Below are 113677 nucleotides of genomic sequence, written 5' to 3' on the forward strand. Positions count from 1 at the left end.
TGGTCAGGGGCATAAAAGAACACTAACCAAAACAGTCCACTGTTGAGTTCTCAAAGAACACACCCACACCATCGCCACAACCCCATTTCCAGGGCCGCAAACTCCGGGGAGTCATTTCCTCGTTCTTGTGTTGGTAACTCTAGCAGGCTCTCTTTTCGGCGTTTTCAGGGGGGTCCCCTTACTTTCTCGCCGGAAGCGCGAGCCATATTCGAGTTATCAACTGCCGGTCGGACGCGGAACCGGAGCTCCGCCTCTACCTAGCGACCGCTTTACGTTACCCGGTGCGCTCCGCGGTGTCAAACCGCGCGCCCCGAACCGGTCTGCGCTGTCACGTGGGCCCGAACCGAGTTCGGAACCTCGTGGCGCTCCCGGTGCCGTTCGCCGCGAACCCTCCGCGTCGTTCGGCTTTCCGTGCGACAAAGAGAAAGTTACGCACACTCTGCGTCAATGTCAAATCGCCTGGTCAGATCTTGACGCCACCCGTTCGGCCCAGTGTGATCACTTCTGCTTCGGCCGCAGCCAGAGCTTCACGCTGCTTCCACCGCCGGCCGCCTTCATCGCTTCCAGCAGGTCAGAGGCCTCGACCGGACGGTCGCGGCCGACCGGCACCAGTTCGTAACCCCACGTGCCGAACTCACGGAGCGCAGCCGCCGGATCATCGCCGAGGCCGCTGATCGCGTCCGGTGTGAACGAGCACACGATCGAGGGACGATCGCGGCGCAGCAACCGCACCAGGCCTCCCAGGACCCGGTGGACCCTGGCGCCCACGTCCACGTGCACCACGGAGAGCTTGAGCTTCTCCAGCGAGGCGTGGTTCTCCAGCTCCTTGTCGAGCCGGAACGCCGGCACCCGGTCGCCTTGTTCCTGCTCGGCATCCGGCGCGATCGGGCTGACCGACACGCCGCCGGCGAGTGCGGGTTCGCCCGCGAGCTCCCCCGGGCCGTCCCAGGCCGCGCCCTCGATGAGCAGCAGCCGGTTGGCCCACGCCGAGGGCACGTTCATCTCGACGTTGTGCTTGAGCAGCGCGCGAGCCTGCTGGCTGGGTTCGACCGCGACGACCGCGCCGCTGTTCCCGAGCCTGCTCAGCACCCGCACGGTCTGGTAACCGACGTAGGCGCCCACGTCGAGGAACACACCGTCCGGTTCGAGCAGCGAATCGATGAGCGCGGAGGTGTCGGCGTCCCAGGAGGGGTTCGACGACAACCACGGCAGCATCAGCGCGTCGTCCGCGGGCAGGCGCATCAGCCCCGCATCGCAGAGCACCGGCGTCGTGGTGCCGTCACCTCCACCGGTGGCGCGCTCGTGCTCGCGCAGCAGGATCCGCTGCAGCACATCGGTGCGCTGCAACGCGTTCGCCGCGTCGCCCGCCGCGCTGCGGACCCCGGATTCGAGGTCGTGCCGAGGTTGCCTGGCCTCCATCGCGTCCATGCGGTCGAGGACCTTCTCCAGCGCGCCGGTGAGGCCGTCGATGCGTTCGGCGAGCGCGTCGACCCGCTCGTCCGAGCCGCCGGTGCTCGCCGGGACCCCCGACTCCTCCAGGCGCCGGAGCCTGCGGTGCTGGTCCGCGAGGTCCGCTCGGGCGCGGACCAGGCCGTCGTCGGTGCCGACCAGCTGCGCGCCGAACTGGTCCTGCCTGCGCAGCAGCTGCGCGAGCTCGGCGCGCATGCCTTCGGCGTCGCCGTCGCCGTCCGACTCGTACTGGCGGCGCAGCAGCTCGCCCGCGGTCTGCTCGACCCCGTCGACCAGCGAGCGCAGCACGTCGCGGATGTGGTCGTCGTAGTGGCTCAGCGCGCGCAGCACCGCCTTGCGCAGGGTCGGGGCGATCGCGTTGGTGCCGCCCTGACCCACTTCCGGGGCTCGGTGCAGCGCGTGCCGCGCCACCAGCAGCGGGCGCAGCGGGTCGTCGAACTGGCCGTGCTTGTCACCGGACCACTTGGTGCGCCAGTTGCCGTAGGCGTGCTCGACGCGTTCCCGCAGGCGAGCGCCCGCACGGGCCACGGTGTGCGTGCCCAGCAACGTCTCCCTGGCGGCGATGCCGAAGGCCGCGGTGCCTTCGGGGTCGTCAGCGGCGTCGCGCATGATCTCGGCGGCGGCCTCGACGTCCGGTTCGCTGACGCCCTGGCAGGGCACGAGGCGCGCGCACTCGGCGCCGAGGAGTTCGGCGACCGCGCCGTGCTCACCAGCGATGACCGGCACACCGTGCGCGGCGACCTCCAGCAGCCGCAGGGCGTGCTCATCACCGGCGTCGCCCCGGTGCAGCGAGACGAAGCAGTCCGCGGCCGCGAGCAGCGCGTGCAGGTCGACGTCGGTTTCGACGAGCCGCACGCGGGGATCCGCGGCGGTGGCCAGGCGGAGCCGTTCGGCGGCCTCCGGGTGGCGGGCTGCTCCGTTCACCGCCATCAGCAGGCGCACGTCCTCGCGCTCGGCGAACGCGGTGAGGAACGCCGACACGAGTCCGAGCGCGTTGTCCGCGCGTTCTGCGGCGTGGTCGACGTGGGCGGCGATGACGAACTCGTCGGAGAGCTCGAACCGCGCGCGGGCTCCCTTGCGGGTCGGCAGGTCGATGCGCTCGCGCTCCGGTGCGGGCAGCGTGACCACGCGCGTCTTGAACCCGTTCCGGCGGACCGCGAGGCGGCTGCTCTCCGACAGCACCCAGGTCTCGGCCGCGTCCGAGCCGAGGCCGCCGCTGCCGGTGTGCACGTCGATGACGTAGCGGCCCGCCGGCACGGACAGGCCGGGCGCGCAGCGCAGCACCACCGGGTAGTAGGCGGTGTCGGCGGAGGGCAGGCCGGAGGCGCCGACAGCGGTGCGCATCAGGTCGGCGAGCGGTCCGCTGCCCAGGACCGCGACCCCGAGCTGGTCCACGAGCGCCAGGTCACCGCCGGTGCGGCGGTGCACCGCCTCGGCAGGCACCCGACCGCTGGCCACCCCGACGCCCGCGCACCACTCGTGGAACGCCTCGGCGTCGGCACCGAAGGGATCGGGGTAGTCGCGGCGGAGCAGGGCGTCGTCCGCCCAGACCGCCGCCGTCCAGCGGGATCCGCCGGAGGTGCGCTGCCGGTCGTCGGCCGGGGCGCAGGCCCATTCCTTGAACGCCGTGGCTCCGTCGGGTTCGAACGGGCTCGGCGGTGCGTCGCCGTCGCCGAGCCAAGCGTCGAGGTACTGCCTGCGGAGGCTGTCGGGCAGCAGGACGCCGTCGGCCAGGGCGTCGAAGGGGTGCGGTTGTTCGCGGCTGTAGCCGGCCTCGACGAGGGCGTTGCGGTAGCTCGCGCACAGCCCGGCCAGCACCGGGTTCTCCGACAGCAGAAGTCGCGGGTTGTCGGCGTAGTCGGCCGACAGCAGCCACGGGCGCTGCGGCTGGAAGCCGTCGAAGTGCACGCTGCGCAGCACCGATCCGTCCACGACGTGCTCGCCGTCGGCGACGTCCAGTCGGCGCTGCGCGGCGTTGAACACCGACAGCCCGACGCCCGGATCGCGGATCACCTCGTGGTCGACCAGCGCGGGGGCGCCGTCGAGGACGGGCGCGGTCATCGTGGGGTCGTGGCGCAGCTGCTCGATCCAGGTGGTCAGCAGGTCCTCGGCGCCGGGGCGGACCGCGAAGGCGCTGGAGTCGAAGGTGCCGGATTCGGCGAGGTCAGCGGGGCTGGGGCGCAGTCCGTCGGCGGCCAGCGGGTGCAGCACGCGGGGAACCAGGGCGACCGGGCGTTCGGCGGTCAGCCCGGCGACGAGTTCGGTGAACGGGCCGAAGACCTGCACCCAGGGTTCGAAGTGCAGCACGGTCGAGCCCGACCGGAGCAGGTGCTTGAGCAGTCGCGGACGCAGCACGCCGCGGAGCTGCTCGGCGGTGCAGCCGATGGCCAGTCTGGCGAACTCCTGCGGGTCGACGCCGATGTCGGTGATCGACAGCGCGTCGGGCTCGTCGCGGACGGCGTCGGGCTCGTCGACGATCAGCAGGACGAACCCGGATCCGGGGTGGTGCTCGCGGAAGCTCTTCCGCAGCACGCGCGCCGCGGGCAGCTGGTCGCGACAGGCCAGGGTGCAGCCGAGCAGGGTGAGCGCGGAGGACCGGCCCGCGGCCGGCTGCTCGGCGGGCCACTCCGGTTCGAGGGACGACTGCTCCAGAACGCCCGACTGGAGCTCGACGGCGGACTCGCCGGAGCGCGTTTCGTCGTGCTCGGGGTGCGGCTGCGAATCAGTCACGCCCGCAACCTATCGCCCCACGGATCTCAGAAGAACTCCATGGTCCCATCAGGCAACCGGCGAAGCCGGTTTCTCCTTGCCCCACCTGAGCAACTCGCACCGCCGGGGGTTCTGAGCGGTGCTGTGGCGAGCACGCCTCGACGCCGTGTTTGGACACATAAGTCGAGGCGCGCGGAGTCCACAGCGCCGCTCAGGTTCCCCTACCCGCACCGCTGAGCAAGAAGAGCACGGATTCCGTTACAACACCGGGAGCATCGAGGAGAGCTCGTACGGGGTGACCCGGCTCCGGTAGTTGTTCCACTCCTCGCGCTTGTTGCGCAGGAAGAAGTTGAACACCTCCTCGCCGAGGGTTTCGGCGACGAGCTCGGAGTTCTCCATCTCGCCGAGCGCCTCGGTGAGGTTCTGCGGCAGGTTGGCGTAGCCGGCGGCCTTGCGCTCGTGCTCGGTGAGGCTCCAGACGTCGTCCTCGGTGGCCGGCGGCAGTTCGTAGCCCTTCTCCACCCCGCGCAGGCCGGCGGCGAGGATCACCGCGTAGGCCAGGTACGGGTTGCAGGCCGAGTCGGGGTTGCGGACCTCGACGCGACGGGACGAGGACTTGCCCGGCGAGTACATCGGCACCCTGACCAGCGCGGACCGGTTGGCGTGACCCCAGCAGACCGCGGTCGGGGCTTCACCGCCGACGACGAGCCGCTTGTAGGAGTTCACCCATTGGTTGGTCACGGCGCTGATCTCGCGCGCGTGGTGCAGGATGCCCGCGAGGAACGCCCGGCCGGTCTCGGACAGCTCGTACGGGTCCTCGGGGTGGTAGAAGGCGTTCTGGTCGCCTTCGAAGAGGCTGAAGTGGGTGTGCATGCCCGAGCCCGGCTGGTTGCTGAAGGGCTTGGGCATGAACGAGGCGCGCACGCCCTGGGTGATCGCGACTTCCTTGACCACGTAGCGGAAGGTCATCACGTTGTCGGCCATCGTGAGCGCGTCGGCGTAGCGCAGGTCGATCTCCTGCTGGCCGGGTGCGCCCTCGTGGTGGCTGAACTCCACGGAGATGCCCATCGCTTCGAGGGTTTCGATGGCGTTGCGGCGGAAGTGCGGGGCCGCGTCGTGGCTGGACTGGTCGAAGTAGCCGCCGGAGTCGGCGGGCTCGGGCTCGCTGCCGTCGCCGGGAAGCCCCTTGAGCAGGAAGAACTCGATCTCGGGGTGCACGTAGCAGGTGAAGCCGGATTCGGTGGCGCGCGACAGGGTCCGGCGCAGGACGTGCCGCGGGTCCGACCAGCAGGGCGATCCGTCGGGCATCTGGATGTCGCAGAACATCCGGGCCGAGTAGTGCTCGCCGTCTGCGGTTTCCCAGGGCAGCACTTGGAACGTGCTCGGATCGGGCTTGGCGACCATGTCCGACTCGTAGACGCGGGCGAAGCCCTCGATCGCCGAGCCGTCGAACCCGATGCCCTCGGCGAAGGCGCCCTCCAGTTCCGCAGGCGAGATCGCCACTGACTTGAGCATGCCGAGGACGTCGGTGAACCACAGCCGCACGAAGCGGATGTCACGTTCCTCCAGGGTGCGGAGCACAAACTCCTGCTGGCGGTTCATGCCCGCACTCTAACTTCCTGGCCTCGGGATCGTCTTGATCGGCGCGGCAGGTCACGAGCTGGTGCCGAGGTGTTTACTAGAACCCGATGGCAGCGACCATCAACGGCAGCACGAGTCCGATGACGAGCGCGCCGGCCACGTCGAACACCGCACCGGAGCGGATCATCTTGGTGATCGGGACCGCGCCCGAACCGTAGACCACGGCGTTCTGGGGTGTGGAGACCGGCAGCATGAACCCGAAGGACGCCGCGAAGGTGGCGGCCAGGGCGGGCACGAACGGATTGGTCCCCGCCGCCAGGGCCACCGGGATGACGATCGGCACCACCACCGAAGCGGCGGCGGTGTTGGAGGTCGTCTCGGAGACCAGCACCGCCAGCACGATCGCGAAGACGGTGATCGCGATGCCGCTGGTCAGGCCCAGCGACCCGGCCGTTCCCTCGCCGATGGTCTTGGCGAGTTCGGTGTCGGCGAGCAGCGAGCCGAAGATGATGCCGGTGCCGAACAGCACCACCGTGCCCCAGTCGATGCGGGAGGCTTCGGTCCAGGTGAGCGTGAAGCGGCGCTGGGACCAGTCGGTGGGCAGCAGGAACAGCAGGGAGGCGCCGAGGACGGCGACGATGCCCTCGTCGAGGCGGTCGCTGACGGCGTCGTAGGCGGCCGAGTCGTTGCCCGCGATCAGCGCGACGAACCCGGGCGTCACCCACAGCACGACGGTGATCGCGAAGGCGACCAGGGTGTTCTTCTCCGCGCGCGACAGCGGGCCGAGCTTGGCGCGCTCCCCGGCGACGTACTCCTCGACGCCGGTCAGCTTCTTGATCTCCGGGCGGTTGAGCAGCAGGAGCGACACGGCCAGCACCGCGAACATCACCAGGCACACGGGTGCCGCCATGGCCATCCACTGCAGGAAGGAGATGCGCTGGCCGGTGACCTCCTCGATCAGGCCGCGGCCGATGAGGTTCGGCGGCGAGCCGATCGGGGTGAGCAGTCCGCCGACGCTCGCGCCGTAGGCGAGCATGAGCATCAGGGCGACGCCGACGCGCAGTCGCAGCGGGTCGAAGCGTTCGCCCTCCGGCAGCTGCTGGCGGACGAGTTCGGCGATGACGGCGAGGATGCCGACGGCGGTGGGCAGCAGCATCGCGACCGTGGCGGTGTTGGACACCACGGCCGAGAGCAGGCAGGTGATCAGGCCGAACGCGGTGATGACCCGCCAGGCGCTCTTGCCGACGCCCGGCAGCGACAGGATGGTGAAGGCGAAGCGCCTGGCCACGCCGTGCCGCAGCATCGCCTGCGCGAGGATGAACGCCCCGATGAAGGTGAACACCGTCGAGGAGCCGAACGGTGCGAGCACGTCGTCCGGCGGCATGACGCCGAGGACCACCACAGCCGCGACCCCGATCAGCCCGCCCACCGGGATCGGCACCGGTTCGCACACCCACAGCACGATCACCCCGAGCAGCACGGCGGCGAGCTTGTGCTGGGCTGGTTCGAGCTGGGTCGGCAGGAGCAGGAACAGGATGGTCAACGCCGGGGCGAGGAACAGGCCGGTGGTGCGGCGGGCGCGTTCGAACCGCTCCTCCGCCGGGGAGAGCACCTGTTCACCGAGGCTCTTGTACGTGCTGCCGGAGAGGAGCACCGAAGTCACGCTCTGCTCCGCGGGCTTCCCGCCCGTTTCGTCCGCATGATCCATGCGCCGACGATAGGCGCCATGTGACCTGTTTCACCACCGCTCGCGGCGAGCGGATCGATCAACCCGAGCAGCGGGTTCCCTCCGGCGGAACCTGGAGATCGACCAGGTACTTCGTCCCCGCTTCGTCCACGCAGCTCACGCCCTGCATGTACACCGTGTGCTGGGTGCCCTCGTAGGTCAGCAGCCTGCCGTGCAGCGCCTGCGCGAGCTGCACGCCCGCCTGGTACGGCGTGGCCGGGTCCGCGGTGGTGGAGATGACCAGCACCGGCGGCAGCGCGCCGACCTGCGGCTGGGTGGGCTCGCCGGTCACCGGGACCGGCCAGAACGCGCACATGTCGCGGGCCGAGGTCGGCGGGTTGCCGTCGTCGAGGAACGGCGCGGCCTCCCGGTAGCGGCGGTCGGCCTTGCGGACCTCCTCTGGATCCGTGACCCGCTTGTCGTCGACGCAGTGGATCGCGTCGAAGGCGTCGGTGGTGTTGCTGTAGCGGCCGCTGGACTCCCGGCCGAAGTAGCTGTCGGCCAGGCTCAGCATCGTCTGACCGCGGCGCTGCTGGAGTTCGGCGAGCCCGGTCTCGAGGGTCTCCCACAGCGTCGGCGCGTAGAGCGCTTGGATCGCCGCCATGGTGGCGTCCGGATAGGACAGTTCGCGGCCGTAGCCCGCCTGCACCGGGTCGTCGACCAGCGGGCGGGTCAGCTGCTGGAACCGGCTGACCGCCTGCTTCGGGTCGTTGCCGAGCGCGCACTGCGAGCGGGCCGCGCACCAGTCGGCGAAGTCGTCGAATGCGCGCTGGAAGCCCGCGCCCTGCGCCACGAGCGCGTCCACCGTGGTCTGCCCGGGATCGATCGCGCCGTCGAGCACCATCGCGCGGACGTTGCCGGGGAAGCTCTCGGCGTACTCCGAGCCGATCCGGGTGCCGTACGAGTAGCCGAGGTAGTTCAGCTTCTGTTCGCCCAGCGCGGAGCGCAGCACGTCCAGGTCTCGCACCACGTCGCGGGTTCCGACGTTGGCGAGCATGTCCACGCCGGTGCGCTGGGCGCACTTGCCCGCGTACTCGCGCTCCTCCTGCTCGGACCGGGCGACGCCGGGCGGGGAGGTGTCGGCGTCGGAGTCGAGGCGTTCGGCGTCGCGCTCGGAGTCGCTGAGGCAGCGCACCGCCGGTTCGGAAGCACCGATGCCGCGCGGGTCGAAGCCGACCAGGTCGAAGCGCTCCCCCAGCTCGCTGTCGCTGACGCTCGTGGTCAGGCTCGCCGCCGCGCTCATCCCCGACGCACCGGGGCCGCCCGGGTTGACCGTCAGGGCTCCGATGCGCGACTGCTGGTCGGTGGCCGGTTTGCGCAGGACGCCGATCCGGATCGTCTTGGCTTCCGGATGCGCGTAGTCCATCGGCACTTCCAGCCGCGCGCACTCCAGAGCCGGGTCCTGGAACGCGGTCCGATCGGCGGAAGTGGTGGCGTAGCGGGAGCACGGGCCCCACGCGAGTTCCTGGCCGTAGAACCGCTCGAGTCCGGTGGGGATCGGGCCGACCGGCCCCTTGCGCTCGTTGTGCGGTTGCAGGGCTTGGTCGCCCTGGACGCCGCAACCTCCGGCGACCAGCACGAGCAGGGCCATCGCGGTGAGCACACGGTGTGGTCGGGCCATTCCGAGATCGTGACATGAACATGCCCATGTGATTCATGTCGGGCAGGGGCACGCCACCTGAGCGGGTGCGCGAAGATGGGCGCATGCCCCAGTTGCGGATCGCACTCGCACAGGTCAACACGTGTGTCGGCGACGTCGCCGGCAACAGCTCGATGGTCCGGGACTGGACTCGGCGGGCTGTGCAGGACGGCGCCCACGTGGTGGCGTTCCCGGAGATGACCCTGTCCGGTTATCCGATCGAGGACCTGACGCTGCGCAAGTCGTTCGCCGCCGCGAACCGCGACGCGCTGGAGCAGCTGGCGCGCGATCTCCAGGCCGACGGCTGCGGTGACGCGCTGGTCGTCGTCGGTCACCTCGGGCGGGACGACGAGGGACCGCGCAACTCCGCGTCGCTGCTCTACAGCGGCGAGGTCGTGGCCACCTACAACAAGCACCACCTGCCGAACTACGGCGTCTTCGACGAGGCGCGCAACTTCGCTCCCGGCTTCGAGCTGCCGATCGTCAAGCTGCACGGCGTCGACGTCGGTGTCGTGATCTGCGAGGACATCTGGCAGAACGGCGGTCCGGTGGCGGCGCTGGGCAAGGTCGGCGTGGACGTGGTCGTGTGCATCAACGCCTCGCCGTACGAGCGTTCCAAGGACGACCAGCGGGTGCCGCTGGTGTCGGCGCGCGCGGTCGAGGCCGGTGCCCCGCTGGCCTACGTGAACCTGGTGGGCGCGCAGGACGAGCTGGTCTTCGACGGCGATTCGCTGGTCGCCGACGCCGAGGGGCGGATCATCGCGCGGGCGCCGCAGTTCGCCGAGCACCTGCTGGTCGCCGATCTGGAGCTGACCTCGGGCGGGCACACCTCGACGACGGTTCCGGCCGAGCCGGGTCCGATCCGGATGCCCGCCTTCGACGTGAGCCGGATCGTCCTGCAGCCCGAGCCGGCGCCGAGCTACGAGCCGCGTCCGCTGCCGGTGCCCGCCGAACCGCTGTCCGACGAGGCCGAGGTGTGGGGCGCGCTGGTCACGGGTCTTCGCGACTACGTGCACAAGAACGGCGCGCGGACGGTGACGTTCGGGTTCTCGGGCGGCATCGACTCGGCGGTGTGCGCGGCTCTGGCCGTCGACGCGCTGGGCCCGGATTCGGTCTACGGCGTGTCGATGCCGTCGGTGTACTCCTCGGAGCACTCGCGCTCGGACGCCGCCGACCTGGCTCGACGGCTCGGCTGCCACTTCGAGACCCACGCCGTCGCCGACATGGTCGACGTCTACGTGCGGCAGCTGCAGCTGACCGGGCTCGCCGAGGAGAACGTGCAGGCCCGGGTGCGCGGCGTGCTGCTGATGGCGCTGTCGAACCAGCACGATCACCTGGTGCTGGCCACCGGCAACAAGACCGAGCTGGCGGTGGGCTACTCGACGATCTACGGCGATGCGGTGGGTGCGTTCGCGCCGATCAAGGACGTCCCGAAGACGTTGGTGTGGAAGCTCGCCCGGTGGCGCAACGACGCCGCCGAGAAGCGCGGTGAGGTGCCGCCGATCCCGGAGAACTCGATCAGCAAGGTCCCGTCGGCCGAGCTGCGCCCGGATCAGACCGACCAGGACTCGCTGCCCGAGTACGACGTGCTGGACGTGGTCCTGGACGGCTACGTGGAGGGCGACAAGGGCTACCAGGACCTGGTGTCGGACGGTTTCGACGCGGAGCTGGTCGAGCGGGTGCTGCGGATGGTCGACGGCGCGGAGTTCAAGCGCCGGCAGTACCCGCCGGGCACCAAGATCACGTTCAAGGCGTTCGGCCGCGACCGCCGGCTGCCCATCACCAACCGCTGGCGCGAGATCGCGCCGTAGGCGTCTCGCCTCGGGTGGGTCCGAACTGACCGCGCAAGAGGGGCGGTTCGGACCGGAACCGTCCTGCTCCGGCAGCCGCCACCCGAACGTGAGGGGAAGCGCGGACCCTAGACTCGCGGGAACTCGTTTCGGGGAGCCGCTGGACGGCTGACCGCGTTCGTCCGAGGCATTGGGGGCCGGTTGTGTGGGTTGTGCATGCGCTGTGCGACTCCGCGGACCGGCTGCTGGTGTGGGCGGAGGACTCGGAGCTGCCCGCTCGGGTGCCCGGCCGGGCTCCCGCCGGGGTCCTGGCGCATCCGTTCGGGGTCCCCGCGGACGAGCTGATCCAGGCGCTCGCCGTCGAGGGCGTCGCCGTCGACGGCGTTGAGCTGGCGCTCCCGTCGTTCGCCGCCGCGCCGGTGGCGTCACCCGAGCTCGTCCGGGACCCGCTGACCGCAGGAGCCGCACCGCGCGGGAAGTTGCGGCTGCGGCACTGGCAGGTGCCCGCCGTGGCGATCCGGCCCGCCGACCTGCCCGAACTGCTCGCCGCCGAACTGCCCGGGTGCCGGATCGGGTCGGACGCGCGGTTCCTGCGCGAGCTCGCCGACTTCGCCGAAGCCCTGGTCGCGGGTGGACGGGTGCTTCCCTCGCTGGTCTTCGAGGACGAGCGGCCCGCCGCGCGCTGGACCCCGGCGCTGTCGGGTTCCGACTCGGCGCGGTTCGTCGCGCTGCGCGAGTCCATGCCGCACGCGCTGCGCGCAGCCGGCGGCGACGCCCCGGAGAAGGTCCTGCACGCGGCGCTCAACGCGCTCGTCGACGGCATCGCCCGCAGCAGGCTCACCGGTGAGCTCACCGAGGGCAGAGGTGTCGCGGCGGCCTGGCTCAACGCGCTGTCCGGTGCACCGCACTTCGACGGCGACCGCGCCCAGCTGCGGAAGCTCGCCCACCAGCTGGAGTCCTGGCGCAGCGGCCTCGCCGGGCAGAGCCCGCTGCGCACCTGCTTCCGGCTGCACGCACCGGACGACGACGATCCCGACTGGATCGTGGAGTTCATGCTGCAGGCCGTCGACGACCCGGGCGTGCTCATCTCCGCCCAGGACGTGTGGGCCGACAACACCCAGGTGCTGCGGCGCTGGGTTGACCAGCCGCAGGAACTGCTGCTCGCCGAACTCGGCCGGGCCAGCCGGATCTGCCCCGAGCTCGACACCGCGCTGCGCTCCTCGCACCCGACCGAGCTGGTGCTCGACACCGAGGGCGCCTACGAGTTCCTCAGCCGGGCCGCCCAGCTCGACCAGGCCGGATTCGCCGTCCTGCTGCCGTCCTGGTGGGGACGCAGTCAGCGCCAGCTCGGCCTGAAGCTCAACGCCACCAGTTCCGGGACGGCGGGCGCGGTCACCAAGGAATCCGGCATCGACAAGAACGCCCTGATCGACTACCGCTGGGAACTGGCGCTGGGCAACGAGACCCTGACCAAGGACGAGCTCGCCGAACTGGCCGCCGCCAAGGTCCCGCTGGTGCGGATGCGCGGCCGCTGGGTCCAGGTCGACCGCAAGCGGCTCGCCGCCGGGCTGGCGATGCTGGAGCAGGACGCGACCGGCCAGATGACCGCCCTCGACCTGCTCAAGCAGGCCGGTGGCGAAGGCGAGGAGCAGCGACCGCTGCCGGTCGTGGAGGTCAACGCCACCGGCTGGCTCGGCGAGCTGATGTCCGGCCAGGCCGACCAGCACCTCGAACCCGTCGACCCGCCCGCCGGTTTCGGCGCGACGCTGCGTCCGTACCAGCGGCGCGGGCTGGCGTGGCTGGTGTTCCTGAACCGGCTCGGCCTCGGCGGGTGCCTGGCCGACGACATGGGCCTGGGCAAGACCGTGCAGCTGCTCGCGCTGGAAGCCCTCACCCGCCAGGAGGAATCCCGTCCTCCGACGCTGCTGGTGTGCCTGATGTCGGTGGTCGGGAACTGGCAGCGCGAGGCGGAGCGCTTCGCACCCGGTCTGCGAGTGCACGTCCACCACGGCGGCCGGAGGCTCAGCGGCGAGGACCTGCGCGAGGAAGTGGAGCGCTACGACCTGGTGATCACCACCTATCCGCTGGCCGCGCGGGACTCCGAGGGGCTGCGCGAGATCCGCTGGGAACGGGTGGTCCTGGACGAGGCGCAGAACATCAAGAACAGCAATTCCCGCCAGGCCAAGGCGGTTCGCGGCCTGTCGGCCCGGCAGCGGATCGCGCTGACCGGCACGCCGGTGGAGAACCGGCTGGCCGAGCTCTGGTCCATCATGGACTTCGCGAACCCGGGAATCCTCGGGTCGCTGAGCACCTTCCGCGCCCGCTACGCCGTTCCGGTCGAGCGCGACGGCGACACCGACGCGGCGGCCAGGCTGCGCAGGGTCACCGGCCCGTTCGTGCTGCGACGGGTCAAGACCGATCCAGCGGTCATCAGCGACCTGCCGGACAAGATCGAGATGAAGCAGCTGTGCAACCTCACCTCCGAGCAGGCCACGCTCTACCAGGCGGTGGTGGACGACATGCTCGCGCGCATCGCCGAGAGCGAGGGCATGGAGCGCCGGGGGCTGGTGCTGGCGACGATGTCCAAGCTCAAGCAGGTCTGCAACCACCCCGCCCAGCTGCTCAGCGACGGCTCGGCGCTGTCCGGCCGCTCCGGCAAGCTGGCGCGGCTGGAGGAACTCCTCGAATCCGTGCTCGCCGAAGGTGACAAGGCCCTGGTGTTCACCCAGTTCGCCGAGTTCGGCGGGCACCTCGTGCCGCACCTGTCGGCGCGCTTCGACACCGAGGTGCCGTTCCTGCACGGCGGGACGCCGAAGAAGACCCGCGACGCCATGGTCGAGCGGTTCCAGGACCCCGAGGGGCCGAAGATCTTCCTGCTGTCGTTGAAGGCGGGCGGCACCGGGCTGACGCTGACCGCCGCCAACCACGTCATCCACCTCGACCGCTGGTGGAATCCGGCCGTCGAGGACCAGGCCACCGACCGGGCGTTCCGCATCGGGCAGCGCCAGGACGTGCAGGTGCGCAAGCTGACCTGCATCGGGACCCTGGAGGAGAAGATCGACAAGATGATCGAGGACAAGAAGGCGCTGGCGCAGCTGGTGGTGGGCAGCGGCGAGAACTGGCTGACCGAGCTGTCCACCCAGCAGCTGCGCGAGCTGGTCACGCTGGACGCGGAGGCGACCGGTGCCTGAGCAGTGGAAGTTCGAGGCGCGGGGACCGATCCGGGTCACCGGCGGTATCAAGGCGCGCAGCAAGCGCGGCACGATCGCGCAGACCTGGTGGTCGCAGCGGTTCATCGAGGTGCTGGAGTCGTTCGGCATGGGCGGCCGGTTGCAGCGCGGCAAGAACTACGCGCGCTCCGGCCAGGTGCTGAACATGACCCTGTCGACCAGCGTCGTGGTCGGCCTCGTGCAGGGCTCCCGGGAGGAGCCGTACCGGGCGCGGATCGGCATCAAGGCGTTCACCTCGCAGCAGTGGGCGCACATCGAGCGGGAGCTGGCGGGCCAGGCGCTGTACGCGGCGAAGCTGCTGGCCGGGGAGATGCCGACCGACCTGGAGCAGGTGTTCGCCGAACTCGGGCTGGAGCTGTTCCCGTCGACGATGCGCGAGCTGACCATGGACTGCACGTGCCCGGACTGGGAGATTCCGTGCAAGCACCTGGCCGCGACCTGCTACCTGCTCGCCGAGTCCTTCGACGAGGACCCGTTCCAGATCCTGGCGTGGCGCGGCCGCCGCCGGGAGGAACTGCTCGACCGGCTGCGCGCGCTGCGCGGCACCCAGCAGGTCACGCCCGAGGAGACCTCGGAGGAGGCGCCGCTGTCGGATCACCTCCACGACTTCTGGACCAGCCCCTCCCCCGCCGGAACCCCCGAGTCCGCCACGAGCGGGACTCCTGTGCTCGACGAGCTGGAGCCGCTGCCGCTGAAGGTGAACGGCACCGCGGTCACCGACCTGCTGCGGCCGGCGTACCGGGCGTTCACCGGATGAGCGGTGCGGGGAGGGGAGTACCCCCAGGTGGCTCCCCTCCCCGACTCGGCACGACTCCCACGCGCTCCGACCGTTAGACGCTTCCCACCGCACGAGGTTGCCTGCCGGGATTTCCCGTTATTACCGGACTTCGCGGCCCGGGTCTGGCTTTCCCGGTGTCGGCGGGTTATGCCTTGTCCCGAACGAAGATCGGGAGGGCGCATGCGCTGGGTGAAGTTCGGCATCGGGTTGGTCATGGCCACGGCGGTGACGGTGGGGTGCTCCGCACCGCCGCCGCAACCGGCGCCGAACCGGCTGCAGGAGGTGGAGGAGCGCGGTGAGCTGCGGATCTGCAGCACCGGCGACTACCGGCCGTTCACCTACCGCGACGCCGCCGGGGCGTGGAGCGGCATCGACATCGACGTCGCCCGCGACATGGCGGCCGAGCTCGGCGTGCGCGCCACCATCGTGCCCACCACGTGGAAGACGCTGCTGGACGACTTCGCCCAGCGCTGCGACATCGCCGTCGGCGGTGTGTCGGTGACGTTGGAGCGGGCGCAGCAGGCGTTCTTCAGCACGTCGTTCGGGGTGGACGGCAAGACGCCGATCACGCGCTGCGAGAACGCCGCCCGCTTCCAGACGCTGGAGCAGATCGACCAGCACGGCGTGCGCGCCGTGGTCAACCCGGGTGGCACGAACGAGAAGTTCGCCAAGCAGAACCTCAAGCGCGCCACCATCGTCGAGCACCCGGACAACAACACGATCTTCCAGCAGATCATCGACGGCCACGCCGACCTGATGATGACCGACTCATCGGAGACCCGCTGGCAGGCCCGGCAGCACCCGGAGCTGTGCCCGGTGCACCCGGAACAGCCGTTCACCTTCGCCGAGAAGGCCTACCTGCTGCCGCAGGGCGACGTGGTCTTCCAGCAGTGGGTCGACCACTACCTCGACATCGCCCGCAACGACGGCACCTACCAGCGCTTCGCCGCGCCCTGGATCGGCTGACCGGCTGTGATGTGAGGCAGCAGTCATCGCCTCTCCGGGGTCCGCGTGCGACGCTGGCGAGTACAACCATCCGCAACGACCCGGGGACCCGTTTCGGGCCTCGAGGGAAAAGGACGGTCAACGATGACTGCTGCCCACAACCAGGGCGAGACCGCGGCCCCGTACGGATCGGGACCGACCCGGCGCAAGGTGCGCATCCACCACCTCCAGCAGCTCAAGGAGCGCGGGGAGCCGTGGCCCATGCTCACCTCCTACGACATGTACAGCGCCCGCATCTTCGACCAGGCGGGCATCCCGGTCCTGCTGGTCGGTGACTCGGCGGCCAACAACGTCTTCGGCTACGAGACCTCGCTTCCGGTGACCGTCGACGAACTCCTGCCGCTCACCCGCGCCGTGACCGGCTCGGCCGAGCACGCGCTGGTGGTCGCCGACCTGCCGTTCGGCTCCTACCAGGCCTCTCCCCAGCAGGCGCTGGAGACCGCGACCCGCTTCATGAAGGAGGGCCGCGCGCACGCGGTGAAGCTGGAGGGCGGTCGCCGCTTCGCCCCGCAGATCGAGGCGCTGACCTCGTCGGGCATCCCGGTGATGGCCCACATCGGCTTCACCCCGCAGCACGAGCACGGCCTCGGCGGCTACCGCGTGCAGGCCCGCGGCGACCAGGCCGAGCAGCTGCTCGACGACGCCCTGGCCGTGCAGGAGGCCGGCGCGTTCTCGGTGGTGCTGGAGATGGTCACCGCCGAAGCCGCCAAGCGCGTCACCAACGAGCTGCGCATCCCCACCGTGGGCATCGGCGCCGGCCCGGACTGCGACGCCCAGGTCCTGGTCTGGACCGACATGGCAGGCATGAACACCGGCCGCACGGCCAAGTTCGTCAAGAAGTACGCCGACCTCGGCGGCATCCTCTCCGGCGCGGCCGAGCAGTTCGCCGAGGAGGTCAAGGGCCGCAACTTCCCCGGCCCGGAGCACTCGTTCCACTGACCCGCTGAAGCCGGGGCGTGCTCGGCACGCCCCGGCTCCCGGCCGTCAGCGCGCCCGGTGGGCGAGGACGTCCGCGTGGCAGGGCTTGGGGGCGCACCAGCAGCCCAGCGCCCTGCCCGAGAGCTCTCCTTCTCGGAGGCGTTCGAGGAGGTCCGGGCGGCCGTCGAGCCATTGCTCGTAGTGCCGGACCATGGCTTCGCGGTCGGCCTTGGCCTCGGAGACGAACGGGCTGGCGAAGTCCGACTGCGGCCACGAGTGCCTCGGGCCGGAATGTCCCACGTAGGTCACCAGGTCCTGTTCGAGGAGCCACGGGACCAGGTGCTTGTGCGGTCCGTCCTTGCGGACGTTGACCACCACCGCGTGCCCGTCGAGCAGGGCGTCCGCCCGCTCGCGCTCGTCATCGCTCCAACTGCTCGCTTCCTCCGGCAGCACGGACACCACCTCCGCCCACACCGTGCCATGGTCCCGCCACGCCCACTCAGAAATCGGGCTCCCAACTTCCACTGAAACCCGGAACCCCACTTTCCACCGAAATCGGGACCCCGACTTCCACTGAAACCCGGAACCCGACTTCCACTGAAACCCGGACCCCGACTTCCACTGAAACCCGGAACCCGACTTCCACTGAAATCCACTGAGATCCCGAAAGCCGGGCATCCCCGAGTCCCGAGTTCCACTGAAATCCGGTTCCCGAGTTCCACTGAAATCCGGTTCCCGAGTTCCACTGAAATCGGGACTTGGCTCGGGGTGGGCGGGATGGCGGTGGGTCAGACGTCGGTGATTCGGAGGCCTGCGTGGGCCTTGTAGCGGCGGTTGATGGCGATGAGGTTGGCCGTGAAGGCCTCGACCTGGTGGGCGTTGCGGAGGCGGCCTCCGTAGATGCCCCGGACGCCGGGGATGACGTCGGCGAGTTCGCGGACGGTGTCCGTGGCCTCGCGGTCGTCGCCCAGGACCAGGACGTCGAGGTCGACGTGGTCGACGGCGAGGTCGGCGAGGGTGACCGCGGAGACGTGGTGGAACGCCGCGGTGACGCGCGAGTCGGGCAGGATCCGCTCCGCTTGCTGGGCGGCGCTCCCCTCGTCGACCGGCAGCGCGTAGGGGCCCTTCTTGTCGAAGCCGAGCGGGTTCACGCAGTCGATGACGATCTTGCCCGCCAGCTCGGTCTGCAGGGACTTGAGCGTGTCGGCGTGGCCCTCCCACGGCAGTGCCGCCAGCACCAGGTCCGAGGCAGCCGCGCAGCCCGCGTTGTCGGCGCCGGTGACGTCGCCGCCCGCGATCTCCTTGATCTCATCGGCCGCCTGCTGAGCGCGCTCCGCGTTGCGGGACCCGATCACGACCTTCAGCCCGGCCTTGGCCCAGCGGATCGCCAGTCCCCGACCCTGAGCTCCGGTACCGCCCAACACTCCGACGGTCATCTCCCGCACGCCAGTCACCTTCACGGCCCCTCTCGTCGCCATCGACATTCACGATCCACAATCGACCCACTGGCCACGAGAATGCCACGAGGTGTGCGTCAGGCCACTTCGAACTCGACGTCGCGACGCTCCGGATCGGCGGTCACCAGCCGCACGCGAACCTGCTGGCCCTCGCCCAGTTCGCTGCCGGTGCAGCGGGCGATGATCGGCGGATCGGCGACGAAGACCTCACCCGCGACGCCGTTGGGCACCCGCAGCACCGTCGCCGGGAACTCCTCACCGACGCGCGAGACCAGCGACCAGGCCTGCGTCTGGGCGATGCAGGCCCGCTCGACCTGGGCGGCGACCCGGTCCGAGCCGCCCATCGCCGAGGGGAGTTCGCCCAGCGCCTCGGTGACCCACTCCGGGATCTCGCGCCCGGCCGTCACAGCCAGGCAGATCTCCGCGCAGTACCGGTCCACCAGGCGGCGGATCGGTGCGGTCACGTGCGCGTACGAGGCGCCGATGCCCGCGTGCCCGGACTTGGCGGGCGCGCCGGAGTCGAACGCCGTGTAGCCGGCGCCGCGCAGCAACCGGGTGGCGGCCACGTGCACCGCCAGCGCCTCCGGGCGCGCCGGGTCGAGCTCGGCGAGCGCTTCGGCCGCCGACAGGCCGACCGGCCAGTGCACCCCGAGCTGGTTCGCCGAGCGCCGCAGCACGTCGACGGTGGCGGAATCGGGTTCGGGCACCGTGCGCAGCACACCGACACCGGCCTCCAGCATGATCTCCGCCGCGCACATGCCGGTGAGCAGCGAGATCTCGGCGTTCCACTCCTCCACGACCAGCCTCGGCCGCAGCGCCAGCCGCCAGCCGCCCTCACCGTCGGATTCCACCTGCTGCTCGGGCAGCCCCAGCTCGATCGCGCCGCGCCGCAACGCCTGCTCGCGGCGCAACCTGCCGATCTCCGGCAGCAGTTCGATCGACGGGTGCGCGCAGCCGTGCGCGAGCGAGCGCTGCACGCCGTCGTAGTCCAAGCGGGCGACCGAGCGGACCAGCGCGCGGCGCACGTCCACCCGCTGCGGGGAGCCGTCGGGATCGAGGTCGATGGTCCACAGCACCGCCACGCGCACCTGGTCGGGCAGCAGGCTCGCGGCGTCCTCGCACAGCCGGGTCGGGTGCAGCGGAATGTTGCCGTCCGGCAGGTAGAGCGTCTGCCCCCGGCGCCGCGCCTCCAGGTCCAGCGCACCGCCGGGCGGGATGAACGCGGCGACGTCGGCGATGGCGTAGTGGACCCGGTATCCGCTGCCGCGGCGTCGCAGCAGCACCGCCTGGTCGAGGTCCTTGGCGCCCGGCGGGTCCACGGTCACCAGCGGCAGGTCGGTGGCGTCGTGGCGGAAACCGGTCTGCAGCGGCTGGGCGACGGTCTGCTCGACCTCGGCGAGACCGCTGATCGGGTAGTCGCGGGGCAGGTTCAGCTCACGCCGCACGGCGGCGAAGTCCAGACCCAACGGGTGCGCGGCAACGGGAGGAACAGCGTGGACGCCGTCCGGGGACCTCTCCGCCGCCGCCACGAGAACTCAGTCCTCTTCTTTCCAGCGGCGGTCGGCCTCATCGGCCGCCTCGTTGCGCTCCTCGGCTATCTCGAGCGCGCGAGCAGCGGTCTGCTGGTCCGAGTACGGGCCCAAGCGATCGGCGGCACGGCAGCCCGATTTGGGCTCGACCTGCCGATGCTTCAAACAGAAGTACCAACCTCCGCGGGCCATGCCCCGAGCCTCGCACGACATCGCCCGCCTGTCACGCGTCGCGCGCCGGTTCGACCGGGATGTCCGAACGGCCGTCACGACTCGTCACCAGGCCGGAGGTGGCGGCGGGGCCGCCGGGGGCTGGACGCCGCGCGGCGGGATCGGGTCGAGGCAGGACACCAGCACCTGGTGGTCCTCCGGGTTCTCGATCCGGCGTCCGTCGCGCATCCGGTACTCCAGCTCGCCGTCGTCGCCGACCTCAACGGTGCAGCCGACCTCGGCCAGCTGGTCGTCGTCGAGGTTGGCCAGCCGCTCGTAGCGGGACGGCACCACGCGGTAGACGGGCCACTGCACGTGCCCGAACGCCTGGTGGAACTCCGCGAGCAGGTTGCGCATCTGGTGCTGCCACGGAAGCGGCATCGCCTCGGCGAGCGAACGCGGTAACACCGCGTAACCCGACGAACTTCCGGGCGGAGACTGGTTCAGGTAGTCACCGAGCGGCGTGCTCGACGCGGGCGGACCGGTCGGCCGCGGGATCGGGTCCGGAGTGAACATGAGCAACCCTTTCCGGAGTTTCAGCAGGCCGACGCCATTCTTACCTAACGCGCGCCTCCGGCGGCGGGTACCGCGCCGGGCGGCGCGGGCGTGTCCGCTGCGGGCCGGACGACCGTCGGCAGCAGCTGCCCGCCGTCCCACAACTTCGTGACCTCCACTGATTCACCCGGTTGCGGTGCGTGCAGCAGCTGATCGTCGCCCAGGTAGAGCCCGACGTGGTGAATTCCGTTCGGATCGCGGCCGTAGCCCCAGAAGACGAGATCACCCGGTTGGGCCTGCGCCAGCGGCACGTGCACGCCGCCCTGGAAGTACTGGGTCTGCGAGTACTTCGGGATCTCGATGCCCGCCGCCTTCCACGCCTGCTGCGTCAGACCCGAGCAGTCGAACGACGCCGGGCCCGCCGCACCCCACACGTAGGGCTTGCCGAGCTGGGCCTTCGCGTACGACAGGGCCTGGCCGGCCAGCACGCTGGAACCGGGCAGGTCCTCGCAGCCGGAGATGCCGGGAACGTTGCCCTCGACGCTGACCAGGTGCGCCGCCATCGGCTCCCAGCGGTGGTAGCGCAGCGGGAACGCGGAGCGCTCGACGCGCTGCGCCGCGGTGCCGGGCCGCAGCTCCTCCCAGCCGGGAACGGCCAGCAGCACGTCGTAGAACTTGTTGACCTGGTAGTCGACGTCGGTGACCTGCGCGATCGTTCCCCAGCCCATCGAGGGCCGCATCTGGAAGATGCCCAGCGAGTCGCGGTCGCCGTGGGTCAGGTTGGCCAGGTTCGACTCGGTCTTGCCCGCCTGGATGGCGATCTGCCACGCGCGCGGCGGCAGGCCGCGCTGCTTGCCGACCTCGATGATGCGCTTGGCCAGCGCGACGGACTCCGGCTTGAGCGAGCCGGCGTCCTGCTCACCCCTCCCGGCGCCGTTGCCCCACGGTCCGAGGTTGGCGCTGCAGTTGGACCAGCCCTGGTTGCCGCCGCTGCTGCTGATCAGCATGGTCAGCGCACCGAGACCGATCATTCCGGCGAAACCCGCGAGCACGATGAAAGCGACCACGAGCTTGCGCATGCGCGTCAACCTTCCTTGTCGTACTGAGCCACCCGCCAACCGGCCGGGGTCCTGTTCACGGTCACGTTGAGCACCCCGATGTCGCTGGGCAGCCGGACGACCATCGAGCCCTCGGTCGAGCTCACCGCGGACGGCGCTCCGGTGATCACGTTGCCCGCGTTCACCGGATCGACGGTCGACAGCTCGGTGAGGAACTCGTCAGTGGTCAGCGGGCGCAGGCCGTTCAGCCACTGCTGGCGGTCGGCGCCGACCGGGTGGTTCACCCACGCCTCGCCCCACTTCTCCACGATCGCGACGCCCGCCGGGTCCGGCGCGGTCGGAGTGGGACCGGCCTGCGGCACGGAGATCGTCGGCGGTCGCTTGGTCGTGGGCACCACGGCGGAGCGCTGCGGCGGGAGCGTGTACTCGGTCGTCCGCCCACCCGCGGCCTCGTTGCGGCTCGGCGGTGGTTCGGGCAGCAGGAGTCCGACGACGGTGGCCGCCGCGCCCACCACGACCAGAGCGGCCGCCAGGTGCTTGGGCGAGCGCAGCGGCCAACCCCAGAACCTGCGGTACACCGCGGCTCGCCCGCGGTGCGTCCGGATCGGCATCAGCTCCCCCTCTTGTGGTCAGCCATCGGCCACTTCCAGTCCCCGGGACGGCCGGTAGATCACGTGCACCGGACGCCCCTGCACGACCTCGCGGTCGGCCAGGCGCGGCGAGTCGGCGCCGGCCGGTTGGTCCGACACCCGCTCCACCGTCGCCCGCGACGGGATCAACACCGGATCTTCGTCGTTCCCGTCCCACTTGGCATCCGCCACCGGGTTGGTATCGACCACTCGGCTGGCCGCGCGCATCTCCGGGACGCCCTGCGCGCCGCCCGGCCGACGCGGCGAACCGCCACCGGCGGGCAGCGCTCCGGCCGCCGCACCGCCCGAGCCGATGGAGCCCTGCGGCGCGGAGTCGTCGTCGCGGTCCAGCCGCTGGGCGACGGCCGGAAGCAACGCCTCCGGGCGCCTCCGGCGCGGCCGGTCGCCGTACTCGTCGTCGGTGTCGCTGTCGCGGACCTGCTCCCAGAACTCCCCGCCGGAGGGGGTCTCGCCCCGCCTGCCGAAGCGGGCGAAGATCCCGCCCTGCGCACGCGGCGCCGCGCGTCCGACCGTGCCCACCGACAGCTCGACCATCTGCGCGATCCGCCGGATCGGTCTGGCGATCATCAGGAACACGATGGTGATCAGCGCGGCCAGCAGGATCTGGGTGAGCGCCGAGAACCCGCGGGTCGGGTCGAAGATCCAGGTCAGGATCAGGGTGTGCAGACCGGCCAGCGCCGAGACCATCACGACGTTGAGCACCGCCGCACCCGCGACGCGACCGATCATCCGCAGGATCTGGTGGTAGACCAGCGCGATCAGGCCGATCAGCGGACCGGCCAGGATGAGCACCCGCAGCAGCACCTGCGCGAGCAGGATGGTGGCCTTGGCCAGCAGCTGGAACGAGGCGTAGGCCAGCGACTGCACGCTGCCCAGCACGCCCGCGCCGACGCGGCTGCCGTCGATGCCCTGGAAGTAGCCGTAGGCGCTGCCCATCTTGCCCGCGACGTCCTCGAACGCCTGCTTCTTGGGCTCCGGCGAACCGCCGTCCGCCCCGGCGTTGACCTCCTGCTTGGTCCACGCCTGGGCGCGCAGCAGTTCCCGGCCCAGCTGCTGGGCCTGCGGGGAGTCGGGCGAACCGAACTCGCCGCGCAGCCAGTTCCGGTAGATGACCTGGTCGTGCAGCAGCGTCGGCAGCGCGTTGGCCTCGTCGACGCCGACCTCGTGCAGGAAACCGGCCTGCACCGCGGAGGTCCCGGTGATCACGATCTCGTCGAGCGCGTGGGTGTAGACCAGCGGCGTCAGGTAGGTCGCCGAGGCGAACCACAACGCCGCCAGCGCCCACATGCCGCGCTTGCCGATGCTGGCCAGGTCGCCCTGCCAGATGTAGCGGAACAGCACGACCGCCAGCACCAGCGCGACGAGGCCGAACCAGGGCGCGAACACGCTGTCGTAGAGGGCGACCGTGCCGGTGGCGATCACCTCGTCCAGCGGGTCCATCAGGTCGCCGTTGAGCAGCGCGTAGTGCAGCCCGTTGGTGGCGCCCACCAGGTTCTTGGCGAGGTTGAACAGCTCGTTGCCGACCCAGGTGTCGACCAGCGCGTTCGGGTTGGTCACGCCCTGGGGGCCGCAGCCGAGGTCGTAGGTGTGCCAGATCAGACCGGCGTAGCCGACCTCGTCGTAGGCGCTGCCCGGGTTGCCCGCGCCCATCGGGGCCGGGTCCAGCGCGCCCACCATGCCGGAGCCGGGACGCTCCGGGTTCGGAGCCTCCTTGCAGTCCAGGCTCTGGCCCCAGGCCGGGGCCGCCATCAGCGACTGGATCGCCAGCAGGCCCGCGATCAGCAGGTAGGCCCTACGGCGACGGGACGTCAGCACTTCCGCCGAACGCGTCCGGCGATTGACCACCAGCACGGCGACCACCGCTGCGAGCGCAGCGGCGATCACCACGATGCTCACGACCGCGCCGCTCACCTCGCGTCGTCCCCACCCCGCTCGCCCGGCCGGCGGGTCGAGCTCTCGGTGCCGTCATCGAAACCGATGCCGACGCTTTCGAGTTCAAACTCGTCGAACGATTCGAAATCGTCCCCGTAGTCGTCCTCCGCCGGGTTCAGCGCGGACGTGCTGGAGTCGGAGTTCACGCCGTCGCCGTCCGGCGCGGAGCTCAGGGCCCGCGGTTCGGCGTCGGGTTCGGAGGCCGGTGTGGTGTCCAGCGAGTCGCGCAGGTGCTCCAGGTGCGGGCCGGAGAAGTCGATGCGGATCTTCTCCACGCCGCCCGCGCCGTCGCCGAAGATGAACTGGCGCGGCGCGCGGTCCCGCTGGGTGGCGTTGCGCGCCGGGCCGGGACGCCGTCCCAGCGCCGAGACGACCTGCTCGTAACCGGCGTCGACCGGCACCTTGAGCAGCCGCAGCGCGTCGGCCTGGGCCTGCTCGTCGTCGAGCCGACCGATGAACACCGAGTCCAGCAGCGACACGAAGCCCTGGATGCGCAGGAAGTCCGCCGGGATCTGGCTGGACAGCAGCACGCGCACGTTCCACTTCCGCGAGTCTCGGGCGAAGCGGTTCATCAGGACTCGACCGGTCGGCACCTCGGAGAGGAAGAACGCCTCGTCGATCCAGACGCCCTTGCGCTCGCCCTTGGGCCGCTCGTAGATCGACCGCTGGGTCAGCCAGGCCGCCAGGTTGAGCATCTCCACGCCCAGCGCCTCGGCGTCGGTCCAGTGCTCGCGGCCGACGCCGTCCTTGGGCAGCGTCAGGCCTGCCATGGTCAGCACCGTCAGCCGGTCGTCGCGGGTCTCGGAGTACGGGTCGGCGTTGCTCTCCGGGATGAGCAGCGCCATCCGCTCCCGGATCTCGTCGAGGAAGTCGGCGACGACCACCGCGTGCTCGTGGTGCTCGCTGGCGTCGCGGCGCAGCGCTTCGAAGACCATGCCCGGGTGCGCGTCGACCCGTCCGCCGACGGCGCGGACCGCGCGCAGCAGCACGATCCGGGTCTGCGGCAGCTTCGCGACCTCGTAGGGCAGCAGGCCGGTGAGCACGTCGAGCACCAGGCGGCGCCGGGTCGCGGCGGCCAGCGCGCGTTCCCGCCGCCAGCCGCGCTCCGGGTCCTCCTCGTCGACGAAGTGCTCCAGCTCCGGTTCGGCGACCACCCGGTACGGGTTGAGGATTCCGGGCTGGGCGTTGAGCAGGTTGATGTTGCGCGCGTAGGGCTTGAGCTCCGGCAGGTTGCACAGCTCCGAGAGCGGCCCCGACGGGTCCAGCAGCGTCCAGTGCGCGCCGGCCCGCAGCGTCTTGTAGACGATGCCGCCGCCGAGGAAGGACTTGCCGCCACCGAGCCCGGCGACCATCGCCGTCAGACCGGAGGCGTCGCGGACCTCCTGCGCCATCCACGGGTCCCAGGCGACGGGACGCCGGGTGGCGGTGCAGGTCTCGCCGAGCAGGATGCCGCGCCGGTCACCGACCTCGGCGGTCGCCTGCGGCACCGCGGAAGCCGCCCACACCACCGAGCCGCGGCGCAGGTAGGCGGTGTTGGCCAGCGGCTCGCCCGGGATGAACTCGCGCGCCATCGCGTACTGCGCCTCGGGGTGCTCGATGGCGACCTTCGGCTTGTACAGGTCGAGGATCTGCTGGGCCAGCCGCAGCGCGTCGCGCTCGGTGGGGCCGGACACCGACATCCGCCACCAGGACTTGACCCGGGTGGCCAGGGCGGTGAAGCCGGAGGTCATCTCGTCGTCGATCTCCAGCACCCGGCCCGCCTGCCGGGCCAGCGAGGTCGGCGGCTCCAGGCCGTGCTCCTCGGTGTAGTGCCGGACCTGGGAGCGGACCTTGTTCATCTGCCGCTGGAGCTCGCCGCCGACGTCCTCGGGACGCCGCACGTAGATCCGCGCCGACCACTCCACCGGAGCGGGCAGCCGGTCGGAGTGCTGCATCCACGGGTCGTCGATCTCCGGGATCTGCAGGCCGTGCGTCTGACCGACGGTGAGCACCGCGACGTGCCGGGTGACGCCGGCGTTGGAGCCGGTCCGGCCGCGCACGGTCACCGTCGGCGCGTACGGGTCCTGGTGCATGTCGGAGGCGTCGGTGAACGACGCGAGGTCCTCCGGTTCCCACGGCGCTCCGGGCACCGCGGGCAGGTTGCGCGGAGCCGGGAGGCCCAGCGAGCACGACCGGTGCATCAGCCAGGAGATCTCCTCGGCGGTCACCGGGCGGCCGTCCAGCCCGGCGGAGCCGATCACCTGGTCCAGGTGCTCGATCTCGCTGTCGAGCGCGACGAGCTCGGCGTCGACGGCTTCCGGGAAGACCTTGTGCAGCAGCGGGGCGGCGCGTTCCACCGCGCGGTCCACGACGTTGCGGGTCTGCACCTGGACTCCCAGGTAGACCTCCTTCTCCGCCATGGATCGGCCCATCAGCTGCTGCTGCTCGCCGACCATGTAGTCGTCGAAGGACAGCGCGCCGTCGGCGTCGGGAAGCGGGTTGCGCGCGTTGTGCACGTGCGCCTCGGCCCACATCCGGATCGGGTACGGGCGATTGGTCACCCGCAGGTGCAGCCAGCGTCCTTGCAGTTCCGCGTACTGGCCCGCGATGGCCGCGACGAGGTCCTGGCGCTGCGAGTCCGAGCGGAAGGACCAGCGCTGCGGGGAGAGCCGGTACCAGGCGAAGACGTCCTGGCCCGTTCGCAGCAGGTGCCCGTCGATGGTGCGCGCGGCGATCGACGGGGTGTAGGTCGGGATGGACTGCTCGTCACCCAGACCTCGCGCGCGCTTGCGCGGCTTGCCGTTGCCCTTGGCACCGCGGACCTTGCCGCTGGAACCGCGGGGTACCTGCTGCGGCTGCTGCTCACCGCCTCGACGGCGACCGAACACCGCGAACCTCCTTGCTACGCGTGCGCCTGCTTCCGACCTGCTGCCCGGTCCGGGTGGAGCGCGACTGCGCCTGCCGGGCTCGTTGCCTTCTGGCCTGCGACTGTCGCGGGGCCTGCCCCTGCCGCTGCTGTCCGCGGCGGGAGCGCTTGTCCTTGGGCACGGGACGACGCCGCCGGACCCGGACCCGGGCAGCGCTGGCCGCCCCGCCATTGGCCTGCGACTTCTCGCGGGGTGCTGTCAGCTCTCGCATCCACATGACCAGCACCGCGCCGAGCGGGCGCTCGTGACCGATCTTGGCGCAGATGAGCCTGGTCAACGCCACCGTGATGACCAGGGCCCAAGCCGTGGAGAAGAACCCGAAACCGATGTTCATCCGGCGTTCGATGGCCAGCACCAGCAGGAACACCACGGTGCCGACGCCCCACGCCACGTAGCGCGCACGCCAGGGGAAGGTCGCCTTCGGCGGGCCGAGCCAGATGGCGTCTACCCGGTAAACCTCGTCATCGGTGCGTATCCGCACTGGACATCACCCGTTGGTGCTGAAGAGCTGTGCGATGAAGGTGCCGATGTCGATTCCCGCGTTGGTGACCGCGATGCCGACGATGGCCAGGGCGACGAGCACACCACCGACACGGCGCATCACGCCGGCGTTGTCGCCCTTGCCACCACCGAGCCACAGCAGCAGGATCGCCACGGTCAGCAGCAGCAGCGGTAGCACGTTGTTCAGGATCCAACCGCGGATGCCGTCGGTGCCCAGCTGTGTCTGCTGAGCGAGTACGTCCAGGTGCGCCAGTGTTTCCAGCGGCATGGCGGTCATCTCTTTACCCCTGAGTACGCGGAGTGTCTGCGGGCCGGTACCTCAACGCGTCGCGGTGATCCGCAACGCGCAGATACGAGTAGAACATGACATGGTCACCAGAAGTAGTGGTTGCGAGCTCGGGTGTGGCGGGTTACAGCGCGACGGCGAATCGGACATCACGCGGTGAATAGGCCGTTCGAGCAAGCCACCACTGGCTGGTCATCGCGGAATAGGCGCCCGTTCGGCCGGTTTCGAGCCTGATCCTCGTGGCTGTTCACCCGCTTGCGAGCCCCTTCGTAACGCACCGTGAACATTCCGGTGGTCCAGTGGATTTCCGCACATCGCGCCAGGAAGCACCCGACTGGATCACTCGACGTGATCGCCGCACTCGAAAGAACGAGGTGATCTTGACGCGCATGAATCAGGGTAACGGCTCCCGCACGAAGAGTTCCCCCCAGGGCATGGGTTTCGACACCTAGACCAAAAGCACGAAAACCACTGCAACAAACAGACCAACAAGCAAGCCGACAGCCAACCACCGTCAGGCAAGCACCGAAGGCGCTTCCTCAGTACCCCACCTGAGCAACCCGCACCGCCGCGGGTTCTCAGACGTCGTCTGGGGAGGACAGCCGTAGCGCCGTGTATTGGCATACATCAGTCTCGGATCCCGGAGCCAGACGGCGTCTGAGGTTCCGCTACCCGCACCGCCACGCAGCAAGACCACTGAGCAGTTGATCAGTGAAACAGACCTCACCCGAGAACCAGCACGCCCAGGACCGGAAAGAGACGCCCCCGAAGACGCGAAAAAACGAAGAGAATGCGGAAGAGACGGTCTGTAAGCCGGATTCTGTTCCCGGTGGTCTTACGACCAGCCCGTTCGGTGACCATCCATCTAGGCCCGCCGTCGCCGACGAGCTCGTGCGGCCTACCCGCGAACCTCGGGCGAGCAACCCTCGAACGTCCGCGCAGGCGTCGGAACGCCCATCTTGGCCTTGCTCCAGGTGGGGTTTACCTAGCCACCTCGGTCACCCGAGGTGCTGGTGGTCTCTTACACCACCGTTTCACCCTTACCCGGCGCGAGCGCCGGGCGGTCTGCTTTCTGTGGCACTGTCCCGCGGGTTTCCCCGGGTTGCCGTTGGCAACCACCCTGCTCTGTGGAGTCCGGACTTTCCTCGACGGGTCGTGGCCCGCCGCGGTCACCCGACCGACTCTTCCGCACCGGCGATTTTACCGCCGTGCCCGCTCCCCGTTCCGGCCAGCCCGAGGTTCAGGCCCAGTGGGAGATGTCGTTGACCAGCCGGACCGAGGCGTTGCCGTCGGGGTAGAACTCCACGATGGACAGGGACGCCAGGTCCAGGTGCAGGCGGTAGAAGACCTGGGGTCCCACGTCCAGGCCCATGCGCAGCAGGGACTTGATCGGGGTGACGTGGCTGACGACGATGATCGTCTTGCCGGCGTAGCGCTCGACGAGGTCGTCGCGGGCGTCGGTGACCCGCTGGTGGACGGCCGCGAGGCTCTCGCCGCCGGGCGGCACGACGGCGGGATCGCCGATCCACTTCCGGTGCAGGTCGGCGTACGCGTCGGCGGCTTCGAGGAAGGTGAGGCCCTCCCACTCGCCGAAGTCGGTCTCGATCAGGCCGTCGTGGAACTCCAGCTCGCCGCCGGTGGCGTCGGCGACGGCCTGCGCGCTCTGCCGAGTCCGGGTCAGCGGTGAGGCGATGATGGGGGCGGTGCCGTCGGGGGTGACGACGCCGTCCATGGCGGCCAGGCGCTTGGCGGCGGCCCGGACCTGCCGCTCCCCCAGCTCGGTCAGCTCGACGTCGCCGCGACCGGAGTAGCGCTTGTCGACCGACATGGCGGTCTGGCCGTGCCGCAGCAGCAGCATCTTGGTGGGCGCGCCCCGCAGGTTCTGCCAGCCGGACGGGCGGGTGCGCGCCGAGGAGCTCTCGGTCTCGGTGACCTGCCCGGATTCGACGGTCTTGCCGTCCATCGCGTCGTTGGCGAGCTTGTCGGCGGCGGAGTTCTCGGCACGCGGGATCCACTCGTAGTCGACCCGCTCGAAGTCGGCGGCGAGCTCTCGCGCGACGGCGTTGAGCGGTTGGAGGTTGGCGTGCTTGACCTTCCAGCGCCCGGCCATCTGCTCGATGACCAGCTTGGAGTCCATCCGGACCGACACCTGCGAGGCACCGAGCTCGCGGGCGGCGCGGAGTCCGGCGATGAGCCCCTGGTACTCGGCGACGTTGTTGGTGGTCTCGCCGAGTCCGATGGCGCGTTCGGCGAGGACGGCGCGGGTGTCGGCGTCGAGCACGACCGCGCCGCAGCCGGCGGGGCCGGGGTTGCCGCGCGATCCGCCGTCGGCCTCGACGACGACTCTCACTTGTTCTCCCGGACCATGATCGCGCCGCATTCCTCGCACCGGACCACGTCGTCGGCGGCGGCTTCGCGGACCTCGTTGAGGGCGTGCCGGTCGAGTTCGATGCGGCAGGCCCCGCAGCGGGCGCCCTGCAGCAGTCCGACGCCGATCCCGCGCTGGGCGCGGACCCGCTCGTAGAGGGCCACGAGGTCGTCCGGGAGGGATTTGGTGATGAGGTCGCGCTCGTTCTGCCTGCGGGTCTCGGCGACCTCGAGCTCGCTGAGCGCCTCGTCACGGCGGGATTGGATGTCGCCGAGCCGCTGCTCAGCGTCGCTGACGGCCTCGCGGGACTTGGTCACGTTGGTCTCCAGCGCTTCGCGCTGCTCCATGACCTCCAGCTGCTCGTCCTCGAGCACGGCCTGCCTGCGGGCGAGGGTCTGCAGCTCGTGCTCCAGCTCCTCCTGCTGCTTGGCGGGTCCGCCTGCGGCCATCAGGTCGCGGTCGCGGGTCTCGCGCTTGCGGACGTTGTCGACCTCGGTCTCCAGCCGCTTGACCTCGCGGTCGAGGTCGTTGAACGCGGTCTGGGCGACCACCAGCTCGTCGCGCTTGGTCTGGACCTCCCGCTCGGCGTCACCGATCTGCTCGAGTTCCGGCAACGTGCGCCTGCGGTGCGCGACGCGGTTGATCTCCGCGTCGGCTTCCGCGAGATCGAGCAGCCGTCGTTGTACGGCGGGGTCGGCTTTCACGCGAGCGCCCTCCCTGGGTCTGGTGTCGCACCGGCGTGCACGGTCCACGGGTCGGTGCGTCGGGTGGATACGAGGACTTCGACTGTATCCGGCAGCGCGGCGGACACGAGGTCCGCGGCCTGCTGGCACCATGGCCATTCGCTGGCCCAGTGCGCCACGTCGACCAGGGCCGGCACGGAGGTGCCGGGCACGTCGGCTCGGGCGAGGTGCTCGCCCGCGGGGTGGTGGCGCAGGTCGGCGGTGACGTAGGCGTCGACACCGGCTTCGGCGGCGGTGGCCAGGAACGAGTCGCCGGCTCCGCCGCAGACGGCGACGCGGCGGATCTCGCGGTCCGGATCACCGGCGCCGCGCACGCCCCACGCGGTGGTGGGCAGGCCGTCGGCGACGCGGCGGACGAAGGCGCGGAACGGTTCGGGCCGGGCGAGTTCGCCGATGCGGCCCAGGCCGGTGTCGGCTCCGGGCGCGGTGGGCACCAGCGGCCGCGTCGCGGTCAGGCCGAGCGCACCGGCCAGCGAGTCGGACACGCCGGGGTTGGCCTTGTCGGCGTTGGTGTGGGCGCAGTAGAGGCCGATGCCGGAGCGGATCAGCCGGTGCACCACGCGTCCCTTGTGGTCGTCGGCCGGGACTCCGTGCACCCCGCGCAGCAGCAGCGGGTGGTGCGAGACCAGCAGCTGCGCGCCGAAGTCGATGGCCTCGTCCACCGTGGCCTCGATCGGGTCGACGCAGAACAGCACGCGCTGCACCACCGAGTCGGGATCCCCGCAGACCAGGCCGACGGCGTCCCAGTCCTCGGCCAGCCCGGTGGGGTACGCCTTCTCCAGCGCGCCGATCACGTCCCGAATACGCACCGTTTCACTCACGTCCCACTGCATCTCGAAAAGCCTTGACCAACAACGAGTTCTGCTCCGGCTCGCGCACCGCGACCCGGAGGTGATCGGTGTCGAGGCCGGGGAATGTGTCTCCCCTGCGCACCGCGACGCCGCGGTCCCGCAGCGCCTCCCGCACCCGCTGCCCGTCCGGCACCCGCAGCAGCAGGAACGGCGCCTCGGCCGTGCGCACCACGTCGATGCCGGGCAGATCGGCGAGTTCGGCCAGCAGCCCCGCCCGGTGCTCGGTGAACTCGGCCGCCGCGCGCTGCGATTCGTCGATCGCGTGCGGTTCGCAGCAGGCGCGCACCGCGGTCAGCACCAGCGAGTTGACCGGCCAGTGGGGACGGTTCCGGCCGAGCTCGGCGAGCAGTTCCGGTGCGCCGAGCGCGTAGCCGGCGCGCAGGCCGGGCAGCCCCCACATCTTGGTGAGGCTGCGCAGCACCAGCAGTCCCGGTTCGGAGAGTTGCGCGAGGGATTCGCGTTCGCCGGGCACGGTGTCGATGAACGCCTCGTCGACGACCACGATCCGGCCGGGCCGCAGCAGTTTCCGGATCTCGTCGGCCGGGTGCAGCACCGAGGTCGGATTGGTGGGGTTGCCGAGCACGACCATGTCCGCCTCGTCGGGGACCTGGTCGGCGTGCAGCCGGTAGCCGTCGGCGGGGTCGAGGACGACGCGCTCGATGTCGACCCCGGCGTTGCGCAGGGCCAGTTCGGGTTCGGTGAACGAGGGGTGGATCAGCGCGGCCAGCTTCGGGCGCAGCGCGGGCAGCAGCGCGAACCCCTCGGCGGCTCCCGCCAGCACCACGACCTCGTCGGGGCGCCGGTCGTGCCTGGTGGCGACGGCTCGGCGAGCGGCTTCGTCGGCTGCGGCCGAGGGGTAGGAACCGAGGTCGTCGAGGGCTTCGGCGAGGCGAGCGCGCAGCCACTCCGGTGGCCGCTCCAGCCGCACGTTGACGGCGAAGTCGGCGAGTCCGCGCGCCGCGTCCACATCGCCGTGGTGGCGCAGTAGTTCTCGATCGTCCCCGCTCATCGGGGGCAGTTTAAACGTGCTCGTCGGAACGCTTCAGAGCACGGGGCGCGCTCGTCCGTACCCTCGGGGCGTGCATGTGTCTTTTATCTGTACGGGCAACATCTGCCGATCACCGATGGCGGCGCTGATCTTCGCCGAGGAACTGCTCCGGGCCGGACTGGACTCGCAGGTCGAGGTCTCCAGCGCGGGCACCGGTCCGTGGCACGTCGGCGAGCCCGCCGATCCGCGCACCGAGAAGGTGCTGGCCGCCCACGACTACCCCACCGATCACGTCGCCGCGCAGATCGACGAGCGGCACCTGGGCGCCGACCTGCTCGTCGCGATGGACGAGGGGCACCTGCGCGCGGTGCGCAGGCTGGCCGGTGATCCGGACCGGGTGCGGCTGCTGCGCTCCTTCGACCCGGACGCGGACGGGACCGAGGTGCCCGATCCTTACTACGGCGGGCCCAACGGGTTCGACGACGTGCTGGCGATGGTGGAGGCCGCGATGCCGGGGCTGATGGCGTGGGTGCGGGAGCGGATGTGATCGCCGAGGAGGTCTCCCGGATCACCGGGCGCGGCGTCGCCGAGACCCGGCGGCTGTCGGGCGGGGACACCGCGGCGGCGTTCGCGGTGCGCCTCGACGACGGCACCGAGGTGTTCGCCAAGTCCACCTCCCCGTCGATGCCCGGCGCGGCCGAGGCGGAGGCGGCCTCGCTGCGGTGGCTCGCCGAGCCCGGTGTCGTCGCGGTGCCCGAGGTCTTCGGCGACGGCGCGAACTGCCTGGTCACCGAGCACGTCCCCGCCTCGTCACCGACGGCGCGGGCGGCCGAGGAGCTGGGTCGGGGCCTGGCCCGGTTGCACTCCTCCGGGGCTCCGGCGTTCGGGAGCCCGCCTCCCGGCGGCCCCGCCGACGCCTGGATCGGGCTGGCGCCGATGCGCAACGAGCCCGAGGACGACTGGCCGACGTTCTACGCGCGGCACCGCGTCCAGCCCTACGTCCGCCGCGCGGTCGACGAGGGGGCGCTGAGCTCGGAGTCGGCGAGGGTGCTCGACCAGGTCTGCGAGGACATCGCCGAGCTCGCCGGCCCCGCCGAGCCGCCGTCGCGGCTGCACGGGGACCTGTGGAGCGGGAACGTGCACTGGGGCTCGGAGCGGGCCTGGCTGATCGATCCCGCGGCGCACGGCGGTCACCGCGAGACCGACCTCGCGATGCTGCACCTGTTCGGGTGCCCGCACCTGGAGCGCGTCGTCGCCGCCTACGAGGAGGTCAGCCCGCTGGCCGAGGGGTGGCGGGACCGGATCGCGCTGCACCAGCTGTTCCCGCTGCTGGTGCACGCGGTGCTCTTCGGCTCGGGCTACGGCGGTCAGGCCGCCCGGTCCGCTCGGCGGGCGCTGGCGACGCGGTCACACTGAGACGGGGTCTCAGACTCTCCCCTGGCAGCGCCGCCTACCGTGTGGGTGTGCGTCTCAAGTTCTTGCTGCGGCCCGGGTGGCTGGGTGCGATCGCGCTGGTGGTGGTGTTCGCCGCGTTGTGCTTCACGACTCTCGCGCCGTGGCAGTTCGGGCGCAGCGAGGAAACCGAGATCCGCAACCAGGCCATCGCGGAGTCCTTCCACGCCTCGCCGAAGCCGCTGAACGAGGTGCTGCCCGCCGGTCGCGCGCCCGACGTCACCACCGAGTGGTCGCAGGTGCTGCTGACCGGCCAGTACCTGCACTCGGCCGAGACGCTGGCCTGGCAGCGCACGGTGCTCGGCGAGCCCGCGTTCGAGGTGCTCACCCCGTTCCGGCTGGACGACGGGACGACGGTGCTGGTCGATCGGGGCTTCGTGCGACCGGTCGACGGCACCCGGGCGCCCGACTACGCCGCCGCGCCTTCGGGTCCGGTGACGATCACGGCGCGGATCCGGGGCGACGAGACCGACAGCAAGCAGCGTCCGCTGTTCGACCACGACGGGCACCGCTGGGCCTACGCGGTCAACGCCGGGACGATCTCCCAGGGCACCGGCGTCCCGCTGCGCCCGGGCTACGTCGCCCTCGCCGAGGGCCAGCCGGGTGTGCTCGGCGCGCTGCCGCTGCCCCGGCTGGAGTCGGGGCCGTACTTCTCCTACGCCCTGCAGTGGATCGCCTTCGGCATCATGGCGATCATCGCGATCGGCTACCTCATCTACACCGAGCTCCGGCCCGAGGCGGCCCCCGCGTGGCGCCGGGACGCCGAGGAGGGAGCCTCCGGCGACGGGGACGACGGCGCCGAACCCGGTTCCACCGCGCGCTCCCGCGAGGGCGGGTCGCGCTACGCGGGGTCCCACACCTCGACCCGGAAGCGCCGCCGCAAGCTCTCGGTGGCGGAGGCCATCGCCGAGGACGAGCGCCGCGAAGCCGAATCCCTCGACAAGCCCACCGACTGACCGCTGCCGCGGGCCACGTCGACGCGTTGACAACGGGCGACCACGGCCCCGGCGACGCGCCCGGGTGCGGTGGGGTCAGCGCTCGCGGCGGAGGACGGCGGCGGTGGCTGCGACCGCTCCGGTGACCGTGCCGATCAAGCGGGAGAGCTCGACGCTGCGCGTCACGTCGCCGGCGTCCGCCGTGCGACCCTCGCCCATGATCGGGCGCTGCTCCGTGACGTGGCCGTAGATGGTGCGTCCACCGAGGCGGATCTCCAGGGCACCGGCGAAGGCCGCCTCGATCTGCCCGGCGTTCGGGCTCGGGTGGGCCGCCGCGTCGCGGCGCCAGGTGCGCCAGGCACCGCCACCGGATCCGCCGACCACGGGTGCGCACACCGCGGTGAGCGCGGCGGCGAAGCGGGACGGCACCAGGTTCAGCAGGTCGTCCAGACGAGCCGACGCCCACCCGAACTCGCGGTAGCGCGGCGATTTGTGACCGACCATCGCGTCGAGCGTGTTGGCCGCGCGGTAGGCCATCAGCCCGGGAATCCCTGCGACGGCACCCCACACCAGCGGGGCCACGACGGCGTCCGAGGTGTTCTCGGCGATGGACTCGACGGTGGCGCGGGCCAGGCCCTGCCCGTCGAGGACGGCGGCGTCGCGCCCGCAGAGGTGGCCGAGCCGGTCGCGCGCGGCGTCGATCTCACCGGCGTCGAGCAGCCGCGCCATGGCGGTCCCCTCATCGGCCAGCGACGTGCCGCCCAGCACCGCCCAGGTGACCACCCCGGTCGCGGCCGCCTCCAGCACGGGGCTGCGGCGGGCGGCGCGCTGCACCAGGGCTCCGAGCACGGCGGTACCGCCGACGAGCACACCGGTGTGGACGACGCCCGCGGAGCGGCGGTCCTGGTAGAGCGCCTTCTCCACGGTCTGCGCCACGCGTCCGAACAGCGCGACCGGATGTCCGCGCCGGGGGTCGCCCAACGCCGCGTCCGCCGCCACGCCGAGCAGCAGCCCGACCGCTCGTCCCGCGCTCACCGGCACCTCCAGCACCCGAAGGAAAGGATCTCGACCACCTCGAAAAGCAGCACCGCACGCTACCCCGCGAGCGGCTGTGACCGATCACTGCATCCCGCGTGACCGGCTGTGTCCGGGCGACGGGATATCGTGGCGGACCGTGACGGCCCCTGATCACGAAGCCGACGTGCTGCGCGCCGGTGTCGCGGGAAACGCGACCGACGTGCCGCAGCCTGCTGCCGAGACGCCGCTGGACGACGCCCAGCGCCTGCAGCTGTTCGTCTACTTGCAGGCCCCGGAGCACCGCACCTACCTGGCGATCATGCGGCTGTTCACCTCGACGCTGCTGGCGGACCTGTCGGCCGGTGAGGTCGCCGCCGCGCTGGCCGCGGCCGAGCGCGAGGGCCGGGTCGCCGCCGGGGAGTCCGATGTGGACACCGTGATCGACCGGCTCAAGCAGCTCGTCAAGTGGGGCAACCTGGTCGTCGGCCGCCGGGAGACGATCGCCTCCAGCATCGCCGAGTTCCAGCACGGCAGCGTTCGGTACCAGGTCAGCAAGCTCGCCGTCCGCGTCCAGCGGGACGTCGACGCGCTGCTGCGGGTGCCCGAAGGCGCCCGCGAGGTCTCCCGCGAGCTGCTGCCCGCGATCGACCGGGGTCTGGCCGGCATCGGCAAGGCCCTGTCGGACGCGCTGGCCGCCGAGCGCCACGACCCGAGCACCAAACCCGCGCGCCAGGCCCGCGAGCGGCTGGCGGAGCAGGTCACCACGGTGTTCCTGCAGCACGCCGAACTCGCCGCCACGGTCCGCGACTTCTACGCCTACCTGGGCCAGGTCGTCACCCGCCACCAGCTGGCACCCGACGAGATCTCCGGGTTCCGGAACCTGCTGGTCGAGTACATCCAGATGGTCGTGGAGGACGTGCTGCGGCACACCGAGACCATCGCCGGTTCGCTGGCCGGTCTGACCGGGGTGCGCGGCGAGCTGCTGCGGCTGCTCGGCCCGGCCGACCAGCTGGGCACCGACGTCGAGCGGGCGCGCGGGCGCACCCCGGCCGACTGGCAGGAGCTGACGGACTGGTTCGTCGACGCGCCCGGCCGCCCCAGCCAGGTCGCCGCGCTGCGCGAGGCGACCGCGCGCGCCATCGGTTCGCTGCTGGCCAGCGTCAAGCGCGCCACCTCCGGCGGCGGCCTGGTCCCCGGCAGGCGCGGCGAGCTGCTGAAGCTGGCGAAGTGGTTCGACCGCGCCGACGAGAGCACCTCGCACCGGCTCTACGCGGCGGCCTTCGGCCTGCACTCCGCGCGGCACCTGCAACCCGCGCCGGACTACGACTCCGACAACGACAAGGTGCCGTGGCGCGACGGCCCGGTGCAGGACGTGACGGTCAGCGTCCGCAGCCGGGGCGATCGCGGGGCACGCGGCCGCACCTCGCGGGTGCTCGACGACCCGATGACCGAGGAGACCCTGCTGCAGCAGGCCCGCCAGGCCGATCAGCGGCGCAGCGCGGCGGTGGCCGAGCTCGCCGAGGCCGGTGCCGACGTCGGCCGGCGCACGCTGTCACCGGACGCGCTGGGCGTGCTGTGCGAGCTGCTGACGCTGGCGATGGCGCAGCGCGACGGCTCCGACGACAAGGGCTCGGCGCTGGACCCGGTGCACCGGCTGCGCGTGACCATCCGCCCCGAAGCCGGCCAGGACACCCGGATCAGCAGCGCGGCAGGCGAGTTGACGCTGCGCGACACGGTCCTGGAACTGGCCGGTGACGGCGGATTGCCCGATTCCGAGGCGCCTGCCCGAGGAGCCGCCCGATGATCTCGACGTTCGAAGAGCTCCCCGACATCGACGCGGCGAACGTGGTGCGCTGCGCCCGAGTGCTGCTGCGCAGACCGCTGCTGCGGGCCGAAGGGCCGGACGGCGACCTGCTGCCGATGATCTACCGTCAGCGGACCGCGCTGCAGGACGTCTTCTCCGGGCTGCTGGGCTACCGGCTGGTGGTGGAGCGGCGCTTCGCGCGGCTGTACAAGTCGGGTCCGGGCGAGGACGCCGGGCGCGGGGTGGAGTCGCTGACCCCGCGCGGCTACGCCTACTTCGCGCTCACCCTGGCCGCGCTGACCGGCATCGGCCGCCAGGTGCTGCTGTCGCGGCTGGTCAGCGACGTGCGCGCGGCGGCGTCCGAGGCCGGCATCGAGGTCGCCGACGACCCGGCCGACCGACGAGCGCTGACCGCCGCGCTGCGGCACCTGGTCGCGCTGGGCGTGATCACCGAGACCGAGGGCTCGGTGACCGCCGAGTCCACCGCCGAGGCGCTGATCACCATCGACACCGACATGCTCGGCCAGCTGGTCGCCGGCCCGCTGGCGGAGGCGAGCGGGCCGCAGCAGCTGGTGGAGCTGGCGTCGGCGGCGGGCCCGCGGCGGACCGAGCACGCGGTGCGGCGCAAGCTGATCGAGGACCCGGTGGTGCTCTACGCGGACCTGCCGCCGGAGCAGGCGACCTGGCTGCGCGAGCACGTCATCAACGAATCCCGCCTGCTGGAGCGGTTCTTCGGCCTGGTCGGCGAGGCCCGCGCCGAGGGCGTGGTGGTGTGCGATCCCGAGGACTACCTCACCGACCTCGCCTTTCCCGGCCCCGGCACGGTGGCGCGCATCGCGCTGCTGGCGCTGCCGGAGCTGCTGGACCGGGGCGAGCCGGACTCGGCGGGCAGGCATCCGGTGAGCTGGCAGGACTTCGCCGACGTGTGCGGGGACCTGGTCGACGCGTACCCGTCGGCGTGGTCGCGGGCCGCCACCGAGGACCACCAGGACCTGGTGCGCGCGGTCATCGACCTGCTGGGCAAGCTCGGCCTGCTGCGCGAGTCGGAGGGATCGTGGCTGCTCAGCCCAGCGGCGCACCGCTGGCTCCCGCAGCCGGACGCGACGCCGGCGCAGCAGCAACGCGAATCCGAACCACCCGCGCCCGAGGCACCGGGCTGGTCATTGTTCGACGAGATGGAAGAGGCGGCCCGTTGAGCGCACACAACACCGAAGCGGCCGTTGCGGAGACCGCCAACCGGTGGCGGCTGCACCGCGGCGGGATCGTCAACATCTGGCAGTACGCCGAGACGACGTTCGACCTCGACGGCGGGCGCGCGATCTTCCAGGGCACCAACGGTTCCGGCAAGTCCCGGACCCTGGAGCTGCTGCTGCCGCTGTGCCTGGACGGCGACCTGCGGCAGCTGGGTTCCAAGGGGTTCGACACGGTCAGCATCCGGCGGCTGATGCTCGACGAGTACCCGGGCGGGCCGAACCGCATCGGCTACGCCTGGATCGAGCTGCGCCGCGAAACCCCCGAGGGCGGCGAGGAATTCCTCACCTGCGGGCTCGGCGTGAAGGCGTCGAAGACCTCGCAGTCGATCAGCGACTCGTGGCGGTTCATCACCAGCCGCCGGGTCGGCATCAACCTGCACCTGGTGGGCGCGGACCGGGTGCCGCTGGGTGCCGCTCAGCTGCGTGAGCTGCTGGGCGCGGACTGCGTGCTCGACGACCAGTCGTTCCGCGCGAAGGTGGCCGCCACGGTCTACGGCGTGCCCGCCGCGCGCTACGGGGACCTGCTGCACCTGCAGCGCACGCTGCGCAACCCCGACGTGGGTCTGAAGGTGCTGGAAGGGCAGCTGGAGCAGATCCTGTCCGACGCGCTGCCGCCGCTGGACGCGGGCTTGATCGAGCGGCTGGCTACCTCGTTCGACGACCTGGAGTCGATCCGGGAGAACATCGTCCGGCTCACCGGCGCGGACAAGGCGCTGACGGCGTTCCTGTCGACCTACTCCGGTTACGCGTTCGGCGCGCTGCGCGACCGCGCGGAGGCCATGCGCACCGCGCAGCAGAAGCTGGCCTCGCTGCGCAAGGATCTCGCGAGCCTGGACAAGCAGTTCACCGGCAAGCGCGAGGACCGGGAGACCGCGCAGCGCACCATCGCCGAGCTGGAGCAGCGCGAGAGCGAGCTGGAGTCGAGCATCGACGCGCTGCGCTCGCACCCGGCCTACTCGGAGCTGCAGAACCTGCGCGACCGCGAGAAGCTGGTCGAGAGCTCGCGCGCCGCAGCGGTTTCCGCGCTCGACACGGCGACCCGGCACCGGGCGCAGGAGACCCGCTCGGCGGAGTCGGTGCTGGGCGTGCTGCGTCGGCTCGCCGGTGACGCCGAGGCCGCCGGGCAGGCCGCGACCCGCGCCGGGCAGCAGCTGGGCACCGCTGGGCTCGGCGGGTCGGGCGTGCCGCAGCCGCCGCCGGTTCCGGCCGCTGAGCTGGTCTCGGAGTCCGATTCGGTGCGCACCTCACCGGAACCGGACGCCGAACCGACCGATGTGGACCGCTACCAGCCGCCGCAGCTGGACGCCGACGCGCTGGCGGCCCAGTTCCGCGCCGTGGTGGGAAGTTCCGCGCAAGCCGCCACCGAGGCGCGGGAGCGCGCGGCGCTGACGCTCGCGCTGCACCAGCAGGCCCGCGAGCTCGACGCCGAGCAGGCGCAGGTGGCCGAGCTCCAGCGCAACGCCCGGCAGTCGCAGCTGACCTCGACCGAGGCCGCGGGCCGCCGCAACCAGGCGCAGCAGGAGCTCGCCGACGCCGCCGCGGTGTGGGTGGAGCTGACCCGCAAGTGGGCTACCGAGTGGCCCACCGCGTCCGAGCAGCCGGCCCCGGAACCACCGAACGTCGAGGACCTGATCAACGACCGGGCCGCCAGCCGCAAGGCGCGCGAGCAGGCCCGGCAGTGGGCGCGCCCGCAGCTGCACGAGGCGCGGCGCGCGGTGTCGGCGGTGGAGCAGGAGATCACCGAGCTGCGCGCCGAGAACCGCGTGCGCGAGGGCGAACTCGCCGAGCTGCGCGCCGGTCACGAGCGCCGCCCGGAGCTGCCCGCTTGGGCCGAGGCCGAGCGCGATCCGTCGCAGGGCCGGTCCTTCTACGAGCTCGTCGACTTCGCCCCGTCGCTGAGCGACGCCGACCGAGCGGGGCTGGAGGCGGCGTTGCAGTCCAGCGGGCTGCTCAACGCCTGGGTCACCGCCGACGGCCAGGTGCCCGGCCTGGCCGACCTGCTGGCGGCTCCTGCCGCTCCGGTCGATCCGACGAGCGGGGGCACGCTCGCAGCGCTGCTCTCCCCCGCCGCCGTGGCGGATTCGCCGGTGCCCCGGGAGCGGGTCGCCGGGCTGCTGGCGACGGTGTCGACCGGAGGTGGGACGGGACTGTCGGTGTCCACCGACGGGTCCTGGAAGGCCGGCGTCCTGAGCGGGACGTGGCACAAGGACGCCGCGGAGTACGTCGGTGCCGGTGCGCGCGAGGACGCCCGGTCCCGCCGGATCGCCGAGCTGGAGGACGAGCTGGCCCGGTCGCGGGAGGCGATCGGCGAGGCCGAGCGGCGCCAGCGCGAAGCCGGTGAGCACGCCGCCGCGCTGGAGCAGCACCTGGAGGTGTTCCCGGACGACGGGGAGCTGCTGACCGCGCAGGCGAAGCTGACCACCGCGATCGAGACCGCGGAGGACGCCGAGCGCCAGGTCGTGCAGCTGCGCGAGCAGCACCTGGAGGTCGAGCAGCGCTGGCAGGCGTCGCAGTCCGAGCTGGTCCGCGCCGCCGGTGAGGCCGGTCTGCCGGCCGAGACGCAGGCGCTCGACGCGGCGCACCGGGCGGCGGTGGAGGCGCGTTCGGGCATCGACGGGCTGCGCGAGGCCATCGAGTCGCGCTGCCTGCCGACGCTGGCCGACCTGCGCGAGATCTCGCTGCACCACGACGTCGCCGTGGCCGACCGGATGGAGGCCGAGTCGCAGGCCGAGCGCCGGTGCGCCGAATACGCCGAGCAGGCGGGCGGTCTCACGGAGCTGACCTCGGCGGTCGGTGGGGCGGCGCAGGAAGTCGCCGACAAGGTCAGCGGTTTCGAGCGCGAGCGCGCCGAGCTGCGGGAGAAGCTGCCGCAGGAGCGCGAGCGGATCAGCACCCTGCGCGAGGCCGCGGCCCGGCTGGAAACGCAGCTGGAGAACAAGCAGGCGCAGCTGGCCGGGCGCGAGCAGGACGCCGAGTCGGCGACCACCGCTTTCCGCCAGGCGCTGGGCATCCCGGGTCTGTGGACGGCGGCCGACGTCGCCGAAGAGGTGCCCGGCGAGCTGGAGGAGGCCGCCGAACTGCTGGCCGGCTCCGACCGCAAGGGCTCGACGGAATCGACGGTGCTCAACCGGCTGCAGACGCTGCAGCACTCGCTCAGCGGCAACTACGACATCACCGCCTCCGACCAGCACGGCTTGCTCACCGTGACCGTCACCGGCGAGGAGGGCCCGCAGCCGGTCGCCGAGGCCGCGCGCCGGGTTTCCGAGCGGCTCGGCGAGCAGCGCGGTTATCTCAACGAGCGCTACCAGTCGATCTTCGCGGACTACCTGATCCGCGACCTGGCGGAGCGGCTGCGCGGGCAGATGACCATCGCCGAGGACCTGTGCAACCGCATGAACGAGGTCCTCGACGGCGCCCGGTCCAGCCAGGGCGTGCACGTCCAGCTGGACTGGCAGCCGTCGGCGGCTCTGGGCGACGACATCAAGCAGGCCATCGACCTGGTGCGCACGCCGTTCGCGAACCGCAGCGATGACCAGGACGCGTTGCTGCGCCGGGTGTTCACCGATCTCATCGAGTCGGAGCGCGACAGCGCCTCCGGTGGCTACGCGGAGATCCTGTCGCGGGCGCTTGACTACCGGTCGTGGTTCGCCTTCACGGTGCGGGTGCGCGACACCGGACCGGACAGCAAGCCCCGCGTTCGCCGCCTGCGGCAGCTGTCCTCCGGCGAGACCCGGCTGATCTCGTACGTGACGCTGTTCGCCGCCGCGGCGGCGTTCTACGACGCGGTCAGCGTGGCCTCAGACGGGCGCGGTCCGCTGCGACTGGTGCTGCTGGACGAGGCGTTCGAGCGGCTCGACGACCCGACGATCGCGCGGATGCTGGGCCTGCTGGTGGATCTGGACATGGACTGGCTGATCACCTGGCCCAGCGGCTGGGGCGTGTCGCCGAAGATCCCGAAGATGCACATCTACGACGTGCTGCGCCCGCGCAGCGGCCACGGCATCGCGACCACGCACACCACCTGGACGGGCACGGACCTGCAGCGTCCGAACGCCTGACCGGGATTTCGATCGGAGGTTTCGCCGTGACCGGCATGGACGAGGTCCGGGACGCGCTCGACGTCGCGGAGTTGCGGGGCCTGTGGGCAGCCGCGCGGGAAGCGCTGTCGGGGTCGAAGCCGACGTTCCGGCTGGAGCTGCCCGACGACGCCACCCGCGCGGCGGTCGGCGAGCTCTACGGGCGCCCGATGTGGGGCGAGGGCACCCGGATCAGCGTGTCCAAACTGGACGAAGCGCTGCGGAACCGGTTCGGCGTCGGGCTCTCCCAGGTGATCGAGGCGCTGCACGGTTCGGTCGCGGTGGCCGAGCCCGCGCCGGAGGCGGCCGACGAGCTGCTGCCGGTGCTCGACGAGCACGGGCTCGCGGGCGCGTCCTGGGCGGTGCCGTGGTTGCGGTGGGTGCGGCAGTACGGGCGGATCGCCGAGTCCGAGCTGACCGGCATCACGCACGCCGCCGCCCGGGTGCTGACAGCGATGTCGCTGACCGAACCGCCGCGCTCCTGGACCTCGCGGGCGGCGTTGGCGGGGCGGACCGGCTTCCCGCACTCGCTGGACGACGGGACCGCGCTGAGCAGGGTCGTGCTCAAGGCGGCCGCGCTGGCCCAGGGCATCGAGCCTCCCGGCAACGAACGCGACCGCAGGGCCCTCTGGGAGCGCTGCGGGGTCGCTCCCGACGCCGTGTCGTCGACGGTTCTGACCTGGGCGCTCCCGGTCTCCGGCGACGACGCCTGGTCGGCGGGGGTCCGCGCCCGCACCGAGCTGGGTCTGCCGGCGCACCTGACGCACCTGGACCTCGACGCCGCCCCGGCCCGGCTGGTCGCGGCCGGGACGGCCATAGCGGTCTGCGAGCACCCCCGCGTCCTGGAAGCGGCCGTCCGGGAGGGCGTGCGCCACCCGGTGATCTGCCTGTCGGGCCTGCCCTCCACGACGGCCCGCGAACTGCTCGACCGGTTGTCCGGCGACGGCGCAGTCCTGCACGTGCACACCGACTTCGACTGGCCGGGCATCGCCGCCGCCCTCACGGCCCAACGCCACGGCGCCACGCCCTGGCGCATGTCCGGCGATGACTACCGCGCTGCCCTCGACCGAGCGGCCCAGGACCGCACGGACCTCCCGAACCTCATCGGCAGCCCGGTCCCCACCCCGTGGGACCCCCGGCTCGCCGATCTCATGTCCACCACGTCCAGGGCCATCGAAGAGGAGCAGACCCTGCAGCCCCTCCTCACCGACCTGCGGAACGGTCTCTGACCCGGCCCGATTCGAATTTCGCGCGAAGTTCGAACGCCGAAGTTCGGACTCGAATTTCGCGCGAAATTCGAATTCCTCCCCCGTTCGGTGTCAGAAGCGCCGGTACATGACGTGGAGGCCGACGTAGCCGCGGGCCGGGTGGTGGAAGGCCTCGGGGAGGGTCGCGACGATCTCCATGCCGAGGGACTTCCACAGCTCGACGGCGCGGGTGTTGGTCTCGACGACGGCGTTGAACTGCATCGCCCGGAACCCGTCCGCCTCGGCCCGCCCCAGCACGTGACGCCCCAGCGCGCGGCCGACACCGCGACCGCCTGCGTCCGCGTCGACCATGAAGCTCGCCGTCGCCACGTGCGCGCCCGGACCCTCCCGGTTCGGGCCGGAGATCGCCGTTCCCAGCACCCGGCCTTCCTCCACGGCCACCACGGTCCGCCACGGCGTGGCCGGGAACCACCGCTCCCGAGCCCGCTGCTCGTCGAGGTCCCGCTCCCACGAGAACGTCTCCCCTGCAACCACGATCCGCCGCATGAACGGCCAGATCGCGTCCCAATCAGCCGCTGCGGCCTCCCTGATCTCCATGCGTCCAGCCTCGACGATCGACCGCTCGGGTGCCAACCGTTTTCCGACCCGGCGCCGGCGTCCGTTTCGGGTACTTTCCCGGTATGCCGTTGGTGGTGGAGTTCGCCGCGCAGGAGCCGGAGTGGTTGGCGCGCTGGTGGGCCGAGGTGCTCGGCTGGACCGTGGTGGGCGAGGCGGAGGTGCGGCCCGACGGACCTGGCGTTCCGCTGCGGTTCGTGCCCGCGTCCGGGCCCAAGAGCGGGCAGAACGACGTGCACCTTGACCTGCGCAGCGAGTCGCACGGCGACCAGACCCACCTCGTGGAACGCCTGTTCAACCACGGCGCGCGGTTCGCCGACATCGGGCAGAGCACCGAGGTCCCGTGGGTCGTGATGGCCGACGTCGAGGGCAACGAGCTGTGCGTCCTGGAGCCGCGCAAGGTCTACGCGTACACCGGCCCGCTGGCCGCGGTGGTGGTGGAAACCACCGACCCCCGCGAGCAGGCCAGGGCGTGGGCCGAGGAGCTCGACTACGACATCGTCGCCGAGCACGGCGAGTTCGCCTCCTTGCGCCCACCCACCGGCGAGGGCCCCCACCTGGAGTTCCTGCACAACGAGGAACCCCGCCACGGCATGCTCAGGCCGCTCTCGCACTGAGCAGCGCAGCCGCTGTTCCAGGTGTGGGACTCAACCCGCACCGCCGAGCAACGCAAGTCCCGAACAGGCCCTAAGCCGGTTCGATGATCTTGACTCCGTGCAGTCGGCGGATGAAGTCCCGGCCGAAGGCGGTCGAGGGGGTGTGCGCGCCCGGGGCCGGCGACTCGGCTGCGAGCGCGTTGACCGCGCGGAGCACCGAGTCGGCGGTCATGTCGTAGGTGTCCGGCCCGATCAGCGCGGCCGACACCGAGCGCCCGGCGTCGTCGGTGGCTTCGGCGTAGACCTCGACCCAGCTGTGCGAGCGGGTCGCCCGCCCCGGACCCTTGACCAGGGCACCGATGGCCGCCTTGCCCGCCCGCTGGACGGGAAGCGATCCCAGCACCGACTGGCCGACCTTCTTGAGCCCGTCGCCGACGTCGGGGATCGGCAGCCGCGTGAACGTCGTGATCGTGCCGATGCCGGTGCTGCGGTAGGCGGTCGCCACGTCTCCCCAGGGCAGCGAGGTCACCTGGCGCGGTCCGGACGGGAACGCCACCTCGCGGCGCCGCCACGCCATCGGAACGGTGCGCAGTTCGCCGTCGACGCGCGCTCGTCCGCCGAGCGCGGCGCCTTCCAGCGCGCTCTTGAGCGTGCCGGGGCTGATCCGCCCGCCCGCCTGGAAGGCCAGGTCGAGGCTGGTGGCGCCGGGGAGTTCGGCGGAGACCATGGCGGCGAGGCAGTCGGTGGGGACCACGTCGAATCCGGCGCCGGGCAGCAGCACCACACCGGCGTCGCGGGCCTCGGCGTCGCGGGCGAAGATCGACTCGAAGACGTCGATCTCCCCGGTGATGTCCAGGTAGTGGGTGCCCGACCGCAGGCACGCCTCGACCATCGGCGCCGAGGTCGCCGAGAACGGCCCGGCGCAGTGCGCGACGACGTCGACGTCGTGCAGCATCTCGGCGACCCGGGCCGGTTCGGAGAGGTCGAAGATCCGCGATTCCAGTCCGCGGGGAGCGGCGAACGCGGCCACCTCGCCCGGGTCGCGGCCGGCGACCACCGGGCGTTCGCCGCGCTCGACCGCGAGATCGGCCACCAGTCGTCCGGTGAAGCCGTTCGCCCCGTAGATCATCCAGGTCATCGCGGTCCTTTCGCTGTGCTCACCCCGCTAACGAACACCGCCGCGCGCGGTCACGGGTTGCCCGGCGTATCCCCGATCACCCGTTCAGCGCGATGACGGAGTCGATGATCAGCCAGCCGCCGAAGATGACGAACAGAGCGGTGGCGCCGTAGCGCACGGCCTTCTCCGGCAGGTGGCGTCCGAGCAGCAGTCCGACACCGATCGCCAGCGCGTCGGCCAGCACCATCCCGACCGTCGAGCCGATCCAGGTGCCGAGCCAGTCGTGGTGGGTGGCGAGGGTCACGGTCGCGAGCATCGTCTTGTCGCCGAGCTCGGCGAGGAAGAACGCCAGCGTCACGACCATCACCGCGGAACCGAACCGCCGGTTGGCCCTGCGCTCGTCGTCCTCGGTGAGGTGGTCGCCGCGCAGCGTCCAGGCCGCGAAGAGCAGGAAGGCGATACCGGCGATCAGCGCGATCCACTCGGTCGGCAGCAGTTCGCCGAGGCCGAATCCGAGCGCCACCGAAATGGCGTGCACGGCAGTGGTGGCGACGGTGATGCCGAGCAGCACCTGCCACCACCGATAGCGGGTGGCGAACGTCATCGCCATCAATTGCGACTTGTCACCGAGTTCGGCCACGAAAATGGCAGCGGAGCTCAGGGCAACACTACCCAGCATGGTGAGACACACCTTCCAGCAATTCCGAAGGTCTCGCCCACCTCGAACACAAGGCTCGCGACCGGGTGCGAGAACGGCGCACCATCATGTCGACCGCGAATTCGCGGACTACTCCCCTTCAATCGAGAATGACCTTACCGACAACATCGGAATCGTAAAAGCGCGGGGCGCGGAGGAATTTCCGTTTCCATTTCACCAAACGCACTTTTCGGCGTCCCGCAAATTCGAATGCGCCGGAACGATGAGAGCGGCGTCACCGCTCGGTCCGGAACAACACCGCGGCGCGGCCCGTTGAACCCGTTGGTCGATGCGTTCCGCGTCCCCGGGCCTCATCAACCGCCTTCGCGGAATACCGTCCGGCTGGAGCCGCGTCGCGCCTATCGCCGAGAGGCGACCGGCGCATCGACCCCTACCAATGCGAGGCCGTCGCTCCTTCTCCTCGGAGCGACGGCCTCGTCTGGTTCCGCCACAGCCCGGAACGACCGGTCAGAACGGCTGCTGGTCCGGTTGGCAGACTTCGCCCGGCTGCGGGACGCGCAGGTTGATCAGGTAGTCGGCCGCACGGCTGTCGGCGCAGGAGCTGTCGCCGAGGATGCAGTGCCCGAAGGCGTCGACGCTGACCAGGCGCGCGTTGCCCAGCTCCTTCTCCATCCGCCGGGAGAACTCGTACCGGGTCGCCGGGTCGTAGGAATTGCCGAACAGCAGCACCGGGTTGGCCGCCCGGTTCTCCCACGGGCCGCGGTGCACGTCGGGGCTGGTCGGCGGCCACTGCGAGCAGCCGACGAGATCGCTGAACGCCTGGGTGCGGCCGAAGGTCGGCGACTCGGCCTCCCACTGCGCGGCGATGGCCGGAACCCGCTCCGGCGTCTTCGGGATCGGCTTGTCGGTGCAGTTGACCGCGAAGTACGAGTCGTCGACGTAGGACTCCTCGGCGTCGCCACCGTCGAAGCGGTGCTTGCCGGAGGGCAGGTGCAGCACCCGCAGCAGGTCGGGGATCAGCCCGGCCTCGGGGTGCAGCTGCAGGTGCAGGGCCTGCAGATCGCTGGCCAGCTGCCGGAACTGCTCCGGGTCGTACAGCGCGCTGCTGACGCCGTCGGTGAACTGGTCCAGGGTGATCTTCGAGCCGTCGGGCATGGTGATCGGATCCCGCCGCAGGACGTCGCGGATCTCGTCGAACTTCGCCCGCACGTCACCTTCGCCGAACGCGCACTTGCCCGCCTCGGCGGCGCAGCGCTGGAGGAAACCGTCCAACGCGAGCTCGAAACCACCTGCCCGCTCCCGGTCGTGCTGCACGCCGTCAGCGGTGCGCAGCGCCGGATCGACGTTGCCGTCGAGCACGATCGCGCGGCTGCGCTCCGGGAACGTGGCGACGTAGGTCGCGCCGAGCAGCGTTCCGTAGGAGAAGCCGACGAAGTTGAGCTGCTCGTCGCCGACTCCTGCGCGCATCAGGTCCAGGTCGCGAGCGACGTCGGCGGTGCTCATGTGCCGCTGCAGCTCGCCCGCGTTCTTCGCGCAGGCGTCGCCGTAATCGCCGTAGGCGTCCATGGTGCTGCCGATCTGCTCGCCGGTGACCGGCACCGACGACATGCGGCCCAGCACCTCCTCCGCCTGCTCGCCGTTGGCGAAGCAGCGCATCCGGGTGCTGCGGTCGATGCCGCGCGGGTCGAACCCGATGATGTCGAAGCGCTTCAGCACGGCCGGGTCGAAGCGGTCCACGGCGCCGACCGGCATGTCGAACCCGGCACCGCCGGGACCACCGGGGTTGAGGAACAACGAGCCGATTCGTCCGGTTTGCTCGGTCGCGGCACGGCGCATCATGGCGATGTCGACGGTTCCCTTTCCCGGATCGGCGTGGTCAACCGGTACCGGGTACTTCGCGCAGCTGAACAGATGCCGTTCGGTGATCGGAACTTCTTCGAGCGCGGCCCGATCGCAGGGCCCCCAGGACACCGGGGACGCCTGCGCCACCGAAGCTCCCGCGACCACGGCGGTCCCCGTGACCAGCGCACTCGTCGCGACGGCCAACGTTCTGCGTAATCGCACGTGTCGCTTCGCCACGCGCAGCCTCCTCTTCTCGATCGCTTGATCTTTCGCCGATCAAACAATCCGAAAAGGATCTTCGACACCGCAGAACGCACGAATCCTGTTTCGCGACAACACGGTTTGATAACCGCCCCAGTAGCCTCTTTCGGGTACCGATCGAGCCGAGGTGGTTTCAAATCCGTGATCCGCCCCTAGGATCACGCCGCGTGATGCCTCCGTTGAAAGCTGTTGCAGAGGGCCACCGGCGGCTGCTCGGCCTCACCGCCATGCTCACCGACGAGCAGGTGGCCGCCCCCTCACTCCTGCCGGGCTGGTCCCGCGGGCACGTGCTGGCACATCTGACCGACAACGCCCGGGCGTTCGCGCGGGTCTGCTCGCTGGCGCTGAACGGCGAACTCGTCGACGCCTACGAAGGCGGGCAGGCCGAGCGCGACGCCATCATCGAAGGGCTGTCGGGCGGGAACGCCTTCTCCCACCACGACGGCCTGAACCGCCACATCGGCGTGCTGGAAGCCGTGTGGTCGCACGCCTCCCCCGCCGACTGGGAGCGCCCGGTGCGCTTCCGCAACGGCGAGCTCTCCGAGATCGTGCTGATGCGCTGGCGCGAGGTGTGGATCCACCTGGTGGACCTGGACCTGGGCGTGGGACCGCAGGAGTGGACCGAGGAGTTCTGCCACCACACCGTCGAATTCCTGCTGCCCCGCCTGCCGGCGGGCGTCGCGCTGCGGCAGACCGACGGCCCGCGCCGCTGGTCCGCCGCCGGTGAGATCAGCGCGGTCGCCGACACCGAGATCACCGGCAGGGCGCAGGATCTGGCGGCGTGGCTGGCCGGGCGTCCCGCCCAGCGACTGCCCACCGGCGACCTGCCCGAGCTCGGACCGTGGCCACCGCCCCCCGCACCCGCCGACCGGTCCCGGCTCGCCGCCGGTTAGGAGCGGTTCAGGAATGCGGCGGAGCCGCATCCTCTTCCACCACCCAAGGCACTAGCACCGCCGCGGGTTCTGAGGGCCTTCGTGGCGAGTACGCCGTGACGCCGCGTATCGACATACTCAAGGAGCGGCGCACGGAGTCCACGGAGGCGCTCAGGTTCCGCTACCCGCACCGCCACGCAAAGCACTTCCTCAACAGCTCCTAGCCGAGGCCGGAGAACAGATCGGTCTCCCAGTCGAAGGGCCCCTCGCCCGGTCCCCGATCGCCTTTGACCAGGACGTAGTGCTCGCGGCCGAACTCGGGGTCGTTGACCATCTTCGCGAAGAAGCCGTCGTCGTCGATGTTGACCTGGCTGCGGTACGTGCGCAGGGCAGCGAGCTTGTTGGCGTGGAACTCGCGACCGTCGATCTGCGTGGTCAGGTCCTCGTCGGGGACGGTGCTCGGTTCGAAGGCGGCGACCGCGTCCTCGGACAGCAGGCCCTCTTCGACGGCGCGCTTGAGCAGCGAGCGCGGCATCGCCGTCCAGTACACCTTCGGAACGTCCCACGCCTCGCCGAGATCAGGTTCGTAGTCCGGGTCGGCGGCGGGGCCGAGGGCGCCCATGAGCGCCTTGTGGGCGGCGATGTGGTCGGGGTGGCCGTAGCCGCCGTTCTGGTCGTAGGTGACGGCCACCTGCGGGCGCTCGGCGCGCAGCACCGCCACCATCGCGCGGGTCACCTCCGCGGGGTCCGCGGTGGCGAAGGCACCCTCGGCGTTGTTGGAGTCCTCTCCGGCCATGCCGCTGTCGTGGAAGCGGCCGGGGCCGCCCAGCCAGTGCTGGCGGATGTCGCCGAGCTCGATCAGGGCGCGCTCGATCTCGCCGCGCCGGTACTCCCCGAGCGCCCCGGGGTTGTCGCGCAGGTGTGCGAGGTCGTCGTCGATGACCTCGCCCAGTTCTCCGCTGGTGCAGGTCACGAGGCTGACGGTGGCGCCTTCGGCGCTGTAGCGGGCCATGGTGGCGCCGGTCCCGGTGGCCTCGTCATCGGGATGGGCGTGAACCAGCAGCAAACGGCGATCGCTCATGTAATCCGAGAGTAGCGACTGACACCGACGAGGGCGGGCGATGTGGCGTTCGTCGCCCGCTCACGGCGCCTTCGGCACGAGCACCACCCACACCTGGCCGGGCGCGAACTGCATCGGCTCGCCCGCCTCGGTGGTGAACGACGTGCCCGCTTCCGGCGCCGGGCGGTTCCAGTGGGCGTTGAACTTCAGCCCGTCGCGCAGCACCACGGCCCGCCCGCCGCCGACGGTCTCGGCGAACGGCGAGACGTTGCCCGACACGTCCTGGAACGGGGAGCTGAACACCGGGACCTCTTGCAGCACAACGGTGCTCGCGGCACCGCGACCGCTGTCGGTGGTCACGTAGGGCCGCCCGTCCATCGACACCAACCAGCGCCCGCCGTCCCAGTCGAACCCGACGCGCGCGAAGCGGTAGACGATCTCCTCGTGCCCGGTGGGCACCCCGCCGGCCGCCGGGGCGGGCCCGAACACCAGCGGCGAGGCCGGTGACCAGCCGACACCGGGCGGCAGCCGGTCGGTCCGCGCGAACAGGTTGTGCGGAGCCACCCCCGGACCCCGGTAGAACGCACCGGGAATCGTCTGCTGCGAGGCGTTGTTGACCGAAGATCGCCCGATCTCGGGCAGCAGTTCCGGCGCGGCGCCGGAGAAGGCGAGCGTGGGTCGGCCGAACTGGGGAAGCAGGCGCAGATCGGTCTGCCGCGCGCTGCGCACCGGACCGACCACCGGCGGCGTGCGCGAGGCGAAGATGCCGATCAAGCGGCTGATCCCGGCCTCGACCGGTTCGACGTAGATCACGTCGGCGGCACCGGTTCCGGTGTGCGGGCGGGCCTGCGGGGCGTTGTCGATCTTGACCGCGAGCACCGGCGGTCCGGGCGGCGGTGGCGGTGGAGGGGGCGGTTCAGGTGCGGGCTGCGGCACCGGGTCGACGATCGGCAACGACACGGTCTCGGTCGGCTGCAGCGCCAGCCCCCCGACGACCAGCAGACCTGCCGACACCAAGGTGCCGATCACGCGCAAAACCCACATCACCCCTCCACCGCGTAGCCTCACCCGGCCGGCGGAGGAGAACAAGCGGCCGAACGGCCCAGCTTCAGGGCTGCTGGCGCACGATCTCCTCGATCATGGCGGTGATCCGGGATTCCGACGTCCGCTTGTCGACGCCGAAGCCGGACAGGACGCCGTCGCCGTCCTCGTGCTCCAGCAGCGCGAGCAGGATGTGCTCGGTGCCGACGTAGTTGTGGCCGAGCCGCAGGGCTTCGCGGAGGGTCAGCTCCAGGACCTTCTTCGCGGAGGCGTCGAAGGGGATCAGCGCGGGCATGGTCTCGACGCCGTCGGGAAGTGCCGCGGTGGCGGCCTCGCGGACGGCGTCGAGGTCGACGCCCTGGGACTGGATCACCTTGGCCGCCACGGCTTCCGACTCGCCGAGCAGGCCGAGGATCAGGTGTTCCACCCGGATCTCGTCGTTGCGGGCCTTGTGCGCGGCTTCCTGCGAGAGCACGACGACGTTGCGCGCGCGTGGGGTGAACCTGCTGAAACCGGCGCCGGAATCGAGACCGGGATCGTCAGATCCCTTGGCCACGAAGCGCTTCTGCGCGGCCTGCTTCGACACTCCCATGCTGTGCCCGATGTCGGTCCAGGACGCGCCGGACCGGCGGGCCTGGTCGACGAAGTGGCCGATGAGGTGGTCGGCGAGCTCACCGAGGTGGTCCGCGACGATCACCGCCCCTTCCAGCTGGGAGAGCGCGTCGTCGTTGGCCTTCTTGATCCCCTCGATGAGGTCGTCCAGTCGGATGGTTCCCGGGATCTGCTGCTTGTCCGTCATGCGTCAACCATAGGTTGACGTTGCCAGACTCGTCAACCAGCGGTTGACGAAATCGACGGACGCACCGCCCGGCGGTAGCGTCGGAGCGACGGAGGTGAGCGCGGATGCCCGAGGAAGAGGACTCGGAATGCCGAGGCTGCAGCGGCACGGGCAACATCAAGGTGGCCCGTCGGTTCCTGGCGCTCGACACCGGCGAGGTGTCCACGGTGATGGCCTTGGGGCGCTGCCCCTACTGCCGGGAAACCCCGGGCCGACAGCGGGGCGGCGGGCCGCCCGTGTGAGGATTCACCCCATGTCGGACGAGGGTGGCGAAGACGCCGGTATCGAGGCCAACGGGCCCAACGCCCTGTGCTTCACCTGCGGCGGCCTCAAGAAGATCAGCGATCCGCGCCTCTACATGATCCAGGCGACCGAGGAAATGCTGACCGGCATGACCATGGCCGAGTGGCGCACCTGCCCCCAGTGCACCGGCAAGGGCTACATCCGAGGCATCGAACCCCCTGCCTGAGCGGCGAAACCGCTCTCCCTCGCAGCCGCCTCCCGGACGAGCCCCGCGTTCAGCCGCAGAAGGTGAACGGGCCGGATCGGAGGTTGGGGGGAATCACTCCGTCCGGCCCGCTCAATCCCCACTGGGGGATTCACGAGTCGGGACCCCGGGGGAACAGGGTCCCGCCTCGCTTCCGCTGACCGGGGGTCCGACTGGGGGTTCGGTCCGCGCCCGGTCAGGGCGGGCCGCGCGGTGGAGCGGGTGCGGCCCGCGTCTCCGCTCCCCACGCCCGCGGCGCACAACGAGGAGCGGAGGTTCGGAAGAGGCAGGATCGTGCACCGGTCCGCCGCTTTCGGGCACGGCGAACCGCGGTCGGCAATTCGTGGTGAGGGCGGGAGCGGCGTTGCGCACCTGTCCGGGTGGCCGGCTTCCCGCGGAACGCTCCCAACGACGTCGTGGAAGCTTCAACCAGTATGTCGGACATGTCGCGGAGTTGTCAGCGATGACCGCGGATAGTCGCGTCACACGTCATGCCCGCCACACCCGCGTAACACCACGCCGTCATCGCGCGAACACCTGCCGTTCGCCCACCGACGCAGCGCGGGCACCCGGCGAACCCGGGTGCCCGCAGCGCGAAAGCGATTGTCAGAGACCGCAGTCCGGCGCAGACCAGGTGTCGGCCCCACCGGCGACGTGCACGTGGTCGTCGTGGCCGGGATAGCCCGGTCCGAGGATCTCGCCGAAGCCGTGGTCGCGGGCCTGCAGCGCCAACGCGCAGAAGCCCTGCGATCCCGCACCGAGGTCGGCGGCGTCGCCGTAGAGGTGGCGGCTGTTCGGAGCACCGCCGACCGAGTCGTTGCAGGAGACGCTGCGGAAACCGCCGTTCACCTGGATCGCCGCGTCACCCATCGCGTGCCGCATGGCCTGCAGCTTCCACATGGTCACCAGCGCGTTGGACTTGGCTTCGTCGGCCGAGAGCTTGCCGCCGGACCAGTCGGAGTTGCAGGTGTTGAGCTCGGAGTAGTCGAAGTTGACCGGCGAGCAGTCGTCGTCCTGCAGCTCGTAGATCTTGGCGAAGGTCGACTCGCCGGCGACGCCGTCCGCAGGCAGGCCGTAGGCCTGCTGGAACCGGACGACGGCGTCCTTGGTGCCGGGGCCGAAAACGCCGTCGATGGCGAGGCTTCCGCCGTTGCCGGGGTACCCGGCCACCCTGATCTGCAGGTTGCGCACGTCGTCGCCGGAGGCGCCCTCGCTGAGCGTCTTGCTCCAGGAGTAGCAGCCGTCGGCAGTCGGCGCGGGAGTGGCCGGGGCCGAGACCGCCACTGGCGCGACGAAGGATGCGACGGCACCGGCCACGAGTGCGGCGGTCACACCGGCTAATCGGGTCTTCATGCGGGACACCTCTCGCTGCAAAGGATCATCTGCAGCTGCGGATACTCCCGGAAGGAACCGGCGAACTCTCCGTTCTGTCAGGAATTCACCAGAAAAGCCACGTTCCGGTCGAATCCCGCCGTCCAGACGGCCGATCCGCCGCGGCACCGGCGGCCCACACCCCACCCCGCAGCAACCCCTAGCGCGGGGCGCCGCTCAGGTCGTCAGGGGACGCACGGTGAGGATCTGCTCCGCGTGACCCACCGGGCCGCTGACGTCGTGCAGATCCGTGCTGGTCAAGCCCTGTCCGTCGGATCCGAAGGTGACCTTGGTGTCGAGACCGGTCCAGTCTCCCCCGGGCTGGCGGTGGAGGTGGATGGTGAGGTCGACGTTGGGGAACATCCACTTCGTGGGTTCCTGGCGCACGGCGATGCCGTTGGCGGTGTCGATCAGCGCGACGAAGGAGGCGAGCGAGCTGACCTCCTCACCCGCGACGAGGTCGTGACCGGCGGACACCCACGCAGTGGTGCGGCCGGGCTGCGGTCGACCGACGACGCGCGTGTGCAGCGACTCGATGAAACCGCCGGACCACACCGAGTCCATCGGCCACGGTTCCAACCGCTCCGGCGGGATCAGCGCGTCCGGCGCGCCACCCGCGACGACGTCGGTGTCCACGGCGGCCAGCAGCCAGGCGCGAGCCCGCACGACGGCCCGCCCGCCGATGACCACGGTGGCCTCGGTGAGCTCGATGGTCTTGCCGGGCCGGACGGTCTCGACGTGGACGTCGAACTCCTCCAGCGCGATCTTGCCGAGGATGTCGAAGCTGATCCGGCTCATCAGCAGTTCCGGACGCCCCTCGGCCGCCCGAGCCTGCTCGATGGCGTGCACGATGAGGCCGCCGAGAGGGCTGAAGTGCTGCTCATCGGCCCGCCAAGCGCCACCCACGTGCGCGGTCGGCTTGTACCGGCCTTCTCCGGTGCGCTCGAAGTACCCGGACCTGACCCCAACCGTGTCGACCAACGAACTGCGCCCCCCCCGTTCAGCGAAATCGTGCCGCCCCAGGATATGGGCCAACCGCAGCCGCAAGACCCGAACAGGACCGGAATCACGACCCCGGGAAGGTTGACGTGAGCGCACCGGAACAGCGCGAACCGCCCCCCGTCGTCTCAGGTCCGGAAGGGCTAGAGCTCGGCGGAAGCCGCGACGGAGCGCGGATTCCGCCGAGCGCTGCCGCTAGTTGATGGCGTAGCCCAGCGTGTAGTGGGCGCCGTCGCGGGTGAACTCGACCGAGCCGCTGCCGCTCTTCAGGCTGTGCCTGCCCAGCAGGTCATCGCCGTCGACGTCGTCCTCTTCCCACAGCTCCACGGTGACGGACCCCGAGAAGGAGCGGTTGACGTCGGTGATCTCGATGTCGAACTCCTCGCACACCCGCTGCGGACCCCACACGACGTCCCCGTCGAGCTTGAGGTACGGGTGGTCGCACCCGACGTTGTCCTCGTTGTTGATGGCCTTGAGCCTGGTCAGCTTGATCTTCGGCATGTTCTTCTCCCCAGTGGTTCTCGCCGTGCCCGGTTCGGCGCGGCGGAGTTGATCATCCGCGACGAAGGCGTCCGCGCGCGGAAGATCGGTCATCCGCCACCCGAACGGCCGATCACCGGAGCGCGGGCACCCCGACACGGCAGACCAGGCAGCCATGATCGAAGTCCGTCATGCCCGGTCAGTTCGGACCAGAACCGCCCGCGCGAACCCGGACACCATCACCTCTCACCCACCAGGACGCGGATCGTCTCCCTGGCTTCGTCGAAGGCGTCGCTCATCCCGCCGACCGTGAGGTTGACCATCGCTCCCTCGTAGACCATGTGGACTCGCGCACCGAGGGTTTCCGCGTCGGCAACCCCGGATTCGGCGAGCAGGGCGACGAACTTCGCGCGGGCGCGGCGCTTGCCCTCGCGCAGCACCTCGCGGCCGGGGTGGTCGCTCTCGCCGAGCTCGGCGTGGGCGTTGACGAACGCGCAGCCCCGCCTGCTGCCCGCCCACCACGCCTCCTCGGCGTCGAGCACGGCCAGCACCCGGTCGAGCCCCGACTCGGGGTGGTGAGCGCGCATCCACTCGTCGAGGAACTCCTCCCAGCGCTGCTCGCGACGCTTGAGGTAGGCCGCGACCAGGGCGTCCTTCGAGCCGAAGCGGTCGTAGAGGGTCTTCTTGGTCGTGCCCGCCTCATCGGCGATCAGGTCGACCCCGACCGCGCCGATGCCTCGCTCGTAGAACAGCACCCCGGCGACTTCGAGGATCTTCCTCCCCGCGGGTGTGTCCGGATTCGCCGTCCTCGCCATCGTCACTCCCCCGTCTCAGAACAGGACACTGCGAGTATACCTACCGGTATGGTTACTTGGCGACATGCGAGCACTTCTTCCGATCGCCTTCGTCGTCTTCTGGAGTTCCGGTTTCGTCGGGGCGGGCATGGCGGCCGACACCGGCGCCTCCGCCAACACCAGCCTGTTCTGGCGCTACGCGGTGACGGCCGCGGTCCTGCTGGTCATCGCGATCGCGCGACGCCGCCGGTACGGCCGCGCGTTCCTGGTCCGCGAGATCGTCCTCGGCGTGCTCGGCCAGGCCGTCTACCTCTCCGGCGTCTTCCACGGCGCGTCGCTCGGAGTTCCGGCAGGCACCAGCGCGCTCATCGCATCGCTGCAACCCGTGCTCGTCGCGGTGATCACCAGCAGAGCCGCACACGAGTCACTCGGCGCGCGAAGGGTTCTCGGTCTCGCCGCCGGGGTCACCGGTGTCGGGCTGGTGGTCCTCGCCGACATCGGCGCGGGAGGGGGCGTGCTCGGCGTGCTGGCGGTCGTCGGGGGCATGGCCGCCCTCACGGCCGCGACGCTGCTCGGCGACCGCCGTCCCCGACCCAGCGGCTACGACCTGCTCGACTCGCTGACCGTGCAGTCCGCCGCCGCCTTGGCGGGCTTCGGTCTCGTCGCCACCGCGGGCGGCGGATTCGTCCCGCCCGCCACACCCGAGTTCTGGACAGCCGTCGCCTTCCTGGTCCTGCTCCCCTTCGTCGGCGGCTACGGCTGCTACCTGCTGGTCTTGGACCGATCGGGGTCGCTGGCCGTCAGCGCCCTGCTGTTCCTGACCCCGGCGGTCGCCGCGACCTGGAGCGCGCTCGCCCTCGATCAGCCCTTCCAGCTCACCACCATCCCCGGCTTCCTCCTGGCCCTGATCGGAGTCCTCGCCCTCCGCCGGACCCCGAGCCCCGCCAGCGACCTCGGCGCGCCGGGCCGGACCAAAGCCTCTGGTCGCTCGGTCGGGTCGGGCACATGCTGCGTGCATGACGGAACTCCTGCCGAGCGTGTCGAGCGAGCGAACGTCGGGGCCGTTGAAGCGGTTCCGGGCGCTGGCCGGGCGACGGGCGTCCGGCCGGGTTCTCGACATCGGCGCGGGCCGCACCGATGATCTGCCCCCTTACGCGCACATCAGCCACCTGGCGCTCGTCGGCGCCGGCGATCGCCGAGTCGCCGAACTCCCGTTGCAGGCGGAGACGGTCGACGCCGAACCGGAGGACCTCCCGTTCCCGGACAGGGCTTTCGACGTCGTGGTCTGCCGCTTCGCGCTGACCAGCGCGAAGCGTCCGGCCCTCGCGGCGCGGGAGATCGCCAGAGTGCTCCGCCGGACCGGGCAGCTGCTGTTCCTGGACACCGCTCCCACCACGCGGCTCGACGTCGACGCCCTCATGCACCTCCGGCACGGCGGTCTCATCACGCACGACGTCGACTGGTCCTGGCCCCGCTCGAGAACACCGCTGGTGCAGGGCGTCGCGACGCACCCGGATCCGCAGTACGCGCGCGAAATCGCGTGGCTGCGCGGAGCAAGATGAGGAGGGAACCACGATGACGAGGAAAGTAGCGGACTGCCGCAAGACGCCCAGCGACATCAACTGCTCGCTGACCATCATCGGCGAGGAGGACGAAGTGGTGCGCGCGGCCGTCGATCACGCGGTGTCCGCGCACGCCCACGAGGACACCCCGGAGCTGCGCGAACAGGTGCGCGGCATGCTCGAGAACGAGGCCGAGGCGTCCCGGAGCGCGATGCAGTTCGTCCAGCTGATCGAGTTCAAGACCCACCGGCGCGAGGAGCTCAGCGAGCTGATGACCGAGTGGGAGGACCGCACCGGCGGCAAGCGCACGGCGACCCGAGCGGTGCTCGCCGAAGACCACGAACAACCGGACCTCTACTACGAGCTGGTCGAATTCCCCTCCTACGACGAGGCGATCCGCAATTCGCACTTGCCCGAGACCGAGGAGCTCTCGGAACGCATGCGCAACCTCTGCGAGGGCGAACCGACGTTCCACAACCTCGACGTCGTCCGCGCCGAGGCGCTCTGAGCAAACCGAACGCGCCTGGCACCCACTTGGGTGCCGGGCGCGTTGGTCTGCCGCACCCGCTCGGTGAGGCCGCCGCCGACCGCGGGACCCCGCCTCCCCCGACCACCGCGGTCCGTTGGACGATCTCATCGCCAACGACTGACCGGCGGTGGAGACGAGGAGGTGCGGGGTGTCGGGGCAGTTGCCGGCGTTCGTCGGAGCGTGCTTGGCCGTGATCATCGTTCCCGGACCCGATCTGGCGTTGCTGCTGCGCAACGCCGCCGTCGCCGGACGATCCGCGGCGATCGCCACCGCAACCGGGATCATGACGGGCAACACGATCCTCGCCGCGGCCGCGGTCGCGGGCCTGACCGCACTGCTGCAAGCCTCCGGACCGCTCTACAACGCCATTCGCCTCGCGGGCGCGGCGTACCTGATCTACCTGGGCGTTCGCGCGCTGATCAGCCTCATCCGCAGGGACGCACCGGCGCGAGGTGCCGAGGAGGCGCCGGCCCGCCGGAACCTCCCCAGTCGTCACGCGTTCCGGCAGGGCCTGCTCAGCAACCTGCTCAACCCGAAGGTCGCCGCCTTCTACCTCGCCCTGTTCCCGCAGTTCACGTTGCCGGGAATGCCGACGCTGGCGCAGCACACCCTGCTCGCCGCGCTGTTCTGCCTGCTCTCCCTGGCCTGGTACGTCCTGCTGATCGCGGTCCTCGCCCAGGTCCAGGCCTGGCTGCAGCGCCGGAAGGTCCAGCGGACCATCACCGGCGCCTCCGCCGCGGCCCTCATCACCCTCGGCACGGGTCTGGCCATCCAGAACTGACGAGAGCGATGAGTTTCGCGCCGGGCTCCGGTCCTCATCTCCGAGACGCGAGACGACTGCGCTGGGAGAACGGATCATGACTGCGACCTACACGTTCGACGTCTTCTCCAGCCTCGACGGCTTCGGCGCCGCCGGAGGCGACTGGACCGGTTACTGGGGCAAGCAGGGACCCGAACTCCTCGACCACCGGCGCGCCCTGCACGAGGGCGAGCAGCGGATGGTCTTCGGCGCGAACACGTACCGCGCGTTCGCGCAGATGCTCGCCGCGAGCGACGACGATTCCGACGTGCGCGACGCGTGGGTCACGCTGATGAGGAAGAAGCCCGCGACGGTCGTGTCGAACACGCTGGAGGAACCGCTCGACTGGCCTGACGCGCGGATCGCCAGAGGAGATGCCGTCGACGTCGTCGCCCGGCTCAAGGAGGAGTCCGATCTGCCGCTTCGCTCGCACGGCAGCCTCTCGATGAACCGCGCGCTGATGGCCGCCGGCCTCGTCGACCGCGTCCAGGTCACGCTCTTCCCCGTGATCACCGGCCGCACCGGTCTGGACCCGATCTTCAAGAACGCGGCGGACTTCGACCTGGAACTCCTCGAACACCGAACCCTCGACGAGCACGTCCAAGAACTCACCTACCGACCCCGACTGCACGCCTGAGCCCAGTCCGGGGCGTCGCTCCCGATGGTCTCACGCAAGAAGGTCCTCCTACGTGACACCGGGTCCCGCACATAGCGCCTAATGCGCGGCAAACCGGGACCATCGGATGTTCTCCTCGCTCCAAACATCGATATACCGGTTGCGGTGCTCGACGTTGATGTCCTCGGAAACCGTGGTTTAGGCCGGCGGAGCGAGCACGACCGCGGAGTTGTGGCCGCCCATGCCGAGCGAAGACTTCAGGGTGAGGCCGTCGGCGGGGGTGGTGGGGCCGTTCAGCAGTCGCGGGTGGGCGGGGGCGACCTGCGGTGGGGCCGGGATAAGCCCGCGGTCGTAGCCCAGGGCGGTCGCGGTGATCTCCACCGCTGAGGCTGCGGCCATGCAGTGGCCCACGAGGGGTTTGACCGAGTAGAGCTCGGCCTCGGGGGGCAGTAGCTCGTCGGCCACGGTGGCTTCGGCGCGGTCGCACTGCTGGGTCCCCGGCCCGTGGGCGTTGAGGTAGCGCACCTGCGATAGCTCTGCCCCGGCGTTGGACAGCGCTTCGGAGAAGCACCGCCTCAGCTCGGCCAAACCCGGATCCACCGAAGTGACGTGGTGGGCGTCGTGCGACATCGCGCCGCCGAGCACCCGCAGGTACGGGTTCGGCGACCGGTTCGACAGCACCATGCCGATCGACGCCTCGCCCATGATGAAGCCCCGGCTGCCCTCCTGGAACGGTCTGCACGCCTGCAGCGGCTCGGTGTCGGTGACCGCCACCCCGAGCCGGTTGAAGTGCAGCACGGTTTCGGGCGCGGAGGACAGGTCGGTGGCCAGGAGGATCACGTCGTCCACCACGCCGGCCTCCAGCCATGCCTTCGCGGTGATCAAGCCCGCATTGCCGGAGGCGCACGTTGTCGAGATGTTCATCGCCGGGCCGTGGAAGCCGAACTCCTGCATGAACGTCGACACCGGGGTCGACGGCATCAGCGCCAGGTAGTCGCGGACCGACACGTCCGCGTCCTGCGTGCCGTAGAAGTCCCGCCACAGCTCCACGTCGCCGAGCACGGCCGCGTGCAGCAGCCCCACCCGCCGTCCGGGCTCCCAGCCCCGGCGTTCGGCGTCGAGGATCGCCTCGCGGCCGGCGGCTCGCATGGCCCTGGCGAAGCGACTCGGCCCGTCCAGCTCGTCGCCGCCGTCCGGAACGGTCGCCACCCACGCCACTTGGTCCCGGTCGGGCCCGTGCCCCTCGGCCAGGTGAGCGGCCACCTGACCAGTGGCCAACCCGTTCCACAGGGATTCGCGCCCCCAGCCGTAACCGGTCACCGCTCCGATGCCGTTGATTCCGCAGTGCTGGTCGATCATTGCTCGTCCTTCCGGATTGCGATCACCGCTGCACCCTGCGGGTGGCGGACAACGCCCGGGGGCGCCGCAGCTCGCTGAGCTCGATCGACATTGCCGTGGCGTTGCTGGGATCGAAGCGCTGTGGTTCCTGCGGAAGAACCCCGGTCTCTCACGCCAGAGTGAAGAACAGGAACACGATTGGCTACCGGCCGTGTTTGCACTCTCGCTGATTTCACACTTTTGTATGAAGATCAATCGGAGCACCCTCTAGTCAGCTACATTTCGTGTCCATTTTTGGCTTCACGTGCAAGATCGGTCATTCCCGCGCTCGGTCCCGGTGGTCGTCGCCACCTCCGCGAACGGTTGATGACCAGCTCTGATGGGGACCCCTGGGGGTGAAGGGGGCGGCGTCGGCACAGCACTTAGGAGTGCTCGCGCCGGTTCGTGGGGGGCTAGGGCCACCACGGGCCGAATGGCCCAGGTGGCGAGCGCAGGCGCGAAGTCTTCCTTGGATGGCTCATGGAGATTGACCCGAACGGCGGGCTCCCAGGCGGTTCTGGTTTCGACCGCGAGCTCCTCGAGGTGGCGTTGTCCGCGCAGGGCGCGGTCAGCTGGACGTTCGACTTCGCTGAGGATCAGCTCACCTGGACAGCCGGGATGGAGACGCTCCTCGGCATGCCCAGCGCCGGTGAGGAGGAGATACGGGCTCGCTTGGTGGAGCTCCTCGCGCCGTGGACCGTGGCCGCGCGGACGACCGGGAAGGGCCAGGGCCTCGACCTGGAGCAGCCCGTGGTCACCGCGGAGGGGCAGACGCGGGTGCTCCACTTCCACGCCCGCCCTGTCGGTGACCCACACCCCAGCGCCCTGGTCGGGCTGGTCCGCGAGGTGACCGCCCTGCATCGAGACCGGCAGGCGTTGACCGATCTCGCGGGCCGGTATCGGCTGCTCGTCGAGCTCAGTCCCGATGCGATCTGCGTGCATCAGGGCGAGGTCATCAAGTACGCCAACCCCGCCATGAGCACCATCCTCGGTGCCGAGTCGAGCGCGCAGCTCCTCGGACGCCCGCTGACCGACTTCGTCGCTCCGGACTCGATCCCCCCGATGCGCGACCGGATCAAGTCGCTGGCGACCCCGGGCACCGCCACACCGCGGGCGCGGGCCGAGCTGCAGCGCCTCGACGGCACCGCCGTTCCGGTGGAGTTGGTGGCGGTGCGCATCACCTGGGAGGGACATCCGGCGGTGCAGGTCATCGGACGCGACGTCACGAGGGAACAAGCGGCCGAGGCCACCCTGCGCTACCAAGCAGCCCTGGTGGATCACGTCAACAACGCGATCATCGCCCTCGATCGCAAGGGCGTGGTCACCAGCGTGAACCCCGCCGCCGAAACCGTCTACGGGGTGCCCGCCGATCAGGCGCTGGGACGGCCCGTCACCGAGCTGGTCGGCGCCCCCCTGCCCGAAGCGCTGCTGGCCGCGGGTGGGGTCACCGAGGCGCGGCACCGGCGCAGCGACGGTACCGCCCTGGTGATCCGGCTCTCGGTCGCGAAGATGGACTCCGGGTTCGTGCTGGTGTGTGCCGACGAGACCGCGCGCCGCCGGGCCGAACAGGACTTCGCCACCGTCGTCGACGCGCTCAACGAGGGCATCCTCGTGGTCGCCCCCACCGGCCTCATCGTCTCGGCCAACCCCGCCGCCGAGCAGATCCTGGGCGCGCCTCGCTCGGCCATCGTCGGCTCGGCGCCCGAGACCTGGTCGGTGTTCGACGATGCCGGGCAGCCGCTGCGGGCCCACCCAACGGTGTCGACCCAGCGCAGCGGAGTGTCGCAGACCGCACGGGTGCTCCGGCTCGAACGGCCCGACGGGCGCAGCGTGTGGACGTCAGTCACCACCCGTCTGTTGGGCCCGCAGGACCGGCCGCCGCATGCGGTGGTCACCTCGTTCACCGACGTCACCGAGAAGCGCGCCGCCCGGGAGCGACTGGAGCACGAGGCCACCCACGACCCGCTGACCGGGCTGGCCAACCGCACGCTGGTGCTGCGCCGCCTCGGGCACTTGTGGCAGCCCACGCGCCCGCTGGCTCTGCTGTTTCTCGACCTGGACAACTTCAAGCGCATCAACGATTCCCTCGGCCACGTCGTCGGCGACGAGGTGCTGCGCACCGTCGGGCAACGCCTGGTGCAGGCCACCCGGGACGAGGCGCTGGTGGGACGCCTCGGCGGGGACGAATTCGTCGTCCTCACCCAACACGAGAACACCCGCGACGCTCTCGGCGAACTCAGCCAACGCCTACTCGCCACCCTCACCGAGCCGATCCACGCGCAGGGCAGGCAACTGCACCTCCGCGCCAGCATCGGGATCGTGGTCTCGCACCCAGCCGATTCCCGCGCCGGCCAGGACCTCCTGCGCGATGCCGACGTGGCCATGTACAAGGCCAAGGCAGAAGGGGGCGGGCGCTACGCGTTCTTCGACGTCGAGCTCCGCCAGCGCGTGCAGCGGCACATGGTCCTGGAGCAGGACCTGCACCACGCCGTGGCACAAGACCAGCTCTGGGTGGCCTACCAGCCCGTCGTCGACCTGCGCACCGAGCGCACGGTGGCCGTAGAGGGCCTGCTGCGGTGGCAGCACCCGGTGCACGGCACCGTCTCGCCGGGGGAGTTCATCCCGCTGGCCGAAGAAAGCGACCTGATCAACTCCCTCGGCGCGCACATGCTGCGCACGGCCATCCGCGAACTCGCCGCCATGCGCGAGCGCCACCGGCTCGAGCTCCGACTGCACGCGAACCTCTCCCCACGCCAGCTCGAAGACCCCGGCCTGCAGGCCACCGTCCAGCAAGCGCTCGCGGATTCCGGCCTGCCGGCCCGAGCTCTGTGCCTCGAGCTCACCGAGAACGCGATCATGTGCGACCCCGCGGCAGCAACACCCGTGCTCCACGCCCTCCGCGAGCTGGGAGTGTCACTGGCCATCGACGACTTCGGCACCGGGCACTCCTCGCTGGCCCAGCTGCGGCGACTCCCCTTCGACATCCTCAAGATCGACCGGTCCTTCATCACCGACCTCAAGGACTCCGACGAGCTCGACGTCCTCGTCACCAGCATCATCGCCATGGCCCACACCCTCGGGCTCACCGTCGTGACAGAAGGCATCGAAACAGCCCACCAACTCGACCTCCTCCGCGACCTCGGCAGCGACCAAGCTCAGGGCTACTACCTCGGCAAACCCACCCCGATCGAAGAACTCCTCCCCTTTACCTGTTTCCCACCGCGGGATGAGCCGCCCCCCGCCGAATCGGGACCCGAGTAGCAGACAGCCTGAACTGGGCTTCTGGAACTCGGAGGCGTCCGGGACGTGCGAGAAACCCACTGGACGTGACGTCGATACCGATAGCCGCGGCTCGTGAGGAACAGCGTTCGCGGTGCTCATTGAGGATCTCGACGGTGACCGGGTCAAGTGCGACGCGTCGCTGCTGGTGGGTCTTGGTGTCCTTTTCAAACCAGACGTGCCGCTCGGGATCCCTTGCGATGGCCCGCTTCAGCGAGAGAACCGCTCCACCGGCGTCGAAGTCGGACCAACGCAGTGCGCAGAGCTCACCACGACGGGCAGGACCTTCTCGGCCTCGCGCTCGGAGTTCGGGCCGACCGGCACCGTCTCGCGAAGGTAGTGCCGGCGTTTCGTCACGGAGTCGAAGCCCGCGTAGACCTTGACCCGCAGGGTTCCGCTCGGCAGTTCCTCAACCGTTCCCCGAGGGCGCTTGCGCCGCGTGCTCGACCTGGCCATGGACCAAGTTCAAAGCCGTTCGCACCATGAATGGGGCCATGAAGACGCGGCCCGAGGAGAAAGAATCTTCAAAACACCAGGTCACAGGTGGTGGGCGCAGTTGGGTTCGAACCAACGACCCCCTGCTTGTAAGGGAGCACGACGGCGTTGACAGGTCAATCTACCTGCGACTTTGCCCGCATCGACGCCATCACCAGCCCACCTGAGACACCCTGATTCACACCGTTTCATGCCACGAGTGATGCCACAGGCGGGCCCAGAGCACTGGGCCCGCCTGCGGCATTGGCGTGCTTCTCGCGAGCGCCGCACCGGGCGCGAACCTTTGGTCGGGTCGGCCAAGCAAGGCGCAGTTGCCAACCCACATAGACCCTGCTGCATCATTTCCCTTGGAGCGGGGCCCAGTGGACGGGCACGGGTGCCCGCGTGTCAGGAGCTTTCGTGAAGCACCGGCGGCAACCCCAGCCGGTTTCGATTGATCTTGCATTCGTTGCGCATCCGGCGGTAGTCGAACTCACCGCCTTGCGGCACTCGCCGAACCTCGACAAGCCCGCGTTCTCCGAGCGTTTTCGTTGCCTTGGTCCAAGTGTCAGCGGACAACCCGTAGGCGGCCCGATCAGATCCGGCGACGTAGCGCGCCTGATCTTTGCCCTGTTGGACGTCGAACAAGACCAGCAGCAGCGCGAGTTCGGCCGCTGAGAGGTCGAGGATCCAACCTTGTTTCCAGAGGCCCAGCGGCAGGGTCACATAGTGCGATCCTTTGGATGCCCACACCGCGATGCGCGAGCCCGGTACCGGGTGGGATCTGCACGAGTTCCGCCACTCGGCGTGACCCACCTCGGCGAGCAGGGCGCGCCGTTGCTGCTGCTGATGGCGGAGTCCCGGCACAAGAAGCCCGAGAACCTCCGCCGCTACTTCGGGCCCTCCGACCAGACGATCGCCGAGGTCACCAGCCTGCTTGCTCCCGGCGATGCTCGCCGGTGAGGTCGCGCGTGGTGCGCGTCCGAGCCACGATGTGCCTGCCCCGCGGCGGACTCGTGCGCTGGTGCTTTTCGGCCCGCGGCGTCACCTGATGCCGCCCCGGAGCCGGGCGCTGGGTGAGTGCACCGGCCCGCCCCGGGTGGTGAGGGCACGCGGGGCGTGTAGAGTGATCGGTGGTCGTTGTATTTCTGGGTTCGTGTTTTGTGCATGCTCGCAGGATGTTGATGCGGGCGAGCTTCTTTCTTTGGTTGTAGCTGGAGTTAGCCGCCGTCTGAGATCCCCCGGCCCGGGCCTCCGCGCGGTGTGGGTGCCCGTCATACCCCAGCTCCTGAAGGAGATTGACATGACCAATGGAACCGTGAAGTGGTTCAACTCGGAAAAGGGCTTCGGCTTCATCGCCCCGAACGAGGGCGGCCCGGACGTGTTCGTGCACTACTCGGCCATCGACGCCCGCGGCTTCCGCAGCCTCGAGGAAGACCAGCAGGTCACCTACGACGTCAGCCAGGGCCCCAAGGGCCCGCAGGCCGACCTCGTGCGCGCGGTCTGAGACTCCGCTAGTTTCTTCCCGGCCCGCACCTCGCGTGCGGGCCGGGGACTGCGGTTTCACCCGGCACAGCTCCCGCACCCGCCACTCGCGATGCGGTTGAGACGGGCCGAGCCGATCTAGTCCCGCAGTACGCTCGCCGCCGTGACGGCGCTGCCCACTACTGGGCGCGCAACGACGCGGCTGGCCGCAGCCTGCTGCAGCACCAGTTTCCTTCTCTTTTCCGGTTGAGCCGAGCGCGGTCGCGCGGGCCGGGTTCCCGGAGCCGAGCCTTGTTTCTTCCTGCGATCCTGCAGCGGCAACTCTCTGCGTTGCGCCAGGCCACAGGATCCTTCGACGTGCATTGGAGCCCGATGCGGGCTAACTACAGCCTGATCACCACCCTGCCCACCGTGTTCACAGTGGAGGGTGACCTCTCCGGCGACGGTGTCGCCCTGCTGGCCGAGCGGCTCTGGCCGCACGTGCTGACCGGACCACCGGAAACGCTCGTGGACCTGGCCCAGGCCAGCACGATCGATGCCGCTGGGCTCGACCTCTTGGTCGCCGCGCACGCCTACGCGGCGCCTCGCCGCATCCCGCTTCGCATCGTCAACGCGGCGCCCCGGGTGCTCCGCGTGCTGCATCTAACCGGAGTGCGCGCGCTCCCGACCCGCGCAGAGTTCGCCCTCACCACGGCCATGACCCCTGCGCCTCGGCGCAACGCCGCGGTGGTGATGGCTTGATGCGGCACTGCCGCCACATCGCGCGGACGTTGTCCGATGATGCCTGGCAGATCACCGATGCCGAAGGCCAGCACACCGCGCGCATCGCCGGCACCGAACACGATGCGATCGCTCGCGCCGAACATCAGCTCGCCGCCTACGGCGGAGGACGCGTGTTCCTCACCGCCGACTGATCACCCCACCACTGGCCGCGCACGTGAAGCCCTCGGGTGCGGCCCGAGGGCATCAAACCTCTTGAAAGGAGCTTCCTGTGAACCCCTCCACCTCCCTCCGCCCCGGCAACGGATCTCGGAGCGCTTCCGTACACGGTGACCGGCGTGGCACTCCACCGCGTCACGACCCGCGCCCACCCCGCGCAGACCAATCCCGCGCGCGAATGCCGGTGGCGCCTGTGGCGTTCCTCGAGCCGGGCCCGCCCCGAACCATCCCGGCCCCCCAGCGTCGGCGTGCGGACCAGGACGAGCGGACTCTGCGTCCGCTGCGTACCCCGTTCGCCGCCGACGAGCCCGGAGACCGGTGATCAGTCGTGCGCGGCAGGAACGTTCGTATCCTGTTGGCATGAGCGAAGGTCTGACGACGCGTCGCGCCTATTCTTCGGTCAAGCCCCGGATGCGGGGGTGGATTCACCTGGCCAGCGTGATCGGGTTCGGCGCCTCCGGCGCAGTGCTGATCACCCTGTCCGCCACGATCGGCCCGCCGGCGACAGCCGTGGCCGTGGCGCTCTACATGGCCGGGGTGCTCGGCCTGTTCGGTGTCAGCGCCGCCTATCACCTCATCACCTGGCGCTCCGAGCGCGCGCGCACTTGGATGCGGCGGCTGGATCACTCGATGATCTTCCTGCTGATCGCAGGCACCTACACCCCCATCAGCCTGCTGGCCCTGCCCGGGGGCACCGCGCGCATCGTGTTGATCGTGGTTTGGGCCGGAGCGCTTGGCGGCATGCTGCTCAAACTCGCCTGGCCCCACGCGCCGCGCTGGGTCGGTGTCCCGCTCTACATCGCCCTTGGCTGGGTGGCGGTGTTCGTCCTCGGCGACCTGCTGCACACCGCCGGTGTCGCGGGACTGGTGCTGCTGCTGGCCGGTGGCGTCCTCTACACCGTCGGAGCGCTCAGCTACGCCACCCGATGGCCCGACCCGTGGCCGAGCACCTTCGGATACCACGAGATCTTCCACACCGCCGTCACCGCCGCTGCCATCTGCCACCACATCACCGTCTGGCTCCTCCTGCCCCTCACACCCGCCACCTCTTGACGCGGCGAGCCGGCCCCCGGCTCTCCCACTTGGCAGCGCGCGTGTGAATCGGCGGGCGCGCGGCCACCCACTCGCCCGCCAAACCACCGCGCGGGCCCGCGAGAGCACCGTGTCCCTCGGCTCCAGGCAAGCCGAGGGACACAGTGCCGACAAGCGTGACCGAGTCGCGCAGTCAAGGGCGGGCGTTTCCGCCAGACGAGACCCCATCGGGGCACTGAACGGCATCTTCTTCACCCTGATGTCCCGCCCCAACGGCCGTAGTTGACGCCCAGCTCCTGGGATCCCGCCAGCAACCGGCCCTGGCCGCGTTGGACGGTTCCGAGGAACTCGCTGGCCCCGAGTACCTGCCGCTCGAAGGGCTCTCGGTGCTGCGTCGTGTCGCGCTGCCACGCGAAGATCCCGTGCTGCTGACCGCCCGGGGCACGCTGGCTGAGCTGGAGCTCACGCTCGTGCCGCTACGGGCGAGGCACGACCGGTTTTGGGAGCGCCCGGCACCCCTAAGTGCCGGGCCGCACGGCAAGTACGACCATCGGTCCGCTCACGCGTGGGCGGGGCGGAGTTCAGCCCGCCGCGAGCTCCGTACCGTTCTGGGTGCCGCGACCACGGTCGCCATTGTGGTTGCGGGCTTCCTGGAGTTGGTCTTCGAGGGTGACGATGCGGCAGGCGGCCTCAAGGCCGGTGCCTTGGTCGACGAGTTCCCGGACGCGGGCGGCCAGGCGCAGTTGAAAGCGGGAGTAGCGGCGGTGCCCGCCGGCCGAGCGCTGCGGCTCGATCAGGTCTGCTTCGTCGAGGCTGCGCAGGAACGCCGGGGTGGTGCCGAGCATCTCGGCGGCGCGGCCCATGGTGTAGGCGGGGTAGTGCTCGTCGTCGAACTTCTCATCCGCGGTCTGCGGGTCGTGGGTTCCTGGGGTCATCGGCGCCTCCGCATCAAGAGGGGCCCCGGTGCGTGTGGCACCGGGGCCCCAGGGTTGTGGGTTTCACTTCCATCAGCCGACCGTGAGATCAGCCCTTCTGTGTCCGCGTGCTCCGCACTGGAGGCGAAGACTGCGGGGATCGCGTTCGCGTAACCGAAGACCACCTTCCAATCCGATGGGACTGCGGTACCCGCCCGGCGACAACTCAGCCGGAGGCAGGCGATCCGATGGTGTGCAACCCTTCCCTTCTCCTCTGTTTCCTGACTTCCCTATCCGTACGCGACCGTCGGTCCCGGCCTCTTGCGCCCGCCGGTTATGACTTGCCGACTGTCCTTGGTCATCTGCCGGGGCCCATCTCCTGCTCGGCCCCCGCAGCCCTGACCGTCCTGCGCTTGCTCACGGGCAGTTCGTCATCTCCCGCGCCACTTGACGTTCTCTCTCTTGCGACGGGCAGAAGATTACACACACCCACCGGGGAATGTCTACACCGACGATCACAGATTTCATCGATCAGGTGACGAAGACCCGCTCACCTGCGGGTTCCCGACGGGAAACGCTGCACGACCTCCTCGACGACGGCCTCGCCTTCGTCCCGTCAGGTGCGGACGGGTCGCGCAGCGGACGCAGCCCGCGGCCAGTTCCGGAGTGAGGAAGGAGTAGCTCGACCGAGCAGCTTCTCGACCTCGGCTGGTCACTCGTTGCGGTGCTCGACGTTCATGTCCTCGGAAACCGTGGTTTAGGCCGGCGGAGCGAGCACGACCGCGGAGTTGTGGCCGCCCATGCCGAGCGAAGACTTCAGGGTGAGGCCGTCGGCAGGGGTGGTGGGGCCGTTCAGCAGTCGCGGGTGGGCGGGGGCGACCTGCGGTGGGGCCGGGATAAGCCCGCGGTCGTAGCCCAGGGCGGTCGTGGTGATCTCCACCGCTGAGGCCGCGCGCTTGGGTGAGGATCTACGAACTCACCAGCATCAACTACGTTGGACGAGGCTCCGGAACCAGTTTCGCGGTGGTGCTCAAAGACCGCGAACGCTCCGTCGAACTGCCACTGCACATCGTCCAGGCGAACAAGCAGCTCTGGGACCTCGTGTATCTCGGGATGCGCTACTCAGCCACGAACGGAGCCGAGGTCAACCGCGCCATGCGCTCGCAGTTTCCCGATCCTGCTCCCGGCGGCGCCCCCCGTCAAAACAACAGCTAAGGCGTGCGGCGGTTCATGTCCTCGGCAGTAGCTGAGCGACCAAAAGCCCTCTCTCGCGCGCCGTGGGAGCCCCAGAGCACCGGCCGATCCAGTAGCTCGGCATAGAGGACAAAGGCCCTGCCTCGTCCCGTCGTCTGCTGCTGCACTGGTGTTGACTAGGGGTAGACACGGCTGGGGACGTGACTCGATGGATTCCTTTACCGGCACGGCTGCGGCTCTCGGTTGCGCGGCTGTGTTGTTCGCGAGCTCGGCGTGCTTCGGTGGTGACGCGGCTCCAGGGCCGCCTCCACCAGCCCCGCCGGCAGCCACCACGGCCCCGGCGCCTGCCGTCGCCCCGCCGCCTCCCGTGACCGAGCCTGCGGTTCCGCCGGCCGAGGATCCGGCGGAACCGCACGCGCCCGAGGAGTCGACCTCCTCGCCTGGCGAATACGTGCCCTATGAGCCGGAGTGGCCCGAGACCGACTACCAGCAGTTTCAGGACTACAAGCAGGACACGGGCTACCCCTACAGCTACGAGGAGTACGACCAGCTGCCCGGCTATCAGCAGTGCGGCACCGCCTGCGGCCAGGAGCAGACCTCCGGCGAGACCCAGCAGCAGTGGCTCTGCGAACAGGGCATCACCACCGAAGGCTGCTGACCGCCAGAAGCGATCCGGACCGAACGGCCCTGCGCCGCGCTGACTTCCAAGGGTGCAATCAGCACCACCGCCGCTACCCACAACTGAAGACCGGAGGGACCCGTGCGCATTCGCTACTATCCACCCAGGCACCGCCGGGCCGCTTCCCCGGCCGAACAGAAAGCCGCGGCACAGGGGTGTGGCTGCCTGTTCCTCGGGTTCATCGTCCTCGCGGCCTTCGGCAGTTGCGTCGGCGGCACGAACAACTCCTCCCCTGGGCCGGCGACTCCCGGTTCGCCAACCTCGGTTTCTGGCCAGTCGCCGACTCCCGGTCGTGTCGACTCCGGCCGCCCGCCCGAGGTGGAACCGTGCACCTACGCGCCACCCGCCTACGACGGGACGACCTGCTTCCACGGCGGCGAGTTGGCTAGGGTTACGCGTGTCATTGACGGGGACACCGTGGAGCTCGCTGACAGGCGGCACGTGCGCCTGCTCGGCGTCGATGCTCCGGAGGCCAGCACCTGCGCCGGTCCCGGTGCTACCGCCTTCACCCGTGGCAAGGTCGAGGGCAAGTGGGTGCTCATGTACCGCGAGCCCGGCGCCAGCATCGATGAGCACGGCCGGGAGCTGGCCTACCTCCAGCCCCCCTCGGATTTCAGAGGGATCTACCACCCCGCAGTCTTTCAAGAAGACCTCGGCTATGAGCTGACCTTCAACGGTTGGGCCGAACCGTTTGCAAACAGCGATGCCAATGCCACGTACGACGAGAACGTCCAGCGGGTCTACGAGACGGCCAGTCACTCACCCAGGGGGATGTTCGCGGCCCCATGCGGCTCCCCGGAGACCTACACCCCGCCACCGAACTACGACTACCCCAATCCCGATGGCGGGGACGACGGCGAGAGTCGCTTGTGCCGCGGAAAGTGGTACTGCTGAGGTGGCCTTGAGGGTTTCGTCGGGTCAACCCTCGGCAATTGGTGTTGACCACGGCCCCGGCCCCGCCTGCCGCGTGGTCAACAAGCTACGTGGAGCCCACTAGAACCGACCAATTAGACCAACCGAGCGAATCTCGCCTCAATGCGAGCGAAACCGCTCGGGTACATGTAGCGTTGCACTAGCCGAGCGGAAGCGCTCGTCTAGGAGAAGGGAACCGCATTTGCAGCAGTTTGACCGGTCGCCGCACACGCTGGCTCAGTTTGCCCGTAGGGCTGGGATCTCTGAGGGGCGCGCCCGCGCCCTACACACTGCAACTCCGTCCGGGCTACCGCGCCCGGACCGCACCGACGCCGACGGCCGCCCGCTGTGGTTGGCCACCACAATCGATGCTTGGTGCGCCCGCACGGGCCGCGAGGTCAACAAAGACTCACTCTGGTTGTTCCGGGCACCGGAGGCCACAGGCCCCGCTCCGGAACTCCACCGCGGAATCGTCACGCTCGGCCGTCACGCCCATCGACAGACCTTCTACACAATCGTGTGGGACACCGAGCATGGTCACGTCATCTACCTACAGCCTCTGGACGGCACCGGCGGACAGCATAAGGACGGGCTTGCTGTGCATGCCGCCGAGCTGATCGAACCGCGCTGGTGGGCCGACGCTGTTGTTGTCATGCCCATAGAGCAGGAACTCAGCTACTTCCCGGACCACGATCATGAGCCGATGGCATACCTCTATCGGTTGACCGCGCGCTCGGCAAACTCCGATGACAGCCCTTTCACTGACGACAGCCGTGTATTCGGCGGCCTGCGTCGCTGGTTCCAGAGAAACGCCCCTGAACTGGCTGGGCCCCCGCAAGCGTCTGCAGAGTGGGCGGGGCAGCTGGATCTGGCGGACGTCGCCAAGGTCGTAGGCCGCCTGATGCCGGTTTGGCTGAATGACACCGAGACATCGACAAACGCCGAACAGACACTGTCCTACGATCGCACCTTCGTAGCGCCCGATACCGTGACCGACTGGCCAGCGACGGAGGCCCGGCTCACCCGTGCCATCGAAGTGGGCCTTCCCCGGGACTTCCCGTGCGCGTTCGCTGCCCTGACTGTGGATGCCGCCGAAGAACTGGAAAAACTCCGCGCTGCACACCAACGCACCGCCGACTCTGGGCCAGGGTGGTACCTGGTTTGCCGCCCTGCTCGCCCCGCGCCATCGTTCGAGCTGGAGCAACAAATCAACGGCCCGACGCTGGTAACCGACACGGAACTGGTCGGTAAGGAGCTAGCAGAGCTGCGAACGATCGAGGGCGAGCTCGACATCGATGACCAGCGGGGCGACGCTTACGCCGAGGCGATCGCGTTGCTGCAGTTGCAGCTGCGCTACGCAGCCAAGGCTGCCGGGACGATCCACGATCTGAGCCACGACTATGTGCCAGTCGCTGACGACGGCTACCTGCGCTACAGCGCTCCCTGGGGCGGCCCGGTTGTCGACGCCTGGCTCAAAACCTTGACACCTGTCGAAGATTTGGCTGCAACACTTCGACTGCGCCGTGTCCGTCGCATCATCCGCGACTACCCGGTAGACCAGGTCCGCAGCGCTTACCGGGACAGCGAAGGGCGCTATATCCTGCGCATCAACCTCGGCTCAGGTGAGTGGAGTCTGGCTGAGTGGCCGGTATCGCTGCAGTCAACGTCGACCTGGACCGACAAGACCGTGCTCGCCGGCGATGATGAACTGGGCACTACCACCACGCTGCTGGCCTTGACTCCTGCCGACGACGGTCAGATGCGGGTCGACCCCGTTCCCTTGCCTCCGCGATCCGACCGCGATGCATTTGCCTATGGCTACGGCGGCGGCACACCTGGCACCACTTACCAGGCCCTTCTGCGCTGCGCGCTGGGCGACGACCCGAACCTCACGAAGATTCCACGCGCGCTGCACAAGCGTGACGCAGACGGACGTCTGGTCAGCCAGTTGTGGGCCGCGATCTCCACAACAAAGGGGCCGCTCCGACTGTCTTGGCCTCAGTTGAAGATGTGGGCGCGGGCGGACAAGAAGACAGCACTGACCGACCCGAAACCCAACAAGTAGCAATGCAGCATGCCAGGTGGTCAGGGCTACGGGCATTCACACGCAGCCCTGATCATCTGGCTGGCCGCAGGCTCTTCCGTTGACGTGGTGATCTGGGTTTCATGATGCGGTGATCGCCGCTAGAAGCGCCCGGATGCCAGAACCACCAAGTTCACAGGCCACCAAGGAGAAGGGCCAACAGTTCCGCCGGTACTTCGTTGGACAAGTTCTGTCCACATTCGGCGACAGCCTGGTGCCGTTGACGATCGCGTTCGCTGCACTGCAGGTTGGTGGTGCAGGCGCGTTGGGGCTTGTGCTCGCCGCCAATCGGATCCCGATCGCGGCATTAGTGCTCTTCGGCGGGGTCTTGGGTGACCGGTGGGACCGCCGATGGGTGATGGTCGGCGCGGATGTCCTGCGGTGTGGAACGCAGGCCGCAACCGGCGTTCTCCTTGTGCTCGGCGCGGCCGAGACCTGGCATCTCATCCTGCTTCAGGGCTTGGCTGGCGTCGGTACAGCGGCCTTCGTCCCGGCCGCGAACGGACTGGTCCCGGCATTGGTGCCAGCTGAGCGGCTGCAGAAAGCGAACGCGCTCCTGGGACTCGCAGCGAACACCAACAAGGTGCTGTCCATTAGCGCCGCAGGCGTCCTGGTGGCGACCGCCGGACCGGGGGTCGCGCTGCTTCTCGATGCCGGGACATTCGCCGCATCCGCCGCTTCACTCCTGATGCTAAAACTGCCAAGACAGGCCAGCGAGGCCCGCAGCCCCAGCCTCTGGCAGGACGTGCGAGACGGAGCACGTCTAGTAAGCCGAACCCCCTGGCTGCGTTCGTTGGTGGCCTACTCGGCTCTTCTGCAAGCTCTGGTCATCGGCCCGCACATGGTGGCCGGCCCCTTGCTCGCCAATGAAAAGTTCGGAGGCGCCGGCGCGTGGGCCGCGATCGGAGTCGTGCAAGCCATCGGATCGATCACGGGCGGAATGGTCGCCTTCCGCTGGCAACCCAAGAACCCACTGCGCACAGCCTTCGCAGTCAGCCTTCTGATGGTTCCCTACCTGCTCTTTTTCGCCTCGGGAGCACCGATGTGGCTCGTCATCACGAGCGCAACCGCAGTGGGTGTACAAGGCGCATTCTTCATGGCCGTGCAAGCAACGTTGCTTCAAAGCCGCATCCCCGCCGAGTCACGCTCCAGGGTCGCGGCCTGGTCCCAACTCGGAAACCTTGTGCTCCTGCCGGCCTCTCTCACAGTTGCAGGCCCAGTCGCCGCTTCGATAGGCGGCGAGATCATGCTGTTCATCGGCGCTACATGGCTCCTTGCATCGACCGGAACGGTGTTGTGGAGCGTGACCAGGCACGCGTACAGCGAGCGGGCACCTGGTTCGACTGCCGAGAACGAAGAGGTCGTGACGTGACACTTCCCTTCACCTGGCATGATCGGGGATGGGAAACCTCGGGTCCCCCTTTTATGCGTCAACGGCCCGTAGTCATTCCCCCCTTCCTAGCCACATTGATAGAGCTATGGAAGGAACCGAATGTCCCTGTTTTTCCTGCTTGGCTGGGGTTTAGCAGCGTTGTCACTCACCGTGACACCGCTCGTGCAAGCACTGACGAGTTCTACAAAACGTCGCCGCGATGAGGCGCTTTGGAACGTGCGTTTCAACGCCGCATGCACCTTGCGGTTCGTAGGAGCGGCAGGCGTCATCGCCGGAGTGATCGAATTACTACCGCTTTGGTGACACGGATGTGCCGCGCCCAACTCGGGCGCGGCACACCTACTAACTGGAAATGACTAACAGCTATTGCCAACCTGCATTGGTGTCCAAGGCAGCAGCAAGGCATCGCCTTCGGCCCGCGGCACAACATGTAGATGCAGGTGGAACTGGGTTTGCGTGGCCGCTACCCCCTTCCTGGTGATGATGTTCGCGGCTCGTAGCTCCGCGGTGAGGTCAGCGGCGGCGGCCATTGTGTAGCCGGAGACGTCCGGCGCTTCGCCGACGTCCGCGACGTGGCGGTGCGGGATCACGAGCAGATGGCCAGCGGTGACTGGGTTCAGCGGCCGTATGGCGATGACGTCTGGCCAGCTCCGAACAACGGTCGCGGGCGCCTTACCCGCGACGATCGAGCAGAAGATGCATTTCATGCGTGAGTCTCTGTCCTGTAGAGCGACTTCCAAGACTCGGTGGGGTCGATCTGTTCCGTCGTGGCCGCCCGCCAGAACAGGCGGGCGGCCCAGCGCAGCCAGTGGCGAATCACGTGTGACGGATCGGTAGGTCGCGCAGGCTGAACCCGGTCCCGCCATGCCGCTTGAGGTAGTCAACGGAATACCGGGCAGCGCGACGCTTGATCGTGCCGTTGCGGTAGGTCGCGAGGGCCGCGTGGAATCCGTCAGCGATGTAGCTCATGCCAAGGTCCCAGATGTCCGGGTGGTTGCTGTCGAGCTGCTCAAGCGTGTAGTTGCGCTTGATGTTCGGGACAACAGCAACGCCGATGGAATCAAGTGCACGGATTCCGTTGAGCATCTCGTTGTAGGAGTCGGCTCCGAGGACGTAATCAGTCTCGACGATCTCGAACCCTGCCCGCTTGGCTCGGAGGTACTTCTCGACGTGCTGGTCGAAGGTGATCGACCCCTTCTTCCGACCCCACTGGCGAATGCGTTCAAGGTCGTTGAAGCACTCAACAGTGCCGATGAAGCCGAGGCAGCCGACCTCCCGGAGTTGTTCCATGGCCGCGGTCGAGTCGATCGCGTAGGTGAAGGGGAAGAAGCTCGCGTTGTCGAACCCGTGCCGTCGGTACTCGTCGATGAGCTGCAGCATCATCGTGAGCTCACGTTCTTCGTCTGGCTGGCATCCGGTGGTGATGTTCACCGAGACGAGCTCGGAGCGGTCCCAGCCACGGCGGTCGAAGTCTTCTGCCAGTGCCTGCACGTGGCGACCGACGTAGTCCTTGGGCGGCGGGGTGAAACTCTTCACCGCTCCCCTGCTGCACCCGAGGCAGCCGCCGGCGCAGGTCGAGTAGGGCGAGATGATTGCCGCGGTCGGCAGCGGCACGAAGTCCGGCGAAACCCTGCTGTAGTAGTGATTGCTCGCGCCGAGGATCTGGGCGTGAACTCCGACCTCTGCCAGGACCTCACCGGTGGCTCGCAGGGTCAACCGAGCGCTCCGTCCGTCTCGGGTGAAGACGATTGGCGAGGCACTGCGGTAGTCCGGAATGCAGATCGTCTGGTAGTTCGACTTGCTGGTTTCGGGGTCGGTGTAGATCAGCGTGTAGGTACGGCTGCCAAGCGACTCCCTCGTGTCACAACCAACGAAGCCGACCAGCAGAGAGAGCAGCTGTGTACGGGACAAGCCAGTGTCCGGGTCCACTTCATCGCTGTCGTCTACAGGGGTGAATGCCTCGATGTAGTCACGAGCTTCAGACACGAACGCTGACAGCCGATCCGCGACTTCCCGCCGCTCGTCGACCGACAGGCCGCCTTCATCCGCCTGCCTTTGGGTGGGCTCAACAGGCAACAGCTGCTTGTTCAACGACAATGGAATCTCCACTTCCTTCGGGTGGTGGAACCCGGCCGAGGCGGTGATCTGCGGAAGGTGAAGCGCCTCGGCCGGGCCTGCAGCGGTCCGAACGGACCCGACGCATCGCCTGACGAGAGCCAGGCGACGCATCGTCGACCGGTCGGCGGTGTGCCCTACGCCGTTGCCTTTTGCCGTCGAGGTCGGCCCGAAGCTGTTCCTCGCTTGTCGCTGTACATGTCGGCGTCAGCTCGGCCGAGCAGCTCCTCGATCGCGGCCGGTCCAGCACTCACAGCGGACCCGATACTGGCGGTGACCGTGATCGTGTAGCCATCGATGGTCATCGGCCTAGCCACCGCCGCGTGCAGCTGTTGCCTCAACTGGCAGAGCTCCCCCGTGCTCCGCGGCTTGCCACACCAGAAGGCGAACTCGTCACCGGAGAGCCGCACCGCCAACTGACGCGGCCCTTGCAACCGCCGTAGCCGTCGAGCGACCGTGGCCAGCACCTGGTCGCCGTAGCGGTGCCCGAAGGTGTCGTTGATCGCCTTGAACTCGTTGAGGTCGAGCATGAAAAGCGCGGCGGAGTCACCGGTGTTCTTTCGAGCCGCTTGTTCGAGCGCCAGGCGGTTGGCGAGCCCGGTCAGCGCGTCGGTGCGGAGCCGGCGCCGAAGCGCCGCCACGCGGAGGTGGGTGTAGGCCCAGCCTGCCGCTGTGAGGGCGAAACCGATCTGGGCGTGCGTTCCATTGAGGCGGATCTTCATCGCGCCCCCTCGATTCGGTTCTGCATGGTGGTGTCTCCTCGGTTGTGGGTGGATCACCTGGGGACGCCGGGTGCTTGGCGGCTTCGAGGCGAACCAGGTGCTGGACGGTGCGAGGCTCGGCGGAGGCGGGCGCGCAAGAACCGCAGGAGAACCGCCGTGCGGCGCTAAGGTGCGGGCATGGTGATCGATGCGAACGCGGTGACGAACCTGCCGGGGCTTGAAGACCGGAAGATGGACAACTTGATCGCCCTGCGTGCTGCCTGCCAGGTGACCGGTCCGCCGGCGACGTCGCAGGATGTCCGTCCCTACGTCGACGAGTTCACACGCTGGCTCGACGGCTCGGTAAGTGCAGCGGACCGCCTGGTTCGCCGCTACGTCCTGCTCGCCGTCACCGACGGGCGTTCCGCACTCGGTAGTTCCGAGCAGGACGCATCGGGCGTCGCGCGCCTCGCCGAGGAGCTGTACCGGAAGGTCTCCTAGCACGAGAGCCTCACTTGCCGTGCTTTGCAAGTGCTCGGCGGACCTGGGAGAGGCTGAGGCCGGTTGCCTGCATGAGTGACAGCGGGTCGGCGTGCGTGCCGGCCTCGATGGCCTCCTCGATCAGCTGCTCACTCGCGTCGTCGGAGGAACTCTCTGCTTCCCGCGGCGACACCTGTTCGTCGACGAACAGGTCCTCCGAGTCACCGGTCATCGTTGGGACCGCCTCGGAAGCGCAATCCGTGTCGAGCCGGGTGGCCGTGATGGACTGCCGCTCAGGGTTCTCGATGAGGAGCGAACGGGCGCGCATCATGCGTTCGGTCAGCATGTAGCCGAGTCCGCGAGTGGGTTTGCCGTCCGGGAAGACTGCCGGGAGCTCGTGCAGACCTTCGGGCATCGGTGCGCCCGAACTGATCATGTTGCCGCTGGTGCGCTCGGTGACTCGAAGTCCGACCACCGTGCCGCCCTTGAGCTGGTCACGCAGCACCGTTGAGCCGCCGAGCTGCTTGGCCGACGGCACCTGAGTCGCGAGCACGAGCGCGATGCCGTACTTCCGGCCTTCCTGCGCGAGCTTCTCGCACATGCGCCGCACGTCGCCGTTGTCGGTACCCGTGTCCTCGTCGTTCATCAGCAGCTTGTGCGCTTCGTCCATGACGATGGCGATCAGCGGCATGTCCGGGCTGGGCTCGACGGACCCACCGCCCTGCCGCTTGACGACCTTCCGCCGACGGTCCATCAACCGCAATGCGTACCGCAGCAGCTTCCGAGCATCCTGCGGCGTTTCCGCGAAGAGCTTGACCCGGTCACGCCAGTGCGGCAACGAAGCGCCTTCGCCGCCGTCGACGATGAGCGGATACACGCGGTCCGACGCGGCTGCCTCGGTGAGGATCAGGTCGAGCACCTTGGTCTTGCCGGATCCGTTGACCCCGGATACCAGGCCGTGCGTCGCTCCCCCACCTGGCCACCAGAACCGGTAGTGCAGCATCTCCCCGTCCGCCGTGGTCATCAGCGGGAAAGTGCCGGTGGCGGGATCCAACTGTGGCTTCTCCCAGCGCACCACCGCCTGAAGAGGGTCGCGGGTTAGGACGGTGATCTGCGCCGTGCGAACTGAGGCTCCAGGAATGGCCTCTACGAACACTCGGCCGTCGGGCAAGTCGTAGACCGACAGGATGGTCTGCTGGGCCTTCATGATCGAGTGCCAGTGCTCACCGATGTTCAGCTCGACAACGCCGCGCCAGCCGAACGGCAGCTCGGAGACCTGCTTGAGATTCGAGCCAGGGAGCGCTTTGCCGGTGGCTCCGATATAGGTGTCCCAGCGCTCGATTCGCGGATCGGGTCCGCTTGTCACAGCGGGGAGTGCCATGTGAGCTGCCGGGCTGGTCTTCTCCGCGGTGATGTCGGGTTCCGGTTCGGTGTGCCGCACCCACCACGGAATCGAGAGCGCCGCTCCGCTGGCCCACAGCAGACTGGCGGCGATTCCTGCGGAGCCATCGAGCGCCAAGGCAGCCTGCCAGCCTGCTGAGCTCACGGCTGCTGTACCGGCGTAGACACGGTTCCAGCGCGAGGCTCGCTGGTGCACGTAGCCGTACGCGCCGGCGCTCGCCGCCCACCCGGCCGCTACAGGCACAAGTGCAGCGGGTCCAGACAACGCGGACGCGGTGGCGCCGATCGCATGCGTTGCACCGATCCCGGCCAGAGGCAGCGCCTGGCGGCGCCAGCGCTTACCAAGGCGCAGGGCCTCCTTTCCGAGTTCGATTGCCGCCTCGGTCGACTGCTTGGGACCTTCGGTGGTCGACGTCTCAACATCCTGAGCGGCGACTCGAGTCATCTGCTTCATGCGGTTGCTCCCTGCTCACCGAGCTGTCCGGGTCCGCACCCCGCCCCGACTTCTGCCGGGGCGGGACACGCACTCGGCAGGTCAGTAGTGGTCGTACCAGGACTTTTCGGCGACGTTGCCGCTGCCGCCGGCACTCGCGACGGCATCAGCAACCGGCGCGTGTCGCTGCTCGACGTGGCGGTAGAGATTCGCAGCCAGAGGTGCAGCCGTCTCCAAGAGATCGGTCAGGTCGCTGATCTGGCCGATCGTGTCGTTGTCGAGGCTGTTCGCGGTCAGGGCCTCGCCTAGGCTTTGAGCTTCCTCGTAGGCCTTGCCCAGGAGCATCGCCATCGTGGACAGCGACGCGATCGTGTCGGCGTATCCCTCACCAGTCGCGGCGAGAGCTGTGCCGTTGGCGGGCATGAGCTCACCCATCTTGTTTCCTCCGATTTCCTTGGTGGATTCCTCGTTCACGTCCGTGCGTTCCGCGTGGACGTAGATTCGTGAGGGGTCGACGTCGTCTCCGCCGGATCCCGGTTGGCCTTTGCTCCTCTGGGAAGAGGCGCCGCTGCCACTGCAGGTTCGACACCGCGTGTGGCGGTGGCGTCCGCCGAAGTTCGAGACGTACTCACCCCGGCCCGCGCAGTCGCCGCAGTGGCCTTCGCGCTCGGCATCCGATGGACTCTGGTCACTGTTGGTGCAGTTGCCGTCGCACGCTCCCCTGGCACAGTTCGCGCACCAGCCATCCTCATCAAGCAGAGCCGGGTCGAATTCCTCTGAGCACCAGGCACACCGGCGGAGGACCACTTCGTCCTCCTCGCGGCGTTCTGAGTCCCGCCGGCGACCGTCGTGCCGGTTCGAGCGGCAATCAGGGCACACGCGGCCAACGCTCGGCACGATGACGATCAGCTCGAAGTTGACGCCCTGGCCGCAGCCTTGGCACTGCTCGATGTCACGCCGCGACCGCCACTGCTTCCAGGTATCGCGATAGCCCCAACCGCGGTTGGCGCCCTCCCGCCCGAGCCGGTACCCGGTTCGAGCACCGGCCAGAGCACCCGCCCCCAGCCCGTGGAGGCCGGCCACGGTGGCGGTACCGACCGCAGCGACAGTCCAACCCGCCGCGTAGGGCCACCACAGTGGATCGCGCGGCCCCTTCGAACCGGCAGCGCGAAGTCGGTCGGCCCGCCGCTGCCAGTGCTCGGAAGCACGCTGCCGTGTCTCTTGCCAACTCGCTTTGGAGCGGCGCTTGGACTGTTCCCAGGCCCGCGTGATCAGCGCCGCTATGGCCATGGCCAGTATCAGGTCCGCGCCCATGTCAGCCCCCGATCAGCTTGCCGAGGCTGTTGGTGCCCATGTCGGCGATCGCATCGGAGAGCCCGACACCAGCGCCGGCCAAAGGGCCAACCGCGGCCAGGAACAGGACGGGAAGCAGGATCAATCCGACCTTGGCGGGCGTGTCAGCCTTCCGGTCGACGGCGATGTCGTAGACGACGATCACAGCGACGACCAGCGCGATACCGCCGACGAGCACGGGGCCCTGGTCAACGAGGGAGTTGGAAATCTCGCGGAGGCGGTCCGCGAGCCAGATGCCGACACCGGTGTTCGCGAGGCACGACCCACCGATGAAGGCCAGCGCGGCGCGCACCCACCACGGGATCTTGGTCCGCTTCCGGAGCACCCACAGCAGGACGAAGCAGATAACCATGATCACGAAGTTCATTCCGGGTTCCTCCTGGTGATCAGAGAGCGAAAAGGACGATCAGGACCGTGATTGCTGTCGCGACCACCAGGCGCGAAGGCCGACGTGCGATCCACAGGACCGCGTAGCCGAGCGCTGTGATCGCGAGCGAGACGTAGCCGAACGCGATGCCGGGCGCGGCCAGCCACCGGAGGCCGGCCGCCCACTCGGCTCGCTCGACCCGGGCGTGGATGTCGCGCAATGACGGGGGTCTGGAGCGCCACACCGACCCATCTATGGCCGCGCGACCGCTCTCCCCTGCCTCCCGGACCCACACCGACACCGCCGATTTCCATTGCGAGGAAGGCTGACTGTCGTCACTGGGCGTGATTTCCCCGCTGGTTCCGGGGAAAGGGACCAGTTCGCCATGCCCCGTGTCCGGGGTGGGCTCCGAGTAAGATCGCGCGCGCTCGCGCGGGTGTTCGCGCTCGTGCTCGCGCTCGGGCGCCCAATTGGGGACCTGATCGTCGGCCTCGGTGGCTTCGTTGAGCTCGGCCCACGGATCCGGGATTGGCATTACCGGGCACCTCCTTCCCCGCTGATGCGGTTGGCTTCCGCGGTGAAGTGCTGGGTGTAGTGGTCAAAAAGTCGGTCACGTTCGGTGTCCGGTAGCTGGCCGATGCCGCCGCGAAGGCACATCAGCGCGGTCGACAACCGCTGCAGATCGGAGCCAGCCGCGGTGAGCTTCCGCTCGTAGAGGGCGCGGCTGTTCTCGTTCGGTCCTGCTCGGTCCAGCACTCGGTGAACGTGGTCGACCAGGTCTTCACGCAACTTCCGGGCAACCCGAGCACTCGCGCGGCTGTGCGCAACTGCGCTGCGCAGTGCGTACTCGGCTGCCTGGTACCGCTCGGCCGGCGTCGCGGCCTTGCGGGTCCGCTCCGCGTGGTGAGCCGCCCGTCGACGAGCCGAGCGGACCCGCTTCGGCTCACGTCGCGCTGTCGCGGTCATCGCGGTACTCCTCTCGCGGTATCAGTTGGCGACAATGGATTCGGCGGTATCGACGGCTGCGGTATCGGCGGTTGGCAGCTCGATCACGCGGGGCTCGGTACCTGCCTCGGCAGACACCGGCGCCGGATCGTTACCGGCGCCAGGCGTGAGCGACTTGGCGGCGTCAGCACCGTGCCGCGAAACCGCGGACAGGACCGCATTACGAAGCGGGCTAGCCGCGTTGCGGGACATCCGAAGCTCTGAATGGAACTCGCCGAGCTTGGGGTTCCGACCTCGTTCGCGCTGGTAGGCGGCTACGAGCTCAACCGCGCGCTTCCACTGCTCGGCGTCCCACTGCCCGCCACGAACCTGCTGAGCCGACCGGAGCGACGCCCCGGATCGGGTGGTGCTGGGGCGCGTAGTTGATCGCCGCGTGCGGGTCGGCGCCGACGCACGGGTACCGGAAGACGGCACAGGACACGTACCGGCGACCGGTACCGGTGCGGGCTCGGTACTCGGTACCGGCTGCTGGTACTCGCGCTTCGCCTTGGCTTCCGATACCGCTCGACTGAATGCGATCTGGTATCCCTGACTCGCCTCTGTCAGGACGATGAGCAATACCGGGAAGATCGCGTGAAGCCCAGCGGCCACCCAGTCACCGCGCTCGGCGGACTGCCCGCAGTTGAGAACGAGGCTCATTCCGGCGGTGGCCCACCGAAGGCCCGTCCCCCACGGCGCCCGCTGCCCGTAGCGGTGCAGCTGGCGATCACCGATCAACGCGACGACCAAGGCCGCATCCACGGCGAGACCGCCGGCCAAACCGAGGCCCCACGGCACGCCGTGGTGCGCGAGCAGCTCAGCGCCGGCGAAGGCAGAGAAGACCATCACCACGCTGGCGACCAGCCAGACGAACAGGTTGATCATTCCGCCTGCCTGCAGGAGACGCTGCTCCTCGGCCTCGACTGGAGAAAGCTGTTCCGACATCACGCGACTCCCTTACGACGTGCGCGCTGCTCGGCACGGTGCGATCGGCTGGCTTCGCGAGCGTCCGGGCACCGGCAGCCGTAGTTGGCGTAAGCGCTGACCGTCCCGTGATGAGTGGCGTCGCACCCGACGCGCTCGACCTCGGGTTCGTCGTCAGCGGCGTGCTTACGACGCCACAGCCGTCCCAACTCCTGGAAGTCGGGCTGGGCCACGCCGCCCCAGCTGCCGTAGCGCTCGCCCCGCAGGACCGCACCGGCCAGGCATTCGTCGACGACCGGGCAGCCCTTGCACTTCTCGGCGATCTGCCTGCGCAGCCGGAAGCGCTGTGCCCGGCCGTTGAACTCGTCCGCAGCCGGGAAGAAGACGTCGACGGGGATGTCCGCACAGTTCCGGTCGTCCCTGCGGTCGACCAGGTGGAGCAGCTTCCAGCCGTCGGCTTCGGCGAACGGCTCGACCCGCTCGATCTGGCTGCTGAGGAACTCGGTGACGCGGCTTCTCATCAGGCAACCTCCTTCCTGGCGAACTGGGCGAAAACACCGGAGAGCGCGGCGTTGAGTCGGCCGCAGATCGTCTGCACTGCGGCTTTGGCGGCGTCCGTGGACGGCTCCGCGAGCCGCGAGAAGCTGGGCGTCGGCAGGCCGTCAGCCTCGATCGGGACGCGGAGTAACAAGACCGCGGTGGCCGTCGGCACGTGGTTGTCCTCCTGGACGTGCCAGGTCGAACCGGTTTGCCAACCGCGCCAGTAGCCGCGTAGCACCCTGGTGGTCTCGCCAGGAACCGAAGCGGCGATTTCGACAGTGATCGCGAGTCGGCCATCGAAGTCCCAGGTCGGCACCGCGCTGAGCACCCTCGGGTGGCTCTCGACGTAGGCCGGGCTCATGACCGGCGACTGCGCGACTCGCCAGGCGCTAGCGGCGAATTCCAACGGGCTCTGTGTCGGCTGCTGGCCGTCGACGTCGACGAACTGGGCGGCATTCTGGCGCAGGTACGCGCCGTATCGGGATTGGAAGTCGCTGGCGTGCTCGAAGTCGTAGCGATCGTCGGGTGCGAAAGGACGCGAAAAGGACACAGTCGTCTCCCTAGGTCAGTGATTGGCTGGGGTGGAAGGCTCGGAATGGTGGGTGCTTGGCGGCTTCGGCCATCCCTGAGCCGGACGTCACGCGGCGAGCACCTGAGGGAGCTCCGGGCCGTCCGTGTGGTTGAGCTCAAGCGCTGTGAGGGACACTTGTGCTGCTCCTTCCGGTCTGGTGATCGGTTGGGGTGGAGGACTCGGGGCGGCGGGTGCTTGGCGGCTTCGGTCGCCCCGAGTTCCGGACTTGGTTGTGCGGGTTGCAGGCCGGGCACCGGGCCCACCTGCCATCTGGTCGTTCGATCGTTCGGCTGGGCTCGTCGCACGCTCCGCACCACTCAGGGCGGTCGGCACACTTACCGGCATTCGGATTGGCAGGCGGCAGATCATCCAGCCGCGCATTCAGGACAGCGGCCGGCGACCGCACGCCGTTCGGGTTCGCGCCGAGGTGCGCTGCCAGGCGACTCTTCGACCATCCGGCTTGCAACGCCTCAATGAGCTTGGGGCGCAGGCGCTGCCGTTGCTTCGGAGTCAGGTGCCACGCTGGCCCAAGCGCGTCGAGCACGCTGTCGATGTCCTGAGCGGATCCCGCCTCCTCCACATCGGACCCGATGAGCCGGAGTCGACTCTCAGGCCCGTCCTTGGTGGACGGTTCCATGACGGTTCCGGATGGTTCGGGTGGCACAGCTGTGCCGGGGGTGGGGTGACGTAGCTCTGCCGCCCCAGGGGTGACAGCCGCGCCACCGGCGGCAACTTGCCGGGCCTGGCAATTTGCCGGGGCTGTGGACAACTCCGCGTTCATCAACACCGAGTAGCGATTCGGGTGACGCCCGCCCCGTTCCTCGACAGCAAGCCGACCCTGTTCGGAAAGCTTTCGGATGATCCGCTGAACCGTTCTCTGGTCGAGTCGCGTCTTGCGGGCAAGCGTGCTCACCGACGGGAAGGCGTTGGTTCCGTCGTCTGCGGCGTTGTCGGCGATGGCCAGCAACATCAGCAGCTCAGTGCCTTTGGCCGGGGATTGATCCCAGACCCAGTTCATGACCTTGATGCTCATGCGTTCCTCTGCAGTTCAGATCAACGCGGTGACCAGGGCCGCAACCGCGAGCCACAGCCAGTGCCACGACTGGTCCAGCACGTACGCACCAGTCCCAAGCGAGGGGTTGTCGTCCCTGCCAGCACGCGGTGCCCCGAGGCGGTAGAAGCCGTCGTTGCCGGTCAGCTCCGCGAGCCGTCGAAGTGTCGATCGCCGATCCGCCCAGTAATGGGTAACCGCGCTGACCACCTGGCCGAGAACGAAACCGAGAACGCTGATCGTCAGGCCGAAGGCGACCCAGATGAGCGCCACACTTCCGGCCGTTACGGCCGTGTAGGACGAGACGTGCTTGGCGCAGTTCCACCTACCTGGCCAACCGGGGAGGCCCTTTGCGCCAGCCTGGTGCGACGTCTGAACCCAGTGGTCGGCCACGTTGTGCGCGACCAGCAGCGCTGGCAAGGTCGCACCGAACGTCGCGGCAGCCTCGATACCTGCCGGAGTCATGCCGCGCCCTCCCCTACGAAGTCGGCGGCATCCACAGCACTGTTGCTACCGAGTGCGGCGTCGATCATTCGTTCCACCGCGATGGCCGGAATGATCAGCCGACCTCGGATCCGGACGGCCGGGAACTGGTTGTCTGCGATCGCCCGGTACAGCGTCATCTGCGAGGTCTGGAACATCCGCGCTGCCTCGGCCACGCTGTAGAACTTCAGCGACCTCTCCCCCGGAGCCTGGCTCCAGGGCTTCATCACCTGCCCCATTGGCTACCTCCACTCTCTCGGTCAACGCAGAAAACAGTAGCTAACGTAGCTAATTTTGGCTACCTCTATTTGCAGATCGGTGCGTCTTCCCAGGTCGGTAGCCAGAACTAGCCGCCAGGCGGATAGCCTCACGTAGGAACACCACGTGGAGGTGAGCAGTGGCGGACGATTGGGCGGCCGTAGCTAAGGCGATCTCGGCCCGTCTGGAAGAGCTCGGCATGACGCAGCTCGATGCGGCGGCGAAGTCCAAGGTTGCGCCGGCCACCATCCGCGAACTGCAGTACAACAAGGTGCCGCGACGACGGAACCCGCGGACGCTCGAAGCCTTGTCCGAAGCGCTGGACTGGCCAGCTGACTACCTCAGCAACGTCCTGGCCGGCACGTCGGCCGAACCGCACGCCGACGAGGCGAACGACCCGGTCCTGCAGAAGCTCGACGACGTCCTGGAGCAGCTTCATGAGCTCAGGACTCGTGTCGAAGCCGTCGAGCATCGCCAAGAGCGCGAAGACGAGCAGCCCTGAGCTCCCGGACCGTACTGATGAGGTGATCTACCTCGTCGGTCCTGATTCCTCGCTCCCGACCACGCGTGTCGTGGCTACGCGCTTCCCGGTTCGCGTTATCGCTAGCCGACATCCTGGCCACTCCTCTGCACCTGCTGATCGGTGGTCATGGCCAGTAGCCTGAAGGCCGTACACGCGCCTGACCCGCACAAACTGACGCCCGCAGTCGAATGCGGGCCGGACTAGTACAAAAGTGCGGGTAGCCGGAATCGCGGGGAGGTGGAATGGGCGCATGGTGACTGAAGGGCCCATTGGCGAACGCATCCGGATCTACCGCCGCCGGCGCGGACTCAGCCAGCGCGAACTTGCCGAGCTCGTTGGACGGTCAGAGTCCTGGTTGTCGCAGGTCGAGCGCCAGATTCGCTCGGTTGACCGTCTCTCGGTCCTGATCGACATCGCGCGCGTCCTCAAGACAGATGTCGAGACACTCGCCGGCAATCGACTGGCGCACGCGCCGAACGGCCAGCCCGACCTCAACGGGCTGGAGGAGATCCGCGGCGCACTCAGCGCCTACCCCGGTCTCGGCCTTAGCGAGGTGCCGGCAGGCGACTTGGAGGAAATCGAGCGTCTGACGGCTGAGGTGCACAGGCGGTACCAAGCCGCTGACTACGGCGCTGCGGCCAGCATCCTGCCGAGCTTGATCACCACGAGCGATGCGATGGTGGCTGAGGCGGCTCCAGCCGCCCGCCGCCGCGCGCTCGAGGTGCAGAACCACGTCTACGTCGCCGCGGCCAAGCTCGTGACGAAGACCGGCGACGGACAGCTTGCTTGGATCGCCGCGGACCGGGCGGTCAACGCAGCACTCCAATCCGACTCCGCGACCCTGGGCGCAGCAGCGGCCTACCAGGTCGCATGCGCGTTCCTGAAGCTCGACCAGGTAGAGCGCGCCGAGCAGATCGCCATGACGACCGCCGAGAACTTCGCCGACGACAGCCCTCTCGGCCTCTCCTACCAGGGCGCGCTGTTCCTCATCGGCTCCGTGATCGCTGGTCGGCGTAGTGACCGCAGTGAAGCTTCCGACCGCCTCCGGCGCGCGCAGTACCTCGCCGACGCCCTCGGCCAGGATGGCAACCACGGCTGGACGGCCTTCGGGCCGACGAACGTCGCGATCCACCGCGTCTCGGCCGCCGCCGAACTCGGCGACTCCCGACAAGCCATCGACCTGGCCGAAAGCATCGAAACCAACAACATGCCCGAAGGCCTCCAGAGCCGTCGGGCACAGGTCCACATCGACACCGCCTGGGCGTACTCCCAGCACCGCGAAGACGCCGCCGTAGTCGTCAACCTCATGGAAGCCGAGCGAGTCGCACCACAGGCCCTGCGATACAACGTGATCGTGCGAGAACTCCTCCGCGAAATGCTCAAGCGCGAGCGGCGCTCCGCCACCCCAGGACTGCGCCCACTCGCAAAACGGGCAGGTGTCCTGCATTGAGCAACCGGCCAGTCGTCTACCTCATCGCCTCAGCCGCTCCCCCAGTCCGCCAACTCGACGAACCGCTGGCACTACTCGACGATGCCGGCTACTCGGTGTGCGTCATCCTGACGCCCACCGCAGCAACCTGGATTGACCCGGCAAGCCTGGAAACCAAAACCGGCTTCCCTGTCCGAGTTCACCCACGACTCCCGGACGAACAAGACCCGCTACCACCGGCCGATGCCGTACTCGCAGCCCCGACGACCTTCAACACCTTCAATAAGGCCGCCGCCGGTATCAGCGACACTCTCGCTGCAAGCTTGCTCAACGAACTCCTAGGCGCAGACATCCCAATGGTGTTCGCACCGTGCGTCAAGCAAACCCTACGCCAGCATCCTGCGTATCAGTCGAGTCTCAACCAGCTAAGCGGCTGCGGCGTAAAGGTCCTTGAACCGGACTCGATCACGGGCCGCGGACAAGATAATCTCGCCACCTTTAATTGGTCCGCAATTGTATTTGCACTACTAACGGAGAACGATCGAGACAAGAGTGCATGAACCGATCCTTCCGCGCTTCTAAGCACCCGCGGAACGCGGCACTGTAGCACTCAATCAACGACAATTAGCGAAAGATAGTCACTTAAGAAGACTTTCATACTCGACCTTATATGGCTGGTGGCAAAATTTCCGACATTACTGGCCGCACGATAAGGCCGAAGTTGCGCGCAGTTTTACCAGCCCCCTCGCCGCTCGTACAAAGTGCGGATACCCCAGCTTGAACAACACATAGAGCTCCATGTGGCATGATCATGATCACGGCGGTGGTGCAGTGCAGCGACTGCTCATACCGGCGGAGTCGTCGTCAAACAGGCAGCGTCAGGACGGCCCCACTCCAGACTAACGACCAAACCAGGAAGGGCAACGGTGGCGAACCTCAGGAACTCACGTGGAAAATTCTTTGCGACACACAAGATGCCGACCAACAAGACCTTTTGGGAATACTATTTCGACCGCGCCGGTAAGTCACACCTGATCTCCGCCGAATACACTTCCGCACTCAAAAAATGGAACGCGACTCGATCAAACTGCCCATCCTTGGAGAACACCCTTGAAAGTCTAATCGATGTAATCCCGCCCGAATGGCGAGCATTGGCAAATAACCTCTTCGCCGGAAGGGTTCTAGATGGAGAGGCAAACGCCGCCGCTTGGACAGAAAAACAAGCCGGGATCATCGAAATTAATGCGCAGTATTCTTTTATTCTGACGGACTACGTGCACGTCTTCGACAGGTTTAGAGATTACATAGCAAAGCTAGTTGAAATGGCCTACAGTTGCGACTCGGCCAGTGAAGCGCTATTGCTTGAAGAAGCTCAAAAGATGCCTCAGGAACTGAGTTTGCACTGGTCTGAGATCGAAGAAAAGCGAAAAGACTGGGCAGACATTAGCCTTGTTCAGCCAGGGGGAACGTCAAGAAGCAGGACGCCAAATCCGAGCCGCGCAAAGGTTCTCTCGGACGTAGAATCTGTATGCGAAGAGTTCATTATTGCACACGAGCTATCACATCACCTGTTGGGGCACACTGTGTCCAGGCGCGAAAAGAAGAAGGCTAAGGAGGTTGTCGATCAGGCCCTTACCGACTCAGGTTCCGCTGACTTGCTAACCGGGATCAACCGAAGCCAGCAGGACGAGTTGCAGGCAGACCTGCTCGCCTATCTAATCGTTGCCCGAGCGACTGACAGTCTTCCTGACTTTGGGTACTTATATCGGTCGATCTTCGGCTCCACCATAGCGCTGCTATCGCTAGCGCATCTAAATGGAAACTGGGCGCATGACTCTTCGTCCACTCACCCAGGCTTCGATAAGCGATTCCAGCTGATATCCCGACTTACCTTCTGGCTTTCCGTTAACCGCCCACGCGACGCTGATCGCGGCCACCCTTTGGGGCAGCTGTCCCAATTGGCCGCCTTTTCTTCAATAGCATACCAATCGTACGACGCAAACGCCAAGAAAGTTGAGCTCAACCAAGGCAACGTCAATTCTGTTTGCCTGTGGCTCCTCAAGCAATCAGGATCTTTGAGCGATGCTATTCCAGATTCGTGATCAGGTCACAGCGAACAAACTATGCTCACGCTCATTGATCGTTCTGGAGTCGTTCATCGGCTAGCTCGCTACGACGTCGTCGTAGCGCCAGCGGTATTGGCCGCCGGGGGTGATGAGGGCTGGGGTGATCCAGCCGTTCTTGGCGTAGTGCGAGATGGTCCGCCGGCAAGGCCAAGCTTCTTGGCCAGCTCGGAGCTGGAGATCAGCGGAGCGAGCACGGCGACGCTGAGCTGGCTACTCGCGTTTGGTCACGCCGAGGACATCCAACAAAGGCTGACCCCAAGTACCTGTTCTCCGAGGTGCTCGCTCCGATCTACCAGCGCATGGCCACTGAGCTGGACCTGGGCAACACCGATGAGGCCACCGACGCACTGCGGGCATCAATCCCGGACTGGCCCCGCCTTCGATGCCTTAGCCGCCGCGCACAAGCGACTGGAAGCCCAGTACGGACGCAGGCGCCAGGGGCTACGACGCCGCCCCGGCGCCGGCCAACCTCACCACACCGGACTGCCACTGCACAATCCTCGACCCTCGACGAGCTCGACCAGATCTGCCCCACGCTCACATCGCCAGAGTCTAACGACTCTACTTCGTAGTCATCAGCTGTTCTTGAATTGATTCACATTGCCACTCTTCACAAGGATGCGGCTGATGGCCTTATTCGGACCTTAAGGAGTCCATGGTCGACTGGGGGAGTAATGGCTGACGATAATGAGCGAATTGGCTCCGCGTTTGATAAGACGCTCGCTAATATGGGTGGCGCAGCGGTTGGCGTTTGGATAACAAGCAATCTGGGACCGGAGGCCGGACAGTACATCTCTGGATGTGTAGCGCCTTGGATTGAGGAGCTCTCACATTTGGCGCGGCAATCCTGGATCAGGAAGTTCCAGAGGGTTCAAGAGGCTGGAGCCGCAGCCAGTAAAGCTGCAGGTTGCCCATTTGAGGATCTCATTAACCAGGCCATTGGGGACGATCGAAAGCTTCAGCTCCTTACTCAGGCCCTGAATGCTGCGTCAATGGCGGAAGATGCCCGCAAGGTTCGAACACTTGGCCGCGCAATTGCGGCCGGGATGGATGGAGCTCGCGTTGATGAGCAGCTGCGAATTGTGTCGACACTTGCCGCCCTCGAGCCGGTAGATGCACGAGTGCTTGTACTGATGGCTAAAGACCGAAAACTAGGTTGGGTAAAGCGCCCAAGGCAGAGTGAAAACACGGCAGGAATTGGGGTGCTTCTTGAAGCTGAGCCAAAACTCGATTCACTTATTGATTCCGTAGTTGCACGTTTGGAAACGCACGGCCTGATAAGCGACTCTGATAAGGGGCAGACCTTTAGCGGTCTATCCTTCGGGTCGGAACTTCACGTGACAGCTTTCGGAAAACTATGTGCGAATTGCTTAAACGAGAAGGCTTCCCCGGAAGGGGAGGAGGAAGAGTCTGGAGAATGATTGATTGAAGCCTGCCGTCGGCCCCCCGGGGCGGGCCGAAGGTAGCCCTCGGCGGCCGCTCAAGGCTCGACTCGAGCACAGCGGCAAGCGACCCCGACATGGCCGCCGGCTACGCGAAGACGAGAAAGCCTAAACATGCACACCAAAGCTGAAATCCGATCAGTTTGCGCTTTTTCGGCGTTGCTCGGCTAGCTCGCGCATCTCTGCTACGACGTCGTCGTAGCGCCAGCGGTATTGGCCGCCTGGGGTGATGAGGGCTGGGGTGATCCAGCCGTTCTTGGCGTAGTGCGAGATGGTCCGCCGGGCGAGGCCAAGCTTCTTGGCCAGCTCGGAGCTGGAGATCAGCGGAGTCTCATCGTCGGCCACTCAGCCATCGTGTGTGCCTCGAACGGATGCCGCTGCCTTGCTTACCTCGATGGAACTGAAATACCCTGATTGCCTACTTTGCCTTGTTGGAGGTGGGCATGCGGTCCGATGCGCGTCTCGCGCTCTTGGCGCGGTCGGCACAGTGGGAACTGGACGAGGCGGCCTTTGAGATCGGCGGGGGCCGATACACGCCCGAGCAGCGGCAACGGTTGGCCAGCCAGCTCGTTGCCCTCGCGGAAGAGCTCCGCGGTGGTGACGTCCAGCCGATGATCACCGGCTCAGACATGGCATGAATCGAACTGCGGCACAGTCGCAGCGCTCCGGATCAACAAGGTCAGTTCGAGGGTGCCGATCGTCGGGAGGCTAAGGCTGCCGAGCGCTCGACGCGCTTCAGGGCCTCGTCGAAGCACGGAATCAGCTTCTCTGGCAGGTGGTAGCTGTGTACACGCACTCCGGCGCGGTCCTCAGGATGCGGGCATCGCTCGAAGAAGTGCCGCCATCTGCGGCCTTCATCCCCAAACTTGGCCTTAAGAGCCTTGGACGCAGCCATGCTCAGGGTCTGCGTGGCGTGCTGCAGCGCTTCCATCCCCGTGATTTCGCGCAAGCGGTCAGCGGTTGCTGTGCCACCTTCATCGATGAGCGCACGAAGGAAGATGCGCCCGTTCTCCTTCGCCCGACGGACCGTGTCTTCCGCGACTTCGACGGTCCACTCGAAGGGCCGCTCGGTCGGGCGCTTCAGATCAGCGGTGTGCAGGCCACCGGCGAGCAGCCGTAGGACCGGCCCTGAAAGATCGGTGACGGCTACGCCAGCCGGGCCTCTTACAACCGCCTGGCGGCCGTCCTCAGATACGTGGAGCTCCCAGCCTTGTGTCTCTTGACCTGGTTCTACTCGGGTCCAGTCTGCCGTCTGATCCACGCCGCCATTGTGCATGAACACCGCTGCCATCAGCCGCATTCACGACATGCGATCAGGCCGGCATGGTCACAAAGGTCTTGATCACCGTGCCTTCAGGTCGGCGGACTTCCATCTCGTAGTCGAGGATCTCGCCCGGCTCTCGGCCGTCACGACGCACTGCGGCTGTGAGGAGCATGCGCAGGTGGGCAGCATTCGACGGGTCTGCTTCTGCAGAGAACGTCTGGATGGTTCGACCACCGCGTCGGACGTCGAACTCGAGCATCTCCGAGTTGCTGCGGTTCTCATCCGGAGTAGCCAGTGTCTGCTCGGAAGGTTCCGAGGCTTTCACCTCGGCGCTTTGCCTCTGGCTGACCTTTGCCCGCTTGCCCTGTGCGACCTCGACAGTCCCCCACTCCTGCAACAACTGGATCGCCCGGTGGACGGTCCCGATGGAAACCGCGTAGTCAACGGCCAGCCGCTTCATCGGCGGAAGTTCACTGCCAGCCGTTCGCTCGCCGCGCTCGACGTGCTCATACAGATCCACTGCGAGCTTCTCGTAGGGACTCCGCGGATTCGCCCGCACCCGCTCTGCCGGACTCAACGGTTTCGGACGCTCCGGAACGCGATCAGCCAGCGCTGCTGAGGCACGCTGGTCAGCTTCAGAGACCCAAGCGGTGTAGACGCGCAGTGTGGTCTGCCCACCCGAACCGTGGCCGAGTCGGCCGGCCACCGTTCGGACGTCGACGCCGGCGGAAATGAGCTCGGTCGCCGAGTAGTGGCGGAGCTTGTGCAGGGTGGTGTTGATGCCCAGCCTGTCGACCATGCGGTCGTACCGTTGCGTGACTGAACTGGGCTTTTGGAACTCGGAGGCGTCCGGGGCGTGCGAGAAGATGAACCCACTGGATGTGAAGTCGACGCCGATAGCCGCGGCTCGTGAGGAACAGCGTTCGCGGTGCTCATTGAGGAGCTCGACGGTGACCGGGTCCAGTGCGACGCGTCGCTGCTGGTGGGTCTTGGTGTCCTTCTCAAACCAGACGCGCCGCTCAGGGTCCCTTGCGATAGCGCGCTTCAGCGAGAGAACCGCTGCACTGGCGTCGAAGTCCGACCAACGCAGTGCGCAGAGCTCACCACGGCGGGCGCCGGTCGTCATGGCCAGCCAGAGCAAACAGCCCCAATCCTCGTCTTGCCACGCCTCGTTGAGGATCTTGGCCGACTCCTCCGCGCTCGGCGGGCTCGGATCGGCCGGCGGCGAGGCCGGCGGATCGACATCCTCGGTCGGGTTCTTGGCAACCCATCCCCACCGCTTCGCACGCTTGTAGGCGCCCGACAGCAAGTAGTGGATCTGACGGATCGCCGTCGGCCCGAGCGGTTTGCATTCGTGCGGACGGCAGCGAGCGTCGCACTCGTGCTTGCTACGCGTGCGGTGGTCGATGCGCCTGCCTGTCGTGCAGTGATCGCGGCAGCGGCGCAGCTCGGCGTAGAGCGAGTCCAGGATGTCGGCGTCGATGCGGCCGACCGGCTCGTCGCCGATGAACGGAGCGATGTGGTTGCGCACGTAGCTGCGGTATTGGTCGCGGGTGCTCGGCTCGCCCTCGAAGTAATGATCCAAGTAGCGCTTCAGCAGCTGCTTGACTGGGGCACTGGTCCGCGGGTTCCGCTGCTCGTCGACCTCGTTCAGCAGCCGGGTCAGGACCTTCTCAGCTTCACGATCTGCTTTGGGGCCTGCCGGCACGATCTCGCGGAGGTAGTGCGGGCGTTTCGTCACGGGGTCAGTTCCCGCGTAGACGCGGACCCGCAGGTTGCCGTTCGGCAGCTCTTCGACGTTGCCGCGCCGTCTTGCCCGCTTGGTCTTAGGACCGCCCATACATCAAGCGTAAGGGCGACTTGTGCCATGAACCGTGCCATGAGAAGGCCGGACCGGCACACGGGAGAACGAAAACACCAGGTCAAGGATGGTGGGCGCAGTTGGGTTCGAACCAACGACCCCCTGCTTGTAAGGCAGGTGCTCTTCCGCTGAGCTATGCGCCCTGGTGGTCGAACGGCTGAGCCGGTCGGACACCTCGGTAACACTACCGGGGTGTCGCGGCCGGCTCGGTGACCGGTCGACCCGTCCGATAGCAGGTCAGGCGGTCAGTTCCGCCACGGCCTTCTTCCAGACGTTCTGGTCGCGGGCCTCGCCGGGCTGGTTGACCTCGGCGAAGCGGACCTTGCCCTCGGTGTCGATGAGGAACGTGCCGCGGTTGGCCATCCCGGCGGCGTCGTTGAACACGCCGTACGCCTTCGCGATCTCGCCGTGCGGCCAGAAGTCCGACAGCAGCGGGAAGGTGTAGCCCTGCTGCTCGGCCCACGCCTTCAGCGAGAACGGCGTGTCCACCGAAACGCCGATGACCTGCACCTGGTCGTTCTGGAACTCGCTCAGGTCATCGCGGACCTGGCAGAGCTCGCCCTCGCAGACACCGCTGAAGGCGAACGGGTAGAAGACCAGCAGGACGTTCTTCTTGCCCCGGAAATCGGCCAGCGAGACCTTTTCCTTGTTGTAGTCGGGCAACGTGAAGTCCGGCGCCTGTGCACCGACCTCAACAGTCATGAGAGCACCCTCCTGTTCGACATGACCTTGTCCCGGCCGAACCTACACTTCGCAGCGAAAGTGGGCACCGATGGCGACATCGGTGCCCACGTTTCGAAACACGAACCGCCTCAGCGACGGGCCTTGGCCCGGCGGTATGCCAGCCGGGTTCCCATCCAGCCTTCGCTGACGCTTGCGTTCGCGGTCTGCGCCAGGTTCGCCGTAGAGGCGGCCTCGGCGATGTCGGCCGGTTCGACGTATCCGTCGCGGCCGGTCTTGGGGGTCATCACCCAGATGACCCCGTCGTCGGACAGGGGCGTCATCACATCGAGAAGCGTGTCCGTGAGGTCGCCATCGTCTTCGCGCCACCACAGCAACACGACATCGACCACTTCGTCGGCATCTTCGTCGAGGAGATCGCTCCCGCAACGCTCCTCGATCGAGGCCCGGACGTCGTCGTCGACGTCCTCGTCCCAGCCGATTTCCTGGACAACCATCTCCGGCTCGATGTCGAGCCTCTCGGCGACGTCGGCTTCGCCTTTACCGGCGTCTCCCGCGGCGACCACGGTTTGCTCACTCCTCCAATGCACCGGTGCGGTGACCATCTGGCCCCACACGACTTTCAAACCTGGCCGATAGCGAACACTGCGGACCGCCACCGGCGCAACTGCTAGGCGCTCGACACGCCGTAGCAACGCGTTGAGGTCCGACTCTAGACCGGCATCGCTCGCACCAACAGCCTGCGGTGCGTCGTCGTGGGTGTCGGATGCGCCCATCAGGCCCGAACATGAGGGACGATAGCGGTGTCGGACGTCACGTCCGGCCCCAAAAACCCTGCCACGAATCCCGACGTAGTCGAGGAGTTCCCTTGTCCGCGCTCAACAACGACGCCACCAACGACGCGGTCTCCGCCCAGCGGGTCCGGGTGATCCGGGAGGGCCTCGCCTCCCACCTGCCCGACATCGATCCGCAGGAGACCGACGAGTGGTTGCAGTCCTTCGATTCGGTGCTGTCGGCCAACGGGCAGCAGCGCGCCCGCTACCTCATGCTGCGGCTGCTCCAGCGCGCCCGCGAGACCGGCGTCGGCGTCCCGTCGCTGACCAGCACGGACTACGTCAACACCATCCCCACCGAGCAGGAACCGTGGTTCCCCGGTGACGAGGAGACCGAACGCCGCTACCGGGCGCTGATGCGCTGGAACGCCGCGATGATGGTGCACCGCGCGCAGCGGCCCGGCATCGGCGTCGGCGGGCACATCTCGTCCTTCGCCTCCTCGGCCAGCCTCTACGAGGTGGGCTTCAACTGGTTCTTCCGCGGCAAGGACCACCCCGGAGGCGGCGACCACCTCTACATCCAGGGCCACGCCTCCCCCGGCATCTACGCGCGCGCGTTCCTGGAGGGCAGGCTCACCGAGCACCAGCTCGACGGATTCCGCCAGGAGCACTCGCACGCCGGGGCCGGCGGCGGTCTGCCGTCCTACCCGCACCCGCGGCTGATGCCGGACTTCTGGGAGTTCCCGACCGTGTCGATGGGCCTGGGCCCGATGAACGCGATCTTCCAGGCCCGGTTCAACCGCTACCTGCACGACCGGGGCATCTCCGACACCTCGCAGCAGCGGGTGTGGGCGTTCCTCGGCGACGGCGAGATGAACGAACCCGAGTCGCGCGGCCTGCTGCACGTGGCGGCCAACGAGGGCCTGGACAACCTGACCTTCGTGGTCAACTGCAACCTGCAGCAGCTCGACGGGCCGGTGCGCGGCAACGGCAAGATCATCCAGGAGCTGGAGGCGTTCTTCCGCGGCGCGGGCTGGAACGTCATCAAGGTCGTGTGGGGCCGCGAGTGGGACTCGCTGCTGCACGCCGACCGCGACGGGGCGCTGGTCAACCTGATGAACACCACCCCCGACGGCGACTACCAGACCTACAAGGCCAACGACGGCGCCTTCGTGCGCGAGCACTTCTTCGGACGCGACCCGCGCACCAAGGAGATGGTCAAGCACCTGACCGACGACGAGATCTGGGGTCTGCGGCGCGGCGGCCACGACTACCGCAAGGTCTACGCGGCCTACAAGGCGGCCACCGAGCACCACGGGCAGCCGACGGTCATCCTGGCCAAGACGATCAAGGGCTACGGTCTCGGACCGCACTTCGAGGGCCGCAACGCCACGCATCAGATGAAGAAGCTGACGCTGGACGACCTCAAGCTGTTCCGCGACAGCCTGCGCATCCCGATCTCCGACGAGCAGCTCGACCCCTACGAGCCGCCGTACTACCACCCCGGTCAGGACTCGCCGGAGGTCCAGTACCTGCAGGACCGCCGCCGTCAGCTGGGCGGATACCTGCCGGAGCGCCGGGCCAAGTCGAAGCCGCTGGTGCTGCCCGGCGACAAGGTCTACGAGGTGATCCGCAAGGGCTCCGGCAAGCAGGAGGTCGCCACCACGATGGCGTTCGTCCGGCTGCTCAAGGACCTGGCCAAGGACGCCGAGATCGGGGCGCGGATCGTGCCGATCATCCCCGACGAGGCGCGGACCTTCGGCATGGACTCGATGTTCCCGTCGCAGAAGATCTACAACCCGCAGGGCCAGCTCTACACGCCGGTGGACTACCAGCTGATGCTGGCCTACCGGGAGAGCGAATCCGGGCAGATCATGCACGAGGGCATCAACGAGGCCGGTTCGACCGCCTCGTTCACCGCCGCGGGCACCAGCTACGCCACGCACGGCGAGCCGATGATCCCGGTCTACATCTTCTACTCGATGTTCGGCTTCCAGCGCACCGGTGACGGGTTCTGGGCGGCGGCCGACCAGATGGCGCGCGGGTTCGTGCTCGGTGCCACGGCGGGCCGCACGACGTTGACCGGTGAGGGCCTGCAGCACGCCGACGGGCACTCGCAGCTCATCGCCGCGACGAACCCGGCGGTGGTGGCCTACGACCCGGCGTGGGCGTTCGAGGTGGCGCACATCGTCAAGGACGGTCTGCGGCGGATGTTCGGCGAGAACGCCGAGAACGTCTTCTACTACCTGACCGTCTACAACGAGCCGTACCAGCAGCCCGCGGAGCCGTCCGAGCTGGACGTGGACGGGCTGTTGCGCGGGCTCTACCGGTATCAGCAGGCCCCTTCGGGGTCCGGGCCGCGCGCCCAGCTGATGGGGTCGGGCGTGCTGCTGCCGGAGGTCCTCAAGGCCGCGCGGCTGCTGGCCGAGGACTGGGGCGTGCGGGCCGACGTGTGGTCGGCGACGTCGTGGGCGCTGCTGCGCCGGGAGGCCGAGCAGGTCGACCGGCACAACCTGCTCAACCCCGGTGCCGAACCGCAGGTTCCGTACGTGACGCGCGCGCTGTCGCAGGCCGAGGGCCCCGTGGTGGCGGTCAGCGACTGGATGCGGGCGGTGCCGGACCTGATCCGCCCGTGGGTGCCGGGCGAGATGGTCAGCCTCGGCGCGGACGGCTTCGGCTTCTCCGACACCCGTCCCGCGGCGCGTCGGGTGTTCCTCGTCGACGCCGAGTCCACGGTGGTCGCGACCCTGGCGGCGCTGGCACGGACGGGCCAGGTCGACAAGGCCACGGTGGTCGAGGCCGCCCGCAAGTACCGCATCGACGACGTCCAGGCCGCGGGCCCGCAGACGTCGGACCCCGGAGTCTCCTGACTCCGGTCGATCCCCGCAGGCCCCGGAGGCCCCGCTCGGAACGCGGTGGTCACCGGGGCCTTCGTCGTACCGGCGCCTGGAGGTCTCGGATTTCAGTGGAAATCGGAAGTCGGATTTCCACTGAACTCGGGGCTCGGATTTCCACTGAAATCCGGAACTCCACGTGGACGAGGTGCGATGCGTCGTGCCGTGGGCGGGTTGTGAAGCCGGTTTCAGGAGGGAGATCCGCCGGGGCGTCGTGTGGTGGAGTGGGGCGGTGCGAATCGCGTGCATCGACGGCGATGGGATCGGGCCCGAGCTGATGGACAGCGCCCGGGAGGTGCTGGCCGCCGCCGCGTCGATGGACGGGCTGACGGTGGAGTTCGGCAGCGAACCCGGCGGGGCCAAGACCTACCTCGAGACCGGGGAACCGCTGGTAGCCGGGGCCCTGGGGCGGTTCCGGGACGAGTACGACGCCGTGCTCAAGGGACCGGTCGGGCTGCCGGAGGTGCGCAAGCCGGACGGGACCGAGGCCGGGGTGCTCGGCGGAGTGCTGCGCGGCGGGCTCGACACCTACGCCAACGTGCGCCCGGTCCGGCTGCTGCCCGGTGTCCGGGACTCGGCGAGCCCGATCGACTACGTGATCGTCAGGGAGAACACCGAGGGCCTGTACCTCTCGCGCGGCTCCGGAGTGCGCAACGAGCGGGCGGCCAGCGACCAGCTGCTGATGACGCGGGTCGGCGTCGAGCGGATCGTGCGGTTCGCCTTCGAGACCGCGCGAACGCGCGACGGCGCCCCCGGCGACGGAGTTCGCCGGGTGACCTGCGTGGACAAGAGCAACGTGCTGCGCAGCTTCGCGTTCTTCCGGGACATCTTCGACGAGATCGCCGCCGACTACCCCGACGTCGAAGCCGATCACCGCTACACCGACGCCGCCGCGCACGACCTCGTCGCCGATCCCGGCCACTTCGACGTGCTGGTCACCGAGAACTTCGTCGGCGACATGCTCAGCGACCTCGGCGCGGCGACCGTGGGCGGGCTCGGCACGTGCCCGTCGGGCAACATCGGCGAGCGCACCGCCTACTTCGAACCCGTGCACGGCAGCGCTCCGTCGATCGCCGGGAAGGACGAGGCGAACCCGACGTCGCAGCTGCTGACCGCGGCGATGCTGCTCGACCACGTGGGCGCCGCCGCCACGGCGAAGCGCATCACCGGTGCCGTCGAGGCCGCCTACGCCGACGGCGCCGTCCGCCTCAATCCCAACGGCACCCCCACCTGCGGCACCCGGGGCGTGACCGCAGCGGTCCTCAGCCGCTTGTGATCGGGGTGGGTAGTTCGCGCTGGGCTCGGGCCGTGCGGGTCCAGCTCCACCAGCCGTGGATGACCAGGGCCGCGAACACCAGGTAGATGGCGGCGCTGAAGTAGAGGCCGGAGGCGATCTGCAGCGGCACTCCGACCGCGTCGACCGCGAGCCAGACCAGCCAGAACTCGACCAGACCCCGGCCCTGCGCCCAGAACGCGACACCGGTGCCGATGAAGATCCAGGCGTCCGGCCACGGCGCCCACGAGGCGTCCAGCGCGCTCAGAAGCAGCGCGAACGCCGAGGTGCCCAGGGCCAGAACTCCGACGAGCACCAGCCGTTCGGCACCGGTGGCCTTGCGGATCGCCACGCCGTAGACCGGGTCGCTGCGGCGCTTCCAGGCCCACCAGCCGTAGACGGAGATCAGCAGGATCACCACCTGGCGGACGGCCAGACCGCCGAGGTGGGCGGAGGCGTAGACCGCGAACAGCAGCACGGTCGCCGACACCTGCACCGGCCAGGTCGCCACCCAGCGCCGCTGCGCGAGGAAGACCACCGCGAGCGCGCAGAGCTGCCCCACGAGTTCGGCCCAGGAGATCTTCTGACCCAGCACGGTGATCCCGTTGCCGAGCAGCCATTCCGCCACCGCTTGCACGCCCGCTCCTCCCGCCGGGTGCGCCGGGGTGTGCGCGGGCGACCGCGGAACCGGCGAAACACGGCGTGAACCGCCGGGATTCGCGCACCGCGGTGGCCCGTGCGCGCCTCTCATCCGGACTTTGACCGTCGGTTCCGGAATTCCACCGGATCGGCCGGCACCCACGAGGTGCCGGTTCGCGGACTTTCACCGCCGGTTCGGAGTTTCACCGACCCCGGAGCGCACGAGTTCGTACTGCACTGGCCAACATCCTGCGCCGGTCGATCTGTTCCGCGCTTGAGACGTGGGTCGGATCACAACGGGCCGACACCACTGATGGCCGATCGAACACCCGTACCCCGATCACCTAGACTTGATCGTCCGAAGCTGAACGAGGGGGTAACGCCGGATGAACGACACCGACCGCGCCATCCTCGCCTTCGAGCTGGAGCACTGGCAGTACCAGGGCAACAAGGAACGGGTCATCCAGGAGCGCTTCGGGTTCTCCCCGAACCGCTACTACCAGCGCCTCAACCGCCTGCTGGACGAGCCCGAAGCCTTAGCCCAGCAGCCCGCACTGGTGAAGCGCCTCCTCAACCGGCGCGACCAACGCGCCCAACGCCGCCGCGCGGTCTAGGTTCCGCACCGCCCCGAGTTCTCAAGCTCCCGGCGCCGGTTGGCGTTGTTGCTGGATCCGGACCAGTTCGGCGAGCAGCGGCGCGGCTTGATCGGCAGGCATCGCTTCGAAGGCGGCCTTGATCGCCTCCGGCCCCTGGACGGCTCCCTGCGGTGCGGCGGGCTGGTCGTTCGCGGCCGTTCTGTTGACCAGGTCCACCAGCATCGCGACGATCGTGCGCGGGCCGACCGCGGTCTGCCACCCCTGGATCTGCCCCTCGGGGCCGCGCGGCCCCAGCAGTTCGTGCTCCAAGCGCCGCAGCATCGCGTCCTGTTCCGGGGTCATCTCGTCCTCCTGGTCCTTGGTCACGAGGTCAGCGCGAAAGCGGTCCATGTCGACGTGGCCCGGGTCGATCTTGCCGGTGACGCTGGTCTCCTTGTGGCCGCGCGCCGCTTCGAGCGGCCGGTCGAGGTGACGCAGCACCGCGGCGGTGGCGGTGATCGCCGCGGCGTACTGCTCGGGGCTCGGACCCTGATCGACGCCCTGGTAGTCCCACTCGAACCCGACGTAGAGGGTGTTGCCGTCGCCGGCCGGGTTCGGCCCGGAGGCCTTGGCCTCGCCCGCGTGGTTGGCGCGACCCGCGGCGATCACGTGGACCACGCCGTCGAAACCGATCACCGCGTGGCACAGCGGCCCCTTGAGGTCGCTGCGCCCGTCGATGCACAGCTGCACGCTCGGAGCCGGGTTCTCGTACGAGGCCGGAGTCGCGGTGTGGTGTTCGAGCACGCCGACCGCTGCGGTGGGCTGCACCCCCGAGGCGGTGCGTTCCTTCCAGCCGGACGTCTCCACGACGGCCAGACCGGCAGCCCGCAGCACGTCGGCGAGCCACACGAGAGGTAGCGCCATCGGTGATCACCCCCAACGAGATCCCGCGAACCATGGTGTCGGTTCCCCGCACCCGCCCGGAACGGCCAAGAGCGTGAAAAATCGGGACCCACCCGATGGGTGAGCCCCGATCTCTCAACCTCGCGTCAGAGGGTTCCGCTGTGACCCTGCTGGCCTTGTCCGGGCTGTCCCGGAGCGGGCATCTGCTGGGTGGCCTGGTCCCCGGCGTTGCCCTTGCCGCCGAACTGCGACTCGGCGTTGTCCAGCCACCGGCTCCAGCGCTGCTGCATCGGCTGGATGAGGCCACCGCCGACACCGACGATGACCACGCCCGCGGCCGCGGCCAGCACCGCGACCAGCACCGGGGTCGTCACGGTGACCGCGATCCCGATCTGGTTCAGCGCCGAGATGATGCCCAGCGCCAGGATGAAGCCGAAGGCGATCTTGCCGAGCATCGGGCCGAACGAGCGGTTGCCCAGCGAGCTGGTGATCAGGTCGCCGACCGCGCGGCCGATCGCACCGGCCACCAGGACCAGGATGACGGCGACGACGACCCGCGGCAGGAACAGCACGACCTGATCGATGAGGTCCTTCACCGCGTTCGGGCCGAACGCGCTCAACGCCAGCTGCAGGAAGATCAGCAGGATGAAGTAGTAGATCAGCTTGACGAGGATTCCGCCGATGTCGATTCCCGACCCCGACGTCATGTCGTGCAAACCGGACTTCGCCAGGAGTTTGTTGAATCCCAGCTTGTTGAGCACCATCTGAACAGCCTTGGAAACGGCCTTGGCGATGAGCCAGCCGACCAGCAGGATGATCAGGAAAACGATGAGTTTCGGCACGAAGGTGGCGACCGCTGACCACGCCGCGGACAATCCTTGCTGGAGAGCTCCCATAGTCCTTGCTCCTCGGTGAAACCGGAAAATCAATGGCGAATTCGCGTCTCGGAAATCGTTCTCGAACATCAACTCCGCAGCAACTCCGACAGGCGCCACGTTCGGACGACTTTCGTCGCCCTTTCGACTGAATTGTTTGACCAGTTCAATTACGCCATGAATACGAATACCCACCGGGTGAGGCTGCTCGCTTCTCCGCGCTCCCCTCGAACACGCTGATCTCGGACATGCGATTCTGTCGGCATGAGTACCGAAGACGCTGGTGAGCGGGACACCGGTACACAAGATCAAGTGTGCGCGGCGACGCTGCGCCGGCTCGAACGCGCCTCCGGAGGGCTCGCCGGCGCCAGCATCACCGCGATGGAGCAACGACTCCCCTGGTTCCAGCGGCTTCCGGCCGACCAGCGGGCGAGCGTTCAGCTGGTGACCCAGACCGGGGTCTCCAACTTCGTCTCCTGGATGCAGGACCCCAACCAGTCCATCCGGCTGACCGCCGAGGCGTTCCGCAACGCGCCCCGCGACCTCTCCCGCTGGGTCAGCCTCCGCCAGACCCTGGAACTGGTCCGCGTCGCCATCGACGTCTTCGAGCAGCAGCTGCCGGAGCTCGCCGAGAAGGAGCACGAGCGGTTCGTGCTGCTGGAGTCGATCCTGCGCTACACCCGCGAGATCGCCTTCGCCGCCGCCACCTCCTACGCCGCCGCGGCCGAGTCGCGCGGCGCGTGGGACGCCCGGCTCGAAGCGCTGGTCGTCGACGGCATCGTGCGCGGCGACGCCGAGGAGTCACTGCTGTCCCGGGCCGCCGCGCTGGGCTGGGACCCCGCCTCCGAGGCCACCGTGCTGGTCGGCAACGCCCCCTCCGACGACCCGCCGACCGTCGTCTACCAGGTGCGCAGTCGCGCCGCCCGGGTCGGCTGCGCGGTGCTGCTGGGCGTGCAGGGGACGCGGCTCGTGGTCGTCTTCGGCGGTACCGGCGACGGTCGCGACAACGAGCAGATCGCCATCGGGCTGACCGAGGCGTTCGGCGAGGGCCCGGTGGTGGCGGGACCGAGCATGCCGAGCCTGGCCGACGCGCACCGCTCCGCCTCCGACGCGATGTCGGCCCTGAGATCGGTGGTGGCCTGGCCGACCGCGCCGCGCCCGGTCCCCTCCGGCGACCTGCTGCCCGAGCGCGCGCTGGCCGGTGACCCCGAAGCCGAGCGGCAGCTGGTCGAGCGCATCGTGCTGCCGCTGGTCGACGCGGGCGGTGCGCTGATGGAGACGGTCGACACCTACCTCGAGGTCGGCGGCGTGCTGGAGAACTGCGCCCGCCAGCTCTACGTCCACCCCAACACCGTCCGATATCGACTCCGCCGCGTCGCCGAGCTGACCGGGCGCACCCCGTCCAACGCCCGCGACGCCCACGTGCTGCGGGTCGGGCTCGCGGTCGGCCGGCTCGCCAAGGCCCGGGGGCTGTGGTGAGCTCGCGACGAGACCGCGAACACAGGGCGAATTCGGTGGCGTGGGGTTCACCGGGCTGTCACCGACCGGACACGGCCAACAACGATTCCCCAGTTAAGACCGACCGCCGCAGGTGGCGCTTGTAGACACTCCACAAGTTTGCGCGCAGGACTTAGTCCTCATCGGCATCACCCCGATCCCGCCACCGGGTGTTCAGTAGCAAGAGTGATCGCGCTTCTCGCCCCCGGACAGGGGTCTCAGGCCCCAGGGATGTTCAACCCTTGGTTGGAGCTCGACGGCGTCGAGGACCGCCTCGGACGCTGGTCGGAGCTCACCGGCCTGGACCTGATCAGACTCGGCACCACTGCGGAGGCCGATGAGATCAAGGACACCTCGGTCACTCAGCCGCTGGTCGTGGCGCTGTCGCTGATCGCAGCCGAAGAACTGCGCCGCCGCTTCGAGGTGCCCGCCGACACGCCGGTCGCCGGCCACTCCGTCGGCGAGCTCGTCGCAGCGGCCGTCGCCGGCGCGCTCAGCGCGGACGACGCCGTGGCGCTGGCAGCGGTGCGCGGCCGGGAGATGGCCGCCGCCTGCGCGCTGGAGCCGACCGGCATGGCCGCGGTGCTCGGCGGTGACGAGCAGACCGTGCTGGAGACCCTGGAACGCCTCGGCCTGGACCCGGCCAACCGCAACGGCGGCGGTCAGATCGTCGCCGCCGGCAAGACCGGCGCGCTGGAGCAGCTGGCCGCCGAGCCGCCGGAAGGCGCTCGGGTCCGCCCGCTCCCGGTCGCCGGCGCGTTCCACACCCGCTTCATGGTGTCCGCGCAGGAAACCCTGGCCAAGCACGCCAAGAGCGTCGAAGCCACCGACGCGGTGCTGCCGCTGCTGTCCAACGCGGACGGCTCGGTGGTGTCCTCCTCCGACGACATCCTGAACCGCCTGGTCAACCAGGTGACCAGCCCGGTCCGCTGGGACAGTTGCATGACCGCGCTCGGCGAGCGCGGTGTGGACGCCGTCGTGGAGTTCCCCCCGGCCGGTGCGCTGACCGGCATGGTGCGTCGCGCGCTCAAGGGCGTCCAGACCATCGCCCTCAAGACCCCTGCCGACCTGGACAAGGTCGCCGAACAGCTCGGGAGCGCCGCGTGAGCCTGCCCCACATCGCATCGAAGCCCGCCGTCGCGGGAACCAAGCTGCTGGGCTTCGGCAGCACCCAGGGCAACCGGATCGTCACCAACGACGACCTGGCCAAGCTGGTGGACACCAACGACGAGTGGGTCCGCCAGCGGGTGGGCATCATCCACCGCCGCATGGGTGACGAGCACCAGACGGTGGTCAACATGGCCGTCGAGTCCGGCGCCAAGGCGATCGCCGACGCGGGCCTCACGCCGTCCGATGTGGACCAGGTCATCGTGGCCACCTGCACGATGCCCGGCGGGATCCCCAACGCCGCGGCCCAGGTCGCCGACCAGATCGGCATCAAGGCCAAGAGCGCCTACGACCTCAACGCCGCCTGCGCCGGTTTCGTCTACGCCCTCAACACCGCCTCCGACGCGGTGCGCGCCGGTTCCGCCCGCAACGTGCTGGTGATCGGTTCCGAGCGCTTCCAGGAGTGGATGGACTGGGAAGACCGCTCCAACCTCATCATCTTCGCCGACGGCGCCGGTGCGACCGTGGTCGGCGCGTCCGACGAGCCGCAGCTCGGACCGGGTGTGCTCGGCAGCGCCGGTGACCTGGTCGACACCATCTACCTGCGCGAGGGCAAGTACATCCACCAGGAGGGCCAGTCGGTCTTCCGGTGGGCGACCACGCAGATCGCGCCGGTGGCCATCGAGGCCGTCGAGGCGGCCGGGTTGCAGCTCTCCGACATCGACGTGCTGGTGCCGCACCAGGCGAACCTGCGCATCATCGAGGCCATCGGAAAGAAGTTGCAGAGCAAGGGTGCCCGCGACGACCTCGTCGTCGCGCGTGACATCGTCTACTCCGGCAACACGTCATCGGCGTCGATCCCGCTGTCCATCGACCACATGCGGGCGGCCGGGGAGATCCCCAGCGGCGCCGTGATGCTCCTCGTGGGCTTCGGTGCCGGGCTGTCCTACGCCGCCCAGGTCGCCATCTGCCCCTGATGCCGTTCCACAACCGGAAAAGCCACCGCGGGTGACGCAACCCAGCGGTAGGGACGTAAGAACCAGGAAGGAAGAACCAGTGTCGAACGAAGAAATCACCAAGGGTCTCGCCACCATCGTCGAGGAGGTCGCGGGTGTCGACGCGGCCGACGTGACCATCGACAAGTCCTTCGTCGACGACCTGGACATCGACTCGCTGTCCATGGTGGAGATCGCCGTGCAGGCCGAGGACAAGTTCGGCGTCAAGATCCCGGACGACGAGCTGGCCAACCTCAAGACCGTCGGTGATGCGGTGGACTACATCACCAAGAACGCATGACCACCGAAGTCGTCATCACCGGGCTGGGCGCGACGACACCGCTGGGCGGTGACGTCGCGTCCACTTGGGACGGGTTGCTCAACGGCGCCAGCGGCATCCGCCGCCTGGAGGCCGAATGGCTCGACACCTACGAGCTGCCCGCCAAGATCGGCGCACCGCTGGCGGTCGATCCGAGCGAGGTGCTGCCCCGCGTGCAGCTGCGCCGGATGGACCGCTGCGAGGCCATCGCGGTCATCGCGGCCCGCGAGGCGTGGGCGGATGCCGGCTTCGAGATGCCCACGGACGAGTCCGAACCGGTCGACCCGGATCGGCTCGGCGTGTCGCTGGGCACCGGCATCGGCGGCCCGCTGACCCTGCTGCAGCAGGACGACCAGCTGGAAGCGGGTGGCCTGCGCAAGGTTTCGCCGCTGACCGTCCCGATGCTGATGCCCAACGGCCCGGCCGCCATGGTCAGCCTGGAAGTGCGCGCCCGCGCCGGTGTGCACTCGCCGGCTTCAGCGTGCGCGTCCGGCGCCGAGGGCCTGGCCAAGGCCGCCGAGATGATCCGGTACGGACACGCCGACGTGGTGGTGGCCGGTGGTGCGGAGTCCTGCATCCACCCGGTCACGATCGCCGGTTTCGCCCAGGCCCGGACCCTGAGCACCCGCAACGACGAGCCGGAGCGCGCCTCCCGCCCGTTCGACGTGGACCGCGACGGGTTCGTGATGGGCGAGGGCGCCGGTGTGGTGATCCTGGAGAGCGCCGAGCACGCCAAGGCGCGCGGTGCCCGGATCTACGGCCGGCTGGCCGGCTCCGGCATCACCTCCGACGCGTACCACATCACCGGTAGCCACCCCGACGGTCTGGGCCAGGTCGCGGCGATGCGCAAGGCGCTGGCCGCAGCCGATCTGCAGCCCTCCGACATCGGGCACGTCAACGCGCACGCCACCTCCACGGTGGTCGGCGACGTGGGCGAGGCGAACTCGGTGCGCAAGGCCATCGGGGACGGCACGGTCGTGACCGCTCCGAAGGGTTCGCTCGGGCACCTGGTCGGCGGGGCCGGTGCGGTGGAGAGCATCGTCACGATCCTCTCGCTGCACCACGGCGTCATCCCGGCGACGCAGAACCTCGAGAACATCGACCCCAAGGTGGAGCTGGACGTGGTGGCCGACAAGCCGCGTCACGTCGAGCAGACCGCCGCCATCAACAACGCCTTCGGCTTCGGCGGGCACAACGTCGCGCTCGCCTTCGCCAGGGCATGATCGCGGCCCGCGGGGACGGGTGACAATCCCGTCCCCGCCACGGCCCGCTTCCTCCCGCGCGATCCGGTGAAGACCGCCCGGAGCTCGGACCCATCGCAGGTTCCCGCGCGCACGGCGTCGCGACTCGAACTCCTGCGGAGCCTCCGAACAGGACTTCCGGCATGCGCCCGCGGGCGCCGGCGTCACCCGCAGGGGACGGCGGTGGCGCTGTTGGGCAGCTTGCTGATGTCGAGGACCGCGTTGCCGTCCTCGTCGACGACGACCGGGTAGACGACGTCCCACTGCACGCAGCGGGCCTTGGCCTGCGGCGGCGCGTCAACGATGTCCTGGTCGCTCTTGAAGCTCAGCATGACCAGCGCGGAGCGGTCCTGACCGGGATCGATGCGGTGCACCTTGATGTCGAAGTCCGTGGTGCTGCCGTAGTCGTCGAACCACTTGCTCAGGGGCAGCTCCCGCCACTTGCTGGGAGGGACCGTGGACTTCCACAGCTCGTAGTTCCTGCGGTTGATGCCGTCGAAGTAGTTGTCCAGCAGACCCTCGATGATCCGCTGGTCCGGGTACGCGGCGGCGTCAGGTGAGTACTCGACGCCGGAGCGCGACACCTTCTGCTGCGCGACGACGACGCCGCCCGGTGCGGACTCGATGCCCGGGGAACGCGACTCGCGCTCGCCGTAGTAGACCTGTTGGGCCAGCAGGACTCCACCGCCGCCCGCAGCGAGCAGCACGACGACGGCGAGCGGAATCCCCCATTTCAGCCAAGAGCGCACCGGCTCAGCTTCGCACAACCTGATCAGCCGGGTGAGCCCTTCCCCGCGATCGGCCGGAAATCAACCGACGCGGTGCAGCACCGTGACCGGTGCGCCGTCGCCCGCGCGGCGGAACGGTTCCAGGGCGTCGTCCCACTCCGCGCCGAGCAGCTGGCCGACTCGGTGCGAGAAGGCCTCCGGGCCCTTGGCGTTCGCCGCGAGCGTGCGCAGTTGATCTTCGCTCACGACGATGTCACCATTGGCGCTGGTGCAGGCACGCCACAGGCCGAGTCCGGGCGCGTGGCAGAACCGCTGCCCGTCGACCCCATGGCTGGGGTCCTCGGTGATTTCGAAGCGCAACATGGGCCACGCGCGCAGCGCGGTCACCAGGCGTGCTCCAGTACCCGGCTCGCCTGTCCAGGTGCACTCCGCGCGGAGTTGTCCTGGGGCTGCCGGTTGCGCCGTCCAGCGGAGTTCCGTCCGAGTGCCGAGTGCGCCGGAAATCGCCCACTCGACGTGCGGGCAGACCGCAGACGGCGACGAGTGGATGTAGACCACACCGCAGGTGAGGCCACTGTCGCTGCCACGGGTGCTCACTGCTGACCTCCGCTATTCGACGAGGGACGTCTTCCCCTACGACCTCGCGAACTCGACGATCACCAGCTGCGGCGCCATTCTGCATCGCCGGTGGAGATCTCCGCCACCGCGAGATCGTCAACCGTCCATCTGCGACGAAGCCCGGTACCAGCCGAGACCACTCGGCCTTCGGTGACGGTGATTCACTGAAATCGCTGATCCCAGCGCCGCACCGGACGATCGACGTCCCTCGGACGCACCAACGCCCCCTCGGCGGACGAGTGGCGATTACCACTCGAACGGGTTAATGCGCAATCCGAGGGACGTGGCCTGGTCGGCCCCGCTACCGTCTTCCCGGTCGGCCCGAAAGGACCCGGCACACCGGAACTCTCGAGGAGGCCTGATGCACCTGGTGCGGCTCGGAGCGGAACCGACCGAGGTCGGCGCCGACATCCGAGCGGCCATCGCCGCGTGGGGCGCCGGCCGTTCGGTGCTCGGCGGCGTCACCGTGTTCGGCTGCCGCCCTCCGGGCAGCCCCCGCCCGCTGGACGCGGTGATCGTGCTGCCGCGCGGGGTGATCGTGGTGCTGGGTGTGGACCTGCCAGAACCGGCGCTGAAGCTCGACGCCCCCGTCGGCACGCCGTGGACGGTGGACGGCTGGCCGCTGGTGCGCACCGAGGGCAAGGTCAACCCGGCGCAGGAAGGGCTGGAATCGGCCGCCGCGCTGGCCCGCAGCCTGCAGACCCGCGGGCTCGAACCGCTGCCGGTGGCCGCGGTCGTCGCGGTCGGCCCCTACGTCGGGCAGGTCATGCAGCCGACGACCGACCTGCACCGCGGCGTCCGGGTGGTCTCGCCGAACACGACCTCCATCCTGTCGGCGGCGCGGGAGCTGGCGACCTACGAGAGCCCGTGCGGAGCGGCGCCCGCGCTGAGCCTGCTCCGGGTGCTGGGAGCTGAAGCGACCGGAGAAGCCCTGGTCGAGGAGGGTTTTCCGGAGTCGCCGGAGGTCGACCTATCCAGCATCGACACGATGCTCATCCCGAAGTACTCCGAGGACCGCCCCGTTGACCACGAACGCGTGGCCGCGGAGTCCCGGACGTTCCCGCGCGCCAAGCTGCTCGCCGCGGTGGCCGCGGTGGCGGTGGTGTGCGCACTGCTCGGCGTCCTGACGCTGGGGTCGCCCTCGGCGAGCCCGCCCGACCTGGCGGTGCAGCGGGTCGACGGCGTGGAGTTCACGCGGCACGCGATCGACCAGGGCACCGCCTGCGGACCGAACGCCTACGGGGACGTGCAGCGGTGGTTCCAGCAGCAGTCGTGCCGGAGCCTGCGACGCGGTGCCTTCGAGGCGCGCCTGGGTACCTCGTCGGTTGCGGTGTCGATCGCCGCGGTGGATCTGGCGGACCCGAGATCGGCGACGGAGCTGCGGGGGCTG

The 113677-nt window shown here is 69.0% G+C and carries 108 protein-coding genes, 1 tRNA gene, 1 other RNA gene, 1 pseudogene and 1 riboswitch (1 of these 112 cut by a window edge); of the genes and pseudogenes, 49 read left to right on the forward strand and 62 right to left on the reverse strand.

From position 1 onward, the window contains the following. Window positions 1-498 precede the first annotated feature (498 nt). The 4 genes from AB0J91_RS01650 to AB0J91_RS01665 all read right to left on the reverse strand — a co-directional run bounded on the left by AB0J91_RS01650 (window position 499) and on the right by AB0J91_RS01665 (window position 9107). Complete coding sequence (locus AB0J91_RS01650) at window positions 499-4200, reverse strand: FkbM family methyltransferase (RefSeq protein WP_363863034.1); 3702 nt, start codon at window positions 4198-4200, stop codon at window positions 499-501. Window positions 4201-4437: 237 nt separating this feature from the next. Further along, window positions 4438-5781, reverse strand: a complete 1344-nt coding sequence (locus AB0J91_RS01655) for a glutamine synthetase family protein (RefSeq protein WP_363789308.1) — start codon at window positions 5779-5781, stop codon at window positions 4438-4440. A 76-nt stretch (window positions 5782-5857) separates the two neighbouring features. Continuing rightward, complete coding sequence (locus tag AB0J91_RS01660) at window positions 5858-7468, reverse strand: DASS family sodium-coupled anion symporter (protein WP_363863037.1); 1611 nt, start codon at window positions 7466-7468, stop codon at window positions 5858-5860. Window positions 7469-7526: 58 nt separating this feature from the next. Beyond that, window positions 7527-9107, reverse strand: coding sequence for an alpha/beta hydrolase (locus AB0J91_RS01665; RefSeq protein WP_363863040.1), 1581 nt, complete (start codon window positions 9105-9107; stop codon window positions 7527-7529). An 83-nt stretch (window positions 9108-9190) separates the two neighbouring features. Between AB0J91_RS01665 and AB0J91_RS01670 the strand changes: the two genes are divergently transcribed. From AB0J91_RS01670 to panB, 5 genes are all read left to right on the forward strand, one after another. Beyond that, on the forward strand, window positions 9191-10936 hold the full coding sequence (locus tag AB0J91_RS01670) for an NAD+ synthase (protein WP_363863043.1): 1746 nt from the start codon (window positions 9191-9193) through the stop codon (window positions 10934-10936). A gap of 182 nt (window positions 10937-11118) precedes the next feature. After that, window positions 11119-14106: a DEAD/DEAH box helicase gene (locus AB0J91_RS01675; RefSeq protein ID WP_363863046.1), complete on the forward strand. Its 2988-nt coding sequence runs from the start codon at window positions 11119-11121 to the stop codon at window positions 14104-14106. After that, entirely contained in the window at window positions 14099-14902 is an 804-nt protein-coding gene (locus AB0J91_RS01680) for an SWIM zinc finger family protein (RefSeq protein WP_363863049.1), read from the forward strand. Before AB0J91_RS01675 ends, AB0J91_RS01680 begins: the two co-directional genes overlap by 8 nt. A 234-nt stretch (window positions 14903-15136) precedes the next feature. Then, on the forward strand, window positions 15137-15889 hold the full coding sequence (locus AB0J91_RS01685; RefSeq protein ID WP_363863642.1) for a transporter substrate-binding domain-containing protein: 753 nt from the start codon (window positions 15137-15139) through the stop codon (window positions 15887-15889). A 123-nt stretch (window positions 15890-16012) separates the two neighbouring features. Further along, window positions 16013-16867 carry a 3-methyl-2-oxobutanoate hydroxymethyltransferase gene (panB, locus tag AB0J91_RS01690; protein ID WP_363789302.1) on the forward strand — a complete coding sequence of 285 codons (855 nt, stop codon included), beginning with the start codon at window positions 16013-16015 and terminating at the stop codon, window positions 16865-16867. 45 nt (window positions 16868-16912) lie between these two features. On the opposite strand, the gene AB0J91_RS01695 is transcribed toward panB, so the two are convergent. The 16 genes from AB0J91_RS01695 to cobC all read right to left on the reverse strand — a co-directional run bounded on the left by AB0J91_RS01695 (window position 16913) and on the right by cobC (window position 32841). Beyond that, window positions 16913-17320: a DUF4326 domain-containing protein gene (locus AB0J91_RS01695; protein WP_363863052.1), complete on the reverse strand. Its 408-nt coding sequence runs from the start codon at window positions 17318-17320 to the stop codon at window positions 16913-16915. A 314-nt stretch (window positions 17321-17634) separates the two neighbouring features. Next, the gene (gene npdG / locus AB0J91_RS01700) at window positions 17635-18300 is read right to left on the reverse strand and encodes an NADPH-dependent F420 reductase (protein ID WP_363789335.1); all 666 of its coding nucleotides are present in this window, start codon (window positions 18298-18300) and stop codon (window positions 17635-17637) included. An 80-nt stretch (window positions 18301-18380) separates the two neighbouring features. Then, the gene (locus tag AB0J91_RS01705; protein WP_363863645.1) at window positions 18381-19769 is read right to left on the reverse strand and encodes an RNB domain-containing ribonuclease; all 1389 of its coding nucleotides are present in this window, start codon (window positions 19767-19769) and stop codon (window positions 18381-18383) included. Between the two features lie 69 nt (window positions 19770-19838). Continuing rightward, window positions 19839-20024 carry a hypothetical protein gene (locus AB0J91_RS01710; RefSeq protein WP_363789300.1) on the reverse strand — a complete coding sequence of 62 codons (186 nt, stop codon included), beginning with the start codon at window positions 20022-20024 and terminating at the stop codon, window positions 19839-19841. Window positions 20025-20108: 84 nt separating this feature from the next. Next, on the reverse strand, window positions 20109-20558 hold the full coding sequence (locus AB0J91_RS01715; protein WP_210971255.1) for a hypothetical protein: 450 nt from the start codon (window positions 20556-20558) through the stop codon (window positions 20109-20111). A 44-nt stretch (window positions 20559-20602) separates the two neighbouring features. Then, on the reverse strand, window positions 20603-21616 hold the full coding sequence (locus AB0J91_RS01720; RefSeq protein ID WP_363789299.1) for a C40 family peptidase: 1014 nt from the start codon (window positions 21614-21616) through the stop codon (window positions 20603-20605). 5 nt (window positions 21617-21621) lie between these two features. Then, window positions 21622-22206: a hypothetical protein gene (locus tag AB0J91_RS01725; protein WP_363789298.1), complete on the reverse strand. Its 585-nt coding sequence runs from the start codon at window positions 22204-22206 to the stop codon at window positions 21622-21624. A gap of 18 nt (window positions 22207-22224) precedes the next feature. Beyond that, window positions 22225-24141 carry a hypothetical protein gene (locus tag AB0J91_RS01730; RefSeq protein ID WP_363863055.1) on the reverse strand — a complete coding sequence of 639 codons (1917 nt, stop codon included), beginning with the start codon at window positions 24139-24141 and terminating at the stop codon, window positions 22225-22227. Window positions 24142-24152: 11 nt separating this feature from the next. Beyond that, window positions 24153-26930, reverse strand: coding sequence for an ATP-binding protein (locus tag AB0J91_RS01735; protein WP_363863648.1), 2778 nt, complete (start codon window positions 26928-26930; stop codon window positions 24153-24155). 88 nt (window positions 26931-27018) lie between these two features. Further along, window positions 27019-27564, reverse strand: a complete 546-nt coding sequence (locus AB0J91_RS01740) for a hypothetical protein (protein WP_363789296.1) — start codon at window positions 27562-27564, stop codon at window positions 27019-27021. A 6-nt stretch (window positions 27565-27570) separates the two neighbouring features. After that, complete coding sequence (locus AB0J91_RS01745) at window positions 27571-27861, reverse strand: hypothetical protein (protein WP_132626116.1); 291 nt, start codon at window positions 27859-27861, stop codon at window positions 27571-27573. Window positions 27862-28663: 802 nt separating this feature from the next. After that, window positions 28664-29055: RNase P RNA component class A (gene rnpB, locus AB0J91_RS01750), an RNA gene on the reverse strand. A 55-nt stretch (window positions 29056-29110) separates the two neighbouring features. After that, a complete protein-coding gene (locus AB0J91_RS01755) occupies window positions 29111-30220 on the reverse strand; it encodes a bifunctional RNase H/acid phosphatase (protein ID WP_363863058.1) in 1110 nt (369 codons plus the stop codon). Then, entirely contained in the window at window positions 30217-30942 is a 726-nt protein-coding gene (locus AB0J91_RS01760) for a C4-type zinc ribbon domain-containing protein (RefSeq protein WP_363789294.1), read from the reverse strand. Before AB0J91_RS01760 ends, AB0J91_RS01755 begins: the two co-directional genes overlap by 4 nt. Continuing rightward, entirely contained in the window at window positions 30939-31802 is an 864-nt protein-coding gene (locus AB0J91_RS01765) for a Nif3-like dinuclear metal center hexameric protein (protein ID WP_363863061.1), read from the reverse strand. Before AB0J91_RS01765 ends, AB0J91_RS01760 begins: the two co-directional genes overlap by 4 nt. Then, a complete protein-coding gene (gene cobC / locus AB0J91_RS01770; RefSeq protein WP_363863064.1) occupies window positions 31795-32841 on the reverse strand; it encodes an Rv2231c family pyridoxal phosphate-dependent protein CobC in 1047 nt (348 codons plus the stop codon). The genes AB0J91_RS01765 and cobC overlap by 8 nt, the downstream gene beginning before the upstream one ends. A 70-nt stretch (window positions 32842-32911) precedes the next feature. Here cobC and AB0J91_RS01775 point away from each other — a divergent pair, with 70 nt between their 5' ends. From AB0J91_RS01775 to AB0J91_RS01785, 3 genes are read left to right on the forward strand one after another with little or no spacing between them, the layout of a single operon-like run. After that, window positions 32912-33367, forward strand: coding sequence for a low molecular weight protein-tyrosine-phosphatase (locus AB0J91_RS01775; RefSeq protein WP_363863067.1), 456 nt, complete (start codon window positions 32912-32914; stop codon window positions 33365-33367). Further along, entirely contained in the window at window positions 33367-34236 is an 870-nt protein-coding gene (locus AB0J91_RS01780; protein WP_363863651.1) for a fructosamine kinase family protein, read from the forward strand. The genes AB0J91_RS01775 and AB0J91_RS01780 overlap by 1 nt, the downstream gene beginning before the upstream one ends. Before the next feature lie 47 nt (window positions 34237-34283). Further along, window positions 34284-35228, forward strand: coding sequence for an SURF1 family protein (locus AB0J91_RS01785; protein WP_363863070.1), 945 nt, complete (start codon window positions 34284-34286; stop codon window positions 35226-35228). Window positions 35229-35303: 75 nt separating this feature from the next. Here AB0J91_RS01785 and AB0J91_RS01790 read toward each other — a convergent pair whose 3' ends face one another. Next, window positions 35304-36242 (reverse strand): cobalamin biosynthesis protein, encoded by a 939-nt coding sequence (locus AB0J91_RS01790; protein ID WP_363863073.1) that lies wholly within the window; start codon window positions 36240-36242, stop codon window positions 35304-35306. Window positions 36243-36381: 139 nt separating this feature from the next. Here AB0J91_RS01790 and AB0J91_RS01795 point away from each other — a divergent pair, with 139 nt between their 5' ends. From AB0J91_RS01795 to AB0J91_RS01810, 4 genes are read left to right on the forward strand one after another with little or no spacing between them, the layout of a single operon-like run. After that, window positions 36382-38028 (forward strand): TIGR02677 family protein, encoded by a 1647-nt coding sequence (locus AB0J91_RS01795; protein ID WP_363863075.1) that lies wholly within the window; start codon window positions 36382-36384, stop codon window positions 38026-38028. Next, window positions 38025-39224, forward strand: a complete 1200-nt coding sequence (locus tag AB0J91_RS01800) for a TIGR02678 family protein (RefSeq protein WP_363863078.1) — start codon at window positions 38025-38027, stop codon at window positions 39222-39224. Before AB0J91_RS01795 ends, AB0J91_RS01800 begins: the two co-directional genes overlap by 4 nt. After that, window positions 39221-43339 carry a TIGR02680 family protein gene (locus AB0J91_RS01805; protein WP_363863081.1) on the forward strand — a complete coding sequence of 1373 codons (4119 nt, stop codon included), beginning with the start codon at window positions 39221-39223 and terminating at the stop codon, window positions 43337-43339. Before AB0J91_RS01800 ends, AB0J91_RS01805 begins: the two co-directional genes overlap by 4 nt. A 35-nt stretch (window positions 43340-43374) precedes the next feature. After that, window positions 43375-44586: a TIGR02679 family protein gene (locus AB0J91_RS01810; protein ID WP_363863654.1), complete on the forward strand. Its 1212-nt coding sequence runs from the start codon at window positions 43375-43377 to the stop codon at window positions 44584-44586. A gap of 90 nt (window positions 44587-44676) precedes the next feature. Here the strand turns inward: AB0J91_RS01810 and AB0J91_RS01815 are convergent, their stop codons facing one another. Next, complete coding sequence (locus tag AB0J91_RS01815) at window positions 44677-45162, reverse strand: GNAT family N-acetyltransferase (RefSeq protein ID WP_363863084.1); 486 nt, start codon at window positions 45160-45162, stop codon at window positions 44677-44679. An 83-nt stretch (window positions 45163-45245) separates the two neighbouring features. Between AB0J91_RS01815 and AB0J91_RS01820 the strand changes: the two genes are divergently transcribed. Next, a complete protein-coding gene (locus tag AB0J91_RS01820) occupies window positions 45246-45797 on the forward strand; it encodes a VOC family protein (RefSeq protein WP_363863087.1) in 552 nt (183 codons plus the stop codon). A gap of 70 nt (window positions 45798-45867) precedes the next feature. On the opposite strand, the gene AB0J91_RS01825 is transcribed toward AB0J91_RS01820, so the two are convergent. The 3 genes from AB0J91_RS01825 to AB0J91_RS01835 form a co-directional block, all read right to left on the reverse strand. Continuing rightward, complete coding sequence (locus tag AB0J91_RS01825) at window positions 45868-46914, reverse strand: saccharopine dehydrogenase NADP-binding domain-containing protein (protein WP_363863090.1); 1047 nt, start codon at window positions 46912-46914, stop codon at window positions 45868-45870. A 76-nt stretch (window positions 46915-46990) separates the two neighbouring features. Beyond that, window positions 46991-47572, reverse strand: a complete 582-nt coding sequence (locus AB0J91_RS01830; RefSeq protein WP_363789282.1) for a TMEM165/GDT1 family protein — start codon at window positions 47570-47572, stop codon at window positions 46991-46993. Window positions 47573-48058: 486 nt separating this feature from the next. After that, window positions 48059-49630: an alpha/beta hydrolase gene (locus AB0J91_RS01835; RefSeq protein ID WP_363863093.1), complete on the reverse strand. Its 1572-nt coding sequence runs from the start codon at window positions 49628-49630 to the stop codon at window positions 48059-48061. A 203-nt stretch (window positions 49631-49833) separates the two neighbouring features. On the opposite strand from AB0J91_RS01835, the gene AB0J91_RS01840 reads away from it, so the two are divergent. Further along, window positions 49834-50547 (forward strand): maleylpyruvate isomerase family mycothiol-dependent enzyme, encoded by a 714-nt coding sequence (locus AB0J91_RS01840; RefSeq protein ID WP_363863096.1) that lies wholly within the window; start codon window positions 49834-49836, stop codon window positions 50545-50547. A 199-nt stretch (window positions 50548-50746) separates the two neighbouring features. Here AB0J91_RS01840 and mshB read toward each other — a convergent pair whose 3' ends face one another. From mshB to AB0J91_RS01855, 3 genes are all read right to left on the reverse strand, one after another. Then, window positions 50747-51589 (reverse strand): N-acetyl-1-D-myo-inositol-2-amino-2-deoxy-alpha-D-glucopyranoside deacetylase, encoded by an 843-nt coding sequence (gene mshB, locus AB0J91_RS01845; RefSeq protein WP_363863657.1) that lies wholly within the window; start codon window positions 51587-51589, stop codon window positions 50747-50749. 78 nt (window positions 51590-51667) lie between these two features. Further along, window positions 51668-52630 (reverse strand): DUF3048 domain-containing protein, encoded by a 963-nt coding sequence (locus AB0J91_RS01850; protein ID WP_363863099.1) that lies wholly within the window; start codon window positions 52628-52630, stop codon window positions 51668-51670. Window positions 52631-52694: 64 nt separating this feature from the next. After that, complete coding sequence (locus tag AB0J91_RS01855) at window positions 52695-53426, reverse strand: Clp protease N-terminal domain-containing protein (protein WP_363863102.1); 732 nt, start codon at window positions 53424-53426, stop codon at window positions 52695-52697. Window positions 53427-53530: 104 nt separating this feature from the next. Here AB0J91_RS01855 and AB0J91_RS01860 point away from each other — a divergent pair, with 104 nt between their 5' ends. Both AB0J91_RS01860 and AB0J91_RS01865 read left to right on the forward strand, forming a co-directional pair. Next, window positions 53531-53707 (forward strand): hypothetical protein, encoded by a 177-nt coding sequence (locus AB0J91_RS01860; RefSeq protein ID WP_363789278.1) that lies wholly within the window; start codon window positions 53531-53533, stop codon window positions 53705-53707. Between the two features lie 11 nt (window positions 53708-53718). After that, window positions 53719-53934 carry a hypothetical protein gene (locus AB0J91_RS01865; RefSeq protein WP_363863105.1) on the forward strand — a complete coding sequence of 72 codons (216 nt, stop codon included), beginning with the start codon at window positions 53719-53721 and terminating at the stop codon, window positions 53932-53934. Between the two features lie 624 nt (window positions 53935-54558). On the opposite strand, the gene AB0J91_RS01870 is transcribed toward AB0J91_RS01865, so the two are convergent. The 4 genes from AB0J91_RS01870 to AB0J91_RS01885 all read right to left on the reverse strand — a co-directional run bounded on the left by AB0J91_RS01870 (window position 54559) and on the right by AB0J91_RS01885 (window position 57617). Then, complete coding sequence (locus tag AB0J91_RS01870) at window positions 54559-55305, reverse strand: D-Ala-D-Ala carboxypeptidase family metallohydrolase (RefSeq protein WP_363863108.1); 747 nt, start codon at window positions 55303-55305, stop codon at window positions 54559-54561. Window positions 55306-55500: 195 nt separating this feature from the next. Next, window positions 55501-56304 carry a thioesterase family protein gene (locus AB0J91_RS01875; RefSeq protein ID WP_363863111.1) on the reverse strand — a complete coding sequence of 268 codons (804 nt, stop codon included), beginning with the start codon at window positions 56302-56304 and terminating at the stop codon, window positions 55501-55503. 213 nt (window positions 56305-56517) lie between these two features. Beyond that, a complete protein-coding gene (locus AB0J91_RS01880) occupies window positions 56518-56916 on the reverse strand; it encodes a hypothetical protein (RefSeq protein WP_363863114.1) in 399 nt (132 codons plus the stop codon). A 125-nt stretch (window positions 56917-57041) separates the two neighbouring features. Then, window positions 57042-57617: a TetR/AcrR family transcriptional regulator gene (locus AB0J91_RS01885; RefSeq protein ID WP_363863117.1), complete on the reverse strand. Its 576-nt coding sequence runs from the start codon at window positions 57615-57617 to the stop codon at window positions 57042-57044. 64 nt (window positions 57618-57681) lie between these two features. Between AB0J91_RS01885 and AB0J91_RS01890 the strand changes: the two genes are divergently transcribed. The 5 genes from AB0J91_RS01890 (at window position 57682) to AB0J91_RS01910 (ending at window position 61123) form a co-directional block, all read left to right on the forward strand. After that, complete coding sequence (locus tag AB0J91_RS01890) at window positions 57682-58737, forward strand: DMT family transporter (protein ID WP_363863120.1); 1056 nt, start codon at window positions 57682-57684, stop codon at window positions 58735-58737. Continuing rightward, window positions 58661-59158: a methyltransferase domain-containing protein gene (locus AB0J91_RS01895; protein WP_363863123.1), complete on the forward strand. Its 498-nt coding sequence runs from the start codon at window positions 58661-58663 to the stop codon at window positions 59156-59158. The genes AB0J91_RS01890 and AB0J91_RS01895 overlap by 77 nt, the downstream gene beginning before the upstream one ends. A 13-nt stretch (window positions 59159-59171) precedes the next feature. Further along, window positions 59172-59666: a DUF1059 domain-containing protein gene (locus AB0J91_RS01900; protein ID WP_363863126.1), complete on the forward strand. Its 495-nt coding sequence runs from the start codon at window positions 59172-59174 to the stop codon at window positions 59664-59666. 169 nt (window positions 59667-59835) lie between these two features. Further along, window positions 59836-60468 (forward strand): LysE family translocator, encoded by a 633-nt coding sequence (locus tag AB0J91_RS01905; RefSeq protein WP_363863129.1) that lies wholly within the window; start codon window positions 59836-59838, stop codon window positions 60466-60468. A 76-nt stretch (window positions 60469-60544) separates the two neighbouring features. Further along, the gene (locus AB0J91_RS01910; protein ID WP_363863132.1) at window positions 60545-61123 is read left to right on the forward strand and encodes a dihydrofolate reductase family protein; all 579 of its coding nucleotides are present in this window, start codon (window positions 60545-60547) and stop codon (window positions 61121-61123) included. A 177-nt stretch (window positions 61124-61300) separates the two neighbouring features. Here the strand turns inward: AB0J91_RS01910 and AB0J91_RS01915 are convergent, their stop codons facing one another. Continuing rightward, window positions 61301-62461 (reverse strand): beta-ketoacyl synthase N-terminal-like domain-containing protein, encoded by a 1161-nt coding sequence (locus AB0J91_RS01915; RefSeq protein WP_363863135.1) that lies wholly within the window; start codon window positions 62459-62461, stop codon window positions 61301-61303. 498 nt (window positions 62462-62959) lie between these two features. On the opposite strand from AB0J91_RS01915, the gene AB0J91_RS01920 reads away from it, so the two are divergent. Then, window positions 62960-65740, forward strand: coding sequence for an EAL domain-containing protein (locus AB0J91_RS01920; RefSeq protein WP_363863138.1), 2781 nt, complete (start codon window positions 62960-62962; stop codon window positions 65738-65740). Between the two features lie 228 nt (window positions 65741-65968). Here the strand turns inward: AB0J91_RS01920 and AB0J91_RS01925 are convergent, their stop codons facing one another. Together AB0J91_RS01925 and AB0J91_RS01930 are read right to left on the reverse strand one after the other, a co-directional pair. Beyond that, window positions 65969-66214 carry a hypothetical protein gene (locus tag AB0J91_RS01925; RefSeq protein WP_363863141.1) on the reverse strand — a complete coding sequence of 82 codons (246 nt, stop codon included), beginning with the start codon at window positions 66212-66214 and terminating at the stop codon, window positions 65969-65971. Window positions 66215-66640: 426 nt separating this feature from the next. Then, complete coding sequence (locus tag AB0J91_RS01930) at window positions 66641-66958, reverse strand: hypothetical protein (RefSeq protein ID WP_363863144.1); 318 nt, start codon at window positions 66956-66958, stop codon at window positions 66641-66643. Window positions 66959-67039: 81 nt separating this feature from the next. On the opposite strand from AB0J91_RS01930, the gene AB0J91_RS01935 reads away from it, so the two are divergent. From AB0J91_RS01935 to AB0J91_RS01955, 5 genes are all read left to right on the forward strand, one after another. Beyond that, window positions 67040-67195, forward strand: a complete 156-nt coding sequence (locus AB0J91_RS01935; RefSeq protein ID WP_363863147.1) for a hypothetical protein — start codon at window positions 67040-67042, stop codon at window positions 67193-67195. A gap of 340 nt (window positions 67196-67535) precedes the next feature. Beyond that, entirely contained in the window at window positions 67536-67739 is a 204-nt protein-coding gene (locus AB0J91_RS01940; protein WP_363863150.1) for a cold-shock protein, read from the forward strand. A 350-nt stretch (window positions 67740-68089) separates the two neighbouring features. Continuing rightward, on the forward strand, window positions 68090-68458 hold the full coding sequence (locus AB0J91_RS01945; RefSeq protein WP_363863153.1) for an STAS domain-containing protein: 369 nt from the start codon (window positions 68090-68092) through the stop codon (window positions 68456-68458). Next, window positions 68458-68631, forward strand: coding sequence for a hypothetical protein (locus AB0J91_RS01950; protein WP_363863156.1), 174 nt, complete (start codon window positions 68458-68460; stop codon window positions 68629-68631). Before AB0J91_RS01945 ends, AB0J91_RS01950 begins: the two co-directional genes overlap by 1 nt. Before the next feature lie 385 nt (window positions 68632-69016). Continuing rightward, window positions 69017-69709, forward strand: a complete 693-nt coding sequence (locus AB0J91_RS01955) for a hemolysin III family protein (protein WP_363863159.1) — start codon at window positions 69017-69019, stop codon at window positions 69707-69709. A gap of 560 nt (window positions 69710-70269) precedes the next feature. Here AB0J91_RS01955 and AB0J91_RS01960 read toward each other — a convergent pair. Next, window positions 70270-70623, reverse strand: a complete 354-nt coding sequence (locus AB0J91_RS01960; protein ID WP_363863162.1) for a MerR family transcriptional regulator — start codon at window positions 70621-70623, stop codon at window positions 70270-70272. Window positions 70624-71359: 736 nt separating this feature from the next. Then, window positions 71360-71560: pseudogene (locus tag AB0J91_RS01965) on the reverse strand (3-oxoacyl-ACP synthase); the annotation flags it as partial. A 2-nt stretch (window positions 71561-71562) separates the two neighbouring features. Here AB0J91_RS01965 and AB0J91_RS01970 point away from each other — a divergent pair. The 6 genes from AB0J91_RS01970 (at window position 71563) to AB0J91_RS01995 (ending at window position 77166) form a co-directional block, all read left to right on the forward strand. Then, window positions 71563-71817: a hypothetical protein gene (locus AB0J91_RS01970; protein WP_363863165.1), complete on the forward strand. Its 255-nt coding sequence runs from the start codon at window positions 71563-71565 to the stop codon at window positions 71815-71817. Between the two features lie 346 nt (window positions 71818-72163). Next, window positions 72164-72454, forward strand: coding sequence for a hypothetical protein (locus AB0J91_RS01975; protein WP_363863168.1), 291 nt, complete (start codon window positions 72164-72166; stop codon window positions 72452-72454). A 102-nt stretch (window positions 72455-72556) separates the two neighbouring features. Beyond that, on the forward strand, window positions 72557-73369 hold the full coding sequence (locus AB0J91_RS01980; protein ID WP_363863171.1) for a thermonuclease family protein: 813 nt from the start codon (window positions 72557-72559) through the stop codon (window positions 73367-73369). 370 nt (window positions 73370-73739) lie between these two features. Further along, window positions 73740-75452 carry a hypothetical protein gene (locus AB0J91_RS01985; protein WP_363863174.1) on the forward strand — a complete coding sequence of 571 codons (1713 nt, stop codon included), beginning with the start codon at window positions 73740-73742 and terminating at the stop codon, window positions 75450-75452. Between the two features lie 133 nt (window positions 75453-75585). Next, on the forward strand, window positions 75586-76842 hold the full coding sequence (locus AB0J91_RS01990) for an MFS transporter (protein ID WP_363863177.1): 1257 nt from the start codon (window positions 75586-75588) through the stop codon (window positions 76840-76842). Window positions 76843-76962: 120 nt separating this feature from the next. Further along, entirely contained in the window at window positions 76963-77166 is a 204-nt protein-coding gene (locus AB0J91_RS01995) for a hypothetical protein (protein WP_363863180.1), read from the forward strand. 53 nt (window positions 77167-77219) lie between these two features. Here AB0J91_RS01995 and AB0J91_RS02000 read toward each other — a convergent pair whose 3' ends face one another. From AB0J91_RS02000 to AB0J91_RS02010, 3 genes are all read right to left on the reverse strand, one after another. Next, on the reverse strand, window positions 77220-77570 hold the full coding sequence (locus AB0J91_RS02000; RefSeq protein ID WP_363863183.1) for an HIT family protein: 351 nt from the start codon (window positions 77568-77570) through the stop codon (window positions 77220-77222). A gap of 109 nt (window positions 77571-77679) precedes the next feature. Beyond that, complete coding sequence (locus AB0J91_RS02005) at window positions 77680-78954, reverse strand: hypothetical protein (protein ID WP_363863186.1); 1275 nt, start codon at window positions 78952-78954, stop codon at window positions 77680-77682. Window positions 78955-79115: 161 nt separating this feature from the next. Beyond that, window positions 79116-79700 (reverse strand): GGDEF domain-containing protein, encoded by a 585-nt coding sequence (locus tag AB0J91_RS02010; protein WP_132627064.1) that lies wholly within the window; start codon window positions 79698-79700, stop codon window positions 79116-79118. A gap of 177 nt (window positions 79701-79877) precedes the next feature. Here AB0J91_RS02010 and AB0J91_RS02015 point away from each other — a divergent pair, with 177 nt between their 5' ends. After that, the gene (locus tag AB0J91_RS02015) at window positions 79878-80180 is read left to right on the forward strand and encodes a hypothetical protein (RefSeq protein WP_132627065.1); all 303 of its coding nucleotides are present in this window, start codon (window positions 79878-79880) and stop codon (window positions 80178-80180) included. A 10-nt stretch (window positions 80181-80190) separates the two neighbouring features. On the opposite strand, the gene AB0J91_RS02020 is transcribed toward AB0J91_RS02015, so the two are convergent. From AB0J91_RS02020 to AB0J91_RS02070, 11 genes are all read right to left on the reverse strand, one after another. Beyond that, window positions 80191-82014, reverse strand: coding sequence for a hypothetical protein (locus AB0J91_RS02020; RefSeq protein WP_363863190.1), 1824 nt, complete (start codon window positions 82012-82014; stop codon window positions 80191-80193). A gap of 81 nt (window positions 82015-82095) precedes the next feature. Next, a complete protein-coding gene (locus tag AB0J91_RS02025; protein WP_363863193.1) occupies window positions 82096-83307 on the reverse strand; it encodes a hypothetical protein in 1212 nt (403 codons plus the stop codon). Between the two features lies 1 nt (window position 83308). Beyond that, window positions 83309-83713, reverse strand: coding sequence for a hypothetical protein (locus AB0J91_RS02030; RefSeq protein WP_132627068.1), 405 nt, complete (start codon window positions 83711-83713; stop codon window positions 83309-83311). Between the two features lie 19 nt (window positions 83714-83732). Then, a complete protein-coding gene (locus AB0J91_RS02035; RefSeq protein ID WP_132627069.1) occupies window positions 83733-84248 on the reverse strand; it encodes a hypothetical protein in 516 nt (171 codons plus the stop codon). After that, entirely contained in the window at window positions 84248-84679 is a 432-nt protein-coding gene (locus AB0J91_RS02040) for a hypothetical protein (protein WP_132677412.1), read from the reverse strand. The genes AB0J91_RS02035 and AB0J91_RS02040 overlap by 1 nt, the downstream gene beginning before the upstream one ends. Window positions 84680-84700: 21 nt before the next feature. Continuing rightward, on the reverse strand, window positions 84701-85642 hold the full coding sequence (locus tag AB0J91_RS02045; protein ID WP_132627071.1) for a hypothetical protein: 942 nt from the start codon (window positions 85640-85642) through the stop codon (window positions 84701-84703). Next, the gene (locus AB0J91_RS02050; RefSeq protein ID WP_132627072.1) at window positions 85642-86142 is read right to left on the reverse strand and encodes a WhiB family transcriptional regulator; all 501 of its coding nucleotides are present in this window, start codon (window positions 86140-86142) and stop codon (window positions 85642-85644) included. The genes AB0J91_RS02045 and AB0J91_RS02050 overlap by 1 nt, the downstream gene beginning before the upstream one ends. Then, the gene (locus tag AB0J91_RS02055) at window positions 86142-86711 is read right to left on the reverse strand and encodes a hypothetical protein (RefSeq protein ID WP_132627073.1); all 570 of its coding nucleotides are present in this window, start codon (window positions 86709-86711) and stop codon (window positions 86142-86144) included. Before AB0J91_RS02055 ends, AB0J91_RS02050 begins: the two co-directional genes overlap by 1 nt. A 136-nt stretch (window positions 86712-86847) precedes the next feature. Continuing rightward, window positions 86848-87765, reverse strand: a complete 918-nt coding sequence (locus tag AB0J91_RS02060; RefSeq protein WP_132627074.1) for a helix-turn-helix domain-containing protein — start codon at window positions 87763-87765, stop codon at window positions 86848-86850. 15 nt (window positions 87766-87780) lie between these two features. After that, window positions 87781-88248, reverse strand: coding sequence for a DUF3307 domain-containing protein (locus AB0J91_RS02065; RefSeq protein WP_132627075.1), 468 nt, complete (start codon window positions 88246-88248; stop codon window positions 87781-87783). After that, window positions 88245-88505: a helix-turn-helix domain-containing protein gene (locus AB0J91_RS02070; RefSeq protein ID WP_363863200.1), complete on the reverse strand. Its 261-nt coding sequence runs from the start codon at window positions 88503-88505 to the stop codon at window positions 88245-88247. The genes AB0J91_RS02065 and AB0J91_RS02070 overlap by 4 nt, the downstream gene beginning before the upstream one ends. A 158-nt stretch (window positions 88506-88663) precedes the next feature. Between AB0J91_RS02070 and AB0J91_RS02075 the strand changes: the two genes are divergently transcribed. The 5 genes from AB0J91_RS02075 to AB0J91_RS02095 all read left to right on the forward strand — a co-directional run bounded on the left by AB0J91_RS02075 (window position 88664) and on the right by AB0J91_RS02095 (window position 94023). Further along, a complete protein-coding gene (locus AB0J91_RS02075; protein WP_132627076.1) occupies window positions 88664-89026 on the forward strand; it encodes a helix-turn-helix transcriptional regulator in 363 nt (120 codons plus the stop codon). A 271-nt stretch (window positions 89027-89297) separates the two neighbouring features. Next, window positions 89298-90497, forward strand: coding sequence for a helix-turn-helix transcriptional regulator (locus AB0J91_RS02080; RefSeq protein ID WP_132627077.1), 1200 nt, complete (start codon window positions 89298-89300; stop codon window positions 90495-90497). Beyond that, window positions 90494-91036 (forward strand): flavoprotein, encoded by a 543-nt coding sequence (locus AB0J91_RS02085; protein ID WP_132627078.1) that lies wholly within the window; start codon window positions 90494-90496, stop codon window positions 91034-91036. The genes AB0J91_RS02080 and AB0J91_RS02085 overlap by 4 nt, the downstream gene beginning before the upstream one ends. 414 nt (window positions 91037-91450) lie before the next feature. After that, window positions 91451-92578, forward strand: a complete 1128-nt coding sequence (locus AB0J91_RS02090; protein ID WP_363863205.1) for a hypothetical protein — start codon at window positions 91451-91453, stop codon at window positions 92576-92578. A 698-nt stretch (window positions 92579-93276) separates the two neighbouring features. Further along, window positions 93277-94023, forward strand: a complete 747-nt coding sequence (locus AB0J91_RS02095) for a hypothetical protein (protein ID WP_363863208.1) — start codon at window positions 93277-93279, stop codon at window positions 94021-94023. Window positions 94024-94182: 159 nt separating this feature from the next. Here the strand turns inward: AB0J91_RS02095 and AB0J91_RS02100 are convergent, their stop codons facing one another. Further along, window positions 94183-94389, reverse strand: coding sequence for a MerR family transcriptional regulator (locus AB0J91_RS02100; RefSeq protein ID WP_207920379.1), 207 nt, complete (start codon window positions 94387-94389; stop codon window positions 94183-94185). Between the two features lie 98 nt (window positions 94390-94487). On the opposite strand from AB0J91_RS02100, the gene AB0J91_RS02105 reads away from it, so the two are divergent. Next, complete coding sequence (locus tag AB0J91_RS02105) at window positions 94488-94682, forward strand: hypothetical protein (RefSeq protein WP_132627080.1); 195 nt, start codon at window positions 94488-94490, stop codon at window positions 94680-94682. A 41-nt stretch (window positions 94683-94723) separates the two neighbouring features. On the opposite strand, the gene AB0J91_RS02110 is transcribed toward AB0J91_RS02105, so the two are convergent. From AB0J91_RS02110 to AB0J91_RS02130, 5 genes are all read right to left on the reverse strand, one after another. Beyond that, the gene (locus AB0J91_RS02110; protein WP_363863212.1) at window positions 94724-95344 is read right to left on the reverse strand and encodes a hypothetical protein; all 621 of its coding nucleotides are present in this window, start codon (window positions 95342-95344) and stop codon (window positions 94724-94726) included. A 13-nt stretch (window positions 95345-95357) separates the two neighbouring features. Further along, window positions 95358-97148 (reverse strand): tyrosine-type recombinase/integrase, encoded by a 1791-nt coding sequence (locus AB0J91_RS02115; RefSeq protein WP_363863215.1) that lies wholly within the window; start codon window positions 97146-97148, stop codon window positions 95358-95360. Between the two features lie 89 nt (window positions 97149-97237). Continuing rightward, window positions 97238-97312: transfer RNA gene (locus tag AB0J91_RS02120), tRNA-Val, on the reverse strand. 94 nt (window positions 97313-97406) lie between these two features. Next, on the reverse strand, window positions 97407-97871 hold the full coding sequence (locus tag AB0J91_RS02125) for a peroxiredoxin (protein ID WP_132627083.1): 465 nt from the start codon (window positions 97869-97871) through the stop codon (window positions 97407-97409). A gap of 110 nt (window positions 97872-97981) precedes the next feature. Then, window positions 97982-98416, reverse strand: coding sequence for a DUF3052 domain-containing protein (locus AB0J91_RS02130; RefSeq protein WP_093420851.1), 435 nt, complete (start codon window positions 98414-98416; stop codon window positions 97982-97984). 302 nt (window positions 98417-98718) lie between these two features. On the opposite strand from AB0J91_RS02130, the gene aceE reads away from it, so the two are divergent. Then, the gene (aceE, locus tag AB0J91_RS02135) at window positions 98719-101493 is read left to right on the forward strand and encodes a pyruvate dehydrogenase (acetyl-transferring), homodimeric type (protein ID WP_363792601.1); all 2775 of its coding nucleotides are present in this window, start codon (window positions 98719-98721) and stop codon (window positions 101491-101493) included. 256 nt (window positions 101494-101749) lie between these two features. Next, window positions 101750-102793: an isocitrate/isopropylmalate family dehydrogenase gene (locus tag AB0J91_RS02140; protein WP_363863218.1), complete on the forward strand. Its 1044-nt coding sequence runs from the start codon at window positions 101750-101752 to the stop codon at window positions 102791-102793. Here the strand turns inward: AB0J91_RS02140 and AB0J91_RS02145 are convergent. Continuing rightward, on the reverse strand, window positions 102780-103427 hold the full coding sequence (locus AB0J91_RS02145; RefSeq protein ID WP_363863221.1) for a nicotinamide mononucleotide transporter family protein: 648 nt from the start codon (window positions 103425-103427) through the stop codon (window positions 102780-102782). The two genes, AB0J91_RS02140 and AB0J91_RS02145, sit on opposite strands and share 14 nt — an antisense overlap. Before the next feature lie 98 nt (window positions 103428-103525). Continuing rightward, a riboswitch (FMN riboswitch) is annotated at window positions 103526-103653 on the reverse strand. A 162-nt stretch (window positions 103654-103815) separates the two neighbouring features. Between AB0J91_RS02145 and AB0J91_RS02150 the strand changes: the two genes are divergently transcribed. Next, on the forward strand, window positions 103816-104043 hold the full coding sequence (locus AB0J91_RS02150) for a DUF3263 domain-containing protein (RefSeq protein WP_093420858.1): 228 nt from the start codon (window positions 103816-103818) through the stop codon (window positions 104041-104043). A 21-nt stretch (window positions 104044-104064) separates the two neighbouring features. Here the strand turns inward: AB0J91_RS02150 and AB0J91_RS02155 are convergent, their stop codons facing one another. Both AB0J91_RS02155 and AB0J91_RS02160 read right to left on the reverse strand, forming a co-directional pair. Next, window positions 104065-104928: an N-acetylmuramoyl-L-alanine amidase gene (locus AB0J91_RS02155; protein ID WP_363863224.1), complete on the reverse strand. Its 864-nt coding sequence runs from the start codon at window positions 104926-104928 to the stop codon at window positions 104065-104067. Between the two features lie 125 nt (window positions 104929-105053). Beyond that, window positions 105054-105803, reverse strand: coding sequence for a hypothetical protein (locus tag AB0J91_RS02160; RefSeq protein ID WP_363792609.1), 750 nt, complete (start codon window positions 105801-105803; stop codon window positions 105054-105056). Window positions 105804-106046: 243 nt separating this feature from the next. On the opposite strand from AB0J91_RS02160, the gene AB0J91_RS02165 reads away from it, so the two are divergent. From AB0J91_RS02165 to AB0J91_RS02185, 5 genes are all read left to right on the forward strand, one after another. After that, window positions 106047-107261, forward strand: a complete 1215-nt coding sequence (locus AB0J91_RS02165; RefSeq protein ID WP_363792611.1) for a helix-turn-helix domain-containing protein — start codon at window positions 106047-106049, stop codon at window positions 107259-107261. A 204-nt stretch (window positions 107262-107465) separates the two neighbouring features. Beyond that, window positions 107466-108386, forward strand: coding sequence for an ACP S-malonyltransferase (locus AB0J91_RS02170; protein ID WP_363863227.1), 921 nt, complete (start codon window positions 107466-107468; stop codon window positions 108384-108386). Then, window positions 108383-109363: a beta-ketoacyl-ACP synthase III gene (locus AB0J91_RS02175; protein WP_363792614.1), complete on the forward strand. Its 981-nt coding sequence runs from the start codon at window positions 108383-108385 to the stop codon at window positions 109361-109363. Before AB0J91_RS02170 ends, AB0J91_RS02175 begins: the two co-directional genes overlap by 4 nt. Window positions 109364-109442: 79 nt before the next feature. Further along, window positions 109443-109682: an acyl carrier protein gene (locus tag AB0J91_RS02180; RefSeq protein WP_132680878.1), complete on the forward strand. Its 240-nt coding sequence runs from the start codon at window positions 109443-109445 to the stop codon at window positions 109680-109682. Beyond that, on the forward strand, window positions 109679-110923 hold the full coding sequence (locus tag AB0J91_RS02185; protein WP_363792616.1) for a beta-ketoacyl-[acyl-carrier-protein] synthase family protein: 1245 nt from the start codon (window positions 109679-109681) through the stop codon (window positions 110921-110923). Before AB0J91_RS02180 ends, AB0J91_RS02185 begins: the two co-directional genes overlap by 4 nt. A gap of 182 nt (window positions 110924-111105) precedes the next feature. On the opposite strand, the gene AB0J91_RS02190 is transcribed toward AB0J91_RS02185, so the two are convergent. Both AB0J91_RS02190 and AB0J91_RS02195 read right to left on the reverse strand, forming a co-directional pair. Continuing rightward, window positions 111106-111690 (reverse strand): hypothetical protein, encoded by a 585-nt coding sequence (locus tag AB0J91_RS02190; RefSeq protein WP_363792618.1) that lies wholly within the window; start codon window positions 111688-111690, stop codon window positions 111106-111108. Window positions 111691-111750: 60 nt separating this feature from the next. Further along, complete coding sequence (locus AB0J91_RS02195; RefSeq protein ID WP_132621199.1) at window positions 111751-112266, reverse strand: DUF3145 domain-containing protein; 516 nt, start codon at window positions 112264-112266, stop codon at window positions 111751-111753. A 382-nt stretch (window positions 112267-112648) separates the two neighbouring features. Here AB0J91_RS02195 and AB0J91_RS02200 point away from each other — a divergent pair, with 382 nt between their 5' ends. Then, window positions 112649-113677, forward strand: partial view of a hypothetical protein gene (locus AB0J91_RS02200; protein WP_363863230.1) — the 5' portion only. The gene runs 216 nt beyond the window's last position; only the first 1029 of its 1245 coding nucleotides appear in the window; it begins with the start codon at window positions 112649-112651; the stop codon falls past the right edge of the window.

The sequence above is a fragment of the Saccharopolyspora sp. NPDC049357 genome (assembly GCF_040677225.1).
Lineage (GTDB): Bacteria > Actinomycetota > Actinomycetes > Mycobacteriales > Pseudonocardiaceae > Saccharopolyspora.

Bases quoted from the DNA above. Each gene is read 5' to 3' on its own strand.
- AB0J91_RS02185 (WP_363792616.1), top strand. From the start codon at position 109,679: ATGACCACCGAAGTCGTCATCACCGGGCTGGGCGCGACGACACCGCTG.
- AB0J91_RS02110 (WP_363863212.1), bottom strand. From the start codon at position 95,344: ATGCGGCTGATGGCAGCGGTGTTCATGCACAATGGCGGCGTGGATCAG.
- AB0J91_RS01830 (WP_363789282.1), bottom strand. From the start codon at position 47,572: ATGCTGGGTAGTGTTGCCCTGAGCTCCGCTGCCATTTTCGTGGCCGAA.
- AB0J91_RS01660 (WP_363863037.1), bottom strand. From the start codon at position 7,468: ATGGATCATGCGGACGAAACGGGCGGGAAGCCCGCGGAGCAGAGCGTG.
- AB0J91_RS01820 (WP_363863087.1), top strand. From the start codon at position 45,246: ATGCCGTTGGTGGTGGAGTTCGCCGCGCAGGAGCCGGAGTGGTTGGCG.
- AB0J91_RS02045 (WP_132627071.1), bottom strand. From the start codon at position 85,642: ATGTCGGAACAGCTTTCTCCAGTCGAGGCCGAGGAGCAGCGTCTCCTG.
- AB0J91_RS01860 (WP_363789278.1), top strand. From the start codon at position 53,531: ATGCCCGAGGAAGAGGACTCGGAATGCCGAGGCTGCAGCGGCACGGGC.
- AB0J91_RS02030 (WP_132627068.1), bottom strand. From the start codon at position 83,713: ATGAACTTCGTGATCATGGTTATCTGCTTCGTCCTGCTGTGGGTGCTC.
- AB0J91_RS01890 (WP_363863120.1), top strand. From the start codon at position 57,682: ATGCGAGCACTTCTTCCGATCGCCTTCGTCGTCTTCTGGAGTTCCGGT.
- AB0J91_RS01910 (WP_363863132.1), top strand. From the start codon at position 60,545: ATGACTGCGACCTACACGTTCGACGTCTTCTCCAGCCTCGACGGCTTC.
- AB0J91_RS01955 (WP_363863159.1), top strand. From the start codon at position 69,017: ATGAGCGAAGGTCTGACGACGCGTCGCGCCTATTCTTCGGTCAAGCCC.
- AB0J91_RS02155 (WP_363863224.1), bottom strand. From the start codon at position 104,928: ATGGCGCTACCTCTCGTGTGGCTCGCCGACGTGCTGCGGGCTGCCGGT.
- AB0J91_RS01710 (WP_363789300.1), bottom strand. From the start codon at position 20,024: ATGGCCCGCGGAGGTTGGTACTTCTGTTTGAAGCATCGGCAGGTCGAG.
- AB0J91_RS01810 (WP_363863654.1), top strand. From the start codon at position 43,375: ATGGACGAGGTCCGGGACGCGCTCGACGTCGCGGAGTTGCGGGGCCTG.
- AB0J91_RS02080 (WP_132627077.1), top strand. From the start codon at position 89,298: ATGGTGACTGAAGGGCCCATTGGCGAACGCATCCGGATCTACCGCCGC.
- AB0J91_RS01725 (WP_363789298.1), bottom strand. From the start codon at position 22,206: ATGCCGATCCGGACGCACCGCGGGCGAGCCGCGGTGTACCGCAGGTTC.
- AB0J91_RS01715 (WP_210971255.1), bottom strand. From the start codon at position 20,558: ATGTTCACTCCGGACCCGATCCCGCGGCCGACCGGTCCGCCCGCGTCG.
- AB0J91_RS01745 (WP_132626116.1), bottom strand. From the start codon at position 27,861: ATGACCGCCATGCCGCTGGAAACACTGGCGCACCTGGACGTACTCGCT.
- AB0J91_RS01900 (WP_363863126.1), top strand. From the start codon at position 59,172: ATGACGAGGAAAGTAGCGGACTGCCGCAAGACGCCCAGCGACATCAAC.
- AB0J91_RS01950 (WP_363863156.1), top strand. From the start codon at position 68,458: ATGCGGCACTGCCGCCACATCGCGCGGACGTTGTCCGATGATGCCTGG.
- cobC (WP_363863064.1), bottom strand. From the start codon at position 32,841: ATGAGCGGGGACGATCGAGAACTACTGCGCCACCACGGCGATGTGGAC.
- AB0J91_RS02125 (WP_132627083.1), bottom strand. From the start codon at position 97,871: ATGACTGTTGAGGTCGGTGCACAGGCGCCGGACTTCACGTTGCCCGAC.
- AB0J91_RS01960 (WP_363863162.1), bottom strand. From the start codon at position 70,623: ATGACCCCAGGAACCCACGACCCGCAGACCGCGGATGAGAAGTTCGAC.
- AB0J91_RS01880 (WP_363863114.1), bottom strand. From the start codon at position 56,916: ATGACCGATCTTCCGCGCGCGGACGCCTTCGTCGCGGATGATCAACTC.
- AB0J91_RS02105 (WP_132627080.1), top strand. From the start codon at position 94,488: ATGCGGTCCGATGCGCGTCTCGCGCTCTTGGCGCGGTCGGCACAGTGG.
- AB0J91_RS01825 (WP_363863090.1), bottom strand. From the start codon at position 46,914: ATGACCTGGATGATCTACGGGGCGAACGGCTTCACCGGACGACTGGTG.
- AB0J91_RS01995 (WP_363863180.1), top strand. From the start codon at position 76,963: ATGTCCCTGTTTTTCCTGCTTGGCTGGGGTTTAGCAGCGTTGTCACTC.
- AB0J91_RS01865 (WP_363863105.1), top strand. From the start codon at position 53,719: ATGTCGGACGAGGGTGGCGAAGACGCCGGTATCGAGGCCAACGGGCCC.
- AB0J91_RS01815 (WP_363863084.1), bottom strand. From the start codon at position 45,162: ATGGAGATCAGGGAGGCCGCAGCGGCTGATTGGGACGCGATCTGGCCG.
- AB0J91_RS02010 (WP_132627064.1), bottom strand. From the start codon at position 79,700: ATGAAGATCCGCCTCAATGGAACGCACGCCCAGATCGGTTTCGCCCTC.
- AB0J91_RS01800 (WP_363863078.1), top strand. From the start codon at position 38,025: ATGATCTCGACGTTCGAAGAGCTCCCCGACATCGACGCGGCGAACGTG.
- AB0J91_RS02150 (WP_093420858.1), top strand. From the start codon at position 103,816: ATGAACGACACCGACCGCGCCATCCTCGCCTTCGAGCTGGAGCACTGG.
- AB0J91_RS02015 (WP_132627065.1), top strand. From the start codon at position 79,878: ATGGTGATCGATGCGAACGCGGTGACGAACCTGCCGGGGCTTGAAGAC.
- AB0J91_RS01720 (WP_363789299.1), bottom strand. From the start codon at position 21,616: ATGCGCAAGCTCGTGGTCGCTTTCATCGTGCTCGCGGGTTTCGCCGGA.
- AB0J91_RS01945 (WP_363863153.1), top strand. From the start codon at position 68,090: ATGCGGGCTAACTACAGCCTGATCACCACCCTGCCCACCGTGTTCACA.
- AB0J91_RS01940 (WP_363863150.1), top strand. From the start codon at position 67,536: ATGACCAATGGAACCGTGAAGTGGTTCAACTCGGAAAAGGGCTTCGGC.
- AB0J91_RS01685 (WP_363863642.1), top strand. From the start codon at position 15,137: ATGGCCACGGCGGTGACGGTGGGGTGCTCCGCACCGCCGCCGCAACCG.
- AB0J91_RS02090 (WP_363863205.1), top strand. From the start codon at position 91,451: ATGCCGACCAACAAGACCTTTTGGGAATACTATTTCGACCGCGCCGGT.
- AB0J91_RS02035 (WP_132627069.1), bottom strand. From the start codon at position 84,248: ATGCCAATCCCGGATCCGTGGGCCGAGCTCAACGAAGCCACCGAGGCC.
- AB0J91_RS02025 (WP_363863193.1), bottom strand. From the start codon at position 83,307: ATGGGCGCGGACCTGATACTGGCCATGGCCATAGCGGCGCTGATCACG.
- AB0J91_RS01915 (WP_363863135.1), bottom strand. From the start codon at position 62,461: ATGATCGACCAGCACTGCGGAATCAACGGCATCGGAGCGGTGACCGGT.
- AB0J91_RS02165 (WP_363792611.1), top strand. From the start codon at position 106,047: ATGAGTACCGAAGACGCTGGTGAGCGGGACACCGGTACACAAGATCAA.
- AB0J91_RS02115 (WP_363863215.1), bottom strand. From the start codon at position 97,148: ATGGGCGGTCCTAAGACCAAGCGGGCAAGACGGCGCGGCAACGTCGAA.
- AB0J91_RS02040 (WP_132677412.1), bottom strand. From the start codon at position 84,679: ATGACCGCGACAGCGCGACGTGAGCCGAAGCGGGTCCGCTCGGCTCGT.
- AB0J91_RS02095 (WP_363863208.1), top strand. From the start codon at position 93,277: ATGGCTGACGATAATGAGCGAATTGGCTCCGCGTTTGATAAGACGCTC.
- AB0J91_RS02060 (WP_132627074.1), bottom strand. From the start codon at position 87,765: ATGAGCATCAAGGTCATGAACTGGGTCTGGGATCAATCCCCGGCCAAA.
- AB0J91_RS01870 (WP_363863108.1), bottom strand. From the start codon at position 55,305: ATGAAGACCCGATTAGCCGGTGTGACCGCCGCACTCGTGGCCGGTGCC.
- AB0J91_RS01990 (WP_363863177.1), top strand. From the start codon at position 75,586: ATGCCAGAACCACCAAGTTCACAGGCCACCAAGGAGAAGGGCCAACAG.
- AB0J91_RS01885 (WP_363863117.1), bottom strand. From the start codon at position 57,617: ATGGCGAGGACGGCGAATCCGGACACACCCGCGGGGAGGAAGATCCTC.
- AB0J91_RS01920 (WP_363863138.1), top strand. From the start codon at position 62,960: ATGGAGATTGACCCGAACGGCGGGCTCCCAGGCGGTTCTGGTTTCGAC.
- AB0J91_RS02020 (WP_363863190.1), bottom strand. From the start codon at position 82,014: ATGAAGCAGATGACTCGAGTCGCCGCTCAGGATGTTGAGACGTCGACC.
- AB0J91_RS01665 (WP_363863040.1), bottom strand. From the start codon at position 9,107: ATGGCCCGACCACACCGTGTGCTCACCGCGATGGCCCTGCTCGTGCTG.
- AB0J91_RS01925 (WP_363863141.1), bottom strand. From the start codon at position 66,214: ATGGCCAGGTCGAGCACGCGGCGCAAGCGCCCTCGGGGAACGGTTGAG.
- AB0J91_RS02065 (WP_132627075.1), bottom strand. From the start codon at position 88,248: ATGACTCCGGCAGGTATCGAGGCTGCCGCGACGTTCGGTGCGACCTTG.
- AB0J91_RS01855 (WP_363863102.1), bottom strand. From the start codon at position 53,426: ATGACGGACAAGCAGCAGATCCCGGGAACCATCCGACTGGACGACCTC.
- AB0J91_RS01655 (WP_363789308.1), bottom strand. From the start codon at position 5,781: ATGAACCGCCAGCAGGAGTTTGTGCTCCGCACCCTGGAGGAACGTGAC.
- AB0J91_RS01670 (WP_363863043.1), top strand. From the start codon at position 9,191: ATGCCCCAGTTGCGGATCGCACTCGCACAGGTCAACACGTGTGTCGGC.
- AB0J91_RS01850 (WP_363863099.1), bottom strand. From the start codon at position 52,630: ATGTGGGTTTTGCGCGTGATCGGCACCTTGGTGTCGGCAGGTCTGCTG.
- panB (WP_363789302.1), top strand. From the start codon at position 16,013: ATGACTGCTGCCCACAACCAGGGCGAGACCGCGGCCCCGTACGGATCG.
- AB0J91_RS02160 (WP_363792609.1), bottom strand. From the start codon at position 105,803: ATGGGAGCTCTCCAGCAAGGATTGTCCGCGGCGTGGTCAGCGGTCGCC.
- AB0J91_RS02050 (WP_132627072.1), bottom strand. From the start codon at position 86,142: ATGAGAAGCCGCGTCACCGAGTTCCTCAGCAGCCAGATCGAGCGGGTC.
- AB0J91_RS02070 (WP_363863200.1), bottom strand. From the start codon at position 88,505: ATGGGGCAGGTGATGAAGCCCTGGAGCCAGGCTCCGGGGGAGAGGTCG.
- AB0J91_RS02000 (WP_363863183.1), bottom strand. From the start codon at position 77,570: ATGAAATGCATCTTCTGCTCGATCGTCGCGGGTAAGGCGCCCGCGACC.